A 104256-nucleotide genomic window follows, 5' to 3' on the forward strand; every position below is an offset into this window, starting at 1 on the left:
CGACCACCCGCGCGCCGTTGCGCCGGGCCAGCTGGGCGACGAGCTGGCCCACCACGCCGAGGCCGAACACGACGACGGTCTCCCCCACGTGGATGTCGGCGTCCAGCACCGCGTTGAGCGCGACGGAGCCGATGTGGCTGAAGATGCCGAGGAGCGGGTCCGCCCGCGGGTCGAGCAGCCGGTCCGCCGCGTACGCCTCCTCCACCACGGTCCCCGAGCGGTGGCCCCACACGCCCCAGACCAGCCGGCCGGGCCGGACTGAGGTCACCGCTGGGCCGACCTCGACGACCTCGCCGACCTCCTCGTAACCCACCACGGCCGGGTAGGCGGCGTCCGGCGCGCCCGGCGCGAACAGGCGCCGGTCGGCGTCCCAGGTCTTGGTGAGGTGGGCGTTCGTGCCGCGGTACTGGCTCATCTCGGTGCCCGCCGAGATCCCCGAGTACAGCGTGCGGAGGCGGACGCCGGTCGCGCCCAGCGGCGGGTCGGGCTCCTCGCCCAGGGACACCGACCCGGGGCCGTCCAGCCGCACCACCGTCACCACCGGGGCTCCTCCGGTCCGCGCGCGAGGACGTCGAGCAGCAGCGCCGCCGTCCAGCTGAAGTCGTCGGCCCCGAGACCCTCACCGGTCAGCGGGTGGAAGTACTCGCGGAACCCCGCGCCGGCCACCAGGTCCACCGCGTCGGCCGCCAGGCGCCGCGCGAGGTCGGCCTCGCCGTGGTCGCGCAGCGCGGTCCACAGCAGCCAGTTCGTGTTCATCCAGGTGGGGCCGCGCCAGTACCGGCGCGGGTCGGCGTCGGGCGCGGTCAGGTCGTAGCTGGGCACGCCGCGCACGCCCGGCGACCCGAGCCCGAACGCCGGTCCGGTCAGCGTCGCGAGCAGCGCCGACCGGCGCCCGGCGGGCAGGTCGGGCAGCAGCAGCGGCACCAGCCCGGCGACCGTGCGCCGGGGCACGGTCCGGCCGGTGCGCGCGTCCAGCGCCGCGTAGCAGCCCAGCGCGGGGTCGAACAGCCGGGCGTGCACCTGGTGCGCCAGCTCCCCCGCCCGCTCGACGTGCCGGCCGGGATCGGCGCCGACGCGGCGGGCGAGGCCGGCGAGCGCGTGCTCCGACCAGGCCAGCACCGCGCAGAACAGCGGGTCGACCACGCAGAACGGCAGGTCGGTCAGGTCGTCGTCGGCGTAGCCGCGGTCGCGGTACGCGGCGACGACGGCCAGGTAGCGGGCGTAGTCCTGGTCGGTGGGGCGGTGCCCGGCCTCGGCGTGCCGCAGGTCGCGGCGCAGGCCGGGGACGGCCTCGACCGGCCCGGTGCCGGCGGCGCGCAGCGGTTCGTCCCACGCCGGGCTGTTGTCCAGCCCCGTCTCCCACGGGTGCACCACGGCCACCAGGCCGGACGACACCCGGCGCCGCTCGAACAGGTAGTCGTGGGAGCGCGCGAGCCGGGGGTAGAGGTGCCGGAGGGCGGCGTCGGTGGCCGCGCCGGGGTGCCGTTCGGCGACGGCGAGCACGGCGGCGGCGTGCACCGGCGGCTGGACCAGGCCCGTGGTGGACACCCCCGGCGCCGGACCGTGCGGCGGCAGCGGTCGCCAGGAGGCCGGTCCGGGGAAGTACGCGTCCTCGGGCACGGCGGGGTTGAACACGATCTGCGGCACCCGCCCGTCCCGCCACTGCGCCTCGTGCAGCGCGGCCAGCTCCGCGAACGCCCGACCCGGGTCGACGTGGGCCAGCCCGACGGCGATGAACGCCGAGTCCCAGCTCCACTGGTGCGGGTACAGCGCGCCGGTCGGCACGGTGGTCGAGCCGCGCCGGTTGCGCAGCAGCGTCGCGGCGGCCCGCGCCCGGAGGTCGGCGACGTCCACACCGCCGGACGAGCCCGGTCCGGTGCGGGCGGTTCCCCGTGGCGGCATGTCGGCCATTAATCCCGCCGTCGGTCACAACGCGCAATGCGGCAACCCGATCCCGGACGCCGGCGGAGCGGAAACGCCGGTGCGGCACCGAACTCGGGCCCGAAGTCGCGGCCGGGACAGCGGTTGTCACGGGACGAACCCCGGGTGTTGGGTGGCGGCCACCGCACCACCGGAAGGGAGCGACCATGACCCGACGGGGAGTCCGCGTGCTCACCGCCGCGGTGTCCGCCGCCCTGCTCCTGGCGGCCTGCGGCGGTGGTCCCGGCGACGGGGACGACGGTGCGCTGCTGTTCTGGACCATCGAGGACACCGCCGACCGCGTCCAGGCCCAGGAACGCCTGCTGGCGCGGTTCACCGAGCGGACCGGCATCCCGACCAGGCTGGTCGCGGTCGCGGAGAACCAGCTCACGGCCGTGCTCACCTCCGCCGCCGCGGCCGGCGACCTGCCCGACGTGATCGGCTCGATCTCGCTGCCGATCATGAGCCGGCTGCGCACCGACGACCTGCTGGACACCGACGCCGCGACGCAGGTCGTGGCCGCGCTGGGCGCCGGCACGTTCGCGCCGCAGTCGCTGGAGCTGACCCGCCAGGGGGACGCCCAGCTCGTCGTGCCCAGCGACGGCTGGGCCCAGCTGCTGTTCTACCGCAAGGACCTCTTCGCCGAGGCCGGGCTGGCGCCGCCCACGTCGTTCGACGCGATCCGCACCGCCGCCGAACGGCTCGACCGGGGCGAGGTCACGGGCATCACCGCGAGCACGACCCCGGCCGACGTGTTCACCCACCAGACGTTCGAGCACCTCGCCCTCGCCAACGGCTGCGAGCTGGTCGCCGACGACGGGCGGGTGGCGCTGGACAGCCCGGCGTGCGTGGCGGCGTTCCGGTTCTACGCCGACCTCGTCACCGAGCACTCCGCCTCCGGCAACCAGGACGTCGACACCACCCGGGCCACCTACTTCGCGGGCCGGTCGGCCATGGTCGTCTGGTCCTCCTACCTGCTCGACGAGCTCGCGGGGCTGCGGGACGACGCGCTGCCGACGTGCCCGCCGTGCCGGGACGACCCCGCGTTCCTGGCCAGGAACACCGGTGTCGTCGCCGGGCTCACCGGACCGGACGGCGACGAACCGACCACCTTCGGCGAGACCGCGTCGTTCGCGCTGCTCAAGGACGCCGCGACGGAGGACGCGAAGCGGCTGGTCGAGTACCTGATGGGCGAGGGCTACCGGGACTGGCTCGCCATCGCGCCCGAGGGCAAGGTGCCGGTGCGCGCGGGCACCGCGCAGGAGCCGCGGGCGTACGTCGAGGCGTGGCGCGGGCTGGACGTCGGCGTCGACACCAGGGCCCCGCTGTCCCGGTTCTACGACGCGGAGACGCTGCGGGTGGTGCAGGAGAGCCCGCACAGCTTCCGCCGGTGGGGCTTCGCCGAGGGCCGGGGCGAGCTCGCGGGCGCGGTCGCCGGTCAGCTCGTCGTGCCCAAGGCGCTGGCCGAGCTGGTCAACGGCTCCGGGGACGCGGCGGACGCGGCGCGCTCGGCCCAGGAGCAGGCCCTCGACATCGCCGACGAGATCGGCGGGTAGGCGGTGCGCGCGCCGACCCGGCCACCCCGCACGCTCAAGCAGCGCGACGCGCGCACCGGGGTGCTGCTGCTGACCCCGTCGCTGGTGATCGTCGTCGCGGTGGTGCTGGTGCCGCTGGCCTGGTCGCTGCTGCTGGCGTTCCAGCGGGTCCGGCTGATCGACGTCGGCCGCGCGGAGGTGTTCCAGGGCCTGACGCTCGACAACTTCGAGCGCGTGCTCGGCTCGGACGTGCTGTGGGAGAGCCTGCGCACCACGGTCGCCTACACGGTGGGGTCGACGGTCCTGACCATCGCGTTGGGCCTGGTCGCGGCGCTGGCGGTGCGCCGGCCGTTCCCCGGCCGGTCGTTCGTGCGCGCGGCGATGCTCATCCCCTACGTCGCGCCGGTCGTCGCGGTCGCGTTCGTCTGGCGGGTCCTGCTGAACCCGGAGTTCGGCGTGGTCAACAGCCTGGGCAGGCGGCTGTTCGGGTGGGAGGACCCCATCGCGTTCCTGTCCCGGACGACCGACCGGGTGGACGTGCTCGGCCTGGACGTGCCGGTGCCGACCGCGCTGCTGACCGTCATCGCGTTCGAGGGCTGGCGCTACTTCCCGTTCGCGTTCCTGTTCCTGCTGGCCCGGCTGTCGGCCCTGCCACCCGACCTGGAGGAGGCCGCGACCGTCGACGGCGCGACGCCGACCCAGCGGTTCCGGCACGTCGTGCTGCCGCAGCTGATGCCCGTCATCGCGGTGCTCGTGGTGCTGCGCGCCATCTGGACGTTCAACGAGTTCGACGACGTCTTCCTGCTGACCGGCGGGGCGGCGGGCACCCAAGTGGTCAGCGTGCGGGTCTACGAGCTGCTCACCGTGCAGCGCAACGTGGGCGCCGCGGCCGCGCAGTCCGTGCTGCTCGCCGTCGTGCTGGCCGTGCTGCTCGGCGCGTACCTGCGGCTGCTGCGCCGACGGGAAGGGGGCCGGCCGTGAACCGCACCGCACCGCCGTGGACGCGCGACCGCGTGGAACGGGCCGTGCTCGCCGTCCTGCGGCCGGTGGTGATCGTGTTCTTCCTGGTCGCCACCCTGCTGCCGTTCTACTACATGGTCCTGCTGTCGCTGCGGCCCATCGAGGACCTGCTGCTGCGGCCCGACTCACTGCTGCCCGACCCGGGCGCGCTGACCCTGGCCACCTACGCCGACGTGCTGCGCCCGGTGGTCGAGGGCGGCCAGGGGTTCCTGGAGCTGCTGGGCAACAGCGCCGCGGTGGCGGGCGCGTCGGTGGTGGTGGCGCTGGGAATCGCCGTCCCCGGCGCGTACGCGGTGAGCAGGCTGGAGTTCTTCGGCAGGCGGCAGGTCAGCGCGCTGTTCCTGCTCGTGTACCTGTTCCCCGGCATCGTGCTGGCGATCCCGCTGTTCGCCCTGCTCACCCGGATGCAGCTGCGCGGCTCGCTGGTCGGCCTGGTGCTGGTCTACATCGCGCAGACGGTGCCGGTGGCCCTCTACATGCTGAAGAACTACTTCGCGACGATCCCGGAGGGCGTCGAGGAGGCCGGCCTGGTCGACGGGCTGAGCCGGGTCGGCGTGATCCGGCGGATCAGCCTGCCGCTGGCCGTGCCGTCGCTGGTCGCGACCGGGATCTTCGTGTTCGTGATCGCGTGGAACGAGTTCCTGTTCGCGCTGCTGTTCCTGGTCGAGCGGCGGGACCGGTGGACCGTCTCGCTCGGGCTGGCGCAGCTGTCGGGCAGCGTCGAGGTGCCCACCACCGTGCTCATGGCCGGGTCGGTGGTCATCACGCTGCCCGTCGTGCTGCTGTTCTTCCTCACCGAGCGGCTGCTCTCGCAGGGCCTGACGAGCGGCGCGGAGAAGGGCTGACCCGGTGACGGCGCGCAGCGGGTTCACCACGTCGCCCGGCGAGATCCTGGTGCTCATCCGGTCCGGGCGGGTTCGGACCCGGCGGGAGCTGCGGGACCTGACCGGGCTGTCCCGCTCGACGGTGGCGCTGCGGGTCGACCGGCTCGTCTCCGCGGGCTACCTGCGGGTCGTCGAGCAGCGGCGCGGCGGCGCGGGCAGGCCCACCGAGGTGCTGTCGTTCGACGAGACCGACAAGCTCGTCCTGGCCGCCGACCTGGGCGCGACGCACGCGCGCTTCGCGTTGACCGACGCGGGCGGGCGCGCGCTGGCCGAGCGCGCCGAGGACCTGGACGCGGCGCAGGACCCGGACGTCGTGCTCAAGACCGTGGTCCGCCGGTTCCGCGACCTGCTCCGGGAGGCGGGCCGGGACCGGTCGGAGGTCGTCGGGGTCGGCGTCGGCCTGCCCGCCCCGGTCGACTTCCGCACCGGGCGACCCGTGCGGCCGCCGATTCTGCCCGGCTGGCACGACGTGCCCGTGGCCAGGACCCTCGCCGACGCCCTGGGCTGCCCGGCGTTCGTGGACAACGACGCGAACCTGCTGGGCCTGGGCGAGGTCCGGGAGCGCTACCCCGACGTGGACGGCCTGCTGTTCGTGAAGGTCGGCACCGGCATCGGCGCGGGCGTGGTGCTGGGCGGGCGGCCCGAGCGGGGCGCGACCGGGCAGGGCGGCGACATCGGCCACATCCGCCTCGCCCGGCCGGTCGACGACGCGCGGTGCCGCTGCGGGGCGACCGGGTGCCTGGCCGCGCACGCGAGCGGCGCGGCGCTGGCCCGCCGGCTCACCGAGCGCGGCATCCCGGCCGCGAGCAGCCGCGACGTGGTCCGCCTGGTGGGCGAGGGCGACCCGGACGCGATCTCGCTCGTCCGCGACGCCGGCCGGCTGCTGGGCGAGGTGCTGGCGACCGCGGTGGCCCTGCTGAACCCGACCGTGGTGGTGATCGGCGGCGACCTCGCGCTGACCCGCGAGCACCTCCTCGTCGGCGTCCGCGAGAGCCTGCACGAGCGGACCGTGCCCGCGCTGGCCAGCAGCCTGGCCGTGGTGGAGAGCCGGCTCGGCGACCGGGCCGGCGTGCACGGCGCCCGGCACCTGGTGGTCGACCAGGTCTTCTCGGCCGAGGCGGTGGACGCCCGGCTGGCGCCGGACCCGTGACGTGCTCCCCGTGCTTCCCCGCCGCCAACCCGAAGGAGGGCCGTGCCCGCCGATCCCGCGATCACGCGCACCACGTGCGCCGGACGACCGGCGTGGCTGCTGCGCACCGCCCACAGCGCGATGCTGCTGTCCGTCGCGGACGGCCGGGCGCTGCTGCTCGACCACTGGGGCGGTGACGGCGGGGGCCTGGGCGGGGACTCCTACCTGCCGCACGTGCCGTGGAACCGGCCGTCGCAGGCCCACTTCCTCGACGGCGTCCCGCTGGCCCACACCGCCTACGGCGACCCCGCGTACAAGGAACCGGGCCTGGTCGTCGCCCGCGAGGACGGCTCGGCGGTGTCGCGCCTGACCTGGCGCGACGACCGCGTGGAGGATGACGTCCTGGTGCTCGCCTTCGAGGACGCCGCGACGGGCCTGGTGGTGGAGCACCGGTTCGCGGTGCGGGCCGAGCACGGCATCGTCGTGCGGGACGCGCGGGTGGTCAACCGGGGCACCCGCCCGCTGCGCGTCGAACGCCTCGCCAGCGCGGTGCTCGGCCTGCCCCCGGCGCGCTACGAGTCGTGGACGCTGCACGGCCGGTGGGGCGACGAGTACCGGCTGACCCGGCGCGGGCTGCCGCCGGGCAAGGTCGTGCTGGAGAGCCGGCGGGGCTTCACCAGCCACGAGGCCAACCCCTGGTTCGCGCTCGCGCGGGTCGGCGAGGAGGGGCCCGTCTGGTTCGGCGCGCTGGCGTGGAGCGGCAACTGGTCGATCGTGCTGGAGACCGAGCGCAACGACGCGCTGCACGTGGTCGCGGGCCCGCACCCGTTCGACTCCACCTGGCACCTCGACCCCGGCGAGGACTTCCGCACCCCGCCCCTGGTGTGCGGCTACACCGACGAGGGGCTGGACGGGGCCGCCCGGCTCCTGCACCGCCACCAGCGCGACCACGTCCTGCCCGCCCGGCACCGCGGCACGCCGCCCCCGGTGCACTACAACACCTGGCTCTCGACCTCCTTCGACGTCCGCTTCGACCACCAGGTGGCGCTCGCGGGGCGGGCCGCCGAACTCGGCGTCGAGCTGTTCGTGGTGGACGACGGCTGGTTCACCGGCCGCGACGACGACCGCGCGGGCCTGGGCGACTGGGTGGTGGACCCGGCGAAGTTCCCCGACGGCCTGGCCCCGCTCGTGGCCGAGGTGCACCGGCTGGGCATGGGGTTCGGGATCTGGCTGGAACCCGAGATGGTCAACCCGGACAGCGACCTGTTCCGCGCCCACCCCGACCGGGTGCTGCACCTGCCCGACCGCGAGCCCACGCCGTCGCGCCACCAGCTGGTGCTCAACTTCGCGCGCGAGGACGTGCGGGAGGACGTGTTCGCCCGGGTCCGCCGGCTGCTGGCCGAGCAGCCGATCGACTTCGTCAAGTGGGACCACAACCGCCCCTACACCGAGGTGGGGTGGCCGCAGGCGCCGGAGCACCGGCGGCGCGAGGTGTGGGTGCGCCACGTCCGGGGCGTGTACGAGGTCATCGGGCGGTTGCGGGCCGAGTTCCCCGACCTGATGATCGAGACCTGCGCGGGCGGCGGCGGCCGGGTGGACCTCGGCATCCTGGGGCTGGCGGACCTCGCGCAGGTCAGCGACAACACCGACCCGGCCGACCGGCTGCGGGTGCAGTACGGGTTCACCCGCGCCTACGCGCCCCGGGCGATGGTCGGCTGGGTGACCGACGCGCCGGAGGCGACCACCGGCCGCACCACCCCGCTGGAGTTCCGCTTCCACGTCGCCATGCAGGGCGTGCTGGGCATCTCCGGCGACGTGCTGGGGTGGGACGAGGACGAGCGGGCGCGGGCGCGGGAGCTGATCGCCGAGTACAAGCGGCTGCGGCCCACCCTCCAGGACGGCGACCAGCACTGGCTGGTGCCGCCGTCGGACACCGGGCCCTGCGCCGTGCAGTACGTCTCCCGCGACCGCCGCGAGACCGTGCTGTTCCTGTACCAGGTGCGCGGGGTCGCGGGCGAGGGCGCGCGCCGCGTCCGGCTGCGCGGGCTGGACGCCGACCGCCGCTACCGGCGGCACGCCGACGGGCTCGTCAGCACCGGGGCCGCCCTGATGGCCGCCGGCGTGCCCGCCGCGTTCCCGCCACCGCCGCCGCCCCGGCACACCGGCGACTGGCGCAGCCGGGTCGAGCTGTGGCGGGCCGCGGAGGTGGCCGGGTGAGGGCGGCGCTGATCGGCACCGGCTACATCGCCGGGCGGCACGCGGAGGCGCTGACCGGCCTGGGGGTCGAGATCGTCGGTCACGTGGGCGGCGCCGCGCCCGAGCGGGCCGCGCGGTGGGGCGGTCGGCCCTACGCCACCACGGCCGGGCTGCTGGCCGCCGAGGAGGTGGACGCGGCCTGGGTCTGCGTGCCGCCCGACGCCCACGGCGACATCGAGTTCGCGCTCATCGGGCGCGGCGTCCCGTTCTACGTCGAGAAGCCCGTGGGCGTCGACCTGGCCACCCCGCGCCGGATCGCCGCCGCGCTGGCCGAGCGCGGCACCACCGCCTGCGCGGGCTACTACTGGCGTGGCGCGGAGGTGGTCCCCGAGCTGCGCCGGATGCTCGCCGAGACGCCACCGCACCTCGTGCGCGCCGCCTGGCACGGCTCCGTGCCGCCCGCGCCGTGGTGGCGGGTCGAGGCCCGCGGCGGGGGGCAGGTGGTCGAGCAGGCCACCCACCTGGTCGACCTGGCCCGGTTCCTGCTCGGGGAGGCCGAGGTGCTCCACGCCGTCTCCCGGCACTCGGCCCTGCCCGCCCACCCGGACCTGGACGTGGCCACGGTGAGCGCGGCGACGCTCCGGTTCGCCTCGGGGGCGGTGGGCACGTTCACCGCGACCCCCGTCCTGCACGCCACGGTGGACGCGGGCATCGAGTTCTGCTGCGAGGGCCGCAGGCTCACCCTGACCAACCGCGTGCTGCGCCGGGAGGACGCCTCCGGGGTGCACGAGGTCCCGATCGGCCGCGACCCGCTGGTGCTCGCCGACGAGCGGTTCCTCGCCGCGGTGCGGCGGGGCGAGCCGGGGCTGGTGGTGTGCGACTACGCGGACGCGGTGCGCACGCAGGAGCTGTGCTGCCGGGTGCGGGACTTCGGGGCGCCCGGCGGGGAGGAACCCGACCCGGGCTAGGTGTCCCCGGGGGACGGCCAGTGCCGTCCGCGCCGGTTGCGCTGGTGGCGGCCGCGGCGGGGAGCGGCGTCGGGCGGTTCCGCGCGGCCCGGGTGGAGCACCGCGAACTCGCGCGCGGTCATGGTCATGAGCACCAGGTACCTGAACTCGCCCTGCGACAGGTTCGGGTCGAGGAAGCGCTTCTCCTCCCGGAAGCCGAGACCGGCGTGCAGGATCAGGGAGGCGAAGTTGCTGCCGTAGATGCCGACCTCGCAGGTCCGGTAACCGCGCCCGAACATGAGCGCCAGCAGGACGGTCACGGCGTCGGCCGCGTAGCCGCACCGCCGGTGCCGGGGGCCGATCCCGATGCCGTAGCTGAACCGGTCGGAGGTGGCGTCGGACCGGACCGTGGACACCGACCCGACCAGCACCCCGCTGCGCAGCGCCTCGATGGCGAACTGGAGGTCCCCGCCGGGGTCGGGGGTGCGGGTCCGGTGGGCCCCCCAGTGCCGGTAACCGCCGACCTCCGGCGCCCGGCGGTCGGCGCAGTCCCGGTCGAACCCCATCAGCGTGCGCCGGTCACCGGGGTGGATCTCGCGTAACCGCACCTTCCGCCCCGACCAGCTCGGCGAACCCGACGACGTCAGGTCGACGCGGGCCGGCAGGTCCGGGGGGCGAGTCTGCGGGATCATCGGCCCGGACCCTACCGGATCACGGTGACGCTTCGGCGCTCGCCGAGGCGTGGAACGCGGGTGGCACCACCACCTGCGCCGACCCGTTCACCGGGGTCGCTCGACGCGTCGAGCGACCCCGGCGGGCCCGGCTCAGCTCGCGACGCAGGACGCGGTGGGGCCGGTGTTCGTGGTGCGCGACGTGCCGGTGAACCCGAACGCTGTGGTGGCGCCGGCGGCGAGCGCGCCGTTGTGGCCCGCGTTGCGCGCGGTCACCGCCGAACCGCTGCTGGTCACCGAGGCGTTCCAGGCGTTGGTGACGGTCTGGCCGTCCGCGAAGGTCCAGTTGACCGTCCACCCCCTGATCGCCGAGGCGCCCGCGGTGACCCTGACCTCGCCCTGGAACCCGCCCGGCCACTGGTTCACGACCCGGTAGGTGGCGGTGCAGCCGGCCCCGCCGCCGGGCGGCGTCGTCGTGGTCGTGGTGGTCGTGGTGGTCGTGGTGGTCGTGGTGGTCGTGGTGGTGGTCGTGGTCGTGCCACGACCGTAGATGGTGGCTTCCCGGGACGTGGCCCTGATCCCGTTGGCGCCGTTGAAGACGCGCTGACCCCAGGTGGTGAGCCGGGTCGGGTCGAACTCGGTGGCCATGTCCAGGACCGGGTCGGTGTTGCCGCTCCACGACCAGGCCAGGTAGCCCAGCCCCCGCTTCTCCGCCTCGCCCAGGATCGTCTCGTGGTCCACCTCGTTCGCGGCGAACCGCCAGCCGAACTCCCCGATGACCAGCGGCCACCCGTTGGCCCGGAACCGGTCGAGGTAGTCGACGATGCTCGCGGCGGTGTTGAACACCGAGTACATGTGGATCGACAGCACGGTGTTGCGCGCGCTGTCGGCGTCGAGGACCTCCTGCGCGTTGTCCCGCATCACGTACTGCCAGTCCTGGCCCCAGTTCGGCCCGTCGACCATCAGCAGGTGCTGGAACCCGTTGGCTCGCATCTTCCGGATCGCGTCGGCGGTCGCGTCGGTCCACTGGGCGGCGTCGACGTTGCCGATCGGCTCGTTGCCGATGTTGACCACGACGTGGTTCTCCTGGCCGACCAGGGCGCTCTTCTGGCTGATCCAGTAGTCGACCGCCTGGTCCAGCGACGCGGCCGCGGCCTCCTCGCCGTAACCGGTGGTGTCGTGCACCTCCAGCACGCAGATGAGCCGGTTCCGCTTGCACAGGTCGATCACGGCGGCCGTGTCGGTGGACGGGCCCCACCGCTGACCCGAGCCCAGCACCACCCGCACGGTGTTCGCGCCCAACGCCTTGACGTCGGCGAACGCGCTCGTCCGGCCGGTGAACCAGACGTGCGGGTGGTTGACGCCGCGCATCACGAAGGGCTGCCCGTTGGCCTCGACGATCCTGGTGCCGCTGACGTGCAGGCCCACCGCCGCGCCGGCCTGCGGCAGGGACACCGCCACGAACCCGGCGGCGGAGAGCAGCGCGACACCGATCGCCGCGAGCGTTCGTCTCATGACCTACCTCCAGTCGAACACCGTTGTCCAACAACGCTTCCGGTCCGATCAGGACCCGGGCGACCGTTGACGAGCCTGCTCGGTGAACGCGCGTTCGACAACCCGTCGAACGCTTCGACGCGCACGTCCGGGTGAAAAGCTTCGAACGCCCGGTTCGAACGCCGTCGAATCCGGACGCCGCCGTTGACCACCACCCCGGCGGCTGCCACAGTTCGTTCCACCGTCGTCGGGAACCGCACTTCCGCGCTTTCGCCGCAGCGCGCCGGAGAACGGGCGACGAAGCCCGGGGAAGAGTGCCGATGGTGAACAGGACGCGGTGGGCCGCGGTGGTGGTCGCGCTGGTCGGGCTCCTGGTGGGGAGCGCGGGTTCGGCGCAGGCCGCGACCTGGTCCTCCACCGACAAGTGGGGCACCTGGTCCAACGGTGGGTACACGGTCCGCAACAACGTCTGGGGCAGCGGCACCGGCCCGCAGACGATCTGGGCCAACTCCTACGGCAACTGGGGCGTGTGGGCGGACCACCCGAACACCGGTGGCGTGAAGTCCTACCCGCACTCGGCCAGGAACGTCGACCGCAAGCTCAGCGGGTTGAGCAGGCTGTCCAGTTCGTTCAACGTCACCCGCCCCGGCAGCGGCGCCTACGCGACCGCGTACGACATCTGGGCCGACAACCACGCCTACGAGGTCATGATCTGGGTCAACAAGCAGGGCGCGGTGGGCCCCATCGGGGCGCGCGAGACCACCGTCTCGGTGGGCGGCCACACCTGGGACGTGCACCGCGGCTCGAACGGGTCGAACCAGGTGTTCTCCTTCGTGCGCACGAGCAACACCAACTCCGGCACGGTCGACGTGCTGGCGGTGCTGCGCTGGATCGGCACCCGCGGGTGGTACGGCGACGTGACGATCGGCGACGTGCAGTTCGGCTTCGAGATCACCTCGTCCGCGGGCGGGATGGACTTCAGGTCCAACAGCTTCTCCATCACCACCTGACGGTCGCGGCCCCGGAGGGGGCCGGAAACGCGGGGGGAGGGCCGGCCCGATCGGCCGACCCTCCCCCCAACCGTCCACACAGGACGGTCGTTCGCCACGTCAGCGGCGCTTCTTGCCCGCCTTCTCCAGGGTCGTGCGCAGGGCGTGGTAGGCCGGCTTGCGACCGAAGTCCTCGGTCATGACCGTCGCCGAGCCCTCCCCCTCGAAGAACACCGGGACCCACGAGTACTTGTCGGTGAAGCCCCAGATGGTGAAGGAGTTGCAGTCGTCCACCTTCAGGCAGGCGTCGAGCGTGCGCTGGTAGTAGTCCGCCTGCTGCGCCAGCTGGGCCTCGGTGGGCGCGCCGCCCTCCGGCAGGTCCATCCGCACGTCCAGCTCGGTGATCGCGGTCTCCAGCCGGAGGTCGTCGAAGCGCTGGAGGTTGACCTGGAGGTCACCCGGGAAGCCGTACCGCGTGCTCAGGTGCGCCTGGGCGGAGAACCCGTGCACGGGCACCCGCTGGGCGCGCAGCTCCTTGATGAGCGCGAGGTAGGCGTCGCTCTTGGCGTTGACGCTCTCCACGCCGTAGTCGTTGAAGAACAGCTTCGCCCTGGGGTCCGCCTGGTGGGCCCAGCGGAACGCGTCCGCGACGATGCCGGGACCCAGCTCCCGGATCCAGATGTTCTCGCTGCGCAGCTGGCCGGCCTCGTTGAAGATCTCGTTGGCCACGTCCCACTGCTGGATGCGGCCCTGGTAGCGGCCGACCACGGTGAGGATGTGCTCGCGCAGGATCTTGCGCAGCTCCTCCTTGGTGAAGCCGCCCTGCTCCAGCCAGGCCGGGTTCTGGCTGTGCCACAGCAGGGTGTGGCCGCGGACGACCTGCCCGTTCTGCCGGGCGAACTTGACGATCTTGTCCGCCATGCCGAAGTTGTAGGTGTCCCGGTCGGGGCGGAGGTAGTCCCACTTCATCTGGTTCTCGGGCGAGACCGAGCTGAACTCCGCGGCCAGCAGCTTGCGGTACTGCTGGTCCGAGGTGAACGGGTCGGGGTAGGGCTGCTCCTCGTGGTGACCGCCGCCGGCCGCGGCGGTGCCGATGTAGAAGCCCTTGGGGGCCGCCTCGCGCAGGGTGTCCTTCTTGGCGTGGCCCGGCCGGTGGGCGGCTGCCGGCGCGGCCGAGGCCACGAGCGTCAACGGCACCGACAGCGCCACCGCGGCGACTGCGGCGGTGACCAGGTGGGTCGACTTCATCAGGGTCTCTCGCTTCCTCGCGATGTCACTTCGAAACTTTCGTTGTACTGGTTGAAATATTTCGAGTTGCCGGACCCTAAGATGACGGGCGCATTACCGTCAAGGGTCGGTTCCGCGCAGGTCGCGGCCCGCACCGCGCCGGGCCGCCGTCAAGAGGACTTGCGCAGGTGCTTTCGAGCCGAACGCGAGAGCCCTTCACCCAGAACCCGCCCGACCGCCGCGCCCACCGCCGCGCACGACGCCCGGACGACGGCGCCGCGACCGGGCCCGTCGACCACGTCGAAGCACTTCGGCGCGGCGCGGTGGTCCGCGGCCACCGCGAAGGCCCGGCACCCCGGCCGTGCGCGTAGCGGGCGTGGGCGAGCAGGGCGGCCGCCACCGCGCCGCGGCCGGGCGGCACCGCCCGGCTCGGCACGCCCAGTTCGGTGAGCGCGCTGCCCACCAGGTCCGGCCCCGGGCCCGCACCGGTGTAGCAGGCCAGCGCGTGGTGCACCGGCCCGGCCGCGCGCAGCACCGCCGCGACCCGCGCGCGCACCAGCTCCGGCCGCGGCGCGTCCGGGCCCACGACACCGTCCACGTCGATCAGCAGCACCCGGTCCGCGGCTCCCACAGCGTCGATCCTGGCGTCGGGCGGACCGACCGGCCGGCCTGTTCCCCCATCGGGTGATCCGCACGGGGCCTGAGCCCGGCACCTGGCCACCCTCGCCCCTCGGCCCAGCCCCAGCCCCCGCGCCCCGGGCCCGCACCCCGCGCCGGGGGCCCCAGGCATCGGGCATCGCGGTCCGGGCATCGCGGTCCGGGCATCGCGGTCCGCAGCCGGACGCGGCTCAGCGCAGCCGGCCCTCCACGCGCTCGGCGACGGCCAGCAGCAGGGGCGCGCGCAGGTGGTGGACGCGCGCGTTGGGCGAGTCCGGGCCGTGCCGCGCCAGCATGTCGGCCATCCGCCGCTCGACCGCGACGCGCTCACCCCGGCTGTCCACGGTCTGGTCGGCGTAGGTGACCGCGTCGGCGACCGGCCCCTCCTCGCACGGGTACGCGTCCAGCTCCTCACCCAGGCCGAGAGCCCCGGCCACCAGGCGGGCGCCGGAGTGGTGGGCGACCAGCGCGCAGACCCGGTCGGGCCACCCCAGCCGGGCCAGGTGGCGGGCGCCGTCGAGGGGGTGGAAGCCGGTGACCGCGATGGGCGGGGCGTAGCCGGCGTCGTGCAGCCACGCCGCGGTGACCACCAGGTCGCGGTCCTCGGCGGGCACCGTGACCGACAGCTCCCGGGCCCGCGCCGCCACCGCCCGGGTGTGCCGCCACCGGTCCCCCAGACCCGCCAGCAGCCGTTCGGCCAGCTCGGCCGCAGCCGCCGGTCCGCACTCCCGCACTTCCCTCGCGATCACCTGACAGGACTTGCCGGTGAGCGGGTCCGGTGAGCGAACGGCCGGTGAAATCCCGGCGGCGAACCGGTGAACCCGCCCAGGGCGGGTGTCCGGTGTGGAGCGACGGCGCTCAGGGCGGGCCGAGGTCGAGCGGCAGCGCCGACAGGCACGCGGCGACCACCAGCGCGGCCACGGTCAGCAGCACGGCGGGGTTGACGGGCCCGGTCGCGCCCTGGCGGGACCGCGCGGCCACGGCCAGCACCACCGACGTGGCGGCGACGAGGACCGCGGGCAGGGTCGTCCACCCCCACCGCTGCCGGACCGCCACGTGGAGCAGCAGCAGGGCGCACGCCGCGGCCGCCATCGCGGTGCGCCGCCAGGCCAGGACCGTGCGCTCCGGCTGGAGGCCCGGATCGCGCTCCCGGCTCACGCGAACACGACCAGCACCGCCGCGAACCCGGCCAGCACGAGCACGGCCGCGGTGAGCACGACCAGCACGCGGTTGCGGGGCAGCGCGGCGCCCGACCGCATGGCCGCCTGCACCCGCCGCCACCGCGGGAAGCTCGTGCCCGCCACCAGCACCGCCAGCGCGAGGCACCCCACGGCCAGCGCGGTGGTCGCCCACGGCACCTCGAACGGCGGCACCAGCTGCCGCACCGCGACACCGGCCGCCAGCAGGCCCAGCGCGGTGCGGATCCAGGCCAGGAAGGTGCGCTCGTTGGCCAGGGTGAACCGGTAGTCCGGTTCGTGGTCGGTCGGTGGCCGTTCGGCCGCCATCGGCGCTCCTCGGGGTCGTGCCTGCCGCGCCGGGCCGTGCTCCGCCGGTCGCCCCGGGAACGCTATCGTCGCGGGGGGTCGGACCGCCTGATCGGCGCCGGTCGGACCACGGAAAGCGGAGGCGCGCGTGAACGGCTCGGGGAGGTGGCTGCCCGCCGGGGACCGTCCCGGGCGCGGCGCCTGGTTGGGGCCTCTCTCGCTGGGGTTGAGCCTGCTCAGCTGGCCGATCCCGGCGGGCGGCGCGGCGGTGGCGGTGGTGGCCGTGGGGTTCGGGGTGCTGTCGATGTCCACCCAGACCGAGTACCGGGTCGACTGGACCGCGGTCGTCGGCGTCTCCGTCGGCCTGCTCCAGCTGGCACTGTCGTTGATGCTGCTGGTCATGGCCGCCAACGGGTACTGAGCGCGAGTCTGGCGCACGGCGCGGGGATTGCGCGCCGGGGCGGTCGGGTACCCCGGTTGTCGACAGCCATCGACAACCGGGAGGACGACATGATCGGGTTCATCGTCGCCGGCTTGGTCATCGGCGCGCTCGCCCGACTGATCAAACCCGGCAAGCAGCACCTGGGCATCGTGGCGACGCTGCTGCTCGGGCTGGTCGGTTCGGTCATCGGCGGCACGGTCGCCAACCTGCTCGGCACCGGCGGCATCTTCGAGCTCAACGTCCTGGGCTTCATCGTCGCGGTGATCGCGTCCGTGCTGCTCATCGGCGTCGCGGAGGGCATCGCCGGCGGCGGTCGCCGCACGAGCCCGCGGTAAGCGCCCACGCCACAACGACACCACGCGGTGTGCGGGAACTCCCCGCACACCGCGTTTTCGGCTGCGCGAGCGGATGCGCCACGTGATCAGGTGAGCGCTAACAGCTACGGGCGTCGAGCTCTTGCCCGCTTTTGTGTTAGCGATAACATGCGGAGCGCACGCCGACTCGCCGCACCGAAGGGCCGCCCGATGCTCCGCTACCCCCTGCTGCACCCGCCGCTGCTCTCCGCCCTGGCCACGGCCGGCCACGGCAGCCGGGTGCTGCTCGCGGACGCGAACTACGCGCACCGCACCAACGTCCACCACCGCGCCGAACTGGTGCACCTCAACCTGCGCCCCGGCCTGCTCACCGTGGACCAGGTGCTGGAGCCGCTGCTCACCGCCGTCCCGGTCGAGGCCGTGCACACCATGCGCCCCGACGAGGGCGGCACTCCCCCGGCGTGGGCGGGCTACGAGCGCCTGCTCGGCCCCGAGCTGCCCCTGCGACCGCTGGCGCGGCAGGACTTCTACGACGCCTGCCGCGGTCCCGAGCTGGCCGTGTGCGTGGCGACCGGCGACGGCCGCCTCTACGCCAACGTCCTGCTAACCATCGGCTTCGTGGCCTGACGCTCAGGCCACGGCGTGCGGGGGCAGCACCGCGACCGGGCACGCCGCCCGGTCCACCACCGACTGGCTGACCGACCCGAACAGGGCCCGGCGCACCACCCCCGCCCCGTGGCTGCCGACCACCAGCAGCCCGGCGGTCCGGGCGGCCGCGAGCAGCACCTCCACCGGTGGCCCCGGGACGACCTCCACGCGGGCGCGGACCCCGGGGTGCAGGCGAGCGCACTCCGCCAGGTCGGCGTCCTCCTCGACCCGGTACGGGACCGCGCCGTCGGCCACCGCGTGCACCGCCAGGAGCCCGACGCCGGCGCGCTCGGCGAACTCGTGCGCGAACCGGAGCGCCCGACCGCCGATCGGCGAACCGTCGACCCCGACCACCACCGGACCGCCCTCACCGCGCGCCTCCCCGGCATCTCCCCGGGTGCCGCCTCCCCCTGCGTCCTCTTCCCCTGCGTCCTCTTCCCCTGCACCCCCTTCCCCGGCGCGCACCACCACCACCGGCCGGGCGCACGCCTGCACGACCTGCGCCGCGGTCGAGCCCAGCAGGACGCTCGTCACGCCACCGCCGTCCGAGTGCCCGACCACGACGAACGCCGCGCGCTCCGCCGCCCGCACCAGCACGTCCGCCGGATCACCCGGCACCACCTCGGCCCGGACGTCCACCGCGCCGCGGGCCCGGCACCGCCGCGCCACGTCGTCGAGCAGGTCGCGCGCCCACTGCCGCATCGCCTCCTCCCCCGCGACGTCGACCGGCTGGTGCAGGTGGACCTGCTCGTAGAGCGGCCACCGCAACCCGTGGACCAGCAGCAGGGGCAGCCCCCACAGCGCCGCCCGCCGGGCCGCCCACTCGGCCGCCCGCGCGGCCCCGTCGGTGCCGTCGACCCCCACGACGACCTGCTCACCGGACATCGGCGTCTCCCTTCGGCCCTGGGCCCAGCGGGGTCCTGCCCGTGGTTACCCCGTGTCAACCCGCAGCGGTGACCCCTTCGGCGCAACACGGCCCGCGCAACCGGCCGGTATCCCACCACCGGGTGGTTGCGGGTGCCGCTTCCCACGCCGTACGGTCGCGATGTCCACGCGACAAGCGCTACGCGGAGCGACGTATCGGGTTGAACAGGGGCTCGGTTGCCGGTTCTCGTACCGACCGAGGAGTGCCGCTTGGGTGACATCACCACCACCACGACCGTCAGCACGGGCGACCGGTGGGGCGTGCCCGTGGTCGGGCTCGTCGGGGAGGTCGACATGGTCTGCGAGGCCCCCGCGCGGGCCGCCCTGGTCGAGCAGCTCGACCGCCGCCCCGCCGGACTGGTGCTGGACCTGACCGCCGTCGACTTCTTCGGCTCCACCGGGATCCGGCTGCTCGTCGAGGCGTGCGGGCGGGCCGAGCGCCACGGAACGGCCATCGCCGTGGCCACCAGCCGGCGCGCGGTCCTGCGCACCCTGGAGATGACGCTGGTCGACGAGCTGGTGGACGTCCACCCCACGGTGCCCGACGCCCTGGAGGCGCTGCGGGCCGCCGGCGTGCCGTTCCCCCGGCAGGCCGCCGCCTGCCGCTGAAGGACCCCCGCACGCCCCGGCGCCGACCACCGCGGTGCGGTCCGGCACCCCCGCGCCGACCGCACCGGTGCGGTCCGGTCACCGGAACACCGAAAACGCCTTCCGCGAGGCCCCGCCGGGGCTAGCCTGGTCGCCCGTCCACATCGTGGACACCTCCGGTCTTCTCGCTGAGGGGAGGTCTCGGTGGCCCCGCCGGATTTACCGAACTCGTCCCGCACCACCGCACCGACCGCTTCCTACGTCAACGTCGTCGCGCACCAGGACGACGACATCCTGTTCCTGAACCCGGACCTGGCGAACTCGATCGCCGCCGGGCGGCCCAACACCACCATCTACCTCACCGCCGGCGAGGCGACCCGGCCGCTCGGGTCCGGCCGGCCGGACGACCCGCCGTTCGACGAGTGCGGCAGCCGCGGCGACCTCGACCGCGAGGACTACGCCCGGTGCCGGCAGCTCGGCATCCGCGCCGCGTACGCGCACATGGCGGACGTGGCCGACGAGTGGACCGAGGACCTGCTGACCGCCGACATCGGCGACACCTCGTTCACCGTCGAGGTGCACACCCTGGTCGACCACCCGGACCTCAGGCTGGTGTTCCTCGACCTGCCGGAGTGGGGCAACCTGTGCGACGACGTCACCGTCCCCGAGGACGAGGGGCACACCCCGACCCACCGCGGCGCGAGCCTGTACCACCTCTGGTTCAACGAGCGCGGTGCGCGGACCATCGTGCCCAGCGGCTCGCTGCTGCACGCCTCCGACACCCGCAACTGGTTCCCCGACCGGGACCACCTGATCTCGTTGCTGCGCCACCTGTTCGCCTGGCTGCGGCCGACCGTGGTCCGCACCCAGGACCCCGACCCGGACCCCCGGCACGAGGCCCCCACCTGGCTGCACGACCACAGCGACCACGTCAGCGGCGCCCGCTTCGCGACCGAGGCCGCGTTCGGCTACGACGGTCCCGACGGCCGCCCGGTGGCGCGGGTGGTGCCCTACCGCTGCTACAACATCCAGCACTCGCAGGTGAACCTGGACGCGGGCCAGCGGGCGGACAAGGCGGCCACCTTCTCCGCGTACGAGGGCTGGGACACCGACTCCGCCCTGGAGGGCATCTACGCGGCCTGGACGCAGCGGATGGTCTACCGCCACACCACCGGGACCACGTGGGCGGGGCTGAACGAGGACGGCCGGCCGCAGGTGTTCGCCGCGCAGGGCAACCGGCTGGTGACGTGGTGGCGGAAAGCCTCGGGCCAGTGGTCGGGGCCACTGGCCTACAAGGTGCCCGGCCCGCTCGCGCCGGGGGTGTCGGTCACGACCAACGAGGACGGCCGGCTCCAGGTCTTCGCCCGCCGGCTGGACGACCACGAGATCGTGACGACGTGGCAGGTGGCGGTCAACGGCGCCTTCGCCGGCTGGGCCGGGCTCGGCAACCCCAACGGGGGCACCGACCTGGCCGCCCAGGTGGGGACGCCGGTCGCGAAGCTGACCGCGGACGGCCGGATCCGGGTGTTCGTCAAGAACGGCGGCGGCGGGTTGAGCGTCCTGGCGCAGGCCGAGCCCGACGGCGCGTTCGAGGACTCGTGGCAGGACGCGGCCGGCTCGGGGTTGCAGGACGGCCTCGCGGTCGGGCTGGACCGCTCCGGCGGCGTCGACGTCTTCGGCTACGCGGTGCAGGACGGCGTCGGCCGCATCCGGCACTGGTCCGCGCCGCCGCCGGACGAGGACGGCCCCGTCGGTCCCTTCACCCCCCGACCCGACCTGGTCTCGTTCGAGTCGTCCGGCCCGCCGTCGCTGGCCACCACCTGCGACGGCGAGCAGGACGTCTTCTACCGGCTGGCGGCCAACGACTCCGGCGACCTGGCCGGCTGGGTCGGCCACACCCGGCAGCTGCCCGACGGCGGCTGGACCGCGCTGGGCGAGACGACCTCCGGCCACGGCGGGGTGGGGCAGCCCGCCGTGGCGGACGCGCCCGGTCCCCTGCGGGAGGACGGGCGGATCGCCGTGTTCACCACGAACCGCGGCGGGGGCGTCAGCGCCACCCGGCTGACCGCGCCGGACGAGGAGCCCGAGCCGGAGTGGGCGGACCTGGGCGGCTTCATCATCGGCCAGCCCGCCGCCCTGGTCGACCAGGAGGGCAGGATCGCCGTGTTCGGGTTGACCGACGACGGAGGCGTGGTGGTCCGCGAGCAGTCGGAGGCGGGGCGCTCCGCGCCGTTCGACGAGTGGACCGCGCTGCCCGCGCCCTAGCCGCTCGACCGCGACGGCGGCGGACACCGCCGGCGCGACGGGTCGGCGCACCCGCGGGTGAACCTTGCGATCACCTTGCGACGGCGGCGGCGACCGGTTCCGTGGGGGAGGATCCGGGGTGACATGGACTCCTCCCCCACCGAGCGCGACGCACCGCCGCCGCCCGCCACCGCGCGCGCCGCCGGCCGGCGGCCGGACCCCGACCGGTGAGGGGGGTGCACCGGTTCTCGCTGCGCTGGCGCGTGGCGATGGTGCTCGGCATCGGGTCGCTGCTGCTGACCAGCGTGCTCGCCCTGGTGGTGTGGAACCTGGCCTCGGGCTACATGCTGCGCCAGCGCGAGCAGAGCGCGGTGCGGCAGGCCGAGGTGAACGTGCGCCTGGTGGACGAGTCGCTGCGGACGGGCTCGCACGGGCTGGAGGAGCTGCTGACCGGGCTCACCGCGAGCCCGGACACCACGATCCTGCTGTTCCGCCCCGGCCAGGTGCTCACCAGCGGCAGGCAGGTCGACGCGTCCGTGCTGCCGCCCCCGCTGCTGCGGATGGGCCGCGAGGGCGTGCCCGCCGGCCAGCGGCTGATCGTGGACGGCATCCCGGTCTACGCGGTGACCCTGCCCATCACCAACGCCGAGGGCGTGTACGTGGAGATGGCGCCGATGGTGCAGCTGGACCGGACGTTCCGGTTCCTCAGCGCGGTGCTGGTGACCACGACCGTGGCCAGCGGCCTGCTCGGGGTCATGCTGGGTTCGTGGGCGAGCAGGCGCGCCCTGCGCCCGCTGACCGCGTTGACCGCCGCCGCGTCGCGCATCGCGGGCGGCGACCTCAAGGCCCGGCTGCCCGAGCAGTCCGACCCGGACCTGACGCCGCTGGCCACGACGTTCAACGCCACCGCCGACGCGCTGGAGCGCCGCGTGCTGCGCGACGCCCGGTTCGCCGGCGACGTCAGCCACGAGCTGCGCTCCCCCCTGACCACCATGGTCAACGCCGCCGAGGTGCTGCGCCGCCGCCGCACCGAGATCCCCGGCACCGCCGGACGGGCGCTGGACCTGCTCACCTCCGAGGTCGACCGGTTCGCCCGCATGGTGGTGGACCTGCTGGAGATCTCCCGCGCCGACCAGCAGGTGGACGACCCGACGCCGGAGCCGATCGACCTGGCCGCGCTGGTGACGAACGTGCTGGCGGCGCGGCCGGGCGAGCCGGTGCCGCTGGAGGCCGACCGGCTCTCCCCGCACGTGCTGGGCGACCGCCGCAGGCTGGACCGGGTGGTGAGCAACCTGCTGGACAACGCCGCGCGCCACGCGGGCGGCGCGGTGCGGGTGGCGGTGCTGCGGCGGGCCGGGCAGGCGCGGCTGGAGGTGGACGACGAGGGGCCGGGGGTGCCGGTCGAGCTGCGCGAGCGGATCTTCGAGCGGTTCGACCGGGGCACGCGGGCGGGCAGCCGCGGCACCGACACCGGCAGCGGCCTGGGCCTGGCCCTGGTCGCCCAGCACGTGCAGCGCCACGGCGGCTCGGTCCGCGTCGAGGAGCGGCCCGGTGGCGGGGCCAGGTTCGTCGTGGAGATACCGGAGGCGCAGCTGTGACGACCCGACCGCGCGGGACCACGAGGGCGGCGCTGCTGCTGTGCGCGGCCGCGGTGCCGCTGCTGACCGGCTGCGGCGTCACCGCGCAGGACCAGCCGCAGCCGCTGGTGACCTCGCCGGTCAACCCGGCGCCGACGCCGACGCTCACCCAGCGGCCGGACCCGACCACCTCGTCCGCCGCCACCACCACGACGACGGCCACCGCCTCCTCCACCTGACGGCCCGTCCTCGACCTGACGACCCGGACGGCGGCTGGTCGATCGTCAGGCACTCGTCAGGTCGAACACCTGCGGCTTCCCGCAAGATGGAGGGACAACCAGGACAAATCGGGAGCAGCCGTGGTCAACCGTCACCAGCAGGACCCGTACCTCCGCCAAGCCGTGGACGAACTGACCGCCGAGTACCGGGGGCGGTTGCCGGGCAGCGTGGTCGCGCGCACCGTGCTCGGCGCGCGCCAGGACCTGGAAGGGCAGATCCAGCCGGAAGCGCTGGCCGAGATGCTGCACCGGCTCGCGCGCTACCGGCTCGACGCCACGATCCTCCCGCTGGTCGGGACCTGCTGACCCCGGTCTCCGCGCACCCCGCCACGACCGGCGGCACGCCCTGCTGGGCCGATCCGGTGGCCGGTCCGGACAGCGCCCCTCCGGTGACCCCGCCCGTGGTCTGCTGTAGCGGGGTGAGGCGCCGAGGGGGCGGGGGCGGGGATGGACGAGCAGCGACCGGACGAGGAAGAGCGAGGGGTCGAGCCGGCACCGCAAACCGGGCCGACACCGCAGACCGAGCCGGCGCCACAGGCCCAACCAACACCGCCGACCGAGCCGACACCGCAGGCCGACCGGGTGGGCGGAACACCGGGCACCTGGTCACCGGACGGCGCGGACCGGCCCGAGGCCGTGGCGCGGCAGGAGTGGTTCGACGACACCCCGACCGACCCGAGGCTGCCCGTCCTGCCCCCACCACCACCCGCGCGGTCGAGGGCCGCCGCCGTGCTGCTGAACCTCACCGGGATCGGGCTGGGGTACGCCTACCTGGGCCGTCGGGTGCGGGCGTGGGTGGCGGCCGTCGTCGTGGTGGCGCTGGTGCTCATCGCCTACTCGATCGACGCGGCGGAGTCGCCCCGGCTGTGGCTCGCGGTCGCCGTGGTCTGGCTCGCGGCCCTGGCGCTCGACGCCCACCGGCTCGCCGCGCGGCACCCGCGCCCGCACGACCGGTCCGCCAGGACGCGGCCGGTGCTGGCCGGGGCGCTGGCCGTGGTGGTCGTCGCGGGCGCGTACGCCGGGTACGGCCTGGCCGGGCGCGCCGCCCGCGCCGACGCGACCGCGGCGCAGGCGGCCGGCGACTGCGCGACCGCCACCGCCGGGTTCGACGCGGTCACCGGCCCCTACCGGCTGGCCCCGGGCGCCGACGTGGCCGGGGCGAGGCGGGCGCGGGTCGAGTGCGAGGACTACCAGCGGGCCGTCGAGTCGCGGCAGGGCGACCTCCACCCCCGGGCGGTGGCCGGGTTCCTGCGGTTCCGGCAGGACCACCCGGACAGCGTGCTGGGGCCGTTCGCCCGCGAGAACCTGGTCGAGTCCTACGCGGCCTGGGCCCGGGAGCTGACGGAGGACCAGCGGCTCGACCACGCCGTCGTCGTCTACCGCGACCTGGTCGAGGAGGAGCCGTCCTTCCGGCCCGAGGCGGCCCGGACCTACCTGCTGCTGGCGCGCACCCCCTCGTCGACCGAACCGGTGGAGCGCGCCCGCGAAGCGGTGGACGCGCTGCTGGTCGTCGTGGACGAGTTCGGGGACACGCCGGCCGCCGCCGAGGTGCCCGGCGCGCTCGACGCCGCCTACGCCGAGGCCACCGCGCCTTACCCGCGCGGCGAGTTCTGCAACGCCCTGCCGCCGCTGGAGCACTTCGCCGAACTGACCCACCAGGCCACCGAAAAGGTGGCGGGCGAGGCCCGGGGCGCCCTGCCTCGCGCCGTGCTGGAGTGCGGGCTCGGGCAGCTGCGCGAGGGGCGGTCGGGGAACGCGGTCACCACGCTGGAGCGGTTCGTCGCCACCTACCCCGGGCACGGCGACGCCGCGCAGGCCCGGTCGGCGCTGATCTCGGCCAAGGTCGCGGTCGGCACCGGCGCGCGGTTGCCGGTGCCCGCGCCGCTGGGCGCCGCCGGTCCGGTGCGGGTGACGTTCTACAACGGCGTCAACGCGCCGGTCAGCGTGCGGGTGGCCGGGTCGACCGCGCACGAGTTCGACCTGCCCGCCTGCCCGAGCTGCCCGCCGTCGTTCGCGCCGGGCACGGGCGGCGCCGCGTGCTCCTCGTTCGCCGGGCTGCCCGGCCACACCGTGGGGCTGAACGCGGGCGAGCACCACGTGCTGGGCGAGTACCTGTCCGCGACGGACCTCGCCGAACCGCTCGACGCGGGCGGCGGGCCCGACCTGTACTGCATCTACCTGGTGCGGGCGTCCTGACCGGCGGCGGGGTCAGTCGGGCAGGGCGACGCGCAGGCTCACCGCGCCCCGCAGGTCGAGCCACGCCGTGCCGGGACCCCGGTTGCCCCTGAGCACCACCGACCCGCACCCCGGGCAGCGGGCGACCAGGGCCGGGGCGTGGCCGTAGACGCGCAGGCGGGCCAGCGGGCCGGTGTCGCCGCACGAGGCGCACCGGGACACGGCGGTGGTCACGTCCACCGCGGACACCTCCGCCAGCGGACCCGCCAGCGCGTTGCCGTCGAGGAACCGCCCGGCGTCCCGCCCACCCCTGGTGCGTCCACATCAGCCTCCGCCCGGTCCGAACCGCTCGGTCTTGACCCGCCGCGGGTCGTGGCCGAGCGCCACCAGGGCGTCGGCCACCACCTCCACGAACCCCGTCGGCCCGCAGACGAAGCAGGCGGGTTCGAACCCGGCCGGCCAACCGCCGGTGTCCAGGTCGGCGGGGCCGATCCGGTGCGGCGGGGCCGGCCACCCCGGCGGGGTGGTGCGCGTGTAGACGTAGCCGACGTCCACACCGGCTCCGGGCCGGGCCGGCTCGTCGGCGTAGTAGCGGTCGGCCGGTCCGCGCACCGAGTGGGCCAACCGGAAGGGCACGCGGCTGCCGGCGTCCCGGCGGGCGCGCAGCATCGCCGCCAGCGGCACGACGCCCGAGCCGCCCGCGACCAGCAGCACGGGGCTCGGGTCGGTGGGCCGCCAGACGAACCAGCCGCCCACCGGCCCCCGCAGCTCCACCGGGTCGCCGGTGGACAGGCCCCCGGTCAGGTAGGGGGACACCTCGCCGTCGGCGACCCGCTGCACGGTGATCCGCACCAGGTCGCCCCGCGCCGGCGCGGCCGGCGAGTAGCCGCGCTGGGCGCGGTAGCCGTCCTCGGCGGTCGGCCGCACGTCGACGTGCCGGCCCGCCAGGTGGCCCGGCCAGCCGGGGGCGTCGAGCACCGGGGTCCGGGCGGTCGGCGTCTCGTCGACGGTGTCGACGAGCGTGGCGACCCGCCAGGTCAGTCGCCCTGGTACCGCTGCTCGCGCCACGGGTCCCCGTAGTCGTGGTAGCCCAGCGTCTCCCAGAAGCCGGGTTCGTCCTCGACCGCCAACCGGATGCCGCGCACCCACTTGGCCGACTTCCAGAAGTACGGGTGCGGCACGAGCAGCCGCGCCGGTCCGCCGTGCTCCGGCGGGAGGTCCTCGCCCTCGTAGCGGTGGGCCAGCCAGGCGCGGCCGTCCAGCAGGTCCTCCAGCGGCAGGTTGGTGGTGCAGCCGCCGTAGGAGTGGACCAGCGCGTGGTCGGCCGCGGTGTCCACGTCGGCGAGCAGGGTGTCCAGGGAGACGCCCCGCCAGGTCGTGCCCAGCTCGGACCACCGGGTGACGCAGTGGATGTCGGTGGTGACCGACTCGGCGGGCAGGCCCGTCACCTCCCGCCACGACCAGCCGTGCTCCTCGCCCGTCTCGGTGGTGACGGTGAACCGCCACCGGTCCCGGTCCACGCGCGGGGTCGGGCCCGCCGACAGGACCGGGAAGTCCTCGGCCAGGTGCTGGCCGGGCGGCAGGTCCGCGGCCGGCCGACGCCTGCCGCGGAAGCCGGGCGACACGATGCCCACGTCCCGCTCCTCTCGCCTCGTCCAGGGACACCGCACGAGTTCGGGAACCCGAAAGCACCGCGATGTCACCGGGTCGGGGCGTGGTGGTCGTCGCGGCCCGGTGGAACCGTGCGGAATGGCTCTGAGACCGAAGTTCTCCGTGTACCACTCGGCGGTCCTCGACGCCGCCCCGGACGTCGTCTGGGCCCAGGTCCGGGACATGATGGTGCTGCTCGACATCGTGTTCGGCGAGGGCGTCGACAACGCCCACTGGGTCTCGGGCGGGTCCGCCGAGCACGTCCCCTCGTCGTTCGAGTTCACCCTCCTGCCGAACAACGACCTGGCGCGCGAGGAGGTCGTCGGCCGCTCCGAGGTCGACCGGTCCCTGACCTACCGCTCGGTGGCCCAGGTGCTGTTCATCGTCGACTACGTGGCGACCTACCGGGTCCTGCCGGTGACCGGCGAGCCCGGCCGCAGCTTCATCGAGTGGACGCGCGAGTTCCGGCTGGTGCCGGACGCGCCGGACGGCTTCCTCGACGGCATCGGGGCGTTGTTCGCCCAGGAGATCGCGACGGTGGAGGCGCACTTCGCCCGGCGGTGACCCGAGGTTCACCCGAACGTGGAATCGCCCCGCACCACACCCCTCCCCCGCGCCTATCGTCCGATCAGGACGAACGTGGAGGTGCGCGGTGCGGGTCCAACCGTTGCTGGTCCTGGCCCTGGTCGGCGGGTCGATGGGCGCCGACCAGGTGCGCGCGGACCAGGTGCGCGCGGACCAGGTGCGCGCGGACCAGGTGCGCGCGGACGAGGTGCGCGCCGACCGGGAGGCCACCGTCGAGGTGGTGACCAGGCGCAACCTGATGTCCGCGCCCGTGACCCCGGCGGTCGGCAGCGGCTTCGTCAGCGGCGGCGACCTGTTCGACGCCGGCGGGGACGACCGCGTCGGCGAGGGCTTCTCCCACTGCGGCGTCCTGGCGGTCACCACCGGCCTGCCGCCCTCGGTGACCGCGCACTGCACCTCGACGTTCCGCCTGCCAGACGGCGAGCTGCACCTGTCCGGCCTGCGGGACTACCGGTCCATCGCGGGCGGCTTCGAGGACACCGCGGTGGCCGTCGTGGGCGGCACCGGCGCCTACGCGAACGCCCGCGGCGAGGGCCGGGCCACGCGGTCCGGCTCCGCCGACGTGGGGTACCGGTTCACCTTCACCATCACCACCGGTTGACCCGCGACCCCCGGCCGCGGCTAGACCGAGCCGCTGAACGACAGCGCGCCCACCGCCGCCCGCGCCACCTCGGCCAGCGCCCGGTGGTCGACCTTGTTGCGCGCGTTGCGCGGCAGCCGGTCCAGCACCCGCACCACCCGCGGCTGCTTGTACTGGGCCAGTTCCCGCCGCGCGTGCTCCCGCACCAGGCCGACCAGCCCGCGGTCGACACCGGTGGGGGTCACGAACGCCACCAGCGCGGTGACGCCGCACGCGTCGGGCACCCCCACCACGGCCACGTCCGCGACCGCCGGGAGGGCGCGCAGCACGGTCTCGACCTCGGTGGTGGCCACGTTGATCCCGTCCACCATGACCAGGTCGCGACCGCGCCCGTGGACCACGACGTGCCCGTCCGCGTCCAGCGTGGCGCGGTCGCCGGTGTGCGTCCAGCCGTCCCGCACGCCCTCGGCCTGCGCCACCGGGTCCTTCACGTAGAGGCAGCCCGAGGCGCCCCGCACGGCGAGCCGGCCCGGCCGGCCCACCGGCACCTCGTGGCCCTCGTCGTCCAGCACGCGCACCCGGAAGCCCGGCATGGCCCGGCCGAGGGTGTCGCGGCGGTGCGCCTCGCCCCGCGGCGTGCCGATCACCGGCGCCATCAGCTCGGTCGTGCCCAGGTGGTCCACCAGCGGCGCGCCGGTCGCCTCCAGCCACCCGTCCCGGGTGCCCTGGTCCAGCTTCTCCCCACCGCTCAGCGCGATCCGCAGGCCGGGCGGGACCGGCGCGCCGGTCCGCAGGCCCCGCCGGTACAGGCCGGGGGTGCTGGCGAACACCGTGGCCCGGTGGCGGTGCGCCGCGTCGAAGAAGGCGTCGAAGTCGTCGTCCTCCACGAACAGCGCCGCCGCGCCCCGGGCCAGCGGTGCCAGCACCAGTGCGCCCAGCAGGTAGCCGAAGGCGATGGACCCGTTGCTCGCCACCAGGTCGTCGGGCGACAGGTCGAGCATCCGGTGGTGGTTGAGCGCGGCGAAGACCAGGTCCCGGTGCAGGTGCATGGCGCACTTGGGCGCGCCGGTCGACCCGGAGGTGAAGTCGACCACGGCGACGTCGTCGGCGCTGGTGCGCACCGGGGCGAACGCGTCCGGGCCCGCGTCGACCTCGCGGCCGAACTCCGTGGGCTCCGCGCCGAACAGCAGCACGTCCACCCGCTGCGCCAGCTCCGCCAGGTCCGCGGCGTACCGGGCGTCGGCGACGGCGAGGTCCACCTCGGTCAGCTCGGCGATCGGCGCGACCTCCCGCGCCCGCACGCCCCACGGCACCGGCACGACCACGCCGCCCGCCCGGAGCACGCCGAGGTAGCAGGCCGCGTACCAGGGCGTGTTGGGCCCGTGGAGCAGCACCCGGTTGCCCGGCCGCAGCCCCCAGCGGCGCACCAGCGCGCCGGCGACCTGGTTGGCGCGGGCGAGCAGGTCGCCGTAGCTCCAGGTGCCCGAGTCGGTGACCAGGCAGCGCCGGTCGGCACCGCCCCGGACCGCGTCGTCGAGCACGCCGGCGGCGTTGAGCGGGCACCGGTGGTCGGGTTCGGGCACGAGGTCCGGCGCGGGCGCGACGTCCAGCAGCCAGCCCCGGGTCGTGGTGTCCTCGTGGGCGCTCGGTGCTAGCTCCACGCGCCGATCACCTCCTTGACGGTGGTGAGCGCGGCGCAGTGCTCGGCCGCGTAGGTCAGGGCCATCAGGTGGTGGTCGGCCGAGAAGTCGCCGAGCGCGTCGGCGACCAGGAAGGTCTGCACGTCGTTGCTGAACGCCTCGACCGCGGTGATCAGCACGCCCGCGTGGGCGTAGACGCCGCACAGCAGCAGCTGGTCGCGGCCCGCCGCGCGCAGCCGGGCGAGCAGGTCGGAGCGGAAGAACGCGCTGTAGCGCCACTTGGTGAACCGCCAGTCGTCCGGTTCGGGGTGCAGCTCCTCCACGATCCCCCGGTCCTCCGGCAGGCCCGTCATGCCCTCGCCCCAGAAGTCGCGGAACAGGCCCCGGTCCTCGGGGCTCATGTCGCCGGGCTGGGCGGTGTAGGCCACCGGCACGCCCGCGGCGGCGCAGCACTCGCGCAGCAGGGCGGCGTTGCGCACCACGTGGCCGCGCAGCGGCTCCGGCACCGGCCGCAGGAAGTAGCGCTGCATGTCGTGGACCAGCAGGACGGCCCGGCCCGGGTCGGGTGTCCACGCGACGGGACCCGGCGGCAGGTCGCCGGCCGCGGGCAGCGGGTACGGTTCGATCACGGGGATGCCTGACACGGTCGCTCTTTCCTCGGTGCGCCTGGGGCCTCACATCAACCCACACCCCTTCCCCGGTCGCCGCACGTCAAGACCGCGGCCGTGCGGAGTCCACCCGGATGAGCGACGATCGGCCCGCAGAGGTGTTCGAGCGGCGCGGACGCGGTCTGGCAGGCTGCACCGCGAGCGCCGCGCGGCGCGGTGCGCTGGGAGGACGGGCGACGTGGGTGCAGGGAACCGCCGCTGGGCTGACCGCGGTGACGCCATCGGGCACGGTCTGAGCTGGTTGGCGCGCTGGAGCACCCGCCTGGCGCTCGCCGCGGTCGGCTTCGTGATCGTCTCCTGGGTGATCGGCAAGCTCTGGGTGATCGTCATGCCGGTGCTGCTCGGCCTGCTGATCACCACCGTGCTGTGGCCGCCCACCCGGTGGCTGCGCTCGCGCGGCCTGCCGCCCGCGCTGGCCGCGACGGTGGTGCTGCTCGGCGGTCTGGGCGTGCTGGGCGGCGTGGTCGCGCTGATCACCACCTCGATCGTCTCGGGCGTCCCCGAGATCGCGGACAGCGCCACCCAGGCCCTCCAGCAGGCCCGCGAGTGGCTGGCCGGGCCGCCGCTCAACCTCGGCACCAGCCAGCTCAACGACCTGGTCGAGCAGGGCACCGACCAGCTCCAGTCCAGCGTCGGCTCGATCGCCAACGGCCTGCTCACCGGGGCGGGCCGGGTCACCTCGGGCGTGGTGACCGGGGTGGTCGCGCTGCTGCTGGCGTTCTTCTTCGTCAAGGACGGCCCGCGGTTCACCCCGTGGCTGCGCGGCGTGGTCGGCGAGCGCGCGGGCGCGCACCTGACGGTCGTGCTGGAGCGGGTGTGGGACACGCTGGGCGGCTTCATCCGGACCCAGGCCGTCGTGAGCCTGGTCGACGCGGTGCTGATCGGCCTGGGCCTGGTGGTGCTCGGGGTGCCGCTGGCCGCGCCGCTGGCGGCGCTGACGTTCCTCGGCGGGTTCGTGCCCATCGTCGGCGCGTTCATCGCGGGCGCCCTGGCCGTGCTGGTCGCCCTGGTCAGCAACGGGCTGACCACCGCGATCATCATGCTGGCCATCGTGGTGGCGGTTCAGCAGCTGGAGGGCAACGTGCTCCAGCCGATCCTCCAGTCCCGGAGCCTGCGCCTGCACGCCGCGGTGGTGCTGCTGGCGGTGACGGCGGGCAGCAGCCTGTACGGGATCGCGGGCGCGTTCCTGGCGGTGCCGGTGGTGGCTGCGGCCGCGGTGGTGCTGCGCTACCTCAGCGAGGTCATCGACCGGCACAGCGGTGCGGAGGAGACGCCGCCGACGCCGCCGTCCTCGGAGCCGGAGGGCGCGTCCGCGCGGACGAAGGGCACGGCGGACGGAACCTCGCACGGCTGATCGGGTGAGCTGAGCAGGTGGCCCGGCCCGGGGACGTCCCGGCCGGGCCGACCTCTCAGACCCGGTGGCGCGGCAGCGGCCCCACGTCGGACCGGCGGCCCGGCCGCAGCGCCGCGTGCCGCTGACCGGGGCCCGGTCGACCGGCCAGCCGGTCGGCCACCACGCCGGTCGCGAACGCGTAGACCGACTTGTGCAGCACGTCGACGACCAGTTCACGGCGCGGCCACGTCTGGGGTGGCGCGCCGACACCGGTGGCGTTCTCCAGGATCTGGTCGTTGCTCAACCGCACGGCCGTGAACAGCGCGGAGGCCACCGGGCCCCGCATCCCCGCGTTGGCCATGAGCGACCGCACCACGCCCGCCACCGCGCCCTGCCCGAAGTGCATCGCCAGGTTGACCGCGCGTGAGCGCCGCTCGGGCATCCCGGTCAGCCGCTCCAGCACCAGGGCGGGCACGTACGAGTCCGGCCGCCCGGTCAGCCGCTGCTCCAGCTTCTCACCCACCGTCATCACCGCTGCCCCGGCCGCACCCGCGACCAGGCCCTGCCACAGCGCCCGTTTCACCATGCTCTTGTCACCATGCCCTTCGGCTACCCCGGGTGAGCGCACCTACCCATGTCGTTCCTGTGTTCGAGGTCGCCCCCGTTCGGGTAACCCGACCGGGAATGCCCACGCGTCACGCTCCGTTGCACCAGGTGTCGCCCGACAAGGGCTCGGACGAGAGCCGCCGAAGCCGTCGCGGATCACCCGACAAGTACATCGCCGACACGTTCACCACTCCCCGTGCCCTTGAGAGCGGGCCGATCCCAGAAGGAGAAGGCATGTCCTCGACCGCGACGAAGACCCGCCCGCAGCGCGCCGACACGTCGCGCCGGGAGTGGTCCCAGGACGCCGACCTGGTCGGCCACTACCTGCGCGAGGTCGGCGGCACACCGCTGCTGACCGCAGAGCAGGAGGTCGACCTGGCCCGGCGCATCGAGGCCGGCGTGTACGCCGCCGAGCTGGTGCGCGCCGCCGACGCCGGCGAGAGCCCGGCCATGGAGTTCGACCGGCGCCGCGCGCTGCGCGAGATCGTGGCGGACGGCAGGCGCGCCAAGGACCACATGATCCGGGCCAACCTGCGCCTGGTGGTGTCGGTCGCCAAGAAGCACGCCTACCGCGGCCTGCCGTTCCTGGACGTGGTCCAGGAGGGCAACCTGGGCCTGATCCGCGCGGTGGAGAAGTTCGACTACGCCAAGGGCTACAAGTTCTCCACCTACGCGATCTGGTGGATCCGGCAGGCGATCGAGCGCGGCGTGGCCGAGCAGACCCGGACCGTGCGGCTGCCCGTGCACGTGTTCGAGGAGCTGTCCAAGCTGCGCAAGGTCGAGCGCAAGCTGCGGCTGGAGCTGGACCGCGAGCCGACCCCCGAGGAGATCGCGACCGCCGCGGGCGCGCAGCTGCCCAGGGTGCTCGACCTGCTGGCCGCCGGCCGGTCCGCGATCAGCCTGGAGACCCCGGTCGGCGACGACGGCGGCACCTCCGTGGCCGACCTGATCGAGGACGCCGAGGCGGTGCAGGCGCACGAGGTGGTCGAGCACAACGGCATGGTGTCCGAGCTGCTCAGCCTGGTCGACACGCTGCCGCCGCGCCAGGCGCTGATCCTGACCCTGCGCTACGGCCTGACCGACGGCCGGCCGCGCACGCTCCAGGAGGTGGCCGCCGAGGTCGGGCTGACCCGGGAGCGCATCCGGCAGCTGGAGAAGGAGTCGCTGCGGCTGCTGCGCAGCCCGGAGCGCAGCCAGGCGCTGCTGGCCTGGACCGGCTGACCACCACCGGGGTCACTACCCGGGCCCACCATCCCCGGCCCACCACCTGGCTCCACCACCTGGGTCCACCACCCGGACTCACCACCGGGGGCCCACCACCGGCCCCCGGGCCCACCACCGGCCGAACCGGACCGGTCGGCGCGGATCGGCCCACGCGGCTGGTTCGTGCCGACCGGTCCGTTTTGTCCCAGGGCCCTGACCTGGGACGTCCCGGGGTGCGGTTTGAATTTCCGCCCAGCGGCAAATCACCGCACATGTCGATCGCCCGGAGCTTCGAACGCATCCGCATCGCCTACTCCAACGGAGAGCGGCGGCCACTGGCCGGCTACCTGTCCGCGATGAGCACGTACGCGGGCCTGATCGGGACGGCCGTGCTGGTCGGCCGACGCACCGGGGCCCGGCTGCCCGACCGGGTGTCGGCGGGTGACGTGCTGCTGCTGTCGGTGGCCACCCACAAGGCGAGCCGGTTGCTGACCAAGAGCTCGATCACCGCCGCGCTGCGCGCCCCGTTCACCCGGTTCGAGGAGCCCGCCGGAGTGGCCGAGGTCAACGAGTCGGTGCGCGGCGAGGGTGTCCGGCACGCCGTCGGCGAGCTGGTGACCTGCCCGTTCTGCTCGGGCGTCTGGATCGCCACCGCCCTGACCGCCGGTCACGTGCTCGCGCCGCGCGCCACCCGGATCGGCATGACCACGCTGGTCGCAGTTGCCGCCTCCGACTGGCTGCACCTGGGCTACGAGGCCGCCAAGCAGCACCTCGCGAAGGGCTGAACCCGGTCTCCGCCCGTATCGGCGGGCCTGCGGCGGGTAGCCCACCGCGCGAGGAGGGGACATGACCGAGCACCGAACGCGGACAGTGGTCGCCGAGGTGGGCCGGCCGGGCCGATCGGCCCGGCCGGCCGGGCCGACGCGACCGGACCGACCGTGACCGGGGAGCTGCCGCCACCCGCGCCGCCGCGCAGCGCGCTGACCCTGCGGCTGTGGCTGGCGGGCTTCGGCATCGTGTTCAACGGCGTGGCCGCCGTGCTGGCGTGGCGGGCCGGGTTGACGTGGTTGGCGGTGCTGCTGGGCGTGCTCGTCGTCGTGCTGGTCGTCGACCTCGGCTGGGTGGTCCACCGCAAGCGGCGCGGCGACCCCGGCTGATCGCGGAGCCTGCGGAAGTCCCCGCTCAGCCCCTGGTGCCCATGAGGTGCCGGACCTCGGTGGCCTGGAGGTGCCGGACCTCGGCGCCCGGGAGGTGCAGGCCCCCTGGTGGCCTGGAGGGTGCCGAACCCCGCTTCCCGGGAGGTGGGGGTCCCGGTGGTGCAAGCCGTCCGGGGGCGGTTCGGCACCACATCGCGGGAGATGGCTCCCGCGCCCACCAGCCGAACCGCCCCCTGGCCGATCGCCCGCGCGGAGGGACGGGAAGCCGGCCAACCCCACGCCGACGACTCCCCGCCCGCGCTCCGCGCGCGACCGACCGGATCCGGAGCAGCGTCCACACGGGACAGGGTCCTCGCGGGTGACACCGCCGACAACGCGTCGCGGGCGGCCGACGCGTCCGGGTGGACCGGTTCTCCGTTGACGCAACGGGTTGCCGGACCGGCGTTCCGACTCCCTCCCGCCAGTGCGCCCCGGGGACCCGCGGCGCCTCTGTCCCCTTGAGTGCAGCACAGTGGACGGTGTCCGTCCGGTCGAGAGGGCGCATCCGGCGCCATTCCACTCGTGTGAGTGACGAAACTCCCGCGCCGACGCACTTCCCCTGTCCCGCAAGGGTCCCACCCCTCGGAACGGGACGTCACACGATCGCGTGGATGATCTTCACGGCAGCCGCTCGATGGTCATCCGCACCCCTGCGGAGCTGCGAGCATGACCGGGCACGGTCCTCCAGCGAAAGCAGGCCCACCATGACGACGATGCCGGAATCCCGGGCCACGCCGGTCCACTGGACGTCGCGTCCGCTGCCCGTCCACCTGGTGGGTTCGCTGCCGCGACCGCTGTGCGAGGACGCGGGCACCGCGATGAGCTGGTTCCTCCGCCACCGCGACGGCGCGGAGCTGACCGCGCTGCCCTACGACCGGGACCCGCGCTGGATCATCGACTGGCTCGACCGGCTGGCCGCCGTGCCCGCGCTGGAGCAGGTGCGCGGGGGCGCGAGCCGCGGTTACGCCGACATGCCCTGCTACCGAGTCCGGCCGGGCCACCGGTTGACGCCCGGTGACGTCGCGCCGGGCCGCACGGCGCAGGCCGAGGCGGCGTTCGCGGCGCTGGACGCGATCGGCGCCACCGACGTCCGGGTGCAGGTGGGCATCCCGCACGCGCTCGACCTGGCGCTGTTCGGCTCGGGCTCGGTGGAGGCGGCCCGCGACTGGCTGCCCACCGTGCAGGAGGCGGTGATCGGCGAGGTCGCCGCGCTGGCCGCCGCCTGGGGGGACCGCGTGCAGTTCCAACTGGAGACGCCGGCCGTGCTGGTGGCCTACCACCGGACCGCGCGCGAGGCGTGGCCCCTGCTGACCCGCGACCTGAGCGGGCAGGTGTCGGAGGTGCTGCGGGCCGCGCCGCGGGGGCGCTGGGTGCTGCACCTGTGCTACGGCGACCTGGAGCACGTGCCGGTGTTCGCCCCGTCCGACCTGGAGCCCGCGGTCGAGTTCCTCAACGGGCTGGCCGACCTGCTCGCCCGGCTCCGCCTGCCGATGCCGACCGTCCACCTGCCGGTGACCAGCGGCGACGCCGCGCCGCCCACGGACCCGGGGTTCTTCGCGGCGCTGCGGCGCCTGCGGCGGGGCGTGAACGTGATCGCGGGCGTGGTCGCCGAGGCGCACCCGGAGGAGACGAGGCGGGCGCTGCGGCTGACCGTGGAGGCGCTGGGCGCGCCGGTCGCCGGCGTGGCGGCGGCGTGCGGGCACGGCAGGCGGACGCCGGAGGAGGCGGTGGCCAACATGGAGCTGGCGGCCGCGCTGGCACGGGAGTGGAGCCCGCTGCTGACGCCGCGCGGGGAGGGTTGACGAGCCGCCCGACCCACACCGCCGCTGATGCCGTCCGAGGGGCGGCATCAAGCGGCCGGCGACATCACCCAACCAGCGCTCTCACCCGAGCGGCGTCCTCACCCACCCAACGCTCCCACCCACCCGACATCCTCACCCACCCAGCGGCGTGTGGCCCGGGTCGACCGGCTCCCGCACCGGCCCCGGCGGTGTCCCGTCCCCGAACGGCCGACCACCCAGCGCCTCGCGCCCGTGCGGCGTCACCCACCCCGACAGGTCCGGTCCACCCGGCACGATCCCGTTCGGGTTCAGGTCGGTGTGCACGACGTAGTAGTGCCGCTTGATCTGCTGGAAGTCAACCGTGTCCCCGAACCCCGGCGTCTGGAACAGGTCCCGCGCGTACCCCCACAGCGCCGGCATCTCGACCAGCTTGTTCCGGTTGCACTTGAAGTGACCGTGGTAGACGGGGTCGAAGCGCACCAGCGTGGTGAACAGCCGCACGTCCGCCTCGGTGATCGTGTCCCCGACCAGGTACCGCTGCCCGCCCAGCCGCTCCTCCAACCAGTCCAGCGCCGTCCACAGGCGCGCGAACGCCTCGTCGTAAGCCTTCTGCCCACCCGCGAACCCGCACCGGTAGACGCCGTTGTTCACCTCGGTGAACACGCGCCGGTTCACCTCGTCCAGCTCGTCGCGGTGCGCCTCGGGCAGCAGGTCGGGCGCGCCCTCCCGGTGGTGCGCCCGCCACTCGGTCGACAGGTCGAGGGTGATCCGGGCGAAGTCGTTGGTCACCACCGCGCCGGTCGTGGTGTCGACGAGGGCCGGCACCGTGATGCCGCGCGGGTACTCCGGGTCGCGCTTGAAGTACGCCTCCTGGAGGCGTTCGATGCCCAGCACCGGGTCCCGCCCACCCGGGTCGAGGTCGAAGGTCCACGACCGCTCGTCGTGCGTCGGGCCGGGCAGGCCGATCGACAGCGCGTCCTCCAGGCCGAGCAGCCGCCGCACGATGATCGCCCGGTTGGCCCACGGGCACGCGCGCGCCGCGACCAACCGGTACCGGCCGGCCTCGACGGGGAAGCCGTCCCGGCCGTCGGCGGTGATCCGCGTGGTGAGGTAGCGGGTGTCGCGGGTGTACTCCTTGCCCTTGACCGAGTAGGTGCCACCCCTGCCGTGCTCGGGGTTGGGGTCGGCGGCCGGGGTCTTCGAGGCGTCGTTCACACGGGTGAGCGTAGCTCGCGTCCAGGGCACCCGCCGCCCGCCGGAACCCCGCGCCAGGACACGGTTCCCGTCCCGTGACCCGGCGCGTTCCGCCCGGCTAGTAGGGTTGTCCCATCCGCCGCGGCTCTGCCTTGACGACGGCCGCGCTGTGCGGCTGAACGGAGCACCGGGAGGGTCATGAGCAGCTGGTGGGGCCAGGAGCAACTGGTGGTCGACCACGAGCAGGACGGCGGCGAGGGCGTCGACGAGGCCGTCACCCGGTGCCGGCGCGCGCTGCGGGACACCCCGGTCGCCCACCCCCGCCGGGCCCCCGAGGCCGAGGCGCTCGGCAACGCCCTGGCCAGGCGGTTCCACCTCGGCGACAACGCCGCGGACCTCAACGACGCGATCACCGCCTACCGGGACGCGCTCAAGGCGCCGAACGCCGACCAGGGCTGGGACCGCACCGCCTGCCAGGTCGCGCTGGCCGACCTGGTGGGCCGCCGCTACGCCAGGACCGGTCGGCGCGCCGACCTGGACGAGGCGATCATCCGCTACCGCACCGCCGTCCGGCGCACCCCGCGCACCCGCCCGGCCCGCCGCACCTACCTGATCCGCTTAGCCGAGGCGCTCACCGTCCGCGGCAGGCTCACCGGCAGCACCCTGGACCTGGCCGAAGCCGCCGACGCCACCGCCGAGGCCGCCGCCTAGCCCACCCGCGAGTCGTACGTCCGGACCCACCGTGTCGTACGTCCAGGACCCCCGAACCACACGTTCGGAACCCCCGAAGTCGATCATCCACAATGGACAGCACTGGGCCGACCGGGTGACCTGGGTGTGACTGGTGCGCCGGGTGGGAACAAGTCCCGTTGTCGATCGGCACCGGAGGCGATCATGCGCGTGCTCGTGCTCACCGCAACAGCGCTGCTGGCCGCCTCGGGGTGCGGCGGGTTGGGCGACCGGCCGGGCGACGCCCCCAACGCCCTGGTCACCATGGGCTTCGGCCTCCCGGACGAGCACGCCACGGCCCGGGTGGAGGTGTTCCGCCGGGCCCACCCCGACATCGACCTGCGCATCAACGAGGGCGCGTTCGACGAGCAGCAGTTCCTGTCCGCCGTGGCCGCGGAGGACCCGCCCGACCTGGTCTACGCCGAACGCTCCAAGCTCGGCAGCTACGCGGCCCGCGGCGCGGTGCAACCGCTGGACGACTGCCTCGCCCGCCACGACGTCGACCTGGGCCAGTTCCGCGAGGCGGCCCTGCGCCAGGTCACCCACGACGACCGCGTCTACGGTGTGCCGGAGTTCTCCACCCTCCGGGTGATGATCATCAACAACCCGGTGGTGCGCGAGGCGGGCCTCGACCCCGCCACCCTCACCACCGCCGACTGGTCCGCCCTGCCCGCGCTCACCGACCGGCTCACCCGCATCGACGGCGGCAAGATCCGGCGCATCGGCTTCGACCCCAAGATGCCGGAGTTCCTGCCGCTGTGGGCCAAGGCCAACGGCGCGGAGCTGGCCGGCCCCGGCGCCCGCCTGGACGACCCGCGCGTGGTCGAGGCGGTCCGCGCCACCACCGAGCTGGTCGACCGCCAGGGCGGCTGGGCGTCGTTCAAGGCGTTCCGCGACACCTTCGACCTGTTCGGCGCGGCCAACCACTACGCGACCGGTCAGCTGGCCGCGATGCCGATGGACTCCTGGTACCTCAACACGCTGGCCACCAACTCCCCCGACGTGGACGTGACGGTGGCGCCGTTCACCGACCGGGAGGGCAACCCGCTCACCGACTCCAACGGCTCGGCGTGGGCCATCCCGAAGGGCGCCCGGCACCCCGGCACGGCCTGCGACTTCATCGCCGCCATGACCGCCCCGGACACCTGGGTCACCGCCGCGCGGGCCCGGCGGGACGCGCTGGCCGCCGCCGGCAAGCCCTACGGCGGCACGTTCACCGCCAACCGGGTCGCCGACGAGCGGATCCACCGCGAGGTGTTCGACCCCGGCGACAACCGACTGCTGCGGGAGGGCGTGCCGACCGTGCTGGCGTTGCAGGAGAGCGCGTTCGCCGTGCCGCCGAGCCCGGCCGCGAGCGAGCTGGTGCGGGCCTGGGAGGGCGCGGTGAACCGGGTGCTGACCGGGCAGCAGGAACCGGAAGAGGCGATGGCGCAGGCCCAACGCGAAGCCGAGCGCGCGCTCAAGCGCGTGGGCGGGAGGTAGTGCCGTGTCGGTCACCAAACGCGAGGCGCGCGCCGGCTGGCTGTTCCTGTCACCGTGGATCATCGGTTTCCTGGCCTTCACCGCGGGCCCGATGGTGTTCAGCCTGTGGTTGTCGCTGACCCACTACGACATGCTGGAGCCACCGTCCTACGTGGGGCTGGACAACTACCGCGAGATGGCCGTGGACGACCGGGTCGGCACCGCGCTGTGGAACACGGTGTTCTTCACCGTCCTGCACGTGCCGTCGCAGATCGTGCTGGCGCTGGGCCTGGCGAGCCTGCTGCGCCGCGCGGGCCGGGCCGCCGGGTTGTTCCGCACCGTCGTCTACCTGCCGGTGATGACGCCGCCGGTCGCGCTGGCCGCGATGTTCCTGCTGCTGCTCAACGGCCAGAACGGCGCGGTCAACGAGTTGCTGGGCTGGTTCGGCTTCACCGGCCCGAACTGGACCACCGACCCGACGTGGATCAAACCGGGCCTGGTGGTGATGAGCCTGTGGACGGTGGGCAGCACCGCGGTGCTGTACCTGGCGGCGCTGACCCGCGTGCCGCTGGAGCGCTACGAGGCGGCGCGGCTGGACGGCGCGAGCCCGTGGCGGCAGTTCTGGCACATCACGCTGCCGGGCATCAGCGGCACGGTCTACTTCACCGCCGTGGTGAACACCATCGCCTCGCTCCAGGTCTTCACCGAGGCGTACGCGATGTTCTTCGGGGCGCGCGCCAAGCAGTCCGGTGAGGGCGACGCGGCGCTGTTCTACGTGATCCACCTGTTCCAGGAGGCGTTCGGGTCGCTGCGCATGGGCTACGCCTCGGCGCTGGCGTGGGGCTTGTTCGTGGTGATCGCGGTGGTCACGGCGGTCCAGGTGCGCCTGTCGCGCCGGTACGTCCACTACGACGGGGAGCGGTCGTGAAGCGGCTCGGGGTGTGGGCGGGACTGCTGGTCGTCCTGCTGGCGTTCGGCTACCCGTTCTGGTGGCTGGTCAGCGCGTCGCTGAAGGACCGGGCGCACGTGTTCGACAACGCGCTGCTGCCGCGCCCGTTCTCGCCGGGCAACTACATCGAGGTGTGGCGGGCGGTGCCGCTGCTGACCTGGATCGGCAACAGCGTCGCGGTCGGGTTGGCGGCGGCCGCGGCGGCGACGGTCGCCAGCGCGCTGGTGGCGTTCGGCTTCGCGATGTTCCGCTTCCGGGGGCGCGACGCGCTGTTCGGCGTGGTGCTGGCGACGATGATGCTGCCGGCCGCGGTGACGATGGTGCCGGTGTACCTGGAGTGGCACGCGCTGGGCCTGGCCACCACGCAGATCCCGCTGTGGGCGCAGAACCTGTTCGGTTCGGCGTTCTACATCTTCCTGCTGCGCCAGTTCTTCCTCGGCCTGCCGCGCGAGGTGTTCGACGCGGCCAAGGTCGACGGCGCGAACGCGTGGCGGTTGTTCACCGGCATGGCGCTGCCGCTGGCGCGACCGGGCCTGGTCGTGGTGTTCGTGTTCGAGCTGAAGGCCGCCTGGACCGACCTGATCAAGCCGCTGATCTACCTGCGCGAGCCCGAGCTCTACACGCTGCCGCGCGGGTTGAAGGCGGTGCTGGACCGGTTCGGGGAGGGCGGCGAGGCGCAGTGGGAGCTGGTGCTCGCGGCGAGCGCGATCGCCACGGTGCCGATGGTGCTGCTGTTCCTGGTGGCGCAGCGGTACTTCGTGCGCGGCACGGTGACCCAGCACGTGGAGTGACGCCCGCGCGGGCCGGACCCGCCGCACACCGCGGCGGGTCCGGCTCGACCGGTGGGGTGCCTCAACCCGCGGGCGTGACCTGCGGTGGGACCTGTTCCGGCCGGTCCTGCTCCGGTTGAGCCTGCTCCGGTCGGCCCTGCTCCGGTCGGGCGCGCTCCGGCTCGACCGGCCGCAGCCGCGGCAGCCACACCGGCAGCAGGGCGATCGCGATCGCGGCGGGCACGACGATGCCGGTGAGGGTGACGAACAGGTTCCCCGCCGGGGTGAAGTGGAACGGCACCTCGGTCGGGCCGCTCATGCCGACGATCCACAGCGGTGCGCAGTACCACGCGGCCGTCAGGACCAGCAGCGCCCGGGGCAGGGCGGTGGCGCGCCGCCACCCGGCGGTGGCCAGCCAGATCAGGGCCGGCACCACCCACACGGCGTGGTGCACCCACGTGACCGGCGAGACCAGCTGCGCGGCGAAGGCGATCACCAGCAGCCCGACCACGTCGTGGCCCCGGTGCCACGCCCACACCGCCGCCGCCAGGCACGCGACCGCCACCACCCCGGCCACCAGCAGCGCCCACAGCGGCGCGGTCGACTCACCGAGCAGGCGCGCGAGGAACCCCGGCAGCGAGTGGTTGACCACCAGGTCGTTGGTCATGACGCGCGTGGCGTCGTAGAAGGTGCCCTGGAACCAGTAGGTCCGCGAATCGGCGGGCAGGAGGGCGAACCCGACCAGCGCGGTGGCGGCGAACGCGACCAGCGCCTGGTAGGCCGCGCGGCGACGGCCGGTGAAGAACAGGTAGGCGACGAAGAACAGCGGGGTGAGCTTGATCCCGGCGGCGATGCCGGTGGCGATGCCCCGGTAGCGCTCGGGCAGCGACGGCAGGAAGTCCAGCAGGACCAGCGCCATCAGCACCAGGTTGATCTGCCCGAGCAGCACGTTGAGCTGCACGGGCGCCAGCAGCGACGCGCCGGCGGTGCAGGCGGCCACCAGCACGGCCGTGTGCCGCCGGGCGGTGGTGGCGCCGGTGATGCGCAGGGCCAGCCAGATCGACGCGCTCAGCGCGAGGTAGCCGGCGACCGTCCAGGTGAACTGCGCGGCCACCGCCGGCAGCAGCGCCGCCGGGACCGTCAGGACGGCGGCGAACGGCGAATAGGTGAACAGCGCGCCGTTGAGGAAAGTCGTCCCGTACAGCGGCAGGCCGGCCAGGACGGCGTGCCCGGCCCCCTGGTACACGGCGAAGTCGTTCATCCAGAACGGGATGAACGGGCCGAAGATCAGGAGGGCCTGCACGGCGAGCGCGATCGCGATCGCGGCGACGGGGCCCAGGACGGTGAGTCGGCGTGGATCGGTGGAGATCATGGTCGGTTGTCCTCCACGGCAGCGGGAATTCAGCACGCTCGTGACCGGCCCCGGAAATTCACCGGCCTCCGCCACCGCGCACTGGAATAAATTTCGACCATGAGGCTACAACGGCCTGACCGGCCAAGTTGTCTCACGGAACGGTAGAAAGTCAACCCTGGAGCGTGAAGGCTAACAGAGGTTTCTCCCCGTCGAGTGACCGCCGTAAATGATTTTTTATCGAAAGTGGCAGGCAAGGGGCGACAGCTTGCGGGATATTTTGGTGAATAATGTCCACATCAGCGTCGCCCCGCCTCCGCGCCCAGCTGGAACGGCAACGACCCCATCCACAGGTTCTCGGAGTCCGGCAGCAGACCGGTCGGCAGGTCCGCGCGGCGGCGGACCTTGAGCTTGCGGTACACGCGGGTCAGGTGCTGCTCCACGGTGCTGATGGTGATGTAGAGCCGGCGCCCGATCTCGCGGTTGGAGCAGCCCAGCGCCGCCAGGACCGCGACCCTGCGCTCGGCGGAGCTCAACGTGGCCAGGTCGTCCGGCTCCTCGTCACCCCCGGTGGCGGGCTCGGTGCCACCGTCACCCGCCGGGGCCGGGTCCAGCTGGGGCAGGAGGTGGCGGCGGCACAGCGCACCCGCCCCGCACGCCTCGGCCACGTGGACCGCGCGCTTGGCGATGACCTCGGCCGCGCCGGTCTCGCCCAGCTCGTCGTGCGTCGTGCTCAACGCGGCCAGGGCCAGGGCCAACTCGACCTGGTCGCCGGAGTCCTGGAGCAGCACCACCGCCTCGCGCAGCACGGCCAGCCGCGGCTTCGCCCCGGTGGCGGCGGCCAGCAGCCTCAGGGACGCGCCGCGCACCCGGGGCACGTCCGCCCCGGGCCGGTCGAGCTGCGCCAGTGCGAGTTCACCCGCCCGCTCGGGGTGCCGCAGGCGCACCAGCGCCTGCGCCAGGTCGGTCCGCCACGGCAGCAGCGCCGGCAGGTCGAGGTCCCGGTCCACGGCCAGGGCGCCGCACTCGTCGAAGTCCGCGAACGCCGCGTCCGGCCTGCCCGCCGCCAGGTGCGCGTGGCCGCGCGCCCGCAGGTACACCGCCCAGCTCGCGGTGTCGCGGGCCGCGAGCGGCACGCTGCGCCGCAGGTGGGCGCACGCGTCGTCGTGCTTGCCCTGCCACGCCGCGGACAGCACCAGCGCCGCCAGCGGCGAGGCGATCGCCGGGCCCCAGTCGTGCGGGGCCAGCGCGGTCAGGGCGAGCCGGGCGAGCCGCTCGGCGGTGGCCAGGTCGCCCTCCATGAGCGCCAGGTGGGCACGGGCGTCGGCGAACACGGCCTTCCACGCCGACGCCTGCCCCGGACCGACCTCCTCGCGCAGCGCGTCGCACCACTGGCGCGCCCGGGCGACCATGCCGCACGCGCCGAGCGCGAGCAGGGCGTGCACCGCCAGCTCGGGCGCGCTGTCGGGCGCCCACCGGCTGCGGAGGACCCACTCGGCGTACGCCGTCACCTCTTCGCGGTGGTCGCGCGCCGGCGCCGCACCGCGATCGCCGGGGAGCACCGCGGCGGCCACGGTCGGGTGCGCGGCGCGCACCCAGTCCAGCAGCACCCGGTGCTCGGTCATCGCCGGGGCGCCCGCCGGCCGGACGGCCCGCGCGGCGGTCTCCTCCAGCGCCCGCAGGGTCTCCTCGGCGCCCGCGGTGTCCCCCTGCCAGAGCTGGTAGCGCAGCAGGGCCCTGGTGTCCCGCGCGGTCAGGTGCCCCTCGCGGGCGGCGCGCCGCAGCGCGGGCAGGAGCCGGGCGACGACGGACGGCGAGGTGCGCCACTGCACGGCGGCCAGCGCGGCGGTCAGTCCGGCGGCCGCGGTCGGGTCCTCGCCCCCGATCGCGGTGCGGGCCAGCTTCAGGCAGTCGGCGGCGCGGTCGAGGTGCTGCTCGGCGAGCGCGCCCTCCGCCGCGTCGCGCAGCACGGACACCGCCCACGGCGCGTCGGCCGAGCCCGCCGCAACCAGGTGCGCGGCGATGTCGGCGCTGGGCAGGCCCTCGGCGAAGAGCAGTTCGGCCGCGGCGCGGTGCAGCCGGGTGCGCTCGGCCGCGGGCAGGTCGTCCAGCACCGCCGCCCGCACGGCCGGGTGCCGGAACCGGCCGTCGTCCAGCAGGCCGGCGTGGTCCAGCGCGGTCACCGCCTCCACCGCGAGCGGGACGCCCGGCAGCCTGCCCAGGACCTCGGGCCCGGGGTTCTCCCCGAGCACCGCGATCGCCCGCACGACGTGGAGCAGGTCGGGACCCCAGCGGCGCAGGCACGCCAGCACGGCCTGGCGGAACGCCTCGCCCACGACCACGTCGTGGTCGGGGTGGTCGAGCCGCGCCGCCAGGTGGTCCTGCACGAGCGCCTTGACCAGCACCGGGTTCCCCCCGGTCACGGCGTGGTAGAACGGCGCGCACCGGCTCGCGGTGGCGGGGTCCAGCGCGTCGGACACCAGCCGCGCGACCCCGCGCCGCGACAGCGGGGCCAGGCGCACCCCGGTGTACCACGGCATCCTGGTCAGCTCCGCCAGGGCGAGCGCGCTGCCCCGGCCGGGGTGGTCGGACGCGGTGAGCACGACCGCGATGCGCGCTCCCCCGACGCGGCGCACGAGGTAGAACAGGGTGTGCAGGCTGAGCGGGTCGGCGTGCTCCACGTCGTCCACCACCAGCACCACCGGCCGCGTGCGGGCCAGGTCGAGCAGGGCCTCCCCGGCGTCGCGGACCAGGTGCGGCGAGTTCCGGGCCCGCTCGGCGGTGTCCGCCCCCGAGTGCGCCACCGCGCCCAGCCCGGCCGCGGCCCCGCCCGCCATCGCGGTGGCGAGCTGGGACAGCACGCCGCCCGGCAGGCCGCGCTCGTCGCGCGAGCAGGTGGCGGCGAACACCAGCGCGCCGGCCGCGCGGGCCGGCTCGTCGAGCGCGTGGACGAGCGCGGTCTTCCCCCCGGCGCCGGGACCGCTCACGAGCACGACCTGTCCGCGCCCGTCGACCGCCGCGGCGATCAGCACCGTCAGCTGACCGAGGACCTGCTCGCGTTCCACCAGGCGCACAATTCCTCCCAGCCCCTCGTAACCGCCCGCGACCGGCCGTACGGCACCGCGCCGCTCCCCCGTTGTCCGGCGCCGGGTGGACGACCGGACAACCGCACGAGGCGTGAGCATAGATGAAGTGGAAAATCTTTTGGGGCTTCCGGGGAGGGAATAACCCTCACCCGAAAGAGATGACACATACCGGTGACTCGACCAATATTTATCCGAAAGGTTCTCGTATTCACGCCTGCCGCCACGACGGCTCACCCGAAAAATCGTAGTGGGTGTTCGCCACGCCATTACCGTCCGCAATCACGGTAATCCGGCGGTGAAGGTAAAGCCACCCGATCAGGTGGGTGCTCCCCGTTCGACCCATCGCTCCGCACGGGGTCGCGGCACCACGACCGCCCCGCGGGCGACGCGCTCGACGGCCGCGCCCAGGACGGCCACCACGCGGTCGTCGAACCCGCCCGCGGGCACACCGGCGAGGTCGGCGTGCTCGTCGGTCAGCGCGCGCCGCACGAACGCGGGCACGGCCGCGCGCAGCTCGACGGGCACGTGCCGCTGGTAGAACCCGATGGTGTCGCGGGTGAGCACCTCGGCCGCCCCGCTGTGGTCCCACTCGTGGTCGCGGACCTCGTCCCACAGCTCACGGGCCTCGACCGCGGAGTCAGGCAGGTACTCGTCCGGGACGCCGAGGAAGTGGGCGACGACCCGCCAGGCGTAGTGGTGGTCCTCCCGCTCCTCCGGGGTGGTCGGGACGCCGACGCGGTCCAGCGCGTCCAGGCCGCCGACGGACAGCGTGAGCACCGCGCCCGCGACGTGCAACTGGGACAGCGGCGGGTCCGCGCCGGGCCACCGGCCCGCCCTGGGCAGCAGCCGCCGCACCGCGGCGTGGGCCAGGCGGGTCTGCCGGCACAGCGGGACGATCCGGGCGCCGCTGAACGCCTCGGGGTCGGCCAGGCCGGTGAACAGCCGGGCGGCGCGGGTCAGCCGCTGGTGCGGCAGGCCGAGTTCGCGCGCCGCGTGCAGGGCGCGCGCGTTCGGGGGCGACAGGTAGGTGGCGACGAGCCCGGCGGTCGCCTGCACGGCGGCCAGGCCGGTCCCGTGCCGCCGGAAGAACGACGCGATCCGCCGCAACCGCTCGGGTCGAACCCACGGCGGCAGCCGCGGGGCGGCCTCCAGGAACGCCCGCACCGACGGCGGCGCGGCGGCCGGTCCGCCGGCGGCCGGTCCGCCGGCGGCCGGCGCGGGACCGGCCGACCCGGTGCGGGCCGGTCCGGGGCCGACCGGTCCGGGGCCGACCGGTCCGGTGCCGACCGGTCCGGTGCCCACCAGCCCGGTGCCCACCAGCCCCGTATCGATCAGCCCGACGTCGACCAGACCCGCGTCGACCAGTTCGACGTCGACCAGACCCGCGTCGACCAGTTCGACGTCGACCAGACCCGCGTCGACCAGTTCGATGTCGACCAGACCCGCGTCGACCAACCCCGCGTCCACCAGTTCGGCGTCGACCAGTTCGGCTACGGCGGTGTCGGCGCGGCGGTCGCCCCTGGAGCTGAGCGCGTCGCGGTAGGTGAGGTAGGACAGGCGCACGTCGGCTCCGTGGTCGGGGGGCGTTCCGGCCCCCGACCCTCCCAGGACCGGGCGACCCGGCAACCGGACGTCGCCGAGTTCACCCGTTCCGGTCCCGTACCGGGAAAACCGGTGCTAGAACTGCCTCAGCCGAAGGGAGAGGTGACATCCCCCGATCCGGCTGTCGGTGTTCAAGCCGATGGTGATCGGCGCGCCGGGGCGAACCGAGTGCCACTCGTCCTGCGGGAGCGAGTTGACGCACTGCGGCTTCCCGTCCTCGACCTCGGCCCAGAACCGGATGTCGAGCGCGACATCGGTTCGCCCGGACATCGCGAAGGTGAGGTTGCAGTAACCTCCCCGGTCATCGGTGTCGGCCCTGATGGCGGATCCGAACGTGTGGGTCGGCGTAATGGGGAGCGGGAACACCCCCGTATTACCGCACTGCCCCGAATGGCCCCCTGGGCTCACCGCCCAGCCGTAGGTCAGCGCGAGCCCGGTGAGGTTGCTCGCCAAATCGCGGACGCCGAAGGCGAGCAGGCAACCACCGCGCCGGCTGTCGGTGTCGACGAGGAGCGCGTTGGTCCAGTCCGGCGACGGCGCCCACTGCTGCCCCGGGCTGACGCACTGCTTGTCGTGCCCGTCGTAGTTGAACGAAATTCCCAGCTCCGCGGGCGTTGCCGCCGCCCTGGGCCCCGCTGCGGCGGTGCCGGCGGTGACCGTCGTGGCCAGTGCCAGCCCGCACGTCAACATCGCGAGAACCCTACCCGGTGAACGTCCCACTCGTGCTCCTCCGCTGTGTGCGATCACTGCCCCTTCGGGGCCGAACCCGGCACCGCGCGATCTCGATTTCCCGGGGCACGCCACTTCCGTGGAAATACCCAGGACATCGCCGGCGACCGGACCGGACGCCACTCTCCAGAAAACCGCACCGCCGGACAAGCCACTGTTCGGGCGAGGCGCGCCACCGCAAATTTCCACCACCGCGAAGCGGTTGTCGGTGCGGAATTCCGCATTTACTCGCGACTCACCGCAGTACGGCGGAGATGTCGCACCTTTTTTTCACCGCCGCGGGTGATGCGGCGATCGGCACCGGGGTGCCGGCGGGCGCGCCCGGCCGCCGGTGTGACGCAGACCCCGAACGGGATCAACTCGACGGTCCGCGGCGTTGTACCGGGTGATGACGAACATTCTCCGCTTCCGCGTCCTCGGCGACTCGCTCGCCTTCGGCGTCGGGTGCACGAGCGCCGAGCAGACGTTGGGCCACCGCCTGGCCGACGTGCTGCGGGCGGACGGTCACCGGGTGGACCTCGGGGTCCACGCGGTGTCCGGCGCGCGGTCGATCGACCTGGCCGAGCAGGTGCGCGAAGCCCTGCCCGGCGGCGTCGACCTGGCGCTGCTCGTGATCGGCGCCAACGACCTGACCTCGTTCACCCCACCCGCGATCGGCGCCCGCCTGCTGCACGACGCCGTCACCAACCTCCGCCGAGCCGGCGCCCGGGTCGTGGTGGCGACCGCGCCGGACCTCGGCATCGTCTCCCACGTACCGCCCGCCTACCGCGAGCTCGTCTCGCGGGCCAGCGAGATGTACGCGCGGGCCCAGGCCGACGCCGTCCGGATCGCCGGCGGCACGGTCGCGACGGTCGGCCCCGAGCTGTTCACCAGGTTCAAGACCGACCCGGCGCTGTTCTCCGGCGACCGCTTCCACCCCTCGCCCACCGGGTACGCGCTCATCGCGGACGCCCTCGCGCCGCACGTGCGGGACGCGGCCGCGAACCGCGCCGCGTAGGTCACGGAACGGCCTGCTCGACCTCCACCAGCTCGGTCAGGCCGCACACCCGCAGCAGCGGGACCAGCAGGCGGGCGGCCACGATCCGGATGTGGTCCGCGTGCTGGAACAGCACGTTGAGCGCGGCGCTGTCGAGGTAGCCGACCCCGGTGAGGTCGACCGTCAGCGGCGTGCCGCGCTCGACGCCCGCCGCCACCGCGTCGGCGAACCCGTCGACGTTGGACAGGTCGATCTCGCCGGACGCCGTCAACAGCGGCGTGCCACCGGGCGTCCGGGAGGGGACCAGGGCGAGTTCTGCGGTCATGGGGAGATCCTCACGTCCATCTCGACGGTGGTGCCGGTCGGTCCGGGTTCGACCGCCACGTCCGCCACGAGCGCGCGGATCAGTTCGAGGCCCCGGCCCCGGTAACCGGTGGTGTCCGGCACCGCCCGCTTCCAGTGCCCGTCGTCGGTCACGGTCAGGTGCAGCCGGTCCACCGCCACGGACGCCTCCAGGCGGATCACCCCGGCGGGCAGGTCGCGGTAGGCGTGCTCGACCGCGTTGGCGCACGCCTCCCCCGCCGCGATGAGCACGTTCTGGACCTGCTCCTCGTCCAGGCCGCAGCGGGCGAGCCAGGCGCGCAGCGCGTGCCGCGTGGGCGCGAGCTGCGAGGTGTGCGCCGGGAACTCCACCACCAGCGGCGCGGGGTGGCGGTAGACCAGCAGCGCCACGTCGTCCTCGTAGCCGTCGTCCGGGGCCAGGTCGGTCATCAGCCGGGTGGCCAGCTCGTCCACCGGGCTGGTCCGGCCGTCCCGGACCGCGGTGGCCGCCTCGGTGATGCCCTCGTCCAGCGGGCGCCGCCGCCGCTCCACCAGGCCGTCGGTGTAGAGCACGAGGGTGGCGCGGGGCGGCACGACCGCGGTGGCCTCGGGCCGCGGCCGCTCCGGGCGCACCGCCAGCGGGATCGAGCGGCCGCCGTCGAGCAGCTCGGTGACACCGTCGGGGTGGGCCAGGATGCCCGGGGGGTGGCCCGCCGCCGAGTAGACGAGCTCGCCGCTGGCCGGGTCGAGCACGCCGCAGAACACGGTGGTGGACAGCGCGCCGGGCAGGGTCGCGGCGAAGCGGTCCAGGGCGCTGAGCGCCTGGGCCGGGCCGGAGTTCTGGAGCAGCAGCGCCCGGCACGCGCTGCGCAGCTGCCCCATCACGGTGGCCGCCTGGAGGCCGTGGCCGACGCAGTCGCCGACCACGATGCCGATGCGCCCGTCGGGCAGCCCGATGGTGTCGTACCAGTCGCCGCCGACGCGCAGCGGCCGCGTGGCGGGCTCGTAGCGCACCGCGAAGCCGTCGTGCAGGTGCGGCGGGCCGAGGATCGCGTGCTGGAGCGCGAGCGCGGTCTCCCGCTGCTGGTCGATCTGGTGCACGCGGTGCAGGCCCTGGCCGAGGTGCCCGGCGAGCAGCACCAGCAGCGTCCGGTCCTCCGCCGAGAAGGGCCGGTTCTCCCCCAGGTCGACCCAGATGACGACCACGCCGCGGGGGTGCTCCAGCGCGATGCCCGCGTGCCCCGTCCCGTCCGCGTGCGGGACGAGCGGCGGCGCGGCGCGCATGGCCTCGGTCGACGCGCGCAGCGACGGCGGCAGGTCGCCCCACCGGGTGTCGCCGCCCGCGCACACCACCTCCGGCTCGACCCCCGCGCCGAAGGTGACCGCGACGGCGCGCCGCGCGCCCCACAGCGAGCGCAGCTCCTCCAGCGCGCCGCCCAGCGCCTCGGCCACCGTGTCCGCCCGGGACAGCCTCAGGCTCAGCGCGGCCATCGCCGAGTCCCGCTGCACGGCGTAGTGCTCCGCGGTGACGTCCCGGAACGTGCCCACGAACATGTGTCGGCCGGTGTCGGGGTCGTGGACGCGGCTGTAGGCGGCGGCCACCCACAGCCGGTGCCCGTCGCGGTGGTCCACCGGGATGGTGCCGGAGCCCGCGCCCTTGTGCAGCATCGTGGACAGCCCGGCGCCGACGTCCACGGCGTCCTCGGGGAGCCACGGGTGCGGCAGCGCGTAGGGCAGCCCTTCCGGGCCATGGCCCAGGATCTCGGTGAACGCGGCGTTGATCTCGACCACCGTGCCCTCCTCGTCGCTGACGAAGAAGCCCTCGTGCAGCGAGTCGGTCAGCGCCGTGCGCCACGCCGCGTGGTGGTTGCGCAGCCGGGCCAGCTGCACGTTCGCCCGCACCCGGGCCAGCAGGTCCGCCGCCGAGAACGGCTTGACCAGGTAGTCGTCCGCGCCGGCCTCCAGGCCCTCGATGGACGCCTCCTGGCCGGCGCGCGCGGACAGCAGCAGCACCGGGACGCCGGCCGTGCGCTGGTCGGCGCGCAGCGCGGCGACCAGCGCCAGGCCGTCCAGGTGGGGCATCATCACGTCGCTGATGATCAGGTCCGGCCGGTGCAGGCGCGCGGCGTCCAGGGCGGCGCGGCCGTCGGTGACCGTGGTGACCGCGTAGGCGGGCGTGAGCAGCCGCCGGAGGTACTCGCGCATGTCGGCGTTGTCGTCGGCGATGAGCACCCTGGTCGGGGCATCGCCCGCGTGGGTGGGCGGGACCGCGCCGCGGCCGTCGCCGTCGCTCGCGAGGGGGTCGGCGGGTGCGTCCTCGACGGGCAGCCAGCGCAGCGCCTCCTGCACGAACGGCTCGGCCGTGCTCGACACCGCGGCCGGTCCGCCGGGCGCGCCCGGCGCGATCGCGTCCGGTGGCAGGTGCGCGGAGCCGAACGGCAGCCGGATGGTGAACTCGGTGCCCACGCCCTCGGTGCTCTCGGCGGTGATCGTGCCGCCGTGCAGGCCGACCAGCTCGCGCACCAGCGCCAGGCCGATGCCGCTGCCCTCGTTGGAGCGGGACCGGACGTTGTCGATGCGGTGGAACCGCTCGAACAGCCGCGGCTTCTCGTGCTCGGGCACGCCGGTGCCGGTGTCGGCGACGGTCAGCACGGCGTGGCCGTCCGCCTCCCCCAGCGAGACGCGGACCGAACCGTCGAAGGTGTACTTGAGGGCGTTGCTGAGCAGGTTCAGCACGACCTTCTCCCACATCTCCCGGTCCACGTGCACGGGAGCGCCCAGCGGCGGGCAGGTCACCTCGAACACCAGGCCGGCGCGCTCGACCGCGGACCGGAAGACGCTGGCCAGCTCGGCGGTGAACGCGGCGAGGTCCACCGGCTCGTAGCGCGCCCGCGTCCGGCCCGCCTCGATGCGGGAGAAGTCCAGCAGCGTGTTGACCAGCTTGCCCAGCCGCAGGCCGTTGCGGTGGATCGCCTCCAGCTCCTCCCGCACCCGCTCGTCGGCGTTCGCCGGCAGCCGCTCGCGCAGCTCCTGCACCGGGCCCATGATCAGGGTCAGCGGGGTGCGGAACTCGTGGCTGACGTTGGAGAAGAACGCGGTCTTCGCGCGGTCCAGCTCGGCCAGCTCCTCGGCGCGGCGCTGCTGGTCCTCGTAGGCGATCGCCGCGTTGACCAGTGCCGCGGTCTGCCGCGCGACCAGCTGGAGGAACGCCTCGTAGGCGTCGTCGAGCGAGCGGCCCGCGCTCGCGGCGAGCACCATCACGCCCACCGGCTCGCCGCCCGCGTCACCGGCCAGCGGCAGCACCATCGCCTCGGTGGGCGGGGTGCGCCAGCCGCCCGGAGGCAGCTCGCCGAACCGCTCGACCACGTCCCGCACCACCACCGGGAGACCGGTCTCCAGCACCTCGCGCAGCGGCCACCCGGCCGCGCCCCCGCGCCGGGTCCCGGGAGGACTGGTCGCGACCAGCGCGGGCTCGTCCGCCCCCGGCCGGCACAGGTGGACGGCGGCGAACGGCACGTCCGCGCCCGCCCGGCCCAGCGCGGCGGCCACCAGGTCGCACGCCTCCGCCACGCTGCGCGCGTTGCCCGCCTGCGCCCCGAGGTCGTGCAGCACGGCCAGCCGCCGTTCGCCGACCACGCGCTCGGTGGTGTCGCTGACCGCGGTGAACACGCCCCGCACCACGCCGTCGTCGTCGTGCAGCGGGCTGTAGGAGTAGGTCCAGTAGGTCTCCTCCGAGTAGCCGTGGCGGTTGACCGGCAGCAGGAGGTCCTCGGACCAGGTCGCCTCGCCGGAGTCCATCACCGACCGCAGCATCGGGCCGATGGTCTGCCAGATCTCGCTCCACACCTCCTCACCGGGCTTGTCCAGCGCGGGGTGCTTGCTTCCCAGCAGCGGCAGGTAGGCGTCGTTGTAGAGGAACCTCAGCTCCTCGTCCCACCACACGATCATGGGGAAGCGCGAGGTGAGGCAGATCCGCACGGCCGTCTTCAGCGCGGCGGGCCACGTCTCCGGCGCGCCGGTGGCGCCGCGCGCCCACGGGTGCGCGCGCATCCGCCGGGCCATCTCGCTGCGGCCGGGGAACACCAGGTCGGCCGGGGTCACCGCGGCACCTCCCCCGCTACGGCGCCGTGGGACCGGGGTGAGGGCCGCACGTCACCCCTCGGAGGCGCGGACGACCGCGCACGTGTGTTCGGGGAAGCTGACACCGGTCACCCCAGGCTGATCGGTCGGGCACATGCCAGGCATCTTTCCCCGTGCGCGCACGATCTACACGACAGGACGGCGGGTTCACGCCGACCGTGTCGGACGACCGGGTCCGACGACCGGGTCCGGGCCGAGTTGCGCCGGACGGGCGGTCCGGGTTATCCACGGTCGTGACCGTTGCCGAGAACGACCCGTCGCCGCCGGCGACGCCCACCGCCGGGCGCGGACGGGCCGGGCTGCTGATGTTCGCCGTGTTCGCCGCCGCCCAGGCGACGATGGTGCTGGCGTCGGTGCTGGTGCTGCTGCCGTTCACCGCGGCCGACCCCGCGCTGCTCGACGACGGCGGGCTGCCGCCCTGGCCGCTGCTGACGCTGCTGGTCGTGCCGATCACGCTGGCCGCGCTCGTCGCGGTGGCCGGGACGGCGTGGCTGGGCGGCGGGCCGCGGGCCGGGCGGGCGCGGCGCGAGCTGGCGTTCCGCTGGAACTGGCGCGACCTGGGCATCGGTCTCGGGCTGGGCGCGGGCGGGCTGGCGCTCACCCTGCCCGCGGCGGCGCTGTGGGCGAGGTGGGTCGGCGACGAGCAGGCCACGTCCGCGGTCGGCGACGCGTTCGCCGGTCGTGAGCTGGGCCCGCTGCCCGCGGTGGTCGCCTTCCTCGCCGTGTGGCTCATCGCGCCCCTCGGGGAGGAGGTGCTGTTCCGGGGCGCGCTGTGGCGGGCGCTGGAGCGGTGGGGCTGGAACCGCTGGGTGGTGTTCGCGGTGACCAGCGCCGTGTTCTCCCTGGCACACCTGGAACTGCTGCGCACCCCGCTGCTGCTGGTGCTGTCCATCCCGCTGGGCCTGGCCCGCCTGCTCACCGGCAACCTGCTCGCCTCGGTGGTGGCCCACCAGGTCAACAACTTCCTGCCCGCGGTGGCCCTGCTGCTGGTCACCACCGGCGCCCTGCCGGGCTGAGCCCAGCTCGACCGGCCCGCCACCCGTCCGGGTGGCGGGCCGGAACCGTCAGTCCTTCCAGGGCATCTCGCCGCGCATCCCCTCGTGGATGGCGTAGGCGTTCTTGACCGCCGCCTTCAGCGCGCCCTCCACCCACCGGCGGTGCCGCCGGTCGCACGCGTCGTTGGCGAACCACACCCGGTTCACCGGCCGGATGACGTCCTCGTAGAAGCCCTCGCTCATCTCGAAGGCGCGGAACAGCGGGCCGATGCCGCAGGCGTACCAGTCCAGCGCCCAGTCCTTGTAGACGCCGAACTCGAAGGTGTCCCTCGCCTCGGGGTGGATCTTGGCCAGGTCCTCCAGCGCCTGCGCCACGCACTCGTCGCCGGCCAGCGGCGTGTAGGGCATGCTGTCCTGCTCCCAGCAGTAGGACGCGATCATCACGCCCTTGCGGAACCGGCGGTCCTGCCCGGCCGGCGGGTAGACCACGTTGCGGATCGCCAGGTCGGTGACGGTCAGGCCGTGGGTGATGCCGTACGCGCTCTCCCACCAGCGCTCGCTGAACTGCATGAACAGCTTGTGCGCGCGGCCGTAGTAGGTGTTGCGGATCGCGTACCACTTGTCCGAGTCGAGCCCGCTGATCTCCATGTGGCGCAGGCTGGCGAACGGGACGGTGACGATGCACTCGTCGGCGGTGACCACGTGCGACTGGCGACCGGTCCGGTAGTGCACGCGCACGTCCGCGTCGCCCTGGTCGACGGCGTGGACCTGGGCGCCCAGCCGGATGTCGTCCATCAGCCGCTCCTCGAACGCGCGCGGCAGGCTGTCCGCGCCGTCGACGATGTAGACGAGGTCGCCGAACACGTCCTCGTAGAAGTGCGAGAACCACTCGACCAGCGAGAAGTGGTAGCGGCCCTCCAGGTTGAACAGCGGTCCGAGCATGGACAGCGCGCCGTCGCTGAGACCGCGCTCCTTGAGGTAGCCGAGCAGGGTGTACCGGTCGTAGTCCGTCAGGATCCGGTGCCACGCCTTGTCCTGGTCCTCCTGCTCCATGATGTCGACGAGCGGCTTCACCGTGTGCCGCAGCAGTTCGTGCGGCGCTTTGTCCGCCTCGTCGGGCAGCAGGTCGAAGTTGAACTGGTCGGCGCTGAAATCCCGGCGGCGCACGCCTTTTCCCTGGAGGTACACGAACGTGTCCTCGTCGTACATCGGGAACGGCTGGGTCGCCAACCCGAACCGGTCCCGGATCAGGTGCTGCACCAGCGGGTGCTGCTCGGGGAAGCGCATCGCGCCGAACTCGCCGTACATGTCGCCCGCGAACCCGCGGTGGGTCAGGATCCGGCCACCCAGCCGGTTCTGCCCCTCCAGGATGGTCACCTCGTGACCGGCCTCCTTGAGCAGCAGACCGGCGGTCAAGCCGGCCATCCCCGCGCCGACGACGACGATCCGCCGCTTCGGCGCCGAGCTTTCCGGCAAACCCTCCCGGAGCAGGTCGAGGACTTCCAGCGTCATGAGGTCACCTCACCGTTGTGCGATATCCACCGCGTACCGCGGAAATGACAGGAGAGGCGGCCATCCTCGAATATGGACCGTACTCGCGCGGATGACGGACGACCACACCCCGATGGGGTGAGCCTGGTTTACCGTGGAATAAGGAAAAAGAACGTGCGGAACGCGGTCCCGGGGTGCCGGACGGATGCGGCTGCCACCGAACGGGTCGCCGGGGTCACTCGGTCAGGTGGCGGGGCGCGTTCTCGGGCCGGCCCGGGTGTTCCCGGACGGGTGACGGGGCCACATCGGGTGCACCCGGTCGTGACGGCGCCCCGACCGGATCCGCGGGAAGCGGTCGGTCGGGGCGCCGGAGCCACGCCGGGGCGCGGCGGTCTAGGTCAGGACGAGCGACAGGCCGTAGGCGGCCAGGATCGGGTTGACCTCCTGGTAGAAGGTGGTCCCGCCGGTCGAGCAGTTGCCCGAGCCGCCCGAGGTCACGCCCTGGGCCTGGTTGGAGCTGAGCCACGAGCCGCCGGAGTCGCCGGGCTCGGCGCAGACGTTCGTGCGCGTCAGGTTGTAGATGGTGCCCTGCGGGTAGTTCACGGTCTGGCCGCGGGCCTCGATGTAGTTGCACCGCACGCCGGTGGTCGAGCCGGAGCGGCACACCCCGGAGCCCACCGGGACCTGCGCGGAGCCGCGCACGTAGTACCAGTAGCCGTCGTAGCCCTCCATGTAGCCCCAGAGGTTCACGCCCGCGACGGTCCGCACCCACGCGTAGTCGTAGTAGGGGAACGTGGAGCCCGCGAAGTAGCCGTAGAGCGCGCCGTACTGGTCGGTGGCCTGCGCACCGGGGGTGCCGCAGTGGCCCGCGGTGACGAAGCCGCCGTGCACGGCGAAGCCGATGGAGCACCGGCCCGCGTTGTTGATCCAGTACGGCCAGCCGCCGACGACGTCGGCGTACGGCACGGGCGAGTGGTCCTCCTCGACCACGCGCACGGCGCCGTGGACGGCCTTGGCGGTGGCGAGGAAGGACTCCACCGCCGCGTCGACCCGGTGGCGGTTGACCGTGACGACGACCGCGTTGGTCCGCACGTCGACGTACCAGCCGTTGACGCCCGCCGGCGCGGCCTTGCCCGCCTGGCGGTCGATGGCCGTCTTGGCGGCGTCGAGCTGGGCGTAGGTGTGCGCGACGGGCACGACGGTGACGTCGAGGCCGGTCCTGGCGGTGGCGGCCTCACCCGCGACCGCGACCGCGAGCCTGCCGGTCGCGGGGTCGAACCAGCTGCCCGCGTACGAGGAGCCGTAGAGCTTGCGGGCGAGGAGTTCGGCGCCCCGGGCCTTCTCCTCCTGGGCCAGGCGCGTCTCGACGCCCTGGGAGGTGAGGCCGAAGTCGCGCTTCATCGCCTCGGCCATGCCGAGGGACGCGCGGGGCGCGGAGGTCGAGGAGGTGGCGACGACCTCGGCCGGGGCGGCGGCCGCGGGCAGGGACGGCACGGCGAGACCGACCGCGAAGACGACCGCGCCGACTAATCGGACAGTGCGTGAAGAAGTCACTTGAGCAGCCCTTTCACACCTGGGAGCAGGGGGTGCACCGGCCGTTCGCCCGGGGGGTTGGTGCGCGGAGTTCCGAGGCGGGCCGGTGTCGGTATGAACAAACCAGATGATCAACCATAAGGTTACTTTCTCACTCGATGCACCCGTACCGCCGAGTCGGTGGTGTTCCCGGCGCGGCCCGAGCGGACCGACCGGCGATCGATCACCCCTGGTGACGTTCGTGCCGGGCATCGGGCGGGTAACCCCCGGGCGGACGCTCGTCCACCGTTCGCGGACGCGACACCGCCGTCCGATCGGAGCCAGACCGGCACATCGAGGTGGAGCCTTGTCCGGTGAAATCGGAATAACTTTCACGTCCAGCCGTGCGGACGAGGCTCACGAACCTCCGGGGCGGGTGTCCGCACCGGCTCGGGGACTGCGCGCGGGCTGGGCGATGGTGGCCGTGTTCCTCACCGCCGGCGCGGTGCTGCTGCTGGTCGCGGCACTGGTGCTGCTCCCCTTCGCCTTCGCCGACCCCGAGGTGCTCGACGGGCCGCTGCCGTCGTGGCCGCTGCTCGCCCTGCTGGTCGTGCCGCCGTCGCTGGCGGCGCTGGCCGCGCTGGTGGGCACCGTGGTGGTCGGCGCGGGCCCGAGAGCCGGGCGCGTGCGCCGCGAACTGGCCCTGCGCTGGGACCCCGTCGCCGTCAAGAAGGGCGTCCAGCTGGGCTTCGGCGGCCTGCTGCTCGCGATCCCGGCCGCGGCGCTGTGGACCGCGTGGGTGGGCGACGACCAGGCCACCTCGGCCGTCGGCGAGGAGTTCACCGACCGGCTGCTCGGCCCGGTGCCCGCCCTGGTCGCGTTCGCCGCCCTGTGGCTGCTCGCCCCGCTGGCCGAGGAGGTCCTCTTCCGGGGCGTGCTCTGGCGGGCGCTGGAGCACTGGCGCTGGAACCGCTGGCTCATCTTCACCGCCACCACCGCGGTGTTCGCCGTCGCGCACCTGGAACTGCTGCGCACCCCCCTGCTGCTCCTGCTGTCGGTGCCCATCGGGCTGGCGCGGGTGTTCACCGGCAACCTGCTCACCTGCGTGGTGGCCCACCAGGTCAACAACTTCCTGCCCGCCGTGGCGCTCCTGCTCACCACCACCGGCGTGTGGTGACCGCCACCGGAATTGTCGGGGGTCGCCGATAACGTCCGCGTCGAGCGGAAGGAGGGGACCGTGGGGGACCCGGACGAGGTGGTCGAGCGGTTGCGGCGGATCTGCCTGGCGCTGCCCGAGGCGGTCGAGGAGCCGGCGTGGCGGGGCACGCGGTGGCGGATCCGCGCCACGACGTTCGCGCACGTGCTGGAGGTCGAGGGCGGCGATCCGCCGTCGTACGCGAAGGCGGCGGGCACGGACGGGCCGGTGAGCGTGATGACGTTCCGGTCGGAGGGGGCGGAACTGGGCGCGCTGAGGCACGCCGGTCACCCGTTCTTCTCCGTGACGTGGGCGGAGAACGTGATCGGCGTGGTGCTGGACGAGGACGTGGACTGGGAGGAGGTCACCGAGCTGGTGACCGAGAGCTACTGCGCGTCGGCGCCGCAGAAGCTGGTGGACCTGGTGCACCGGCCGGCCGAGGTCTGACGGGGCGCCGAGCCCCGGAGGCGACACGCTCCGGAACGACCCGTGCCGCCTCCGGGATTCCCGCTTGCCCATCCCACTGGAAGACATCTAGAGTTCTAGATGTGTCAACCGATGAGATGTCGTTGATGGCCGAGCCCGACGCGACCGGCCGGTTCGGGCGGTTCGGGGGCCGTTACCTGCCCGAGGCGCTGGTGCCCGCCGCCAAGGCGGTGGAGGCGGCGTTCCGCGAGGCGTGGTCCGACCCCGCGTTCACCACCGAGTACCACCGGCTCCTCACCACCTACGCGGGCCGCCCGACACCGATCACCGAGTGCGCCCGACTGTCCGGCGCGCTGGGCGTGCGCGTGCTGCTCAAGCGGGAGGATCTCGCCCACACGGGGTCGCACAAGATCAACAACGTGCTGGGCCAGGCCCTGCTCGCCCGCCGGATGGGCAAGCGCAAGCTGATCGCCGAGACCGGAGCCGGCCAGCACGGCGTCGCCTCCGCGACCGCCGCGGCGCTGCTGGGCCTGTCCTGCACCGTCTACATGGGCGAGACCGACGTGCGGCGCCAGGAGCTGAACGTCTTCCGCATGGGGTTGCTGGGCGCGGAGGTGGTGCCCGTCGCCTCGGCCACCGGCACCGGCACGTTGAAGGAGGCGACCAACGCCGCGCTGCGCGCCTGGGTCGGCGAGACCGAGGAGGCGCACTACTGCATCGGCTCCGTCATGGGCCCGCACCCCTACCCGTGGCTGGTGCGGGAGTTCCAGCGGGTGATCGGCGACGAGGCCCGCGCCCAGTGCGCCGAGCTGCTGCCGACCGCGGTGCCGGACGTGGTGGTCGCGTGCGTCGGCGGCGGGTCGAACGCGGCGGGCACGTTCGCCGGGTTCGTCGACACGCCGGCCGGGCTCGTCGGGGTCGAGGCCGCCGGCGGCAGCGCGGTCGACAAGGGCGTGCCCGGCGTGCTGCACGGGTTCACGTCCCACTTCCTCCAGGACGAGTCTCAGGTGCTCGAAGCGCACTCGATCTCCGCCGGCCTCGACTACCCCGGCGTCGGCCCGGAGCACGTGCACCTCGCCGAGACCGGGCGCGCCCGCTACCCCAGCGTCACCGACGAGCAGGCGCTGCGGGCGCTGGAGCTGGTCACGCGGTTGGAGGGCATCCTGCCCGCCCTGGAGTCGGCGCACGCCCTGGCGTGGGTGGTCGACGCCGCCGCGACCGGTGAGCTGCCGCCCGGCTCGACGGTCCTGGTCACGCTGTCCGGCCGGGGAGACAAGGACGTCCGGCAGATCAGGGAGGCCCTGCGATGAGCATTGCCGGTGTGGCCGAACACCTCAGGGCGGCCGGGCGGCCCCTGCTGGTGCCCTACGTGATGGCTGGGGTCGTGCCCGACTGGGTCGAGCTGGTGCGGGACGTGGCGGCGGCCGGGGCCGACGCGGTCGAGGTCGGGCTGCCCTTCTCCGACCCGATGCTCGACGGCCCGACCGTGCAGTGGGCGGCCGCGCGGGCGCTCGAACGGGGCGGGCGGCCGCGGGCCCTGCTCGACGAGCTGGCCGGGCTCGACCTCGACGTGCCGCTGGTCGTGATGACCTACGCGAACGTGGCGACCACGCTGGTGCCGGAGCACGGGGTGGCCGGGTTCGTCGACCACCTGGCGGCGGTGGGCGTGCGGGGCGTGATCGTGCCGGACCTGCCGCTGGAGGAGTCCGCGGAGTACCGGGCACGAGCAGCGGCGGCCGGGGTCGACGCGGTGCTGCTGGCGGCGCCCTCGTGCGACGACGACCGGTGCCGGGAGATCGCGCGGGCCTCGGCGGGGTTCGTCTACTGCATGAGTTCGATGCGCGTCACCGGCGAGCGGGACGACCTGGCCGCGAGCGCGGTGACCAACGCCCGCCGCCTCAGGGGGATGACCGACCTGCCGGTGATCACCGGGTTCGGCATCTCCACACCCGCGCAGGCGGTCCGGGCGTGCGAGGACGCGGACGGCGTGGTGGTGGCCTCCGCGCTGGTGCGGCTGCTGGCCGACGGCGGGCCCGCCGGGGCGGTGGTCGAGGCCGTGGCGGGGTTCCGCGCCGCGCTATCCTCGGCGTCCCAGCGGAGTGAGGGAGCGCCCTGAGGTGAACGGCCGGCGGTCGGGCCTGGAGTCGCGGGTGCCCAAGTACCTCGCCATCTACCGGGTGCTGGCCGACCGGATCGCAGGAGGGCACTACCCGGCCGACGCGCCGCTGCCCGCGCAGCGGGAGCTGGTCGAGGAGTTCGACGTCTCGCTGATGACCGTCCGGCAGGCGATTCAGGCGCTGGAGGCCGACGGCCTGCTGGAGACGCGGCACGGTGTGGGCACGTTCGTCCGGGCGCCCGGCTTCTCCTACGGCCTGACCGGGTTGCGGAGCCTGGCGCAGGAGCTGGTGGAGCAGGGCATCGAGCTGGAGACCGAGGTGCTCGGCGCGGACCTGGTCGACCCGCCCGCGGACGTGGGCGCGCGCCTGCGGGTCCCGCCGGGTGGTCGGGTGCTGGCCGTCGAGCGGTTGCGCGGCGCCGGCGGGTCGCCGCTGCTGCTCCAGACCTCGTACCTGGCGCCGGGGGTCGGGGGTCGGGTCGACGTCGAGCGGTTGCGCGAGCGGTCGCTCTACCTGGTGCTGGAGGAGCTGGGCACGCCGGTGCGGGAGGCGAGCGAGACGATCCGGGCGGTCGCGCTGACCCCGCCGCAGGCGGAGGTGCTCGGCCTGCCACCCGGTTCGCCGGCCCTGCTCAGCTGCCGGCTTAGCCGCGGTGACGGCGGCGTCCCCCTGGTCGACGACCGCGCGCTGCTGGTCGGGGACACCGCGATCACCGCCGAGCGTGCGGCCTCGGGCACCGAGCTGTCCTACGGGCCGCCGTCCTGAACGTGCAACTCGGGGGTCCTGAACGTACGACACGGTGGGCCTGAACGTACGACACGGTGGGCCTGAACGTACGACTCGCGGGACGTCGGGGCTGTGAACAGGTGGTTGGGGGGTATGCGCGTCGTCTGCGGTAGCCGCCTGAACGGCGCTGGGAACGCCGCAGAACCGACCACGGGCCCCGGGAACGTCCGGGGTACCGGCCGGGGCAGGAACTACGCCGTGCGCCCAGCCGGGTCACTGGAACGGTGTGGGGTACCAGGGGGGCGGGGTGTGCCAGCGGGGGCCTTCGGGCCGTTGTCCCCCGGTGGTCATGAACTCGTGGGCGGCACGGCGTACGACGGCGGCCGGGATTTCGGAGTCCGGCGGGTATTCGGTGTCGGCCGACATGAAGTAGTACAGGATCGGTTCGGCTTCGGCCCATTCCGGTCCGGGCGTGGCTTTGCCGAACCACAGGCCCTCCGACGAGGAGTAGATCAGGGTTCCTTGGTTCGTGCTGCCGCGCAGTCCCACGCTCAGCGCCACCTGGTGTGCGGGCCCGTCCGCCGGTTCGGCCAACCTGAATTCGATCAGGGTCCGGTAACCCCATTCGGCCGCCTGGTTCAACACGGCGTCCAGTTCGTCCGCCGTGGCGACCGTCTCCGGTTGGTCTTTGGCGGGGTCGTACGCCGCGATCAGCGCCACCACGGTTGTGCTCCTCCTGTGTAGCGTTTGTGGAAACGGGTGCCGTTGGGCAACTGCCCGTGCACTGTGAGCGTGGAACCCTCGGGCAGCAGAACAGGCACGAGGGTGTCGCAACTGTCGGGGAAGTTGCGGCAGGGCGTGTTGTTGATGACCACTTCGGCGTGGGTGATCCCGTTCGCCGCCATGTGCGCGGCCACCTTCATCTCCACATCACCCGACCGTCGGGTGCCCGTGCGCAGTCCCATGCGCGCGAGCTGGCTCTGCACCAGCGCCGAACGGGGGTCGAACCCGCTGGTGACCGGCTCTGCCGTGCCGTCCGCCGAGTTGATCCACTGTCCCACGGTCTTCTGCCCGCTCCCGGTGACGACAGGAGGGGGCAGCGTACGACGGATCGCCTCCACCCGTTCACGCGACATCGCGACCGGTTCGGCCCGGCCGACCGGCGGTCGTTGCGACGGCTGCACCGGGGGTGGCTGCGTCGGGGGCCGTGCGGGCAGTAGAGCGATCGGGGCCGGTCCTGGGGTGCTGGTGACCGCCAGGTGGTCCGCGTGGCTCTGGGCGGCTTTCACGGCTTCGTTCAGCAGGGGCCAGTAGTGGCCCTTGCAGGCGTCCACCACCCCGCCGAACGCGGCCAGCACCCGTGCCCCGTCCGCGTCGAGGTGCCGCGCGCCCTCCAACGCGCGAGCGAGCATGTCGTGTGCCTCCTGGGCCAGGTCTTCCGCCTGTTCGAGCGCGGCCCGTGCCTGCTCGCCCTTCGCGCAAGCGGCCCGGACCTGTGCCGTCACCTCCCGGGTTGACGCCATCCTGTCCACCCTTCCCCACCGCGCGAGCGTGGCACAGGGCACCGACAGCCACCGACAAGCCGGGACCCACCAAGGGGCCACGGGTACGACGCGGTGGGTCTGGACGTACGACTCGCGCCGGGGCGTCAGGGGGTGGTGGCGTCCAGCCAGGCCCGGTGGGCGGCGGCTCGGGTGAACTCGCGGACGTGGAGGCCGGCTCTCAGCCAGGCCAGCGGGAAGGCGTCGCCCGCGTCGCGGACGACGCGGCCGAACGCGTCGCGCTCGCGGTCGCGCGAGGTGGCGGCGAGGTCGGCCAGCAGGTCGGCGGTGGTGGTCAGGCCGTTGGCGGTCAGGGTGGTCACCTCGCGGGAGGTCGACGACACCGCGGCCACCGCCCGGCCGCCCAGGGCGATGCGGTGCAGCACGTTCGCCAGGGGGCGCAGCGGGGGTGGGGTCCGGCTGGCGGGGGTCAGGGTGGGGTTGGCGTTCGGTGGGGGTGGGGGTGCCGGCTCGTGGGCGTGGCTGCCCAGGTGGGAGTGCTGGAGGCGGTCCAGGCCCAGGTCCACGTGGTGGCGCAGGTCGGTGGGCAGGTCCAGGTCGCCGGACACGGCCAGGGCGGTGGCGGTGCCGGGGCGGTCGGGCAGCAGGCGGGCTACGACCTTGAGGCGCAGGCCGGTCGCGGTCGACAGGACGCGCAGGTTGTCGTGGGCGCGGTCGCCCGCGCCGATCAGGTCCACCCGGGCATCGCCCACGGCCACGCTCAGGGCCGGGCCCGCCGGACCCAGCACTGCGGCGTCGAGGAACAGCAGGTCGGCGGCTGCCGGGCGGTGGGTGTCGGGGCGGGTGCGGGCCTGGTGGGCGCGGTCCACCTGGTCGGTCAGGGGTCGGGTCCACAGGGTGGCCAGGGGTGGCTCGTCCCAGGCCGCGCCGGTGGCGGCCACCGCGCGGACCGCCTTGCCGGCGCCCAGCCGGTGGTCCGGTGACGCCGTGCCGCCGGACAGCAGGAGGCCCGCGCGTCCCAGCTGCCGGTGGGTCAGACCGGATTCGCCGACGGCGACCGGTCCGCCGGCGGCGGCCGCGACGCGTTCGGGTCCGCCGGGGGTGATCGCGGGCACCGTCCACAGTCGACCGGTGTCGTCCACCAGGTGCGTGACCACGCCGCCGTAGCCGGAGGTCGCCACCACCGGTTCGGTGCACAGGCCGTGCAGGCGCAGGGCACCGATCGGGTGGTACTCGCGTCGCGCCGTGCCGCGCAGTTCGGCCGGGTCGCCGGTGCCGGTGCGCAGGTCGTGGCACAGGAGCATCAGCTCGACCAGGTCGGCGGTGAGCACCTCGCGGTCGAACGACGAGTCACCGGTGCGGGCCGCGGCCAGGGACGAGGCGATGCGCAGGCCGGTGGTGGCGGCCCGGTGCAGGCCGGTCACGCGTCCGGTGTGGACGGCCCGCAGCAGTTCGGCCCGCACCACCGCGCCGCTGCCGGTCGCGCCGGAGCGCAGGATCGTGGCGCACGCCTGCCACAGCGCGGTGGCCGCCTGCCGCTCGGTCTCGGTCACCGGGGAGGGGGACGGTGAGGAGGTGGAGGGAGGTGAGGGAGTGGGGGAAGGCGAGGAAGCGGGATCGGGGATGAGGGAGGTGGCTGGAGGTGTGGGGGCGGCAGGAGCCGGAGCCTGCGGCGGGGTGTCCGGTTCGGCGATGTCGGCCGCGGCCACCGCGATGCCGCGGTGCAGGCACTTCGGCGCGAGCAGGCAGGAGCAGACCAGGTCGGCCGCGGCGGTCAGGACGCCGTCGCGCAGGGTCCAGGTGAGGGTGGTCTCCGGGTCCAGTTCGGCGCGGGCGGTGTCCGGGGAGCCGGTCACCGTCCACGAGGCGGTCCTGTCCAGGGCCGCGTCCACGCGCTTGCGCAGGCGCGGCGGCAGCGCGTCGAGCACGTCCGCCACCACGACGGGCGCCACCGGCGGCAGGGTCGTTCCCAGGGTCATCCGCGCACCTTCTCCCCCACCCAGCGGGCCAGTTCCGCCGGGCTCAGCGCGGCCACCGGCATCCCGGCCGCCACGAGCGCGCCGGCCACGGACGCCGAGTACCGCGCGACGCCCGTGTCGTCCAGGCTCGCACACCCCAGCACGGTCACGCCGGAGGCCACCAGTTCCCGCACCTGCGCGACCAGCGGCGCGACCGGCCCGCCCTCCTCGAAGTCGCTGATCAGCACCACCATCGTCCGCTCCGGCACGGTCACCAGGGTCCGGGCGTGCCGCAGCGCGCCCGCGATGTGCGTGCCACCGCCCACGCGCACCTCCAGCAGCAGGGACAGCGGGTCGGCCACCCGCTCGCTCAGGTCCACCACCTCGGTGGAGAAGGCCAGGAACCTCGTCGACAGCGCGGGCACCCCGGCGAACACCGACGCGGTCAGCGCCGCCCACACCGTGGACGCCTCCATCGACCCGGACACGTCCACCACGAGCACCAGCCGCCAGTCGGCCGACTTGCGACCGCGCGTGCGGAACACCGGCCGCTCCGGCACCACCAGCACCCGCCCCGAGGCGTCCCGGCGCGCGGTGGCCAGGTTGGCGCGCAACGTGCGCGGCAGGTCGAGGCCGCCGCCCGGCCGGCGGGTCGGGGTGGGCAGCCGCAGGCCGGTCAACGCGGGCCGCACCCGGTTGGCCAGCTGCGCGGTCAGCTCCCGGACCAGCCGCGCCACCAGGGGCCGCAGCCGGGCCACGGCGCCCTCCGACAGGCCGCCCGCCAACGACAGCACGGTGCGCAGCAGCTCCACCGAGGGGCGCACCGACCCGGGGTCGATCTCCAGGGCCGCCTCCAGGCGACCGCCTTCCGCGGCCGCGGCCAGCACCTCCTCGCGGACGCCCTCGCCGAACAGCTCCCGCAGCTCCTCCGACCACTCCCGGACGTCCGGGAAGGGGCTCGAGCGGTCCGCGCCGAGGTCGCCGCCGGACGCGCCCTCGCCCCGGTCCGCCCCGTACAGCTCGTCCAGCGCCGCCGCGTAGCGCGCCGCGCCCGCCGGCCGTTCGCCGCGGGCGCCGAGCACCAGCCGCCACCGCACCGCCACCGGCAGGCCGGTGGGGTCGGCCACCGCGGCGGGCGGCCCGGCGACCGGTTCGTCCACAGCGGACCGCGGCGCCCCCAGGCCGTGCGCCAGCAGGGCCCGCGCCCCGGCGCGCTCGGCCTCCAGCCAGGTCGCGAGCAGTTCGGGGTCGGGCGCGCCGAGCCGGTCGACCGCCGTGCCGGTCCGCTCCTCGACCACCGCGAGCACCCGGGCCCGCGCGGCGGGGCCGATCGAGGTGAACGCGCCGCGCAACGCGGGCAGCCGGTCCAGGAAGTCCTGGTCCGCCAACCGCTCCACCCGTTCCACCAGGCCCTCCAGCGCCTCGGGCGTCTCCAGCAACGACCCGGCCGCCGCGAGGACGCCGGTCAACGCCCGCCGCAGCACGTCCCGCCGCTGCGGCGTGGTCGCACCGTCCACCCAGGACGCGATCCGCTCGCCCAGCGCGGCCGGCGGCAGCAGGCCCAGCAGGACCCGGGCCGCGCCCGCCGCGCCGGCGATGAGCGGCGCGCCCTCGTCGGCCAGCCGGCGCAGGCCCGCCGCGAGCCGCAGGCCGGCGCCGTGGGCGTCGTGCCGCTGCCCCAGTTCCACCAGCGCCCGCGCGTCCTCGGGGTCCTCGGACCCGGCCAGCCCGTCGAGCAGGCCGACCGCCGTGGTCTCCAGCTCCCGCGCCAGCAGCGGGTGCGCGTCGAGCACGTCGCCCGGGGTGCCGGGCAGGTGGCCCGCGCGCAGCCGGTCGAGCAGGTCCAGGGCCGCCAGCAGCTCCCGCAGGGTCGCCGCCGACGGCAGCGTGGTCGCCACGTCCGCGAGCAGGTCCCCGACCAGGTCGGGCAGGCCGCAGGCGGCCGCGTCGGACAGGTCCGCCAGCACGTCGGCGGGGGTGGGCCCGCCGCGCTGGTCGCGTTCGGCCCGGCGGGCGCGCAGCCGACCGCGCGCGGCCTGCTCCAGGGTCGCGCCCCACAGGCCGGCCACCGGCAGCGTCGCCGCCGTCGCCGGGGTCCACGTCGCCGTCCACCGCGTGGTCAGCGCGTCACCGCCGCCGACGCCGGTGGTCGCGGTCCCGGTCGCGTAGCTCACGCCCAGCACCGCGAGCCGCCGCAGCGCCACCTCGCGCCGGGCGTCCAGCGCCGAGCGCAGCGGGTCCAGCCGCAGCACGGCCGGCTCCCGCGAGCCCGGACCGGGCAGCCGCAGGGACGACAGCAGGTCCTCGACCGCGGGCGCCAGGCCGGACCTGGGCGTGCCGGGGGCGAGCAGGCCGGTGCGGTGGCCGACCAGCACGTCACCGGCCGCCCGCGCCACCACGCGCCCGCGCCCCAGCGGTTCGGCGTGGGTGAGCACGGTCTGCACCGCCTCGACAACCTCGCCGCGACCGGGCGCGGGCAGCCCGCGCAGCCGGGCCAGGTCGGTCGCCAGCCGCAGGGCTTCGCGGGCCTCCCCCGGGCCGGCGGGGTGGCCCAGTTCCCGGATGCGGGCGCAGATCCGCACGATCACCGCCGCCGCGGCCGCCTCCACCGCGGCCGGGTCGCCGGCCGCCTCCAGCACGGCCTGCTGCCACTCGGGGTCGCGGATGCCCGCCGGGTAGCCGGAGCGCTCGTCGAGCAGCGCGAAACCGTAGGGCACCAGGGAGGTGACCACCTCGGAGACCGGTGGTCCCGGCGTCTCGTCGAGGGGACCGCCCAGCAGGGCCGGGGCGTGGAAGGAGCCGATCACGGCGGCGCAGCGCCGGTCGCCCACCCGCGCCACCTCGCGCCGCATCCACGCCTCGCGACGCAGGTCGAACGGGTCGACCCCGGTGGCCGCCGCGTCCTCGCGCAGCGCCCAGCCGACCAGCAGCGCGGCCCGCCGCACCGCCTCGGCGGTCTGGCCGGGCGCCGCCGCCTCGACCAGCCGGTCCCACAGGTCGTCGCCGTCGCGGCCGGTGGTGGCCCGGCGCAGCGCCTCGGTCAGCGGCGACGCGCCCCGCTCACCCCGCCGGTGCCCGTCGCCGCGCAGCGCCAGCGGCAGGTCGCACGGCCGCACCTCGACGCCGTTGCGGAACGCCCACCGGATCGCGGCCAGCTCCGGGGAGAAGTCCGCGAACGGGTAGAACGCGAGGTCGCCGCCGTCGCGCGCGGCACCGGACAGCGCGACCGGCGCCACGAGGTCGGGCGCGGCCAGGTGCGGCAGCCACTCCCCCAGCTCGGTGGGCAGCTCGACCAGCAGCACCTCCGGCGCGCACGCCTCCAGCAGGGCGGGCACCACCGCCGCCAGCGCGGGCGAGTGGTGCCGCACCCCGATCAGGAACGGCGCCCGGTGACCGGCCAGGCGGTCGACGACCTCAGGAGTCGAGGACATCGCGCAGTTCCCACAGCCGCCGCCAGGCGCGGGCCCCCGACTCGGCCCGCCGCCGCACCGCCCCGTCCCAGTAGCCGAGCAGGCGGGCCGCGTCGCCGGGGTCGTCCTTGCGCACCACGCCCAGCAGGTGCCCCGGCAGCAGCGACAGCGGGTCGCGGTCGCCGGGGAAGTACGCGTCGGCCAGGCCCAGCGAGGTCGCCACCGACACCGCCTCGGCCGTGCTCATCACGGTGGAGGGCCGCTCGACCGCCCAGCCCTCCTCCGACACGCCGTTGCGCAGGTCCCGGAAGGCGGTCACCAGCGCCTCCAGCACCACGTCGTCCACCGCGAACGGCGCGCCGACCCGCTCCAGCGCCGCCCCGGCCTGCCGGCGCACCAGCGCGGTCTCCGCGGCCAGGTCGCCGATGGGCCCGACCGCCTCGAAGTTGAACCGCCGCTTGAGCGCGGCCGACATCTCCGACACGCCCCGGTCCCGCAGGTTCGCGGTGGCGATCACGGTGAAGCCGGGCGCGGCGTCCACGGCCGAGGCGTCGGTGCCGGACAGCTCGGGCACCGCGATCCGCCGGTCGGACAGGATCGACACCAGCGCGTCCTGCACCTCGGGCAGGCAGCGGGTGATCTCCTCGACCCGCACCACGCCCCCGGTGCGCATCGCGGTGAGCACCGGCGAGGGCACCAGCGCCCGCGGGCTGGGCCCCTCGGCCAGCAGCAGCGCGTAGTTCCAGCCGTAGCGGAGCTGGTCCTCGGTGGTGCCCGCGGTGCCCTGCACGACGAGCCCGCTGTTCCCCGACACGGCGGCGGCCAGCAGCTCCGACAGCATCGACTTGGCCGTGCCGGGTTCGCCGACGAGCAGCAGGCCGCGCTCGCCGGCGAGGGTGACCACCGCCCGCTCCACCAGGGCGCGCTCGCCCACGAACTTGGGGCTGATCACCAGGCGCGCGGGCAGTCCGGCCACCGGTCGCGGCAGCGCCAGCGCGCCGCCGCTGCCCATGACGAAGGTGACCGCGGCCCTGGGGGTGAGCCGCCAGCCCGGCGGTTTCGGGCCCTCGTCGAAGGCCGCCAGGAACGCCAGTTCCTCGCGGTGGGCGTCCTCGGCGGGTTCGACCTGCCTCGGTCCGGTCCTCGGGGGCCCGCTCTGCTGGGTGGCGGTCACCGGCGTCCTCCGGTCTTGAGCTCTTCGTAGGCGGGCGCGTCGCCGTCGAGCACCCGGCGCCACGCGCGGGCGAACAGGTCGGCGATCGGTTCGCGGGGCGCGATGACGCCCGGCGGGGTGGAGGTGAAGCCGAACAGCGGGGCCTTCCACGCCTCCAGCGGCAGGTGGGGCGCGCCGAGCGCGAGCCACCCGCCGGGCAGGAACAGCGAGCGCCCGGCGCGGGCGCGCTTCGCGGTCAGCACCAGGTCGGTGGACGCCAGGGCGGCGCGGGCGGCGCGCAGCCGGGCGGGTTTCCACCCGGTCCAGCGGACCACGTTCGCGTCGGTCGGGTCGGGCAGCGCCAGCAGCTGGAGGTACAGCGCGGCGGCGTCCTCGGGCAGGCCGAACCTCGCCGCGACCTCCCCCACCAGCGGCGGCGCGGACACGGTCGGGTCCTGGAAGCAGGCGGCCGGGTCGACGTGGCCGGGCGCGGTCGCGGAGCAGGCCGCGGTGAGGCCGTCGTCGGCGAGCAGGTCCAGCGCCCACAGCACCTCCCGGTCCCCGGTGATCTCCACCAGGGCGGCCAGCACGTCGCGGTCCTGCGGCTCGAGCAGACCCGGGCGCACCACCAGCCGGCAGTGGTAGGAGCTGTGGCCGATCACGTCGAGCCAGTCGCGGTACCGGTGGGCCACCTTGTCCTCCGGCACGTCCATGCCCAGCAGGGCGCGCACGGCGTCGGTGGAGCTCCACGAGCTCAGGTTGACGGCGAAGCCCGGGTGGGCGACGCGCCGTCTGGTCAGCTCCAGGGCCTCGGGCAGCCGGACGCGCAGCGGCGAGCCGACCGGGAGCCGCTGCGCGAGCCACAGCAGCACCTGCGGCACCGCGACCAGCGCCGGCTGGTGGAACCCGCCGCGGTCGTGGCCGACCAGCTCCCCGCCCTCCAGCCGCAGCTCGGCGTCGGTGGTCAGCCACGGGGTGCGGTCGGGGTTGACCACCCCGGTGACGTACTCGGCCACCTCGCGCACGCCCACCTGCTTGACCGCGTCCACCAGCACGTCGTCCGGCACGGGCGCGCGGTAGCCGTGCTCGTCGGTCCACACCCGCGCGACCGCGTCCACGTCCGGGCCGCGCGTCCACAGCTCGGCCGGGTCGGCGGGCACGGCGGCGGCCACCAGGCGGCGGCGGTAGGTGGTGTCCAGGCCGCCCAGCCGCGCCTTGGCGGCCTTCGCGCCGGCCGCGGACAGCTCCAGCAGCCGCCGGTGCCCGGCGTCCAGGTAGTTGGCCTCCCAGCCGGCGACGCCGGGCATCCCGGCCAGCAGCACGGTGGCCTCGGCGGTGCCCAGGCCGGTGCGCTCGACCAGCGCGGGCACAGCCTCCGGGAACCACGGCGCGGGGCCGTGCTCGGCCAGCGCGTCGAGGGACCGGCGGAGCCGCTCGCCGCCGAACGGCGTGCGCACCTCGTCGGCGTGTTCGAGCTGCCAGCCGGCGGGCAGCTCGTAGCGGCCGGGGGTGCGGGTGAGCTGGAGGCCGGTGAAGCGGCTGCCCGGCTCGGAGCGCCACTGCGACTCCAGCGGGGCGATGAACCCGTCGCCGACCGGGACGACCCGGCGGTGGACGACCGCGTCGCCGGGCGGCACCACCACGTGGACCACGCGCCAGTGGCCGTCGGCCAGGCCGCTGTCGGCCAGGTGCCGCAGCACCAGCACGAGGGCGTCGCGGTGCTCGTCGGGGGTCAGCGGCGACGCGACGCGGTGGACCAGCGCGCCGAGGTCGGGCAGCGCGTGGAACCAGTCCGGGCTGTGCGCCTCGGGCAGCGTGCCGGCCGCCGGTCGGGCGGCGGCCTCCCCGAGGGCGGCGATCAGGGCGGGCAGCGTCGTCGGCACGGCCCCGCTCGAGCGGTGGGAGCGGCGGCCGCCGAACCAGTCGAGCGCGGCGTGCAGGTCCTGCTCGGTGACCTCCGGGCCGGTCGGCGCGGCCTCGGGCCGCACCGCGCGGGCGGCCGCGGCGATCTCGCCGTAGCCGCGGTAGGAGTCCAGGAGGTCCGCGGCCCGGCGCACCAGGTCCGCGATGCCCGTGACGAGCCCGGGGTGGGTGAGGCCGGGCAGCGCCTTGACGATCGCCGCGGACAGCTCGTCGCGCTCGCCCCGCACCAGGGCCGTCAACCGCTGGCGGATCGTGCGCTTGCCCGTCCCGCCCTCCACCGCCGCCGCGGCGAGCAGGTCGTCCACCGCCCGCCTGGTCACCGCGCGCAGCGCGGCGGACCCGGCCTCGTCGCGCGGCCTCAGCAGGTGCCACCAGTCCCGGGGCGGGACCAGCGGCGTGCCCGCCGCGAACCTCGGGTGGCAGCCGCCCGCGGACACCGTGCCGAGCACGGCGCCGTCCTCTGCCAGCAGCGAGACCGAGTCGCGGCCCCCGCTCAGCACCACGTCCGCGCCGGGCAGCCGGAGCAGGCCCGTCGGGCGAGTGGTGCCCGCGGGCAACCGCGCGCGGCGGCCGTCCACGCCCTCGCCGGTCCACGACCGGTCGGCCTCCCGGCGCAGGCGCCAGCCGTGCAGGCCGTCGGCAGCGCCGAGCGGGCTGCCGGCGGTGGCGGGCGTCGCGGGGCGCAGGTCGCAGTCGGCCAGCTGGAGTTCGGCGCCGTCGGCGGCGAAGTCCTCCAGGAACCGGGGCAGGCTGACCCGGCCCAGCTCACCGGTCGCCGGGTCGACCTCGCGCCAGCGCCAGTCCCGGTCGTGGTGCTGGGTCCACACGCCGACGCCGTCGCCGTGGGCCTCCTGCGACGTCGGCAGCTGCGTGTCGCCGGGGCGCACGGCCCGGCGCCCGGTGAAGCGGGCGCCGCCGGTCAGGGCGATCGACGGCAGGGGCAGGTCGCGGCGGTGGTGGTAGTGGTAGCGGCCGTCGTCGTGCTTGATCACCCGGTCCGGCGCGTCGCTCCAGTAGGCCAGCTCGCCGTCGGGGCCCTGCCAGCGCACCAGCAGGACGCCGTCGAACCAGGACGCGGTCGGCTCGAACGACCACCGGTGGCGGGCGTCGGGCGGGATGCGCGCGACGTGCTCGGCCAGCACCCCGTCCGGGCCCACCACCACGAAGGTCTCGCCGGCGCGCAGCACGAGCGCCGGCCACCCCTCGCCGCAGGCGGTGAGCGCCTGGCCCTTCGGCACGGAGGGCTCCAGCCGGGCGACCGCCTCCTCCAGCGCGGGCCAGCCCAGCTCGTCGAACAGGCCGGCGCGCAGGGTCCGGTGCAGGGCGGCGGCGACGTCGGTGGCGGCGATCGACTCGGCCGCCTCGGGCACGTCCGCGAACGCCTCGGGCAGCCGCAGCACGGCCAGCCGGTCCAGGTGCCGTTCGAGGTCGGGCAGGTTGGTGGCGGAGACGGCCGCGGCGCGGGAGGTGAGCAGTTGGCGCAGCGCGGCGCGCAGGCCGGGCACGGCGGTGGCCGACCGCAGCACCTCCGGGCCGACCACGCTGGGCCGGGCGTGGTTGCGGGCGTGCTCGGCCAGGCCCTCGCCGAGGGCGGCGCCGAACCGGTCGGACGCGGCCAGCGCGGTCAGGTCCCGGCGGCCGGGCTCCTGGTCGGCCAGCCACCCGGTCACGTCGAACCGCACCTCGTCGCGCTCGCCGTGCGCGACGGGCACGCCGCGGGAGACCAGCAGGTCCAGCAGGTCCAGCTCGCCCTGCCGCCAGTAGCGCAGCACCTTCACCGGCACGGCGTCGGCGACGAGCCGGTCGGCCATCCGCCCGACCAGGTCCAGCAGCCGCTGCGAGCGGCCGACCGCGCGCCAGCCGCCCGACCGGACGCCGACCACCGACGACAGCCACCCGGCGGGGTCGGCGGGCACCTCGCCCGCGGGTCCGGTGAGCGCGGCGGTCGCGCCGCAGGCGTCGAGGACGTCGAACCAGGTGTCCAGCGCGGCGGTCGAGTCGGGCACGAACGCCAGCAGCCGGGCGCGCACCTCGGCGTCGCCCTTCGCGACGGCGACCAGGGAGTCCCGGTAGGACTTCCAGAACCCGGCGCCCGCGCGGTTGATCGCGGAGCTGTCCAGGACGGCGCGCAGCAGCCGCTCGTCCTCGGCGCGCGGGGTGCGCTTGGCGGCCTTGGCCAGCCGCCGGAGGTCCTCGGGCATACCGGTGTAGGGCGGGAGGCCGCCGCGCGTGCGCTCCACGCACAGGGTGAGGAACAGCTCGTAGGCGTCGTCGGGGTCGTGCTTGCGGGCCAGGCCCTTCGCGTGCGCGGAGAGCGCCTTGGCGGTCAGCGCGCCGGCGAAGGCGAACTCCAGGAACACCTCGCGGATCCGCGCGGGGTCCACCGCGAGGTCGTGCACCTCCTCGGCCTCCCGCGCCTTGCCGAACATGCTCGCCGCGTAGGTGGGGTTGCCGTGCTGGAGGAAGATCCGGCCCGCCTGCTCGTAGAAGGTGGGCAGGAAGTGCGGCGCGGAGCGGCCGAGCATGTCGCCCAGCGCGGTGAAGCCGTCCTTGGCCGCGCCCGCGCGGGACTTCGCCGTGCGGGCCAGGCGCTCCACGTCCTTGACGAGGTTGAGCGCGTGGTGGGCGTTGGCCGGGTCGTGCACCAGGGCCCAGGCGGGGAAGCCGAGCGCGCTGCGCCGCCCGGTGCCCACACCGGTGACGCGCGCCGGTTCCCCGAAACCGAGGTATTCGCAGGTCAGGTCCTCGGCCCGGCCCAGCACCGCCGGGGTCAGCCGGACCACCACTCGGTCGTCGAGCGCCGGGTGGGTGTAGTGGCGGGCGGTGATGGTGTCGCGGTCGTCGCCCGCGGTGTCGGCGCCGGGCAGCACGGCCCCGGCGTTGATCAGCACCTTGTCGTCGGACATCACGCCACCGCCGCTTCCTCGACCACGCGCCCGGCGTGGATCGCCGAGGCCATGCGCATCCCCTCGGACCACGCGACCGGTCCGACGTCGGGCAACGCCAGCGCGGTTCCGTCCTCCAGCGCCCAGCGCAGGTCGCCGGTCCAGGTCTCGCCCTCGGGGTAGTCCGAGCCGAGCCAGTAGCGGGCCTCCACCACGCGGCCGTCCTCGAACGCGGCGTAGACCGCGTCACCGCCGCGCACCGGGTAGCCGAGCGTGCGGCACCGGCCGAGGGCGTGGTTGAGCTGCTCGAACTTCCCGCCGGCGTAGTCGTCCACGGACCGCTTGCCGGCCAGGTCCGCCGGGCGGGCGAAGGTCTGCCGGAACAGCTGCTGCGCCTTCTGCTCCACGCCCAGCTCCGCGCCGAACTCGCGCAGCTCGTCGAGGTCGTCCAGCAGCACCGGGTGCGGGATGCGCACCGCCTCCGGTCGCGTGCGGACGGTGTCGCCGTCGAGGGTGACCAGACCGAGGCCCCGGTCCGGGTCGGCGTCGCGCAGGAAGCCGACCTCGTCGTCCGCGGTGACCACGAGGTCGCGCAGCGCGCCCGCCCACGCGGTGTCCGCCCAGACCTCGGCGATGAGCGCGGTGGGCACGGGCAGCGACCGGACCATCCAGCCGTCCACAGCGGACAGGCACTCGGCCTCGTGGCGCGCCAGCCACTCGGCGAGCTGCCGCAGCTGGACCACCCGCGGGTCCTCCTTGAGCGAGGCCGGCACGGAGGAGAGCAGCTTGCCCTTGCCGTTGCGGCACTGGACGCGCCCGTTCTCCCCCAGCCTCACCTGGTACCCGGACGCGGCGTCGAGCCAGCCCACGGTGTCCTCCTGCGAAGTCGTCCTCGGTGTGTTGGCGGGGAGGCTAGCGACGGGGTCCGACAAAACGATCAGGAGGACGGGTTCGCAACCTCGTCGTGACCGGTCGGGGGCCGGTGGGGAGTCCGCCGTGTTGCGGGTCGGGTCCTTTACCTCAAGCCTTTCCCAAATCCACTACAGGTGTGACCTGCATCTCCCTATTCTGCTCGCATGAGACTGCTGTTCTGGATCGCGCTGACCAGCGCGTTGGCGGTCGAGGGGGCCATGGTCCTGCCGTTGCTGGGGGGCTTGGTGATCGTCGGCTGCGCCGACGCGCGCTTCTGGCGCGGGGTGCGCGCACCTCGTGCTCGGGATTTCTTCATCGGTTGACCACAAGACGGGACCACTGTCGAATTGCCTGCCGCACAATGCAAGAGGGCTGCCCACGAGTAGCTCCGCGGTGACGCTCCGCGCCCGGTGCGGGTGTTGACCGGACGGTGCGTCGCCGGGGCGGTCCTGTCGCCGGATCGGCGGGGTCCGGTGGCGCGGTGCGGGTTGCCGAATCCCGGCCGGTTCGGGGATCAGCCCGGCCGGTCGAGGTCGTCGAGTTGGCGCTGTGTCCGGGCGGCGTCGTCGCGGCCCTGCTCTTGGTACAGCCGCAGCGCTTCCCGCCACACCGCGCGAGCCCGCTCGTGGTCCCCCAGGGCGGCCAGGGGGTGATGTGGTGGCGGCCTCCGGGAGCGCGGTCCACCAGCGAAGCGTCGGTCAGCGCCCGCAGCACCGCGTACGTCTTCCCCACCGGCAGGTCGAGGAGGGCGGCGGTGGCGGGCAGCCCGGCGTGCGGTCCGGGGATGGTCCCCAGCAACGCGAACGCCAGGCGTTGCCGGTCGGTGAGCCGGCGCAGGGACCAGGACAGCACCGCGGGCAGGCCGGCGGCGGGGTCGGTGTCGTGGTCGAGCGCTTCAAGGCCCGCGCCGCGCAGTTCGGTGGCGAACTCCGTCAGCGGGTGGTGGGGCGGGTGGCGGCGCCGCGAGTGGCGGTGGTCAGGGCCAGGGGCCGGTGTCCGCACAACCCGATCAGCTCGTCGGCCGCGCCGGGCTCGGCGGCCACGCGCCCCGCACCTAGGCGCGCGGTCACCACGGTCCGGGCCTCCTCGTGGGAACGGACCCGTGCACCACCTGCCGCACCTCGACCACCGCATCGCGACCGGCCTGGACCGTCACCGCCGAGCCCGATGCGACCACGTGCTGACCGGTCCCGGCCGGTAACGCGCCGCTGCCACCGGCCACCTCGTCCGTCATGCCCACCTCGTCCCGGTCCCACCGGTCGACCACCGGCACGCACACCATCGAGCCCATCGGGCGCCGGCACACCGCAGGTCTGCGGACGAGAGGGGCGGAGCCGGCTCCCTCGCCGTGCCGGTTCCGCCCCGGGCCACCGGGAGCGGTGCTCAGCAGTGCTTGCGCAGGATCGACCCGGAGGTGCCCGGCAGCGACACCGACGTGACGGCCGCGCCGCGCTCGTCGGTGTGCGTGCCGGTGCCCAGCCGGACGGTGACCGGGCCCGAAGCGGTCCGGTTGGCGTTGACGACCACCGTGCCGCAGGCGAAGTCGCGCTGGAACACGTTGCTCGCCACCGGGCGGTACGGACCGGAGGGCTCGCCCAGGTCCCAGTCGTACTCGGCGCGCCACGGCGACGGGTCGTCGTAGCCGTCGGTCTCGTCGACGTCGGCGATCGCGGCCCGCTCGCCGCTGACCATCAGGTAGCTGGCCAGCGCGTAGCGGTAGGGCCGGTCCTGGCCGTGGGTGAAGTGCGGCTGCACCCAGGTGATCTTGCCGCGCGCCTCGTTCGAGGCGATCTGGGCGACCTGCCTGCTCCAGCCCTCGGGGTACTCCGACAGCAGGTTCGTGTCGTCGAAGGTGAGCCACCACTCGTCGAAACCGCCGTCGAGGTGCTCGGTGTAGGCGTCCCACGCGCCGGCGTGCAGGCGGGCGTTGGACAGGTTCGCGACGGTCTTCAACCCGGCCGCGACGAAATCGTCCCGGGTGCCCGCCAACATCGACAGGTAGGCGTCCTGCAACGCCGCGTCGGTCGGGTACTTCGCCGGGCACACGCCCTCGTGGTAGGCGTCGCACGGGAACAGCGCGTTGTCCATGAGCACGCCGTCGAACCCGGAAGCGGTGCTGCTCTTGATCACGTTGGCCGCCCACGCCCGCTGGTAGGCGGTGTTGCCGACGTCCATCTGCCAGTGACCGGAATAGCCGCTGTACTCGAACCGGCGACCGTTCGGGTCGAGCAGGAACCACTCGGGGTGGTGGCGTTCCGCCTCGCAGTAACCGACACCGGTCGGCAGCTGCGCGTCGTCCACCCCGTTGCGGCACGCGTAGGAGCGGGTGGAGGTCAGGTCCTTGTAGACGAACACCTGGACGTCCGGGTTGGCCGCCTTGAGCTTGGGGACCAGCGCGCCTTCCCAGGCGTTGAGCACGATGTAGGCACGCCTGCGCGCCTCGGTGGCCAGGGTGGCGTCCGAGACCGGCGACCCGTTCCAGTGCAGCCAGAACGACTGGACCCGCCCACCTCCGCCCGTGTCCCCGACCGCGCCGGCGCCCGCCGATCCGGCCGGTGCGACGAGTGCCGCCGCCGTCGTGATGCCCACCAGGACGAGGAGCAGTATGCGGATCCGGCCGCTTCGCGCACAGCGGTGGCGACCGCGTTCTTGCCGGTCGAGCAGGGACATGCCGAACTCCCGTTGCGGCAGGCGGCACCCACTGCTGATCACGCCGATCAGGCCGGCGGCAACAGGGAACAATGGGCGTGCCCGCCCTCGTATTGGCTGCGCGCCGATCTTCTACTGACTGGTAGGTGAACGCGCAGCGGCAGTAAAACCGTTGCTCGGCGGAGAGGTCAAGTAATCTGCGCCACACTACGCACGAAATTCGCCGTCTCTATTGGGCGCAACTTTTTCGGTCAACTGGCGAAAAGATCATGGCGATTCGGTGGACGATTGTTCGCACATCGTGTAGAGGCGCCCGGGGTGCGGGCCCCGGGCCGGCCTTCGTGGTCCGTCCGGACCGTGGCCACGGTCCGGACGGCGGTGCCCCTGCCAGGACTCGAACCTGGGACCTCCGCGTTCGTAGCGCGGCGCTCTGTCCGACTGGGCTACAGGGGCTCGGCGGAGCCGGGGTGCCCCGCGGTGTGCCGAAGAAAAACCGCCCGGATCGGTTTCCCGATGGGCGGCTCCCCGTGCGCCTGATTCCGATCAGGGTGGGGAGCCCGCGCGGTTCACCGGCATTTCGGGCCGGGCCGAGGTGACGTCGCGCCGGTCGCGGGACGGGCACGCGGCGAGGATCGCGGCATAGCGCGGCAAGCGCTGCGGCCCTCGATTTCCCGTGATCGCCACAATCTCGACCTTCCGTTATCGGTGTGCGCCGAGCATGGATCTCCGCCGCAGCGGGTCGCAACGGATTTTCCGCCTTTGTCGACGCCCACCACGTCGGCCCGAGCCCGCACGTCACGCGAGATCGGCCACCGCGGCACCGCGCGGGGTGGTCGACGGACGACCGCGCGGACGACCCGGGCGGGTGACCCGGGGGAAGAGCCGGGTGGCCGCCGACCCCCGCCGCCGGGTCACCGGAATCCCGAAGCGCGCCCACCGGGAACTGTCAACCGTTGAAGAATGACCGGACAATTACCGCGCCATTGTGATCTTCCGTTGCACGACGACGGACGAAAGTTTCCCCACCCGACTGCACCGAATATCCGGACGCCCACGACCGTTCGGCTGAATACCCGCACACGAACAGCGCATCGCTGCGTCCGTTCGTGTTCTTCCCCCTGTTTTTCCTGGTCACCGCTCCCAGGCGATCTTAGTATCCCCTAGCGTGCAGTGCCGATCGAGCCCACCCGACGAAAGCGACCGCGCAATCCACGAATAGTGATCATCGCCATGGGGGCCGCATGACCGAGGCGGAGTTGATCGCCGCGTACCGGGCGATGTGCCTGATCCGGGTCTTCGAGGAAGAGGTCCTGGGGATGACCGCGGCCGGGCTGGTCCCGGGTTTCGTGCACCCCTGCACCGGGCACGAGGCCGTCGCGGTCGGGGTGCTCGCCCACCGGACCCCCGAGGAGTGGGTGGTCAGCTACTACCGCTGCCACGGGCACGCGCTGGCCTGCGGTTCCGACCCGCTCGCCGTGATGCGCGAGATCCTCACCCGGCAGGGCGGCCTGTGCGGCGGCAAGGGCGGGTCGATGCACCTGGCGGACCGCGCCAACCGGTTCCTCGGCGCCAGTTCGATCGTGGCCGCGCAGCTGCCGATCTCGGCGGGCGTCGCCCTGAACGAGCAGCGCGCCGGCGACGGCCGCGCGGTGGTCGTGTTCTGCGGTGACGGCGCGCTGGGGGCCGGCGTCGCCTACGAGACGCTGACCATCGCGCGGCACCTCCGGCTGCCGCTGCTGGTGGTGTGCGAGGACAACGGGTGGCAGGACCACACGCCGAGCCACGAGGTGAGCTCGCTGTCCCCGGCGGAGCTCGTCGGCGGGCTCGGCGTCGGGCACCGCCTGGTCGACGGCAACGACGTCGCCGAGGTCGCCCGCGCGGCGGCGGAGCTGCTCGCCGAGTGCCGGGCCGGCGCCGGGCCCCGCGTCCTGGTGGCGCGGACCTACCTGCGGCACTTCCACGCGCAGTCCGGCCCCGACGTGCCGCCCGAGTACCGGCCGGTGGCCGAGGTCGACCACTGGCGCGCGCGCGACCCGCTGGAGGTGGCGGCCAACGGGCTGCTCGCCCTGGGCGTCGACCCGGTCCCGGTGCGCGCCTCGGCGGCCGAGGAGGTCGCCGGGGTGGTCGCGGACGCCCTGGCCACGCCGGAACCGGAGCCCGCTTCCGCGACGACGGCGGTGGCCGTCGCCGGCTGGGCCGGGCCCGCCTGATGGCCCGCCGCCACCCGGCGTCCGCCGCGCTGCGCACCGCGCTGGAGGAGCAGCCGGACCTCGCCGTGCTGTGCACCCACCACCCGGCCGCCCACCGCGAGCTGTTCGGCGCCGACCGGATGGTCCAGCTGCCGATCGCCGAGAACGCCATGCTGGGCATGGCGACCGGCATGGCGCTGACCGGGCGGCGCGTGCTGGTGAACGTCGCGCGGGCCGCGTTCCTGTTCAGCGCGTTCGACCCGCTGGTGAACCAGGCGACCAAGTGGCGCTACCTGACCGACGGCCAGTTCCGGGTGCCGCTCGCGATCCGCGCGCTCACCAGGGGCGGCGAGCACCTGGGCGCCCAGCACGAGCACGCGCCGCACGCGATGCTGGCGCAGGTGCCGGGGCTGGTCGTGGCGGTGCCGGGCTCGCCCAACTCGGCCGCGGGGCTGCTCGCCGCCGCGCTGCGCCACCCCGACCCGGTGGTGGTGCTGGAGTCACCCGCGCTGTTCGCGCCCGGCTGGGAGTCGCTGCCCGAACCGGAGCCGACCCCGGCGGCGCTGCCGTTCGGCGTGCCCAACCGGGTCACCGCGGGGCGGGACGTGACGCTGGTCGGCATCGGCAACACGGTGCGCACGGTGCTGGGCGCGGCGGCCTCGCTCGCCGGGCACGGGCGCGCCGCCCAGGTCGTCGACCTGCGGACCGCCGCGCCGCTGGACGTCGCGCTGCTGTCCGAGCTGGTGGCGGCCACCGACGGCGCGGTGCTGGTGGACGAGGCGCCGCCGGCGTGCTCGCTCATGCACTCCCTGGCCTACCAGCTCGTCGCGGCCGGCGCGGTGGCGCCCGACCGGGTGCGGGTGGTCAGCGGCGCGGCCTGCCCGGCGCCCGTCAACCCCGGCTTGCAGGCCGTGCTCGCCCCCGACGTGCCCGCCGTGGTGGACGCCGCGCTGGCCGCGCTGGGGTCGTCGACACTCACGAAGGGATCGGTCTGAATGGGACTGCTGCGCCCCGAGGCCCTCGACGCCGACGAGCTGACCTACCGCATCTTCGGCCTGGGCCGGGACAGCACGCCGTGGCGGGTCGAGGACGTGGTCGCGAGCGGTTCGTTCACCCGGGACGCGAAGCGGGCGGAGCTGGCCTGGAAGCTGGCCTCCCGCGGCTACTACGCCGAGCAGGCGGGGCTGGTGGCCGCCGCGACCCTCGCCGTGCAGACCGAGGACACCGCGCTGCGGTTCAGCCTCGCCACCGCCGTCTCGGACGAGGCGCGGCACGCCGACGCCTTCTACCGCTACGCCAGGGCGGTGGGCGGCGAGCCGGAGGAGTGCCAGGAGATGGTCGAGCCGCTCGACGAGGGCCTGACCGCGCTGCCGTACCTGGGCAAGGCGCTCGTGCACACGATGCTGGAGGGCTTCGCCGCCGACGAGTTCCTGCTGCTGCGCGAGGTGTTCGCGGACGACCCGCTCGGCAGGCTGTACCACCACATCCGGCACGACGAGGTCCGGCACATCGCGATCGGCATGAACTACCTCGTGCGCGAGTCCAGGACGCCCTCGGGGCGCGAGGCGTGGCACGAGCACGGCGAGGGGTGGATCGAGACCGGGCTGGGGCTGACCGGGCTCGCCGGCGTGGCGAAGTGGCTCGGCGCGCTGACCGGTCGCGAGCCCGCCGCGGTCCACGACTGGTTCCTGCACCGGCACCGGATCCGGTTGCGGGCGGTGGGGATCGAGACGGCGGGAGGAGGTGACGTGACATGAAGATCAAGAAGGTGGAGATCAAGACGACCGTGACAGGGGTGTGCAAGTACCTGCAGGGCGGTGACCTCGCGGCCAAGCGGAACACCGCGAAGTAGCAGTTCGGAACCGGGTGGGACCGGCGCGCCGGTCCCACCCGAGTCGGTCCGCCCCAACGCTTCCCCAGGAGGAGCCGTGCCCAGGTCGACGTGCCTCGCCGCCATGCCGTGGCAGGCCATCGAGTCGCCGTCGTTGCCGTTGGGCCTGCTGCGGGCCTGCTGCGCGGCCGAGGGTCTGCCCGTGCCGCGCGCCTACCACGGCGGGCTGCGGCTGACCGAGTTCCTGATGGCCGCCACGGACGGCGAGCTCGGCGCCGCCGACTACACCGACGTCGCGGAGAACGGGCTGTTCCACGGCCTGGGCGACTGGGTGTTCACCGGCGTGCTGCACGACGACCCGGACTTCGGCGTCACCGCGCTGGACGACTACCTCACCAGGCACTCGGTCGACGTCGAGCGGGCGCGGCGGATCCGGCCCTACGCGGCGGAGTTCGTCGAGCTGGCCGCGACCGAGATCCTCGACGGCGCGCCGGACACGGTCGGCTTCAGCACCACGTTCATGCAGAACGTGCCGAGCCTGGCGGTGGCGCGGCGGATCAAGCAGCTCGCGCCCGAGGTAGCGATCGTCTTCGGCGGCGGCAACTGCGACGGTGACATGGGCATCGCGCTGCACCGCAACTACCGGTTCGTGGACCACGTGGTGCGCGGCGAGGGCGAGGTGGCGTTCCCGGCGCTGCTGCGCGCGCTGGAGGGCGAGGTGCCGTTCGCCGACGTGCCCGGCCTGTGCTGGTGGGACGGCGACACCCGGCGGGTCAACGCCACCCAGCGCCACCCCGTGCCGCCCGGCCGGATCCCGGTGCCGGACTTCGACGACTGGTTCGCCCACCTCGACGCCTCGCCGGTGCGCAGCCACGTCGAGCCCAAGCTCGTGGTGGAGACCGCGCGCGGCTGCTGGTGGGGCGAGGCGCACCACTGCACGTTCTGCGGGCTGAACGGGACGCTCATGGAGTTCCGGTCCAAGTCGCCGGACCGGGTGCTCGACGAGCTGGCCCACCTGGTCTCCCGGCACCAGGTGCTGGACGTGATCACCGTGGACAACATCATCGACAACAACTACTTCCGCACCGTGCTGCCCCGGATCGCCGAGCTGGGCTGGGACCTGCGGGTGCACTACGAGCTGAAGTCCAACCTGAAGCCCGCCGAGATCGAGGTCCTGCGCCGGGCGGGCGTCGCCCACGTGCAGCCCGGCATCGAGTCCCTGGTCAGCCCGGTGCTCAAGATGATGGACAAGGGCGTGTCCGGGCTGCGGAACGTCCGCTCGCTGCGCGACTGCGAGTCCAACGGGCTGACCGTGTCGTGGAACTGGCTCTACGGGTTCCCGGGCGAGACCGCGGCCGAGTACGCCGACGTGGTGCGGCAACTGCCCGCGCTGTGCCACCTGCAACCGCCCTCGGCGGCGGGCCGGATCCTGCTGGAGCGGTTCAGCCCGTACTACGACAACCCGGCGCTCGGCTTCCCGGAGCGCAGCAGCGCGGACCTCTACGCGCACGTCTACCGGCTCCCCGAGGCGGAGAAGGCCGACCTGGTGTACCTGTTCGACACGCCGGACCGGGGGCTGTCCGAGGCGGAGGCGGCCGAACTGGTCGCGCTCGTGCACGCCTGGCACGACCTCTACCCGGACAGCTACCTGCGGCGGCTCGACGAGGACGGCGCGGTCGTGCTCCAGGACCGCCGGGTCGGCTGGCCGCACGAGGACGTCGTGATCGAGGACCCGGACCTCGTGGCCGCCTACCGGGAGCTGGAGCAGGGCCGGACGCTCCCGGCGCTGCTGCGCCGGCTCGGCGACGCGGGCCGGCACCCGGACCCGGACGACCTGCGGGCCTGGCTGGACGCGTTGCTGAGCCGCGGGCTGGTGTTCGCGGAAGCGGACGGCTACCTCGCGCTGGCGACCACCGCCGCGCCGGTGAAGGTGGGGTGACGGGGATGACCCGGACGACGACGGGCACCGGTCTGGTGACGCGGGAGCCGCGCGGGGAGGGCACCGGGCGCACGCTGGTCCTGGAGCGGTGGGGCACCGCCGCGCCGGCCGAGATCGCCGCGGCGGGCTACGAGCGGGTGCTCGTCGAGGAGCCGGTGCGGGCCGGCGCCGACCTCGACGAGGACCTGCGGCTGCTGCGGTTCCTGCGCGGGTGCACCAGCCACACGCTGCGCCTGGACTGGGTGCTCGGCGGGCTGCCGCTGGTCGGGCCGCGGGACCTGCACCACCTCGTGCCGCCGGCGCGGGGTGTCGGCGACGCGGTCGGGTGCGTGGCCGCGTGGCGCGACGCCTACCGGTACGGCGCCTACTACTACCGCGTCGGGCCCGGCTTCGTGACGGTGAAGGACGTCCGCCCCGGCGGCGAGAGCGTCCACCTGACCATCGACGGCGAGAGCGCGGACCAGTTCCGCGCCATCGCCGGGGCCACGTCGCCGGCCGACCTGGACGAGGCGGCCACCGAGGCCCTCGCCGACGCGGTGGAGTTCGGCCTGGCCCTGCGCGGCGCCGACACCGTGCTGGTGCTGCCGTTCCGGATGCGCCACTGGCCCGTCCCCTACGTCGCGGCGTAGCGGGGGCTTCCTCCACCGGGTCGACGTCACCGGGTCGACGTCACCGGGCCGGCGTCACCGGACCGGGCGTCACCGGGCCGGGTCCGGCGCCGGTTCGGTGCGCCAGCCCGGCAGCCAGTACGGGGTCAGGCTGAGCACGCCCACCGCCAGGCCGACCGCGATCGCGCCCGGCGTCCCGAGGGGACCGGCCAGGACCGCGCCGAGGACCGCGCCCACCGGGGCGCCGAACATCGGACCCAGCAGCACGGTGCTGAACACGCGGCCCTGGAGCACGTCCGGGGTGCGTTCCTGGCGCAGGGTCGCCACGCTCACCCGGAACACCGAGATCGAGAGGCCGAACAGGAACTCGTAGACGGCCAGCACCACCAGGGGGGAGAGCAGCGACGCGGACAGGATGAGGCCGAACGAGGCGACCGCGATCGTGTCGGACAGGGTGGCGGCCCTGGTCAGGCCGAGGCGCCGGACCACGCGGGGCGCCAGCGCGCTGCCGGCGAGCAGGCCGACGTTGCCGACCATGGCCGCGATGCCGAGGGCGATCGGCGAGAGCCCCAGGTCCTGGTAGGCGTACGGGAAGTACAGGCTGCCGATCAGGCCGCCGCTGACGTTGAACACCGTGGTGCCCACCAGGATGCGCCGCAGCAGGGGGTCCGCGAGCACCACCTGGACCCCGAGCCACGCGGCGCGGCGCGACCGGTCCGACGCCCGGCGGTCCGGCGCGGGGTCGCGCAGGCGCACCAGCAGCAGCGCGGCGAGCAGCTGGCTCACGCCGTCGACCAGCAGCGCGAAGCCGGCGCCGATCCAGCCGACCACGATGCCGCCCGCGCCGGGGCCGACCATGGTGCCCAGCGAGCGGCCGAACGTCAGGCCCGCGTTGGCGGACAGCAGCTGCTGCCCGCCGACCAGCGCGGGGACGAGGGCCTGCGCGGCGACCTGGACGACGGTCGAGGTGACCCCGACGCCCACGGCCACCGCGAACAGCCAGCCGGTCGTCAGCAGGCCACCGGCCGTCAGCGCGGGCACCGCGAGCACCACCAGCCCGCCCGCCAGCAGGCCGAACACGGCCGCGCGGGCGCGGTCGGCGCGGTCGACCCACACCCCGACCGGCAGGCTCACCAGCGCCTGCGAGGCCAGCGACGTCGCGTACAGCAGGGCGACCGTCGACGCCGAGGCGTCCAGCAGGGTCAGCGCGACCAGCGGCAGGGCGAACTCCGTGACGCTCGCGCCGAACGAGGTCACCCCGTTGGCCACGACCAGGTTCCGCACGGCGCCGAGGCGCCCACCAGTGCTCAAGCCGGCTTCCCGGGTCGGAAGTCGCGCAGCGCCTTGCCCAGCCGCGCCACCAGGTCCGCGACGTCGGGCGGGTCGATGACCAGCGTCGGCATGAGCGGCAGCACCCCGACGGAGAAGCTCGTCAGCAGGCCGTGGTCCCGGCACGCGAGCCGCAGCCGGTTGGTGTCGGTCAGCGACCACGGCGTGCCGTCCCGGTACGCCAGCTCGATGCCGATCATCATGCCCTCACCGCCGACCGCGCGCACCGCCGGGACGTCGGAGAGCCCTTCGCGCAGCGCGTCGCGCAGGGCCGCGGCCCGGTCGCGCACGTCCCCGAAGAAGCCGGGCGCGGTGATCACGTCCAGCACCGCGGCGCCGGCGGCCATGCCGATCGGGTGACCGTCGGTCGTGGAGCCGTTGAGGAAGCCCACGCGGTGCTCGGTGCCGTGGAGCGCGTCGTAGATCGGGCGGGACACGGCGAGCGCGGCCAGCGGGAAGTAGCCGGCGCTCAGCCCCTTGCCCAGCACCACCATGTCCGGCACGTCGGCCAGCCGCTCGCTGACGGTCATGGCGCCCACCCGGCCCGCGCCGGTGGTGATCTCGTCGGCGATCACGTGGATGCCGCGGGCCCGGCACTCGGCGATCAGCGCGTCGAGGTAGCGGTGCGGCACCGGTTGGACGAACGTGCCGAGCACCGGCTCCACCATGACGGCGGTGACCCGCTCCGCGCCGATCTCGTCGACCAGGTCGAGCACCGGGCGCACGGGGTCGTCGTCGCCGTCGGTGAAGTCCGGGGTCGGCGCGGTGCGGACGAACCGGTCGAGCGGCGCGGAGAACCGGTGGAACACCTCCTCGCCGGTGAGCGCGGTGGCCAGCGGACCGGTGCCGTGGTAGCTGCCCTTCACGGTGATGACGTGGGTGCGCTCGGGCTCGCCGGTCATCCGCCGGTGGAACCGCGACAGCATGGCGGCGGCCTCGGTCATCTGGCTGCCGGTGTTGCCGAACCTGATGTGGTCCAGCGGGCCGGGCAGCGCGGCGGCGAGCCGGGCCGCGTACTCGGCCGCGACGCGCGTCGGGTGCTCGTAGCGCATCACCGTGCCCGAGGGCAGCACGTCCAGCTGCGCGCGCATGGCGGCCTTCACCGGCTCGCAGGAGTAGCCGAGGGTGACGTTCCACATCGAGGAGCGGGCGTCGAGGTACTCGCGGCCGGCCGCGTCGCGCACCCTGCTGCCCGCGCCGCTGACCAGGAACATGTCCGGGTCGGAATCGCGGAAGAAGTCCGCCATCGGCGCGTTGCCGTGCCAGAGGTGGTAGCTGTTCGAGTCGAACATGGTGCTCTTCCCTCTCCCCCGGCCGATCGGAAATCAACCCGGGAAAGGCGATAAAACGCCGAAGCCGTCGACCCGAATCGGGTCAGGACATTAGGTGCGCGGCGCGGGCAACATCAACTGCCGCATGAACAGTCCACTCATTCGGCCTAACCGGGGTTTGTCGGTTCGACCCGTTCCGGTTACGGGTCCGGGACACCCTGGGTCGGCTGTTCCGGTGAGCCCGGTGTGGGCCGATGGGCGGATTCCCGCTGCACCCGGCTCTTCCCGGCCGGTCGGCGGTCCGGACGATCACGACCACCCCGGCTGCCCCGGCGGAACGGAATACTTCGGATTTCCCGATCCCCACCGGCCCGGAACCGGGATCGCGTGAATTCCGCCGCGGTCGGCCGGTGTACCCCGATCGCGGTGAACCCTTTCCCGCTTCACCCGGCGGTGGTGGCCGGCCCCGCCGACAGCGGCAGGCGGACCAGGAAGCGGGTGTCGCCGGGCCGGGACTCGACGCGGATGTCCCCGCCGTGCCGCTCCACCACGATGCGCCAGGTGATGTCCAGGCCCAGCCCGGTGCCCTCGCCGACGGCCTTGGTGGTGAAGAACGGCTCGAAGATGCGGCCCTCCACCTCCGGCGGGATGCCCGTGCCGGTGTCGCCGATCTCCACCAGCAGGTGGTCGCCGTCGCGGGCGGTGCGCACGGTGAGCGTGCCGTGGCCGCCCATCGCGGAGGCGGCGTTGTCCACCAGGTTGGTCCACACCTGGTTCAGCGCGGCGGCGTAGGCGGGCAGCGGCGGCAGCGCCCGGTCGTAGTCCCGGACCACCCGGACGCCGTCGCCCAGCTTGCCGCCGAGCATGACCAGGGTGGAGTCCAGCAGGTCGTGCACGTCGACCTCCCGGAACGGGGCGCGGTCCACCTGCGAGTACTGCTTGGCCGCCCCGACCAGCGAGGAGATCCGGCCGGCCGCGTCCTCGACCTCGTTCATCAGGGTCTCGGTCTCCACGGTGTAGGCCAGCCAGCGCACGGCCGCCTCGGTGGCCGTGGCGGGGCAGGTGCTCACCGCCCGCTCCAGCCAGTCGACGTCCAGCCCGCCCGCCACCAGCACGGGCGCGAGGTCCCAGCCGCCGTCCACGCCGTGCTCGGCCAGCCAGTCGGCCAGCTCGTCCTCCCGGTCGGCGGCCTCCATGGGCCGCAGCTCGGTCGCCTTGGCGACCTGCTCGACCGCGCTCTCCTGCAACCGCACGAGCGCCGGCAGCGCGGCCGGGTCGAGCGAGCCGCCCGCCAGCAGCGCGAGCTTGTGCCGCATCCCGGCCACCCGCTCCCGCAGCGCCGCCGTCGCCCGCACGGCCGCCGCCGCGGGGTTGTTCAGCTCGTGAGTCAGCCCCGCCGACAGCGCGCCCAGCGCGAGCAGCCGCTCCCGCTCCCCCACCACCCGCTGGGTGTTGCGCATCCCGAAGAACAGGCCCTCCAGCAGGTGCACGGCCATCGGGAACCACTCGCGGAACACCGCGCCGAAGTCGTCGGCGGGCAGCTGGTACAGCCGCACGTCGGTGATCGCGTCCGCGTTCATCTGGTAGCCCTTGGCGGCCAGCACGTCCGCGCCGACGTACGCCTGGGTGGCGCCGAAGTACGCGCCGCGGTGGTCGGTGCGGTTGGTCTCCACGCGGTGGCCGCCGATGGTGCGGCTGAGCGCCACGGTGCCGTCGAGCAGCACGAAGAAGCACGTCGCGGACTCGCCCTCGCGCAGCAGGCGCGTGCCGGCGGCGTGGGTCTCGACCTGGCCGTGGTCGACCAGCCAGGCCAGCTGCTCCTCGGACAGGTGCTCGAACAGGAACAGGCCGCGCAGGTCGTCGGGGTTCACGAGCGCTCCAGGTAGCGGTGGACCAGGGACACGGCCATCGCGCCGTCGCCGACGGCCGAGGCGACCCGCTTGACCGACTCCGCGCGGACGTCGCCCGCCACGAACACGCCCGGCAGGCTGGTCTCCAGGTGGTAGGGCGGCCGGGTCGGCTCCCACCCGGCGGGTGGGCGGCCGTCGACGACCAGGTCGGGCCCGGCGAGCACGAACCCGCGCTCGTCGCGGGCCACGGTGCCGTCGAGCCAGTCGGTGCGCGGCGCGGCCCCGATGAACGCGAACAGCCACGACGCGGGCACGGTGGTGGTCTCGCCGGTCCCGGTGTGCCGCAGGGTCAGCGACTCCAGGTGGTCCCCGCCCTCCCCGCCGACGACCTCGGTGCAGGTGCGGACCTCGATGGCGGGCACCCGCGCCAGCTGCTCGACCAGGTAGTGCGACATCGACCGCGCCAGGGAGTCGCCGCGCACGACGAGCACCACGCGGCGGGCGTGGGCGGCGAAGTACAGCGCCGCCTGGCCCGCCGAGTTCGCCCCGCCGACCAGGTAGACGTCCTGGCCGGCGCAGTGCGGGCCCTCGGTGGTGGCCGCGCCGTAGTACACGCCGCGGCCGGTCAGCCCGCCCAGGCCGGGCGCGTCGAGCACCCGGTAGGACACGCCGGTGGCGAGGATGACGGTGTGCGCGGCCAGCTCGGTGCCGTCGTCCAGCCGCACCACGCGGGCCGCGCCCCGGGCCTCCAGCGAGACCACGTCGCAGGCGGTCAGCACCTCCACGTCGAACTTCAGCGCCTGCCTGCGGGCGCGCTCGGTCAGCTGCTCGCCGGACACGCCGTCGGGGAAGCCCAGGTAGTTCTCGATGCGGCTGCTGGTGCCCGCCTGGCCGCCGGTGGCGCGGCGCTCGACCAGCACCGTGCGCAGGCCCTCCGAGCCGCCGTAGACCGCCGCGCCCAGGCCCGCGGGCCCGCCGCCGATCACGATCAGGTCGTAGAAGTCGGTGGAGGGCCGCGTGCTCAGGCCGACCTCGGTGGCCAGCTCGGCGTCGCCCGGCTCGACCAGGGCCCGGCCGGCGGCGGTGACGACCACGGGCAGCCGCGCGCCGTCCTCCCCGGCCGCGGCCAGCAACCGGGACGTCTCGGGGTCGCCGTCGTCCACGGCGTGCCAGCGGAACGGCACCGAGTTGCGGGCCAGGAAGTCGCGCACCTCGTAGGACCGGGGCGACCAGCGGTGGCCGACCACGCGCACCTGCCGCACCTCGCGGCGGTCGTCGGCCGCCCACGCCCCCAGCAGGTCGTCCAGCACCGGGTACAGCTTCTCCTCGGGCGGGTCCCACGGTTTGAGCAGGTAGTGGTCGAGGTCCACCACGTTGATCGCGCGGATCGCCGCGTCGGTGTCGGCGTAGGCGGTGAGCAGCACCCGCCGCGCGGCCGGGAACAGGTCCATCGCGGCTTCCAGGAACTCGATGCCGCTCATCCCGGGCATCCGGTAGTCGGCCAGCAGCGCGGCGACCTCCTCGCCGCGCAGCTTGATCTCGCGCAGCGCCTCCAGGGCCTGCGCCCCGGACTCGGCGCGGACGACGCGGTACTCGCCGGCGTACCTGCGCCTCAGGTCGCGCGCCACCGCCCGGGAGACGTTGGGGTCGTCGTCCACGGTCAGGATCGAGGGGCGGGCGACCTGGGGTGTCGTCATGTCCGCAGTGAACCAGGGTCACCCGTCCGGGTCACCGCCGTGGGGGCGGGGTGTGACGGAGGTCCGGTGCCGGGCCCGCCGCCTCGACCGGGGCGGCGGGACGGCGACGGGGGTCAGCGGCGGGCGAGGCGGCGTTCACCCACCCCGAGGCCGTGCTCCAGGCCGTAGTGGGCGAAGACCTGCGGCTCGTCCTGCGCGTACAGCTCACCGTCGGTCTCGATCGACGGGGCGTCCTTGACCAGGTCCTTGGGGTAGCGCACGCGCACGGCCTTCGGCGTCACCGTGGCCCCGATCGCGGGCACGAACGCCAGCCTCCGGCGGCCCAGGAAGCCGACCTCGACGGTGAGGAAGCTGGGCTGGTCGGTGGCCGTGTCGACGTAGACCGCCTCCAGGTCGCCGATGGTCTTGCCGTCGGGGTCGATCACGGCGTGGCCGACCCAGTCGCGGAGGTTCTCTGCGGGGAACATGGACCCGGGTTACCCGTACCGGCGGACTCGATGCACCGGGGCTGCCCGGGGTGGCCGGGTCCGACTACGCTCCGCTCGTGCCGCTCACCCGCCTGTACCGCGACGGTGTCCTGGAGGCCGAGGGCTTCGGGGTCGAGGAGGTCGCCGAACGCCTCGCGGAGGACGGCGTGGTGGTGTGGGTGGACCTGTGCGGTCCGTCCCGATCGGACCTGGAGCTGCTGGCCGAGGAGCTGGGGCTGCACGAACTGGCGGTCGAGGACGCGGTGCAGGAGCACGAGCGCCCCAAGCTGGACCGGTACGACACGCACAGCTTCCTGACCGCCTACGCGGTGCGGCTCGACCACGCGACCGGGCGGCTGGCCACCGTCGAGGTGGACGCCTTCCTCACCTCGAAAGCGCTGGTCACCGTGCGTGCGGACGACCGGTTCGACATCGGTCGGGTGACCGCCAGGTGGGACGGGTCCCCGCACCTGGCGGGCTGCGGCGTCGGCTTCCTGGTGCACGGGCTGCTCGACGTGGTCGTGGACAGCCACTTCGAGGCCGTGCAGGCGCTGGACGACCACGTCGAGGGCCTGGAGGACATGGTGTTCGACGAGCGGCCGAGCACCACCGAGGTGCAGCGCCGGTCGTTGGCGATGCGGCGGTCGCTGGTGACGCTGCGCCGGGTGGTGCTGCCGATGCGCGAGGTGGTCAACACCCTCATGCGCCGCGACGTGGGCCTGGTGGACGGGCCGATGACCCCGTACTTCCAGGACGTCTACGACCACGTGCTGCGCGCCTCGGAGTGGACCGAGTCGCTGCGCGACCTGGTGGCGACCATCCGCGACACGCAGCTCAACATCCAGGGCTACCGGCTGAACCTGATCATGAAGAAGGTCACCGGGTGGGCGGCGATCATCGCCCTGCCCACCGCGGTGACCGGTTTCTACGGCCAGAACGTCCCCTATCCGGGTTACGACCAGCCGTGGGGCTTCTGGGTGTCCACGGCGGTCATGGTGCTGCTGTCGCTCGGGCTCTACGCCTCCTTCAAGCGCCGCGACTGGCTGTGACGCCGGGCGGTCACGTGTACCAGCTGGGCTCGGGCACCTCCCCCAGCAGCGCGTAGCGGCCGACCTCGGCGCGCTTGTGGGCGACGGGGTCGTGGAGGCTGTGGGTGCGGATGTTGCGCCAGAAGATGTCCAGCCCGACGCGGTTGGCGGTGGCGCGGGCGCCGGTGACGTCGAAGACCCGGGTGCCGATCTCCAGGCCGGTGTCGATCGCGCGCTGCTTGGCGGCGGCGACGACCACGGCCGCCTCGCCGCGTTCCCGCTCGGTCACGGTGTCGGCGTGCTCGTTGATCCGCTCGATCAGCTCCGCGGCGCGCTCGGCCAGCGCCTCGGCCGCCCACAGCTTGGCCTGGAGGTCGCCGTAGGTCTCCAGGACGGGGAACTCCTCGACCGCGCTGCCCTTGACGTCGAGGGCGTAGGGCCAGGGCCGGGTGCGGTCGCGGGTGTAGGCGGCGGCCGTGGTGAGCGCGCCCTTGGCGATGCCGAGGTAGAGGTTGGCGAACACCAGTTGGATCAGCGGCACGTTGAGCGTGTTGTAGACCCTGGGCCGGAACTTCCCGTCGACGTACCCGGCCGCCTGCGCCCACGGCACCCGGACGCCCCGGATCTCGACGCCGCCGCTCTCGGTGAGCCGCTGCCCGAGGTTGTCCCAGTCGTCGTCGAACACGATGGCGGCCTGGTGGGACGGGACGATGGCGAAGACGTGGTCGTCGGTGCCCTCCAGCACGCCCTCCAGCACGGTGACGTCGGAGACCTTGCCGCCGGTGGAGAAGGACTTGCGGCCGGTGAAGACGAGTTCGTCGCCCTCCCGGGTGATGACCAGGTCGTGGTCGCGCGGGTTGACCGCGCCCCCGTAGAACCACCGCTCGCGGGTGGCCTGCTCCTCCACCGCCGCGATCTGCGCCGGGGTGGCGACCAGGCGCGCGGCCCAGGCCCACAGGTAGTGGTAGCCCAGCAGCTGGCCGATCGAGCCGTCGCCCGCGGAGACCTCCCGGATCACCCGGTAGGCGGTGGTCCAGTCCTGGCCGGCGCCGCCGTGCTCGACCGGGCCGAGCAGGGTCACCAGGCCGGCGTCCTTGAGCAGCGCCACCTCGGCGTGCGGGGTGGCGCCCGCACGGTCGCGGGCGACGGCGTCGGCGGCCAGCAGGGCGGCGACCTCGCGGGCGCGGTCGAGCCACTGGCCGGGGGTGTTCGGGGTGGTGGTCCAGGTGTGCCGTGCGGAGGTGGTCACGGGTTGGCTCCGATCGGTTCGGCGGTGGCGGCGGAGGCGTCGAGGGAGGCTTCGAGCTCGCGGACGATCGGCAGCACGTGGCGGCCGAAGTGGGCGACGTCCTCGTGGTAGTGCAGGAAACCGAGCAGCAGCAGGTCCACCCCGCGCTTCCGGTACTCGACGATGCGGTGGGCGACCTGCTCCGGCGTGCCGACCAGGCGGGTGCGGAAGCCGTCGTTGTACTGCACGAGGTCGTCGAAGGACGAGTCGGCCCACATGCCCCTGCCGTCGCCGGTGGAGCTGCCCGCCTGCCGGACGGCGTCGCGGAACCCCTGCACGGCCGGGACGTCGGCTTTGGCCACGATCTCGCGCAGCGTCTCGCGCGCCTCGGCCTCGGTGTCGCGGGCGATGAGGAAGCCGTTGAGCCCGAACCGCACGGTGCGGCCGTGCGCCTCGGCCGCGCGGCCGACCTCCTCGACCTGCTCGGTGACGCCGTCGAAGTCCTTGCCGTTGCTGAAGTACCAGTCGGACACCCGGCCCGCCATGGCGCGCGCGGCGGTGGAGTTGCCGCCCTGGAAGACCTCCGGGTGCGCCCGGCCGGGCACCTCGAGCGGCTTGGGCCTGAGGTCGTAGCCGCGCAGGCGGTAGAAGTCGCCCGCGAACTGCGCCGAGTCCTCGGTCCAGCTCGCCCGCAGCACGCGGATGAACTCCTCGGCGCGCCGGTAGCGCTCGTCGTGCTCCAGCCAGGGCTCGCCGAGGGCGGTGAACTCGCCCTTGAACCAGCCGCTGACCACGTTGACGGCGGCGCGACCACCGGAGACGTGGTCGACGGTGGCGATGAACTTGGCCAGCACGGCGGGGTGCCACAGGCCGGGGTGGACGGCGGCGATCACCTTCAGCCGCTCGGTGGCCAGCAGCAGGGCGAGGCTGAAGCTGGTGGACTCGTGCTGGTGGGACGCGCCGTAGCCGGCCAGGTAGCGGACCTGGCTCAGGGCGTACTCGAACCCGTTCTCCTCGGCGAGCACGGCCAGCTCGCGGTTGTACTCGTAGGACCAGTCGGTGCGTTGTTCGATCTTGCTCACGACGAGGCCGCCGCTGACGTTGGGCACCCAGTAGGCGAACTTCAGCGGCCCCCGCTCCCGGTTCTCGGGCACGGTGGATCTCCAGTGCTGTTGTCTGTCCGAAGTGGACTGGTGAGGGGAAGTCGGGCCTAGCGGCGGGAACAGCCCTGCGCGGCGACGCGGACGAGGTCCACGTGGCGGCGCCGGGTCAACGCGGTCCGTTGCTGCACGGCTCCCACTCCAGCAGCGGGCCGCGACCGGGTCAACGCGCGGCGCTGCCGGTCCACATGCTGAACGGGACTTGCGCGGTCCGAACCTCAAGCAACGCCCAGGTGACCCGTACCGCAGTCCGGGCCTGCCGGAGACTTTCGGCACGGGGTTCCGGAAGGGGGACGCACGGCGGGCTCGACGGCGGGGACGGCGGCAGTGCCCAGCGCCGAGCGGGGGCAGGGCCGCGAGCCCCATCGTTCGGGCGCGCGGTTGGGGAAGCCGGGCCGCGCCGAGCCGCCGCCGAGCCGCCCGGCGTTCAGCCCGGCGTTCAGCCCGGCCGGACACCTGTGCCGTGGTACGCGGCCGAGCACCTCGGGCACAGCCAGCCGGGCGGGGGGCTGCCGTTCAGCCGGGCGACCGCCTCGCCGCGCGTGGCGACCCCCAACTTGGCGAAGATGCTGTGCAGGTGGGACTTGACGGTGCGCTCGGAGATGTGGAGCTGCCGGGCGATCGACCGGTTCGGCATACCCGTGCCCATCAGGGTGATCACCTGCGTCTCGCGCGGGGTCAGGTCGGCGGGCGGGGTCGGCGGTGTTCGCCGGACCTCGTGCGGTCGCACGTCGAGGCTGTGGTGCACCTGGCTCCACGCCTCCGAGGCGAGCCGTTGCAGCTCCAGCGCCCTGCTCAGGGCTCGGTGGAAATCATCCTGCGACGGTGGCATCAGGACCGTCCCGTCATCGTGCGCGACTACACACCGTTATCGTAGCGATCGCCCCCGTTCGATGAAATCCACTGAACGGGTTGTCGCCTGATCACTTCACAACAAAGGTTTTCGACACCGGGGCAGGGGGCGTCGTGTCGAGCGGTGGAGGAATTCACCGCCCGACACGTCGGACAGGCCCGGGAGATCAGGCGGGAAAATTCGTTCCGACCACCCCGAAGACCGTTTTGCGCGTTTTTCCGACGAGGAAACGGCCGGTTCCCGCGTTCATCGCGGGCACGTCCGGCGGAACCACCCCGATCCCGACCACGGAGGTGGCACGACCCGTGCGGACGGGCACCGCGAGGAATGCGGCACCCCGGTGGCAGGACCATTTCCGCGCGGGTTCCGGCGGTTCGCCGCCGAGCGCCGGACGGGGCTCATCCCGCCACCGCGCGATCCGCCAGCATGTCCACGACGTCCTCCAGCCGACCCCGGCGCCGGTGGGCCAGCCGCTGCCGGTGGGAGCCCGAACCACCCAGGCGCCGCTCGCGCAGGGCGTCGAGCACGAAACCCGTCTCACCGGCGGCGTCCAGCACCGGGCCGATGTGGTTGAGCAGGGCGGACACGCCCGTCGTTGACCACGTGCGGCCATCGGCGGCCGGTGCGGCGGCACCGGCGGCAGCACCGGCGACACCGTCCTCGGGGAGGCCGTAGCGGGACGCCCGCCAGCACGCCGCCCGCAGCACCTGGTCGGCCACGTGCGGCGCCCCGCGCCCCGCCCGCACCTCGGCGAGGGCCGTGGTGGCGAGGCCCTTCACCAACGCCGCGAGCAGCACGGCGTCGTCCACCGCCTGCGGCACGTCGGCCACCCTGACCTCGACCGTGGGCTGGTGGTGCGACGGGCGGACGTACCAGTAGAGCATCGCGTCGTCGAGGATCGCGCCGCTGCCCACCAGGTCCGCGACCACCTCCCGGTACTCGGCCGCGCCCGCCAGGCGCGGCGGCGGGCCCGCCATCGGCCAGCGACCCCACAGCTGGGTCCGCCAGCTGTGGTAGCCGGTGTCGCGCCCCTCCCAGTACGGCGAGTTGCCGGAGATCGCGAGCAGCACCGGCAGCCACGGGCGCAGGTGGTTGACCACCTGCACCGCCTCGTCGTGGTCGGCGATCCCGACGTGCACGTGGCACGAGCAGACGCACTGCTGGTCCACGAGCGGGCCGAAGCGCTCCACGATCCGGTGGTAGCGCGGCCGGTCGAGCACCGGCGGCGGGCCGGGGCTGCCCAGGACCACGGTGCCGCTGCCCACCAGGCGGCACCCGGCGTCCTCGGCGGCGCGGGCCGCCACGCGACGCAGCCCCAGCAGCTCCGAGCGGAGTTCGGGGAGGTCGGCGCACACCCGGCTGACCGTCTCGACCTGGGTCTCGGCCATCTCGGCGACGATCCCGCCACCGACCCGCGGGACGGTGGCGCGGAGCACGTCGGCCGATCGGCACACCGCCCGCCGGGTCGTCACGTCGGTGAGGAGGAACTCCTCTTCCACGCCTACCGTCAGCGCCAACGCCCACCCCTCCCGAACGCCGGTCAGCCGGCCGCGATGTAGTGCCAGTAGTCCGACAGCAGGTCGGGGACGTTCTCGGCGCTGCGGGTGATCCACCGCTCGGGCTCGCCCCGGGAGAGGCCGTGCTCGACCACCTCGGGTAGCCGCTGCCGCATCTCCTCTGGTTCGGCCGAGTAGTTCTCCAGGTAGGCGATCACCGGGTCCGGGACGTTGCCGAGCCCGCGCAACGCGGTCACCAGCTCGGCCGCCACCGGGCAGAACAGCTGGAAGTCGGCGTGCAGCTCCATCGCCGCCTCGGCCGGACCGGCGTGCGAGGCGACCCAGGCGACCGCGTGGTTGAGCTGGACGACCGCCCCCGGCAGGTCCGCGCCGCGCAGCTCCTCGGGGTCGAGGCCCACGGCGGGGGCGGCGGCGTCGGACAGCAGTCGCCGCTGCGAGATGTAGACCGTGGCCACGTACGCGAAGAAGCCGTCCGGGACCTCGTGGCGGAACCGGTCGAGCATGACCCCGAACCGTGGTATCTCCGCCTGCTGGGTGAGGAACTCCCCCGCGACGAACCGCTGGAGGTGCTGCGGGTGGACCCGGCCCGCCCGCGCCGCCGCGAGCAGTTCGTTGCTCTCGACCTGCTGTTTGACCGGCAGCAGCGCCTGGTAGTTCCGGATGATTTCCGCGGCTTTCGCCATGACCGTCCTCCTGGCCGCGTTCCGGGTAACACATCGCCTCCACCCTAGGCCGCCTTCTTCCGAAAAGACATGCAACCTATGGCCTAGGCCATCGAGTACGACTCCGAACAGGCCAACGAGCATCTTAAGAGGACGGTCAGGCACCGGTTCGGGTTACTGCACACGAGCGATTTGTTTCTCCGAATTCCCGGCGGCACTGGACCGGGTGCGGCCGCCGCTGTTACTTTGCGGGGAAGGACTTGCGGCACCCGTTCGGGTAATGATCCGCGACCACCGATCGAATTCCTTCCAGTTCCGCTCACGCACATCCGGCGGAGCGGTTCCCGCACGACACCGGGAACGGCCGGCGCGACCGCCGCCTCCCGGGGAGAGGACCGAGCGTGACCGAGCCGCGCGCCGCCGACCTCCAGGTCGACTTCCCGTTCGACTACGCCGAGCACGTGTCGGAGGGCCGGCGGATCGGCCGGCTGCCCGACCACGCGCTGGGCTCGCCGGTGGCCGTGATCGGCGCCGGCGGCAGCGGTCTGACCGCGGCCTACGAACTGCTGCGGATCGGCTGCCGCCCGATCCTCTACGAGGCGGAGACCGAACCCGGCGGGCCGGGCGGGCGCAGGCTCGGCGGGCGCATGTACTCCCGGAAGCTGTCGCCCGCGGACAGCGCCGTGGTCGAGATGGGGTGCATGCGCTTCCCCGACTCGGCCCACCTGCTGCGCCACTACACCGAGGCGTTCGGCCTGCGCAGGCGTCCCTTCCGCGACGAGTACGCCGCCGACGTCACGCCCCGGACCGTGGTCGACCTCAACGGGGAGACCCACTCGGTCAGCGCCATGACGGACCTGTACGCCGAGCACCCCGGGTTCGGCCGGGCGCACCGGAGGTGGGAGGCGGCGCTGCGGCGCATCGGCGTGTTCGAGCTCCAGGAGGCCCTGGTGGCGCGCGACCGCGTGCGGGCGCGGCGGTTGTGGTCCGACCTGGCGCACCGCTTCGAGGAGTGGACCTTCCACCGGTTCCTGCGCGACCCCGGCGGCGTCGGCCTGAGCCGCTCGGACGCGCACCTGCTGGGGACCGCGGGCGTGGCCACCACGGTGTGGGACACCTTCTACCACCTGTCGTTCCTGGAGACGCTGCGGATGCTGCTGGCCACCGAGGGCTCGACGATGTACCTGCTGGAGGAGGGGATCAGCGCGCTCGCGGACGCGTTCTGGCACCGGCGGACCACCGGACCGGACGGCACGGCCACCAGCCTCGCCGAGGTCAACCGCGGCGCGCCCCGGCCGGCGGTGACCGTGCTGGAGGTCGGCGCGGAGCCGGCCCAGGGGGTGGTCGTGCACTGCGAGGACGGCACCAGCCAGTGGTACCCGGCCGTGGTGTTCACGCCGCAGCTGCACATCCTGGAGACCGGGGTCGAGGTCCGCCCGCTGAACGGGGTCCAGCCGTTCGGGCCGCGCCTGCGCGAGGCGATCCGCAGGATCAGCTACTGGCAGTCGGCCAAGACGGTCCTGGTGACGCCGTCACCCTTCTGGGAGGGCACGAGCCTGGACGGCGTCACCATCACCGACCGCCTGCCCAGGGCTACCTACACGCTCGACTACGGCGAGCCGCCGGAACCCGGCGGCAGGCGCGGCGTGCTCGTGCTGAGCTTCACCTGGGCCCAGGACTCGATGAAGCTGGCCTCGTCGACCCTCGACGAGAGGGTCCGGGCGCTGGTCCGCGAACTGGCCGAGATCCACCCCGGGGTGGCCGACGAACTGCGCCGGCAGGCCGACACCGCCGAGGCGTGCACGATCTCCTGGGAGAACGAGCGGAACTTCCGCGGTTACTGCCGCTACGGCCGTCCCGGCGACTACACCTACCAGTGGGACCTGTTCGCGAACTTCCTCAAGGACTTCACCGGCTCACCGGCGGTGCCGGGCGAACCGGCGACGCCGCTGTTCCTCGCGGGCGACGACGTCGCGTGGTCGCCGGGGTGGCTCGACCACGCGATGGCCTCCGGCCTCAACGCCGCCTGGGGCGTGCTGCGCTGCCTGGGCGGCCGCACCACCCCGGACAACCCCGGCCCCGGCGACCTGTGGGACGACGAGCACCACCGCCCGCTCGTCCTCCCGGACGGGGACGGGCGATGACCGCGGCGTCGGGCACCGACCGGGACGACGACCTCGTGGTCGTCGCCGACCGGCTGTGGGACGGCGAGCGGTTCCTCCCGGACGGGCACGCCCGGGTCCTGGTGCGTCGCGGGCGCGTCGAGGCGGTGGGTCGGGACGTCGACACGGCTCGGGCGGCCACCACCGTGGCGCTGCCCGGCCACACCCTGCTGCCCGGCCTCATCGACTGCCACGTGCACGTGCTCGACGAGGCCCTGGTGAGCGAGCCAACCGGCATCCAGATCCTGTGGGCGCTGCCCGCGATGCGCGCGTTGCTGGACAACGGCTTCACCACCGTTCGCGACCTGGGCTGCGGCGACTACCCCGGCAACGTCGACCTGCGCCGCGCCCAGACCGAGGGGGTCGTCACCGGGCCGCGCCTGGTCGCCGCGCCGAACATGCTGTCCGCGCGCGGCGGCCACGGCGAGAAGCGGCCGAGCCTGGCCACCCGGTACGGCCTCCAGGTCGGCACCCTGGGCGACGGCGTCGACGAGGTCGTCCGCCAGGTGCGCGAGCAGGCGCGGTCGGGCGCGGACTGGATCAAGTTCGCGGCCAGCGGCGGTTTCTCCTCCCCCGCCGACGACCCGGCGGCGGTGACCTACTCCCAGGCGGAGATGGACGCGCTCGTCGGTGCGGCGCACGACCTCGGCCTGCCGTGCGCGGTGCACGCGTTCAACGACGAGGCCGTGCGGCGCGCCGTGCGCGCGGGTGTGGACACGGTCGAGCACGCCAACATGGCGGGCGAGGAGACCTTCGCCCTGCTGGCCGAGCGCGGCGTGCCCCTGGTGCCCACGCTGCACTCCATGGCCCACTTCCTCGGCCACCTGGACGACGACGAGTTCTGGGCGAGCCAACCGCCGGTGGTGCGCGCCCAGTTCCGCACCCACGCCGACCGCATCCGCGCGTCCTCGCGCCTGCTCGCCGGCAGCGGCGCCACCCTGGTCTTCGGGACCGACGCCAGCGTGTTCCCCCACGGGGACAACTGGCGCGAGTTCGTCGACATGACCGAGGTGGGCATCTCCCCGCACGTCGTGCTGCGCGCCGCCACCGCCGCAGCCGCCGACCTGCTGCGGCGCCCGGAACTGGGTCGCGTGCGCGCCGGCTGCGTCGCGGACCTGGTCGCGGTGCCCGGGGACCCGCTCACCTCGATGGACGTGATGGGACGGGTCGACTTCGTGGTGCAGGGGGGTGACATCCACACCCGCCCGTGAAGGCGCCCGCCCCGAGGTAGGCTCGCCGCCTCTGCTGCCGGGGGGTTCGTGCGTGCGGTTCGGGGTCCTGGGGCCGTTGCGGGTGGAGCGCGACGGCGGGGTCGTCGCGGTCGGCGGGCCGAAGCAGCGGGACCTGCTGGCGCTGCTGGTGCTGCGGGCGAACCGGGTGCTCGGCGTCGACTGGCTGGTGGACGCGCTGTGGGACGGGCGGCCGCCGGGCCGCGGGGCCGTGACGCTGCGCGGTTACGTGGCCGGTCTGCGGCGGGCGCTGGAACCGGGACGCGGGTCGCGCGCGCCCGGTGAGGTGCTGCTCGGGCACACCGGCGGCTACGAGCTGCGCGTCCCGCCGGCCGCCGTGGACGCGGTGCGCTTCACCGACCTCGCGGAGGCGGGGGCGCGGGCCCTGGCGGGCGGCGATCCCGTGGCGGCCGAGCGGCACTGCGCCGAGGCGCTGACGCTGTGGCGCGGGGACGTGCCGGCACCTGACCTGACGGCGGTGCGGCCCGACGTGGCGCTGCTGGTCGAGGCGCGGCTGACCACCGGGGAGTGCCGGTTCACCGCCGCCGTGGCCTCGGGCGGGCACCACGTGGTGCTGCCGGAGCTGCGCCGGTTCGTGGCCGCCCACCCGGACCGCGAGCACGCCCGCGCGCAGCTGATGCTCGCGCTCTACCGGGCGGGGCAGCAGGCGGAGGCGCTCGCGGTGTTCGACGAGGGCCGGCGGTTGTTGGTCGAGGAGTACGGCGTGGAGCCGGGCGAGCGGCTGCGCGTGCTGCACCGGCAGGTCCTCGACCACGCCGTCCCGCCCGTGGACGCGTGGGACGCGGTGGTGGGGCGGACGGGGCGCGGGGTTGAGGTGCCGGACGCGCGCGGGTCGGGGCTGGCGGGGCAGGCGGGCGAGCGGGCGGCAGGGCTGGCGGGGCCAGCGGCGGGGCAGGCGGGCCAGACGGGCGAGCAGGCGGGCCAGGCAGCGGGGCTCGTGGGGCGAGCGAGCGGGCTGGCGGGGCTCGTGGCGCGGGCGGGCGGGCAGGCGGGGCCGGCGGCCGAACCGCCGGGGCTCGTGGGGCGGTCGGCCGAGTTGGCGGTGCTGGACGGGGCGCTCGCGGCGGCGGTGCGGGACGGCGGGCGGTTCGTCGCGCTGGTCGGCGAGGCCGGGATCGGGAAGACCAGCCTGGCCCGCGCGCTGACCGGGCGGGCCGGCGTGCCCGTGGTGTGGGGGCGCTGCCCGGACCTCGGGCAGGCGCCGCCGTTCTGGCTGTGGTCGCAGGTGGTGCGGTCGCTGGCCCCGCGCGCGGAGGACCCGGCGCTCGCGGGGTTCGCCGCCGGGACCCCGGCCGGGCCGACCGACCCGGCGGCGCGGTTCCGGGCCTACGAGGCCGTGTCCGAGCTGATCCGCTCGGCCGCCGAGCCCGCCGGGCTGGTGCTGGTGCTGGACGACCTGCACGCGGCGGACGCCGACTCGTTGCTGCTGCTGAGGTACGTCGCGGCGGCGCTGCCCGGGTCGCGGGCGCTCGTGGTGGCCACGCTGCGCCCCTACGAGCACGACCCGGTGCTGGTCGCGACGTTCGCGGACCTGGCCCGCTCACCCGGCTACCGCCAGGTGCGGCCCGCCGGGCTGGACGCGGGCGCGGTGGCCGAGCTGGTGCTCTCGCGGACCGGGGCCGCGCCCCCGGCCGACGTGGTGGACCGGCTGGTCACCCGGACCGGCGGCAACCCCTTCCTGATCACCGAGCTGCTGGCCTCGCCCGGTGACGAGCCGCCCGTCGGCGTGCGCGACGCGGTCCGCCTGCGGCTGCACGCGCTGGACGCGCCGAGCCGCGACCGCGTGGACCTGCTGGGCGTCGCGGGGCGTGAGCTGGACGTTGCGGTGCTCGGGGCGGACGCGGGGTGGCTCGCCGAGGTCGGGCACCTGGTGGTGGAGACCGGGCCGGGGGTGGTGCGGTTCCGGCACCCGCTGTTCGCCGAGGCCGTGTACGCGGAGCTGGGGCCGGGCCGCCGGGCCGAACTGCACGCCCGCCTGGCCGACGCCGGGCGCGGGTGGCTGTCGCCGGCCGAGTCGGCCCACCACTACGGCCGGGCGCGGGACCGGGGCGCGGACCACCTGCGCTGGACGCTGGCGGCGGCGGAGGACGCCACCCGGCGACTGGCCTACGAGGACGCGCTGGCGCACCTGGACCGCGCAGCCGCGATGACCACGGGTGCGGCCGAGCTGGCGGTGCAGCTCAAGCGGACGTCGCTGCTCCAGATCGCGGTGGGGGTCGGCAGCGACGCGGTGGACCGGGCGGCGGCGCGGGCGCGGGAGCTGCTGGAGCGGGAACCGCCGGGCGACGGGCACCACCTCGCCCGGTGGACGCTGGGCGAGCTGGCCTGCAACCGCGCGGAGTTCGCCATCGCCCGGGACCTCGCGACCCGGCTCACCGAGGAGGGCGATGGGACCGGCACGGCAGGGGTGACCGGCACGGCAGGGGTGACCGGCACGGCAGGGGTGACCGGCACGGCAGGGGTGACCG

General features: G+C 74.4%; 88 protein-coding genes, 1 tRNA gene and 1 pseudogene (1 of these 90 running past the window's edge). 44 read left to right on the forward strand and 46 right to left on the reverse strand.

Annotation, left to right across the window (positions count from 1 at the left end; all coding sequences use genetic code 11):
- Both Q5530_RS29560 and Q5530_RS29565 read right to left on the reverse strand, forming a co-directional pair.
- On the reverse strand, positions 1-541 hold the 5' portion of the coding sequence (locus tag Q5530_RS29560) for a zinc-dependent alcohol dehydrogenase (RefSeq protein WP_415366091.1). 515 nt of this gene lie to the left of the window's left edge; only the first 541 of its 1056 coding nucleotides appear in the window; its start codon is at positions 539-541; its stop codon lies beyond the left edge, outside the window.
- Entirely contained in the window at positions 535-1902 is a 1368-nt protein-coding gene (locus Q5530_RS29565) for an MGH1-like glycoside hydrolase domain-containing protein (RefSeq protein ID WP_415366092.1), read from the reverse strand. The genes Q5530_RS29560 and Q5530_RS29565 overlap by 7 nt, the downstream gene beginning before the upstream one ends.
- Before the next feature lie 185 nt (positions 1903-2087).
- Between Q5530_RS29565 and Q5530_RS29570 the strand changes: the two genes are divergently transcribed.
- The 6 genes from Q5530_RS29570 to Q5530_RS29595 are packed head-to-tail and all read left to right on the forward strand — an operon-like array spanning position 2088 to position 9652.
- The gene (locus Q5530_RS29570; RefSeq protein WP_415366093.1) at positions 2088-3476 is read left to right on the forward strand and encodes an ABC transporter substrate-binding protein; all 1389 of its coding nucleotides are present in this window, start codon (positions 2088-2090) and stop codon (positions 3474-3476) included.
- Positions 3477-3479: 3 nt separating this feature from the next.
- A complete protein-coding gene (locus Q5530_RS29575; protein WP_415366094.1) occupies positions 3480-4436 on the forward strand; it encodes a carbohydrate ABC transporter permease in 957 nt (318 codons plus the stop codon).
- Positions 4433-5320 (forward strand): carbohydrate ABC transporter permease, encoded by an 888-nt coding sequence (locus Q5530_RS29580; RefSeq protein ID WP_415366095.1) that lies wholly within the window; start codon positions 4433-4435, stop codon positions 5318-5320. Before Q5530_RS29575 ends, Q5530_RS29580 begins: the two co-directional genes overlap by 4 nt.
- A 4-nt stretch (positions 5321-5324) precedes the next feature.
- The gene (locus Q5530_RS29585; RefSeq protein ID WP_415366097.1) at positions 5325-6509 is read left to right on the forward strand and encodes an ROK family protein; all 1185 of its coding nucleotides are present in this window, start codon (positions 5325-5327) and stop codon (positions 6507-6509) included.
- 42 nt (positions 6510-6551) lie between these two features.
- Positions 6552-8705 carry an alpha-galactosidase gene (locus tag Q5530_RS29590; RefSeq protein ID WP_415366098.1) on the forward strand — a complete coding sequence of 718 codons (2154 nt, stop codon included), beginning with the start codon at positions 6552-6554 and terminating at the stop codon, positions 8703-8705.
- Positions 8702-9652 (forward strand): Gfo/Idh/MocA family protein, encoded by a 951-nt coding sequence (locus Q5530_RS29595; RefSeq protein WP_415366100.1) that lies wholly within the window; start codon positions 8702-8704, stop codon positions 9650-9652. The genes Q5530_RS29590 and Q5530_RS29595 overlap by 4 nt, the downstream gene beginning before the upstream one ends.
- On the opposite strand, the gene Q5530_RS29600 is transcribed toward Q5530_RS29595, so the two are convergent.
- Positions 9649-10323: a GNAT family N-acetyltransferase gene (locus Q5530_RS29600; RefSeq protein WP_415366101.1), complete on the reverse strand. Its 675-nt coding sequence runs from the start codon at positions 10321-10323 to the stop codon at positions 9649-9651. The genes Q5530_RS29595 and Q5530_RS29600 overlap by 4 nt on opposite strands.
- A 132-nt stretch (positions 10324-10455) precedes the next feature.
- A complete protein-coding gene (locus Q5530_RS29605; protein ID WP_415366102.1) occupies positions 10456-11817 on the reverse strand; it encodes a cellulase family glycosylhydrolase in 1362 nt (453 codons plus the stop codon).
- A gap of 299 nt (positions 11818-12116) precedes the next feature.
- On the opposite strand from Q5530_RS29605, the gene Q5530_RS29610 reads away from it, so the two are divergent.
- Positions 12117-12806 carry a glycoside hydrolase family 12 protein gene (locus tag Q5530_RS29610; RefSeq protein ID WP_415366103.1) on the forward strand — a complete coding sequence of 230 codons (690 nt, stop codon included), beginning with the start codon at positions 12117-12119 and terminating at the stop codon, positions 12804-12806.
- 99 nt (positions 12807-12905) lie between these two features.
- Here Q5530_RS29610 and Q5530_RS29615 read toward each other — a convergent pair whose 3' ends face one another.
- The 5 genes from Q5530_RS29615 to Q5530_RS29635 all read right to left on the reverse strand — a co-directional run bounded on the left by Q5530_RS29615 (position 12906) and on the right by Q5530_RS29635 (position 16174).
- Positions 12906-14033 carry an endo-1,4-beta-xylanase gene (locus Q5530_RS29615; protein WP_415366104.1) on the reverse strand — a complete coding sequence of 376 codons (1128 nt, stop codon included), beginning with the start codon at positions 14031-14033 and terminating at the stop codon, positions 12906-12908.
- 76 nt (positions 14034-14109) lie between these two features.
- Entirely contained in the window at positions 14110-14643 is a 534-nt protein-coding gene (locus tag Q5530_RS29620) for a hypothetical protein (RefSeq protein WP_415366105.1), read from the reverse strand.
- A 217-nt stretch (positions 14644-14860) separates the two neighbouring features.
- Positions 14861-15418 (reverse strand): HD domain-containing protein, encoded by a 558-nt coding sequence (locus Q5530_RS29625; protein WP_415366106.1) that lies wholly within the window; start codon positions 15416-15418, stop codon positions 14861-14863.
- A gap of 109 nt (positions 15419-15527) precedes the next feature.
- Entirely contained in the window at positions 15528-15827 is a 300-nt protein-coding gene (locus Q5530_RS29630; RefSeq protein ID WP_415366107.1) for a DUF202 domain-containing protein, read from the reverse strand.
- A complete protein-coding gene (locus Q5530_RS29635; RefSeq protein ID WP_415366108.1) occupies positions 15824-16174 on the reverse strand; it encodes a YidH family protein in 351 nt (116 codons plus the stop codon). Before Q5530_RS29635 ends, Q5530_RS29630 begins: the two co-directional genes overlap by 4 nt.
- Positions 16175-16301: 127 nt before the next feature.
- On the opposite strand from Q5530_RS29635, the gene Q5530_RS29640 reads away from it, so the two are divergent.
- The 3 genes from Q5530_RS29640 (at position 16302) to Q5530_RS29650 (ending at position 17536) form a co-directional block, all read left to right on the forward strand.
- On the forward strand, positions 16302-16574 hold the full coding sequence (locus Q5530_RS29640) for a hypothetical protein (RefSeq protein WP_415366109.1): 273 nt from the start codon (positions 16302-16304) through the stop codon (positions 16572-16574).
- A 56-nt stretch (positions 16575-16630) separates the two neighbouring features.
- Positions 16631-16930, forward strand: coding sequence for a GlsB/YeaQ/YmgE family stress response membrane protein (locus Q5530_RS29645; RefSeq protein WP_415366110.1), 300 nt, complete (start codon positions 16631-16633; stop codon positions 16928-16930).
- A 189-nt stretch (positions 16931-17119) separates the two neighbouring features.
- Positions 17120-17536, forward strand: coding sequence for an RbsD/FucU family protein (locus Q5530_RS29650; protein WP_415366112.1), 417 nt, complete (start codon positions 17120-17122; stop codon positions 17534-17536).
- A 3-nt stretch (positions 17537-17539) separates the two neighbouring features.
- Here the strand turns inward: Q5530_RS29650 and Q5530_RS29655 are convergent, their stop codons facing one another.
- Complete coding sequence (locus Q5530_RS29655) at positions 17540-18442, reverse strand: universal stress protein (RefSeq protein WP_415366113.1); 903 nt, start codon at positions 18440-18442, stop codon at positions 17540-17542.
- 249 nt (positions 18443-18691) lie between these two features.
- Here Q5530_RS29655 and Q5530_RS29660 point away from each other — a divergent pair, with 249 nt between their 5' ends.
- The 6 genes from Q5530_RS29660 to Q5530_RS29685 all read left to right on the forward strand — a co-directional run bounded on the left by Q5530_RS29660 (position 18692) and on the right by Q5530_RS29685 (position 25364).
- Positions 18692-19090: an STAS domain-containing protein gene (locus Q5530_RS29660; protein ID WP_415366114.1), complete on the forward strand. Its 399-nt coding sequence runs from the start codon at positions 18692-18694 to the stop codon at positions 19088-19090.
- 183 nt (positions 19091-19273) lie between these two features.
- Positions 19274-21334 (forward strand): PIG-L family deacetylase, encoded by a 2061-nt coding sequence (locus Q5530_RS29665; protein ID WP_415366115.1) that lies wholly within the window; start codon positions 19274-19276, stop codon positions 21332-21334.
- Positions 21335-21540: 206 nt separating this feature from the next.
- Positions 21541-22911, forward strand: a complete 1371-nt coding sequence (locus Q5530_RS29670; protein WP_415366116.1) for an ATP-binding protein — start codon at positions 21541-21543, stop codon at positions 22909-22911.
- A complete protein-coding gene (locus Q5530_RS29675; RefSeq protein ID WP_415366117.1) occupies positions 22908-23129 on the forward strand; it encodes a hypothetical protein in 222 nt (73 codons plus the stop codon). The genes Q5530_RS29670 and Q5530_RS29675 overlap by 4 nt, the downstream gene beginning before the upstream one ends.
- 120 nt (positions 23130-23249) lie before the next feature.
- Positions 23250-23474: a hypothetical protein gene (locus Q5530_RS29680; RefSeq protein ID WP_415366118.1), complete on the forward strand. Its 225-nt coding sequence runs from the start codon at positions 23250-23252 to the stop codon at positions 23472-23474.
- A 276-nt stretch (positions 23475-23750) separates the two neighbouring features.
- Positions 23751-25364, forward strand: coding sequence for a tetratricopeptide repeat protein (locus tag Q5530_RS29685; RefSeq protein ID WP_415366119.1), 1614 nt, complete (start codon positions 23751-23753; stop codon positions 25362-25364).
- 12 nt (positions 25365-25376) lie between these two features.
- On the opposite strand, the pseudogene Q5530_RS29690 reads toward Q5530_RS29685, so the two are convergent.
- From Q5530_RS29690 to Q5530_RS29700, 3 genes and pseudogenes are all read right to left on the reverse strand, one after another.
- Positions 25377-25619, reverse strand: a pseudogene (locus Q5530_RS29690) (DUF6510 family protein); the annotation flags it as partial.
- Between the two features lie 48 nt (positions 25620-25667).
- Entirely contained in the window at positions 25668-26411 is a 744-nt protein-coding gene (locus tag Q5530_RS29695) for an FAD-binding oxidoreductase (protein ID WP_415366120.1), read from the reverse strand.
- Positions 26381-26977: a sulfite oxidase-like oxidoreductase gene (locus Q5530_RS29700; protein ID WP_415366122.1), complete on the reverse strand. Its 597-nt coding sequence runs from the start codon at positions 26975-26977 to the stop codon at positions 26381-26383. The genes Q5530_RS29695 and Q5530_RS29700 overlap by 31 nt, the downstream gene beginning before the upstream one ends.
- 115 nt (positions 26978-27092) lie before the next feature.
- On the opposite strand from Q5530_RS29700, the gene Q5530_RS29705 reads away from it, so the two are divergent.
- Both Q5530_RS29705 and Q5530_RS29710 read left to right on the forward strand, forming a co-directional pair.
- Positions 27093-27557, forward strand: a complete 465-nt coding sequence (locus Q5530_RS29705; RefSeq protein ID WP_415366123.1) for an SRPBCC family protein — start codon at positions 27093-27095, stop codon at positions 27555-27557.
- Positions 27558-27645: 88 nt separating this feature from the next.
- Positions 27646-28179, forward strand: a complete 534-nt coding sequence (locus Q5530_RS29710) for an allene oxide cyclase barrel-like domain-containing protein (RefSeq protein WP_415366124.1) — start codon at positions 27646-27648, stop codon at positions 28177-28179.
- Between the two features lie 20 nt (positions 28180-28199).
- On the opposite strand, the gene Q5530_RS29715 is transcribed toward Q5530_RS29710, so the two are convergent.
- Both Q5530_RS29715 and Q5530_RS29720 read right to left on the reverse strand, forming a co-directional pair.
- The gene (locus Q5530_RS29715; RefSeq protein WP_415366125.1) at positions 28200-29819 is read right to left on the reverse strand and encodes an AMP-binding protein; all 1620 of its coding nucleotides are present in this window, start codon (positions 29817-29819) and stop codon (positions 28200-28202) included.
- Complete coding sequence (locus Q5530_RS29720; protein ID WP_415366126.1) at positions 29810-30442, reverse strand: isochorismatase family protein; 633 nt, start codon at positions 30440-30442, stop codon at positions 29810-29812. The genes Q5530_RS29715 and Q5530_RS29720 overlap by 10 nt, the downstream gene beginning before the upstream one ends.
- 202 nt (positions 30443-30644) lie before the next feature.
- Between Q5530_RS29720 and Q5530_RS29725 the strand changes: the two genes are divergently transcribed.
- Positions 30645-31820: an AI-2E family transporter gene (locus Q5530_RS29725; RefSeq protein WP_415366127.1), complete on the forward strand. Its 1176-nt coding sequence runs from the start codon at positions 30645-30647 to the stop codon at positions 31818-31820.
- A gap of 55 nt (positions 31821-31875) precedes the next feature.
- Here the strand turns inward: Q5530_RS29725 and Q5530_RS29730 are convergent, their stop codons facing one another.
- The gene (locus Q5530_RS29730; RefSeq protein ID WP_415366128.1) at positions 31876-32385 is read right to left on the reverse strand and encodes a hypothetical protein; all 510 of its coding nucleotides are present in this window, start codon (positions 32383-32385) and stop codon (positions 31876-31878) included.
- 254 nt (positions 32386-32639) lie between these two features.
- On the opposite strand from Q5530_RS29730, the gene Q5530_RS29735 reads away from it, so the two are divergent.
- The 4 genes from Q5530_RS29735 to Q5530_RS29750 all read left to right on the forward strand — a co-directional run bounded on the left by Q5530_RS29735 (position 32640) and on the right by Q5530_RS29750 (position 36606).
- Positions 32640-33626 (forward strand): sigma-70 family RNA polymerase sigma factor, encoded by a 987-nt coding sequence (locus Q5530_RS29735; RefSeq protein ID WP_415366129.1) that lies wholly within the window; start codon positions 32640-32642, stop codon positions 33624-33626.
- Between the two features lie 254 nt (positions 33627-33880).
- A complete protein-coding gene (locus Q5530_RS29740) occupies positions 33881-34393 on the forward strand; it encodes a DUF1360 domain-containing protein (RefSeq protein WP_380631922.1) in 513 nt (170 codons plus the stop codon).
- 153 nt (positions 34394-34546) lie between these two features.
- Entirely contained in the window at positions 34547-34765 is a 219-nt protein-coding gene (locus tag Q5530_RS29745; RefSeq protein ID WP_380631920.1) for a DUF6343 family protein, read from the forward strand.
- A gap of 752 nt (positions 34766-35517) precedes the next feature.
- On the forward strand, positions 35518-36606 hold the full coding sequence (locus Q5530_RS29750) for a hypothetical protein (RefSeq protein WP_415366130.1): 1089 nt from the start codon (positions 35518-35520) through the stop codon (positions 36604-36606).
- 132 nt (positions 36607-36738) lie between these two features.
- On the opposite strand, the gene Q5530_RS29755 is transcribed toward Q5530_RS29750, so the two are convergent.
- Entirely contained in the window at positions 36739-37683 is a 945-nt protein-coding gene (locus Q5530_RS29755) for a glutathione S-transferase family protein (RefSeq protein WP_415366185.1), read from the reverse strand.
- 294 nt (positions 37684-37977) lie between these two features.
- Between Q5530_RS29755 and Q5530_RS29760 the strand changes: the two genes are divergently transcribed.
- The 4 genes from Q5530_RS29760 to Q5530_RS29775 all read left to right on the forward strand — a co-directional run bounded on the left by Q5530_RS29760 (position 37978) and on the right by Q5530_RS29775 (position 41709).
- Entirely contained in the window at positions 37978-38490 is a 513-nt protein-coding gene (locus Q5530_RS29760) for a hypothetical protein (RefSeq protein WP_415366131.1), read from the forward strand.
- 183 nt (positions 38491-38673) lie between these two features.
- Entirely contained in the window at positions 38674-39990 is a 1317-nt protein-coding gene (locus Q5530_RS29765) for an ABC transporter substrate-binding protein (protein WP_415366132.1), read from the forward strand.
- Between the two features lie 4 nt (positions 39991-39994).
- Positions 39995-40897: a carbohydrate ABC transporter permease gene (locus Q5530_RS29770; protein WP_415366133.1), complete on the forward strand. Its 903-nt coding sequence runs from the start codon at positions 39995-39997 to the stop codon at positions 40895-40897.
- Positions 40894-41709 (forward strand): carbohydrate ABC transporter permease, encoded by an 816-nt coding sequence (locus Q5530_RS29775; protein WP_415366134.1) that lies wholly within the window; start codon positions 40894-40896, stop codon positions 41707-41709. The genes Q5530_RS29770 and Q5530_RS29775 overlap by 4 nt, the downstream gene beginning before the upstream one ends.
- 61 nt (positions 41710-41770) lie before the next feature.
- Here the strand turns inward: Q5530_RS29775 and Q5530_RS29780 are convergent, their stop codons facing one another.
- The 4 genes from Q5530_RS29780 to Q5530_RS29795 all read right to left on the reverse strand — a co-directional run bounded on the left by Q5530_RS29780 (position 41771) and on the right by Q5530_RS29795 (position 48417).
- Positions 41771-43060, reverse strand: coding sequence for a glycosyltransferase 87 family protein (locus tag Q5530_RS29780; RefSeq protein WP_415366135.1), 1290 nt, complete (start codon positions 43058-43060; stop codon positions 41771-41773).
- A gap of 278 nt (positions 43061-43338) precedes the next feature.
- Complete coding sequence (locus Q5530_RS29785) at positions 43339-46113, reverse strand: AAA family ATPase (protein ID WP_415366136.1); 2775 nt, start codon at positions 46111-46113, stop codon at positions 43339-43341.
- A gap of 327 nt (positions 46114-46440) precedes the next feature.
- Positions 46441-47688 (reverse strand): oxygenase MpaB family protein, encoded by a 1248-nt coding sequence (locus Q5530_RS29790; RefSeq protein WP_415366137.1) that lies wholly within the window; start codon positions 47686-47688, stop codon positions 46441-46443.
- Between the two features lie 114 nt (positions 47689-47802).
- Entirely contained in the window at positions 47803-48417 is a 615-nt protein-coding gene (locus tag Q5530_RS29795) for a hypothetical protein (protein ID WP_415366139.1), read from the reverse strand.
- 427 nt (positions 48418-48844) lie between these two features.
- On the opposite strand from Q5530_RS29795, the gene Q5530_RS29800 reads away from it, so the two are divergent.
- Entirely contained in the window at positions 48845-49453 is a 609-nt protein-coding gene (locus Q5530_RS29800) for an SGNH/GDSL hydrolase family protein (protein ID WP_415366140.1), read from the forward strand.
- 1 nt (position 49454) lies between these two features.
- On the opposite strand, the gene Q5530_RS29805 is transcribed toward Q5530_RS29800, so the two are convergent.
- Together Q5530_RS29805 and Q5530_RS29810 are read right to left on the reverse strand one after the other, a co-directional pair.
- A complete protein-coding gene (locus Q5530_RS29805; RefSeq protein WP_415366141.1) occupies positions 49455-49757 on the reverse strand; it encodes an STAS domain-containing protein in 303 nt (100 codons plus the stop codon).
- The gene (locus Q5530_RS29810; protein WP_415366142.1) at positions 49754-53854 is read right to left on the reverse strand and encodes a SpoIIE family protein phosphatase; all 4101 of its coding nucleotides are present in this window, start codon (positions 53852-53854) and stop codon (positions 49754-49756) included. Before Q5530_RS29810 ends, Q5530_RS29805 begins: the two co-directional genes overlap by 4 nt.
- A gap of 272 nt (positions 53855-54126) precedes the next feature.
- Between Q5530_RS29810 and Q5530_RS29815 the strand changes: the two genes are divergently transcribed.
- A complete protein-coding gene (locus tag Q5530_RS29815; RefSeq protein ID WP_415366144.1) occupies positions 54127-54909 on the forward strand; it encodes a lysostaphin resistance A-like protein in 783 nt (260 codons plus the stop codon).
- 48 nt (positions 54910-54957) lie between these two features.
- On the opposite strand, the gene Q5530_RS29820 is transcribed toward Q5530_RS29815, so the two are convergent.
- Positions 54958-56400 (reverse strand): flavin monoamine oxidase family protein, encoded by a 1443-nt coding sequence (locus Q5530_RS29820; RefSeq protein WP_415366145.1) that lies wholly within the window; start codon positions 56398-56400, stop codon positions 54958-54960.
- A 372-nt stretch (positions 56401-56772) separates the two neighbouring features.
- Complete coding sequence (locus Q5530_RS29825) at positions 56773-57933, reverse strand: S1 family peptidase (RefSeq protein ID WP_415366146.1); 1161 nt, start codon at positions 57931-57933, stop codon at positions 56773-56775.
- 394 nt (positions 57934-58327) lie between these two features.
- Here Q5530_RS29825 and Q5530_RS29830 point away from each other — a divergent pair, with 394 nt between their 5' ends.
- The 5 genes from Q5530_RS29830 to Q5530_RS29850 all read left to right on the forward strand — a co-directional run bounded on the left by Q5530_RS29830 (position 58328) and on the right by Q5530_RS29850 (position 62394).
- Positions 58328-59068, forward strand: coding sequence for a CPBP family intramembrane glutamic endopeptidase (locus tag Q5530_RS29830; RefSeq protein ID WP_380631890.1), 741 nt, complete (start codon positions 58328-58330; stop codon positions 59066-59068).
- Positions 59069-59128: 60 nt separating this feature from the next.
- Positions 59129-59533 carry an MmcQ/YjbR family DNA-binding protein gene (locus Q5530_RS29835; RefSeq protein ID WP_380631888.1) on the forward strand — a complete coding sequence of 135 codons (405 nt, stop codon included), beginning with the start codon at positions 59129-59131 and terminating at the stop codon, positions 59531-59533.
- Positions 59534-59649: 116 nt separating this feature from the next.
- Complete coding sequence (gene trpB / locus Q5530_RS29840; RefSeq protein ID WP_415366186.1) at positions 59650-60822, forward strand: tryptophan synthase subunit beta; 1173 nt, start codon at positions 59650-59652, stop codon at positions 60820-60822.
- Positions 60819-61628: a tryptophan synthase subunit alpha gene (gene trpA, locus Q5530_RS29845; protein WP_415366147.1), complete on the forward strand. Its 810-nt coding sequence runs from the start codon at positions 60819-60821 to the stop codon at positions 61626-61628. The genes trpB and trpA overlap by 4 nt, the downstream gene beginning before the upstream one ends.
- Before the next feature lies 1 nt (position 61629).
- Positions 61630-62394: a GntR family transcriptional regulator gene (locus tag Q5530_RS29850; RefSeq protein ID WP_415366148.1), complete on the forward strand. Its 765-nt coding sequence runs from the start codon at positions 61630-61632 to the stop codon at positions 62392-62394.
- Positions 62395-62628: 234 nt separating this feature from the next.
- On the opposite strand, the gene Q5530_RS29855 is transcribed toward Q5530_RS29850, so the two are convergent.
- The 7 genes from Q5530_RS29855 to Q5530_RS29885 form a co-directional block, all read right to left on the reverse strand.
- Entirely contained in the window at positions 62629-63078 is a 450-nt protein-coding gene (locus tag Q5530_RS29855; RefSeq protein WP_415366149.1) for an Imm1 family immunity protein, read from the reverse strand.
- Complete coding sequence (locus Q5530_RS29860; protein ID WP_415366150.1) at positions 63066-63878, reverse strand: DddA-like double-stranded DNA deaminase toxin; 813 nt, start codon at positions 63876-63878, stop codon at positions 63066-63068. Before Q5530_RS29860 ends, Q5530_RS29855 begins: the two co-directional genes overlap by 13 nt.
- Positions 63879-64003: 125 nt before the next feature.
- A complete protein-coding gene (locus Q5530_RS29865) occupies positions 64004-65836 on the reverse strand; it encodes a hypothetical protein (protein ID WP_415366151.1) in 1833 nt (610 codons plus the stop codon).
- Positions 65833-69246 carry a DUF5682 family protein gene (locus tag Q5530_RS29870; RefSeq protein ID WP_415366152.1) on the reverse strand — a complete coding sequence of 1138 codons (3414 nt, stop codon included), beginning with the start codon at positions 69244-69246 and terminating at the stop codon, positions 65833-65835. The genes Q5530_RS29865 and Q5530_RS29870 overlap by 4 nt, the downstream gene beginning before the upstream one ends.
- A complete protein-coding gene (locus tag Q5530_RS29875) occupies positions 69230-70399 on the reverse strand; it encodes an ATP-binding protein (RefSeq protein WP_415366153.1) in 1170 nt (389 codons plus the stop codon). The genes Q5530_RS29870 and Q5530_RS29875 overlap by 17 nt, the downstream gene beginning before the upstream one ends.
- Positions 70396-75207, reverse strand: a complete 4812-nt coding sequence (locus Q5530_RS29880; protein WP_415366154.1) for a hypothetical protein — start codon at positions 75205-75207, stop codon at positions 70396-70398. Before Q5530_RS29880 ends, Q5530_RS29875 begins: the two co-directional genes overlap by 4 nt.
- Positions 75207-76055 (reverse strand): DUF4132 domain-containing protein, encoded by an 849-nt coding sequence (locus Q5530_RS29885; protein ID WP_380631872.1) that lies wholly within the window; start codon positions 76053-76055, stop codon positions 75207-75209. Before Q5530_RS29885 ends, Q5530_RS29880 begins: the two co-directional genes overlap by 1 nt.
- Positions 76056-76262: 207 nt before the next feature.
- On the opposite strand from Q5530_RS29885, the gene Q5530_RS29890 reads away from it, so the two are divergent.
- A complete protein-coding gene (locus Q5530_RS29890; RefSeq protein ID WP_415366155.1) occupies positions 76263-76421 on the forward strand; it encodes a hypothetical protein in 159 nt (52 codons plus the stop codon).
- 743 nt (positions 76422-77164) lie between these two features.
- Here the strand turns inward: Q5530_RS29890 and Q5530_RS29895 are convergent.
- The 3 genes from Q5530_RS29895 to Q5530_RS29905 form a co-directional block, all read right to left on the reverse strand.
- Positions 77165-77389: a hypothetical protein gene (locus Q5530_RS29895; RefSeq protein ID WP_415366156.1), complete on the reverse strand. Its 225-nt coding sequence runs from the start codon at positions 77387-77389 to the stop codon at positions 77165-77167.
- Between the two features lie 92 nt (positions 77390-77481).
- Positions 77482-78687, reverse strand: coding sequence for a putative glycoside hydrolase family 15 protein (locus Q5530_RS29900; protein WP_415366157.1), 1206 nt, complete (start codon positions 78685-78687; stop codon positions 77482-77484).
- A 439-nt stretch (positions 78688-79126) separates the two neighbouring features.
- Positions 79127-79200 (reverse strand) — tRNA-Arg (locus tag Q5530_RS29905).
- Positions 79201-79988: 788 nt separating this feature from the next.
- On the opposite strand from Q5530_RS29905, the gene Q5530_RS29910 reads away from it, so the two are divergent.
- From Q5530_RS29910 to Q5530_RS29930, 5 genes are all read left to right on the forward strand, one after another.
- Positions 79989-80957, forward strand: coding sequence for a thiamine pyrophosphate-dependent dehydrogenase E1 component subunit alpha (locus Q5530_RS29910; RefSeq protein WP_415366158.1), 969 nt, complete (start codon positions 79989-79991; stop codon positions 80955-80957).
- Positions 80957-81931: a transketolase C-terminal domain-containing protein gene (locus tag Q5530_RS29915; protein WP_415366159.1), complete on the forward strand. Its 975-nt coding sequence runs from the start codon at positions 80957-80959 to the stop codon at positions 81929-81931. The genes Q5530_RS29910 and Q5530_RS29915 overlap by 1 nt, the downstream gene beginning before the upstream one ends.
- The gene (locus Q5530_RS29920; protein ID WP_415366160.1) at positions 81932-82693 is read left to right on the forward strand and encodes a ferritin-like domain-containing protein; all 762 of its coding nucleotides are present in this window, start codon (positions 81932-81934) and stop codon (positions 82691-82693) included. It abuts the gene before it with no gap.
- A 171-nt stretch (positions 82694-82864) separates the two neighbouring features.
- Complete coding sequence (locus tag Q5530_RS29925; RefSeq protein WP_415366161.1) at positions 82865-84706, forward strand: RiPP maturation radical SAM C-methyltransferase; 1842 nt, start codon at positions 82865-82867, stop codon at positions 84704-84706.
- A 5-nt stretch (positions 84707-84711) separates the two neighbouring features.
- Positions 84712-85335 (forward strand): DUF5825 family protein, encoded by a 624-nt coding sequence (locus Q5530_RS29930; RefSeq protein ID WP_415366162.1) that lies wholly within the window; start codon positions 84712-84714, stop codon positions 85333-85335.
- Positions 85336-85404: 69 nt separating this feature from the next.
- Here Q5530_RS29930 and Q5530_RS29935 read toward each other — a convergent pair whose 3' ends face one another.
- The 5 genes from Q5530_RS29935 to Q5530_RS29955 form a co-directional block, all read right to left on the reverse strand.
- A complete protein-coding gene (locus Q5530_RS29935) occupies positions 85405-86625 on the reverse strand; it encodes an MFS transporter (RefSeq protein WP_415366163.1) in 1221 nt (406 codons plus the stop codon).
- Positions 86622-87935 (reverse strand): aminotransferase class III-fold pyridoxal phosphate-dependent enzyme, encoded by a 1314-nt coding sequence (locus Q5530_RS29940; RefSeq protein WP_415366165.1) that lies wholly within the window; start codon positions 87933-87935, stop codon positions 86622-86624. The genes Q5530_RS29935 and Q5530_RS29940 overlap by 4 nt, the downstream gene beginning before the upstream one ends.
- Before the next feature lie 422 nt (positions 87936-88357).
- Positions 88358-89785 carry an ATP-binding protein gene (locus tag Q5530_RS29945; RefSeq protein ID WP_415366166.1) on the reverse strand — a complete coding sequence of 476 codons (1428 nt, stop codon included), beginning with the start codon at positions 89783-89785 and terminating at the stop codon, positions 88358-88360.
- Positions 89782-91461, reverse strand: a complete 1680-nt coding sequence (locus tag Q5530_RS29950; protein WP_415366167.1) for an FAD-dependent oxidoreductase — start codon at positions 91459-91461, stop codon at positions 89782-89784. The genes Q5530_RS29945 and Q5530_RS29950 overlap by 4 nt, the downstream gene beginning before the upstream one ends.
- A 113-nt stretch (positions 91462-91574) precedes the next feature.
- Positions 91575-91928, reverse strand: a complete 354-nt coding sequence (locus tag Q5530_RS29955; protein ID WP_380631851.1) for a PRC-barrel domain-containing protein — start codon at positions 91926-91928, stop codon at positions 91575-91577.
- 77 nt (positions 91929-92005) lie between these two features.
- Between Q5530_RS29955 and Q5530_RS29960 the strand changes: the two genes are divergently transcribed.
- Entirely contained in the window at positions 92006-92977 is a 972-nt protein-coding gene (locus tag Q5530_RS29960) for a magnesium transporter CorA family protein (protein WP_415366168.1), read from the forward strand.
- Positions 92978-92987: 10 nt separating this feature from the next.
- Here the strand turns inward: Q5530_RS29960 and Q5530_RS29965 are convergent, their stop codons facing one another.
- From Q5530_RS29965 to Q5530_RS29990, 6 genes are all read right to left on the reverse strand, one after another.
- Positions 92988-94205 (reverse strand): acyl-CoA dehydrogenase family protein, encoded by a 1218-nt coding sequence (locus Q5530_RS29965; RefSeq protein ID WP_415366169.1) that lies wholly within the window; start codon positions 94203-94205, stop codon positions 92988-92990.
- On the reverse strand, positions 94202-95338 hold the full coding sequence (gene sfnG, locus Q5530_RS29970) for a dimethylsulfone monooxygenase SfnG (protein WP_415366170.1): 1137 nt from the start codon (positions 95336-95338) through the stop codon (positions 94202-94204). The genes Q5530_RS29965 and sfnG overlap by 4 nt, the downstream gene beginning before the upstream one ends.
- 56 nt (positions 95339-95394) lie before the next feature.
- Complete coding sequence (locus Q5530_RS29975) at positions 95395-95532, reverse strand: putative leader peptide (protein WP_415366171.1); 138 nt, start codon at positions 95530-95532, stop codon at positions 95395-95397.
- A gap of 251 nt (positions 95533-95783) precedes the next feature.
- Entirely contained in the window at positions 95784-96176 is a 393-nt protein-coding gene (locus Q5530_RS29980) for a response regulator transcription factor (RefSeq protein WP_415366172.1), read from the reverse strand.
- Between the two features lie 419 nt (positions 96177-96595).
- Positions 96596-97714: a carboxylate-amine ligase gene (locus Q5530_RS29985; RefSeq protein ID WP_415366173.1), complete on the reverse strand. Its 1119-nt coding sequence runs from the start codon at positions 97712-97714 to the stop codon at positions 96596-96598.
- 23 nt (positions 97715-97737) lie between these two features.
- A complete protein-coding gene (locus Q5530_RS29990) occupies positions 97738-98397 on the reverse strand; it encodes a hypothetical protein (RefSeq protein WP_415366174.1) in 660 nt (219 codons plus the stop codon).
- Between the two features lie 380 nt (positions 98398-98777).
- Between Q5530_RS29990 and Q5530_RS29995 the strand changes: the two genes are divergently transcribed.
- The 3 genes from Q5530_RS29995 to Q5530_RS30005 all read left to right on the forward strand — a co-directional run.
- Positions 98778-100520: a flavin monoamine oxidase family protein gene (locus tag Q5530_RS29995; protein WP_415366176.1), complete on the forward strand. Its 1743-nt coding sequence runs from the start codon at positions 98778-98780 to the stop codon at positions 100518-100520.
- Positions 100517-101749 (forward strand): amidohydrolase family protein, encoded by a 1233-nt coding sequence (locus Q5530_RS30000; protein WP_415366177.1) that lies wholly within the window; start codon positions 100517-100519, stop codon positions 101747-101749. The genes Q5530_RS29995 and Q5530_RS30000 overlap by 4 nt, the downstream gene beginning before the upstream one ends.
- Positions 101750-101801: 52 nt before the next feature.
- The coding region (locus Q5530_RS30005) for a BTAD domain-containing putative transcriptional regulator (RefSeq protein WP_415366178.1) at positions 101802-104256 on the forward strand (2455 nt) is incomplete at its 3' end.

The organism is Saccharothrix sp. BKS2 (genome assembly GCF_047689505.1).
GTDB lineage: Bacteria > Actinomycetota > Actinomycetes > Mycobacteriales > Pseudonocardiaceae > Actinosynnema > Actinosynnema lopnurensis.

What these genes read in the sequence shown, in the direction of transcription:
- Q5530_RS29565 (WP_415366092.1), bottom strand. Translation starts at nt 1,902, where the DNA reads ATGCCGCCACGGGGAACCGCCCGCACCGGACCGGGCTCGTCCGGCGGT.
- Q5530_RS29605 (WP_415366102.1), bottom strand. Translation starts at nt 11,817, where the DNA reads ATGAGACGAACGCTCGCGGCGATCGGTGTCGCGCTGCTCTCCGCCGCC.
- Q5530_RS29750 (WP_415366130.1), top strand. Translation starts at nt 35,518, where the DNA reads ATGCCGGAATCCCGGGCCACGCCGGTCCACTGGACGTCGCGTCCGCTG.
- Q5530_RS29870 (WP_415366152.1), bottom strand. Translation starts at nt 69,246, where the DNA reads ATGTCCTCGACTCCTGAGGTCGTCGACCGCCTGGCCGGTCACCGGGCG.
- Q5530_RS29635 (WP_415366108.1), bottom strand. Translation starts at nt 16,174, where the DNA reads ATGGCGGCCGAACGGCCACCGACCGACCACGAACCGGACTACCGGTTC.
- Q5530_RS29600 (WP_415366101.1), bottom strand. Translation starts at nt 10,323, where the DNA reads ATGATCCCGCAGACTCGCCCCCCGGACCTGCCGGCCCGCGTCGACCTG.
- Q5530_RS29800 (WP_415366140.1), top strand. Translation starts at nt 48,845, where the DNA reads ATGACGAACATTCTCCGCTTCCGCGTCCTCGGCGACTCGCTCGCCTTC.
- Q5530_RS29955 (WP_380631851.1), bottom strand. Translation starts at nt 91,928, where the DNA reads ATGTTCCCCGCAGAGAACCTCCGCGACTGGGTCGGCCACGCCGTGATC.
- trpB (WP_415366186.1), top strand. Translation starts at nt 59,650, where the DNA reads ATGTCGTTGATGGCCGAGCCCGACGCGACCGGCCGGTTCGGGCGGTTC.
- Q5530_RS29895 (WP_415366156.1), bottom strand. Translation starts at nt 77,389, where the DNA reads ATGGGCTCGATGGTGTGCGTGCCGGTGGTCGACCGGTGGGACCGGGAC.
- Q5530_RS29915 (WP_415366159.1), top strand. Translation starts at nt 80,957, where the DNA reads ATGGCCCGCCGCCACCCGGCGTCCGCCGCGCTGCGCACCGCGCTGGAG.
- Q5530_RS29655 (WP_415366113.1), bottom strand. Translation starts at nt 18,442, where the DNA reads ATGTCCGGTGAGCAGGTCGTCGTGGGGGTCGACGGCACCGACGGGGCC.
- Q5530_RS29865 (WP_415366151.1), bottom strand. Translation starts at nt 65,836, where the DNA reads ATGACCCTGGGAACGACCCTGCCGCCGGTGGCGCCCGTCGTGGTGGCG.
- Q5530_RS29735 (WP_415366129.1), top strand. Translation starts at nt 32,640, where the DNA reads ATGTCCTCGACCGCGACGAAGACCCGCCCGCAGCGCGCCGACACGTCG.
- Q5530_RS29860 (WP_415366150.1), bottom strand. Translation starts at nt 63,878, where the DNA reads ATGGCGTCAACCCGGGAGGTGACGGCACAGGTCCGGGCCGCTTGCGCG.
- Q5530_RS29615 (WP_415366104.1), bottom strand. Translation starts at nt 14,033, where the DNA reads ATGAAGTCGACCCACCTGGTCACCGCCGCAGTCGCCGCGGTGGCGCTG.
- Q5530_RS29820 (WP_415366145.1), bottom strand. Translation starts at nt 56,400, where the DNA reads ATGACGCTGGAAGTCCTCGACCTGCTCCGGGAGGGTTTGCCGGAAAGC.
- Q5530_RS29730 (WP_415366128.1), bottom strand. Translation starts at nt 32,385, where the DNA reads ATGGTGAAACGGGCGCTGTGGCAGGGCCTGGTCGCGGGTGCGGCCGGG.
- Q5530_RS30000 (WP_415366177.1), top strand. Translation starts at nt 100,517, where the DNA reads ATGACCGCGGCGTCGGGCACCGACCGGGACGACGACCTCGTGGTCGTC.
- trpA (WP_415366147.1), top strand. Translation starts at nt 60,819, where the DNA reads ATGAGCATTGCCGGTGTGGCCGAACACCTCAGGGCGGCCGGGCGGCCC.
- Q5530_RS29765 (WP_415366132.1), top strand. Translation starts at nt 38,674, where the DNA reads ATGCGCGTGCTCGTGCTCACCGCAACAGCGCTGCTGGCCGCCTCGGGG.
- Q5530_RS29890 (WP_415366155.1), top strand. Translation starts at nt 76,263, where the DNA reads ATGAGACTGCTGTTCTGGATCGCGCTGACCAGCGCGTTGGCGGTCGAG.
- Q5530_RS29795 (WP_415366139.1), bottom strand. Translation starts at nt 48,417, where the DNA reads ATGTTGACGTGCGGGCTGGCACTGGCCACGACGGTCACCGCCGGCACC.
- Q5530_RS29570 (WP_415366093.1), top strand. Translation starts at nt 2,088, where the DNA reads ATGACCCGACGGGGAGTCCGCGTGCTCACCGCCGCGGTGTCCGCCGCC.
- Q5530_RS29705 (WP_415366123.1), top strand. Translation starts at nt 27,093, where the DNA reads ATGGCTCTGAGACCGAAGTTCTCCGTGTACCACTCGGCGGTCCTCGAC.
- Q5530_RS29930 (WP_415366162.1), top strand. Translation starts at nt 84,712, where the DNA reads ATGACCCGGACGACGACGGGCACCGGTCTGGTGACGCGGGAGCCGCGC.
- Q5530_RS29940 (WP_415366165.1), bottom strand. Translation starts at nt 87,935, where the DNA reads ATGTTCGACTCGAACAGCTACCACCTCTGGCACGGCAACGCGCCGATG.
- Q5530_RS29990 (WP_415366174.1), bottom strand. Translation starts at nt 98,397, where the DNA reads ATGGCGAAAGCCGCGGAAATCATCCGGAACTACCAGGCGCTGCTGCCG.
- Q5530_RS29760 (WP_415366131.1), top strand. Translation starts at nt 37,978, where the DNA reads ATGAGCAGCTGGTGGGGCCAGGAGCAACTGGTGGTCGACCACGAGCAG.
- Q5530_RS29650 (WP_415366112.1), top strand. Translation starts at nt 17,120, where the DNA reads ATGCTCCGCTACCCCCTGCTGCACCCGCCGCTGCTCTCCGCCCTGGCC.
- Q5530_RS29880 (WP_415366154.1), bottom strand. Translation starts at nt 75,207, where the DNA reads ATGTCCGACGACAAGGTGCTGATCAACGCCGGGGCCGTGCTGCCCGGC.
- Q5530_RS29805 (WP_415366141.1), bottom strand. Translation starts at nt 49,757, where the DNA reads ATGACCGCAGAACTCGCCCTGGTCCCCTCCCGGACGCCCGGTGGCACG.
- Q5530_RS29950 (WP_415366167.1), bottom strand. Translation starts at nt 91,461, where the DNA reads ATGACGACACCCCAGGTCGCCCGCCCCTCGATCCTGACCGTGGACGAC.
- Q5530_RS29780 (WP_415366135.1), bottom strand. Translation starts at nt 43,060, where the DNA reads ATGATCTCCACCGATCCACGCCGACTCACCGTCCTGGGCCCCGTCGCC.
- Q5530_RS29910 (WP_415366158.1), top strand. Translation starts at nt 79,989, where the DNA reads ATGACCGAGGCGGAGTTGATCGCCGCGTACCGGGCGATGTGCCTGATC.
- Q5530_RS29610 (WP_415366103.1), top strand. Translation starts at nt 12,117, where the DNA reads ATGGTGAACAGGACGCGGTGGGCCGCGGTGGTGGTCGCGCTGGTCGGG.
- Q5530_RS29920 (WP_415366160.1), top strand. Translation starts at nt 81,932, where the DNA reads ATGGGACTGCTGCGCCCCGAGGCCCTCGACGCCGACGAGCTGACCTAC.
- Q5530_RS29740 (WP_380631922.1), top strand. Translation starts at nt 33,881, where the DNA reads ATGTCGATCGCCCGGAGCTTCGAACGCATCCGCATCGCCTACTCCAAC.
- Q5530_RS29980 (WP_415366172.1), bottom strand. Translation starts at nt 96,176, where the DNA reads ATGCCACCGTCGCAGGATGATTTCCACCGAGCCCTGAGCAGGGCGCTG.